A 111,841-nucleotide genomic window follows, 5' to 3' on the forward strand; every position below is an offset into this window, starting at 1 on the left:
CCTGCCGGACATCTCCCCCACAAGGGGGGAGATCAGCAGCTTCGGCGCCCCGCTCCTTCTAAAACGCAGGCGATCGCTACCTCCTCACCACCACATGCGGCGCGAATGTCTTCACCGCATCCACCATCTCGTCCCCGCGCACGTCGAGCGAGGAGATTTCCATATGCACGATGTTCCGGCCGAAGGGCATCAGGCCGAAGGCATTGGCGGAGGAATGTCGGATTGCGTCGGGCGGCTCCTCGGTGAGCTCGAAATTGAGCATCGCCGCGCCCTTGCCGCCGGCGGCAAGCCGCACGCTCCGCACCTTGCTCCACGGCACCAGCACGTCGCCGGCGCGGGCATCGCGGAAACCTTGGCTGTTCAGCACCACCTTGACCGAAGTGTCGAAGGCGCCGCGCGCGATGAATACGCCGAGCCCCAGGCAGGCGGCGCCGAGCAGCGCGATCCACAGCACATGCCCGCTGTTCGCCCCCGAGGCCACGCCCTGCAGCGCGCCGAAACCGAAAATGCCGCCGAGCAGGAACGGCCCGATGGCGGGCAGGATCTTTCCCGACGGGCTGTTGCGGATTTCGAGCGGCGCGGCCATCGCCTTCGCGCTCAACGCTCCGGCTTCAGCAAAGTCCAGATCCAGCCGATGAAGGTCAGCATCAGGAACGGATAACCGAGCGCCGGCAGCGGCGCCGAGGTGGGCAGAAGCGGCGCGCCCCACAGGATCATCAGGATCGAGACGGCGAACAGCACGGCGGCGACGGAGGCCGTAAGCCGCATCCACAGCGCGAAAGTGGCCTGCGCGCTGACCATCACCAGCCCCGCCGCCCACAGCGCAATGCCGCCGGCATAAGAAGGTACGGAGGCCTGCAGCCCCGCCGCATTGCCGGCCAGAAGCAGGCTTTCGCCGGCAAGGAAAGTCAGGAACCCGGCCGCGACGAGATCATGGCCGAGCCGCTGGTATTTCATCGTCAGCAGCGCCGCGGCGACGACGATGCCCACGCCGTCGATGGTCCAGACCGTCTCGCGCAGCGCGTCGCTGGCAACGAAAGTGCCCGCCAAGCCAAAAGCGCCGCCGATGGCCAGGCCGATCGCGGCGACGGTGTCCGAGGTGGAGCGCATGTGATGTCTCCCCAAGCCGGGGAGAGGATACGCCAAGGTGAGCTGGTTTAAAACGGCCGAATGAACGACCTGCACTTGCCTTGTCAAAAGACGATTTCCATGCTGATTCCCAACGACCACGGACGTACTGGATTATGCTGCGAGCTGAGAGATAGTTTTCCCATGAGCGACGAATCTGACCTTCAAATAATTTTGGATTTTATAAAGAATTTGGTAGATAACTACTGGAATGATACAGGAAACCCGTTGCTCCTGAGCTCCCTCGGTTGGAGCATACGGCAACGTTTTGACAATTCTGATGTGGTTTTCGAAAATGGCCTTAAGCGATTTTTACTTGATCATCCGGTCGTTCAGGTTGTCACTGACCCGATAATCGCGCAAAAAGTAGGAGCCGTTCCTCTTGGCGTAGCATTGCCAGAGGATGTCTCTGAGCTGTTCCGAGACGCGGAGCGCTCGGTTGTTACCAAAGAAAAGAAACCGCGCTTGTACTCTCAGGACTTCTGGAACTTGTTTGTGTATGGATTCTCGAATAAACGATTTGTGATTGTTGATTATCGTTCTAATACATGGCGCATCAGCGAAACCGATGCGACGACCGAAGGTCAAAAGGCCTACGAAATTGTCCAGTCGGATGTCGTAGCCTTGCCCCGAGAGACGCCTATGAGCGTAAAGGTTCCCGCAGTTCACGACGCCATATCGAAATGGCTCACGCGGAATGGGCTCAACAGAGAAATGTTTGAAAATCGGCTTACCAAGCAACCGACCGCGAAGGAAGAACAAACGAGTCTAACCCTTGAGGCCGCGTTCTCAAAACTTGACCCCGTCGATCTATCTCGTATTTCTATACCATTGGATCTGGTACGGAAGATGCTTTCCGGAAGATGACAGCAATAAGCCATTTTTTGGTCTTTATAGGAGCATCTCCGAGTCTCTCTACAGAGATCAATCGGATGTCGAAGCGCTTTTCCGGTACTCAGGTGATTGCACCGGCAATGGGCAAGTCGGACCGCGTGATCTCGGAGCGTTCCGTTGCGCGAGCCATGTCTGATCTGGTTACGTCAATGCGAGTGGCTAATGGTTTCGATCAGCCAGCCCGCTTATCGGTATGGGCATATCAACCAGAGAGCGTAGCCCAGGTGGATACACTTTGGACGGCTTTCGGTAGCTCAGCTTGGATTGAGTTTATACCTAGCCATCTGAAGCATAAAGATGCGGCAAGCCGCGGTTACATCGAGAATAGGGTGAAACCCCTCTTCCAACTAATGAACGAAATATCGATAGAGGTTTTCTCTAGGAGAAAAAGCTCCCCACTTCCGATTCCGCTAAAGAACTTTCACTCTGACATTTCGTCAACTCTCCAGGGTCACTGGTACAGCAACGCCAGCGTTGACGAGCTGAAGGAGCGGATTGCAAGCTTATGTGGTAAATTTAGGCAATTTCACACTAACAATTTCACCCACACGGACAGACGAAGGCTTGTTTTCGCACCAGCGATTGATACTCAATGCCATGGCAAGCCCCACCCGACGGGCGACGACGAGCGATGCTTCGTCGCTGGTAGATTTCGATTTGGATCAGCATTGTTCGCTGGCTTCCACTATGATGTCAGCAGTGGAAATGGAAAGACTTTGGCGTCCATATTCTATGATTGCTGCGGACGCATGCGCGACTTGAAACCAGAGCGTCGGGACTACTTGAACGTCTTTCCAAACGACCATTTATTGCCCGCCAAATGAAAACAGGGTGCTATTAGCACCCTGTCTATTATTTAGGGCGAATGCCCGTAAACTTGTTCTCAGCCGGTCGCCACGGAGTATTCTACTGAGTAGTTTCTCGCCGTGTGCAGCAATCTAGCCTTTCGACGTCTAGCTAGCGCGGCACGGATGTGGTCCCCTTCTGAAAGTAGGCTGAGAAGCGCAAATCAGAAGCTTTCCACCGGATAGGCAGCTATATAAGAGCAACTTTTATAGCAACTGTCAACGGTTGAGAGACCTAGAGGTTCCGCTCACGCCTGATAGCCGCATCAAATCGCACCACATTTAGGGGGTTAAGGGACGATATGCAAGAACCCCCTACGACTTAAGAGCTCCCTCAATCGCCCATCTTCAGCGCCTGGATAAACGCCTCCTGCGGGATATCCACCTTGCCAAACTGGCGCATCCGCTTCTTGCCCTCTTTCTGCTTGTCGAGCAGCTTGCGCTTGCGGGTCACGTCGCCGCCGTAGCATTTGGCGGTGACATCCTTGCGCAGCGCCGAGATGGTCTCGCGGGCGATGACCTTGCCGCCTATTGCTGCCTGGATCGGGATCTTGAACAGATGGTGCGGGATCAGCTCCTTCAGCTTCTCGCACATGGCGCGGCCGCGCTTTTCCGCCGCCGTGCGGTGCACCAGCATCGACAGCGCGTCGACCGGCTCCTCGTTGACCAGGATCGACATCTTGACCAGGTCGCCCTCGCGATAGTCGGTCAGGTGATAGTCGAAGGAGGCGTAGCCCTTGGAGATCGACTTCAGCCGGTCGTAGAAGTCGAAGACCACCTCGTTGAGCGGCAGGTCGTAGGTGAGCATGGCGCGTTTTCCCACATAGGAGAGATCGGCCTGGATGCCGCGCCTGTCCTGGCAGAGCTTCAGGATGCCGCCGAGATAGTCGTCGGGGGTGAGGATGGTGGCGCGGATCCACGGCTCCTCGATCGAGGCGATCTTGACGACGTCGGGCATGTCGGCCGGGTTGTGCAGTTCCTTCACCGAGCCGTCGTTGAGGTTCAGGCGGTAGACGACGGAGGGGGCCGTGGCGATGAGGTCGAGGTTGAACTCGCGCTCCAGCCGCTCCTGGATGATCTCCAGATGCAGCAGGCCAAGGAAGCCGCAGCGATAGCCGAAGCCGAGCGCGGCGGAGGTTTCCATTTCGTAGGAGAAGCTTGCGTCGTTAAGGCGCAATTTGCCGACGGCGGCGCGCAGATCCTCGAAATCGGCGGCGTCGACCGGGAACAGGCCGCAGAACACCACCGGTTGCGCCGGCTTGAAGCCAGCAAGCGCCTTTTGCGTCGGGCGGCGGTCCTCGGTGATGGTGTCGCCGACGCGGGTGTCGGCCACTTCCTTGATCGAGCCGGTGAAGAAGCCGAACTCGCCGGGGCCGAGCTCGTCGACATTGACGCGGGCCGGCTTGAAGACGCCGGTGCGCTCGACGAGGTATTTCGCGCCGGTGCCCATCATGCGGATGGTCTGGCCCTTCTTCATCACGCCGTCGATGATGCGCACCAGCACGATGACGCCGAGATAGGCGTCGTACCAGCTGTCGACCAGCATGGCCTTCAGGGGTGCCGCGATGTCGCCCTCGCGCGGCGGCGGCAGCTGGTGGACGATCGCCTCCAGCACGTCGGGCACGCCAAGGCCGGTCTTGGCCGAGATCAGCACCGCGTTGGAAGCGTCGAGGCCGATCACCTCCTCGACCTGCTCGCGGATGCGCTCGGGCTCGGCCGCCGGCAGGTCGACCTTGTTCAGCACCACGACGATCTCGTGATTGTTGTCGATGGCCTGGTAGACGTTGGCCAGCGTCTGCGCCTCGACGCCCTGGGAGGCGTCGACCACCAGCAGCGAGCCCTCGCAGGCGGCGAGCGAACGCGACACCTCATAGGCGAAGTCGACATGGCCGGGCGTGTCGATGAGGTTCAGCACATAGTCCTCGCCGTTCCTGGCGCGGTAGTTCAGCCTCACCGTCTGGGCCTTGATGGTGATGCCGCGCTCGCGCTCGATATCCATCGAGTCCAGCACCTGCTCCTTCATGTCGCGCTCCTCCAGCGTGCCGGTGAGTTGGATCAGCCGGTCGGCAAGCGTGGATTTGCCATGGTCGATATGGGCGACGATGGAGAAATTGCGGATGTGGTCGAGGGGCGTCGTCATGCGGCGCGCTTTAGCAGGGGCCGGGTTGAGGGGCAAGCGGTGGGGGTTTTTCCTTCGCCTTCTCTCCCATGCGGGAAGGTGGATCGGCGCGCATCTGAGACGGATCCAAGCGTCGCGATCCTTCACACCCCTCTCTGGCCTGCCGGCCATCTCCCCCGCAAGGGGGGAGATTGGCTGTTCCGCCGCCGGCATCTCCCTTTCGACCTGGGAGATCGGCGAAGGCCTGCGCGACATCTGATCTCCCCCCTTGCGGGGGAGATGCCCGGCAGGGCAGAGGGGGGTGCTGTCCCTGCAACGTTCCGCACTGAGGCACCCACATCACAAACCGGTGAAGTTGTAACGAAGCCCTGCGCCGTCGCGAAATGGGAGCATGACCCGCCGCAACGGAGACTGCTTCCCCATGATCGGATTGAAGACAAGGACCGGCCTGCTCGCCGGGGCGATGCTTGCCGCCACGCTCGGCGCCGCTTCGGCACAGCCGCTGACCGTGGTCGAGCTGTTCACCAGCCAGGGCTGCTCGTCCTGCCCGCCGGCCAACGCCAACCTGATCAAGGTCAAGGACCAGCCGGGCGTACTGGCGCTGTCGTTCAACGTCACCTACTGGGACTATCTCGGCTGGAAGGACACGTTCGGCCGCAAGGAATTCACCGATCGCCAGGTGACCTACGAGCCGTCGCTCGGCCGTGACGGACCGTTTACGCCGCAAGTGGTGGTGAACGGCAGACGCGACGGCGTGGGCGCGGCGCCCGGCGAGATCCAGAGCCTGATCGCCAAAGGCGGCCACACCCAGGGTCCGGAGCTTTCGCTTGGGCAGGCCAAGGTCAGCATCGGCGCCGGCAAGGCGCCGGGCGGCGGCGCCGACATCTGGCTGGTGCGCTACACGAGAGGCGTCGTCGAGGTGCCGGTGGCGCGCGGCGAGAACACCGGACGCACCCTGCCGCACGCCAATGTCGTGCATGCGCTGACGAAACTCGGCAGCTGGACCGGCGAGGCCACCACGCTGCCGCTGCCGGCCGCCTCCGGCGGCTTGAACACCGCGGTGCTGGTGCAGGCGCCAGGCGGCGGCCCGATCCTGGCCGCGGCCGCCAACTGATCTTTTTCCTCTTCGCGCGGGGCCGCAGGCAGCGGCAACGCATAACCCGGCCCGCTTCCGCGCGCCAAAACCCAAGGAGACTATCATGACCAAATACCTGACCCTGCCGGCGCTCGCCCTCGCGCTTTCCGCGTCCGTCTTCGTCGCCGGCGCCCGCGCCGACGACACGACCAATGCGATGAAGCCCGCCAATGCGATGGCGACCGACGCCATGAAGCCGGCGACGGACGCGATGAAGCCGGCTGACGCCATGAAGCCCGCCGACGCGATGAAGCCCGACGCGATGAGCACCGAGGCGATGAAGCCGGCTACCACCGACGCGATGAAGCCGGCCACGGATGCCATGAAGCCGGCGGATGCGATGAAGCCGGCGGACGCCATGGCTCCGGCTCAATAGGTCCGGTCTTTGCAGCCTCGGCGCGTCGGCAGACGAGGGCGCGCCAAGGTTGTTCTCTCGCGGCGCGAGAGCCAGTTGTTTTGTACACAATTCCGGACGGAAAGCCGCTGCACGCTTTTCTGGAATTGCCAAGTTTGCGACCCTCGCAAGGAGCCCACCATCATGTTGAACAGACGTACTTTCTCCGCCGCACTCGCCGCTGGAATGGCAACGACGCTGTTGGCCGGCGCCGACAAGGCGCGAGCGCAAACGGGCTCCAAGGTTCGCAATGTCATCCTGGTCCACGGCGCCTATGCAGATGGCTCGTGCTGGTCGGAGGTGATCGGAGTTCTTCAGAAGGCCGGCTTCAACGCAACCGCCGTCCAACACCCGCTGACCACCCTGGAGGCGGGCGTCGAGGCAACGCGCCGCGCGATCGCGCTCCAGGATGGACCGACGATCCTTGTCGCGCACTCCTTTGCCGGCATGATCATCACCGAGGCAGGCGTGGATTCGAAGGTTACGTCGCTGGTCTATGTCGCGGCGCGTGCACCGGATGCCGGCGAAGACTACACGGCGCTCGCCAAGACTTTTGCGGCGCCGCCCGCCTCGGCCGGCCTTGTCTGGTCCGGAGGCTATGGCAAGCTCGGAGAAGAGGCTTTCCTGCGCGATTTCGCCGGCGATCTTCCCAGCGAGAAGGCGCGCATCCTTTATGCCGTGCAGGCACCGATCTCGGACAAGCTATTCTCCGGAAAGACGACGCAAGCGGCTTGGCGCTCGAAGCCAAGCTGGTACGCCGTCTCGACCGAGGATCGCACGATCAACCCGGATCTCGAGCGCTTCATGGCCAAGCGCATGAACGCAAAGACCATAGAAGTGAAGGCTAGCCATTTGTCGCTGATTTCTCATCCGCATGAGATCGCCAACCTCATCGAGGCTGCCGCCCGGCATGTCGGATGATTGGATTTGACCGGCGCACGGCAATGTGCGCCGCCGGCGGCACCATATATCGTATAGTCGTACCAACAGGCATGGGAGATTTGACATGACCGACATTCGGAAAACGGCCGGGAGCCGACCGGCGAACTTCGTCAAGAGCGCGTTCGCGGCGATCATCCTGACGGCGGCTGCCGCGACCTTCTGGCAAAGTCCTGCACGCTCGGCCGAGGACGCGGTGGTGATCCCGCCGCCGGCGATGGACGAAAAAGCGGCGAGCGGCACCGAGAAGGCGATCTTCGCCGGCGGCTGCTTCTGGGGCGTGCAGGGCGTGTTCCAGCACGTCAAGGGCGTGAGCAAGGCGGTATCCGGCTATACCGGCGGCAGCGCCGACAACGCCGTCTATGAAGTGGTCGGCACCGGCCGCACGGGGCACGCCGAATCCGTCGAGATCACCTACGACCCGGCGAAGGTCACCTACGGCCAGCTGCTGCAGGTGTATTTCTCGGTCGCGCATAATCCGACGCAGTTGAACTACCAGGGGCCGGATTCAGGCACGCAGTACCGTTCGACGATCTTCGCCGAGAATGACGAGCAGAAGAAGGTCGCCGAGAGCTACATCGCCCAGCTCGACAAGGCCAAGGTGTTCGGCAAGCCGATCGTCACCACGCTGGAAACCGGCAAGACCTTCTACCCGGCCGAGGATTACCATCAGGACTTTCTGACGCTGAACCCGACCTATCCCTACATCGTCTACAACGACCTGCCCAAGATCGAGAATCTGAAGGCGCTGTTCCCGCAGCTCTACAGCGAGAAGCCGGTGCTGGTGTTGGCCTCCAGCAAGAGCTGAGGAAGGCCGGCCGGTTCCGTAGCGCAGGGATTTCGATCGTCGGGTAAATGTCCGCGTGGGGCGGATGGCATGCCTTGGCGATTGGCCGAAACGCCCATCGCGATCGTCATCCACGGGCGGAGCAAGGAGCGAAGCGACGCGCGCAGACCCGAGGATCCATTCCGTGACGTCCGAGCGCTGCTACGGTGCAGAATTCTGCTCCGCTGCGCTCTTCGATCAAAGTCACGGAATGGATTCCAGGGTCTGCGCGACGCCGCTTCGCGGCTGCTCCGCCCTGGAATGACGAGGCTGGGAGGCTCCCGCCAATCCCCGGCGTTTGTGCCGACTTCACGGAAAGGAACGGAGGCCCCGATGGCAACCTCGCTGCTCGCACTTTCCTGGAATTGCTCCAGGCCGGTCTGGATGGTTGGCGAAACGATCCGCCCTTTGTTTTGCCGGCAAACAGAACACAATGTGAAGCAGTTCATAGAATTATACTTGGCGCTGCAAAACATTGACATCCGATCTTCTGCCACCGCATAATCATCGCCGTCACCTTTCGAACATTCTGTTTCAACTGATCCGGGACCCTGTTTCCGGCGCGGATTCTTGTTGGCTGCATTGATGAGCCGGACATGCCGGTCGCGCGCTTTGGGAACAACGACAGATGGGGAGGAATGACAGATGGCCATCGACATAAAGGTTTCCGTCTACACCAATGGCGACGACGCCTTCGTCGCCTGGGCGCCCAGCGACTTCATCGCCGGATGCCGGGGCTTCCTTCTGGAGCGCGGCCGCAAGGCCGGCGCCACCGAGAAGATCGAGCCCGTCGAGAACCGCGTCGGCTTCACCAAGGACAAGCCGAAATCGGGCGACCACCGGCCGTCGGACGTGTGGCCGTTCCAGCGCTTCAACTGGACCGACCACGCGGCCGATGTCGGCAATGTGGTGCGCTACCGGGTGACCGCGATGATGAGCGCGGGCCCCGGCAAGCCGCTGACCAAGGGCGTGTCGAGCGACTGGACGGACTGGCATACGCTCGCCACCGACGCCGGCGGCGGCTTTTCCTGCTACTTCAACCGCGGCCTGGTGCTGTCGCAATTCGTCGCCCGCTACATGGCCAAGAACAAGCTCTCGCCGGCGGCCTTCAAGAAGAGCCTGCAGACCAATGGCGATGCAAAATTCCGCGCTTTCCTGGAAGGCGATCTCGGGCTGCGCATGGTCGGGCTGACGCAAGGCGCCGGCGACGAACTGCATGCCGCGCTCTACGAGCTCGGCGACGCGACGCTGGAGACGGCGCTGATCGGGCTGGGGCCGCGGCTCAATCTCATCCTCGCCAACGGCTCCGACAAAAGCGGCGACGGCAACAGGGACGCGCGCAAGAACCTCAACGACCACGGCATCGCGACCATCGAACGGATGCTGAAATCGAAAGGCCTCGGCCACAACAAGTTCGTCGTCGTGTCGCAGGACGGCGAGCCGAAGAAGGTGTGGACCGGCAGCACCAACTGGAGCACGACCGGCCTGTGCACGCAGGTCAACAACGGCCTTCTGATCGAGGACGCGGCGGTGGCGGAGCATTTCCGCAAGCATTGGGACCTGCTCAAGGATGCCTCGCCGCCGAAGACCGACCCGGCCAATTTCACGCCGGCGCTGATGGCGGACAACAACGCGCCGAAAACCTTCACGGTTGGTACCGCCAAGGCGACCGTCTGGTTCACCCGCACCTCCGACGGGGCCGACATGGCGGCGCTGCGCGATGTGATCACATCGGCCAGGCAGGCCGTGCTCTTCCTGATGTTCACGCCGGGCAAGCAGGGGCTGCACACGCTGGCCGGCCAGCGCGCCAGGGAAAAGGGCATGTATGTGCGCGGCGTGGTCTCGACGCTGAGCGCGGACGAGGGCGGCACCGAACAGAATTTCCTCGACATCGACCTGGTTAGCAGCGACCGGAAATTCACGCCCGACCGCTACGCGGTGGCGCAGCCGCAAGGCCTCGACGCGCCGCTCGGGCCGTGGATCGCCGAGGTCAACCGGCGCAGCTTCCTGTCGCAGATCGGCCACGCCATCGTGCATTCGAAGATCCTGGTGACCGACCCGCATTCAGAGGATTGCGTGGTGGTGACCGGCAGCCACAATTTCTCGGCGCCGGCGAGCGAGAAGAACGACGAGAACCTGGTGATCGTGCGCGGCCACAGGAAGCTTGCCGCCGCCTATGCCACCTATGCAATGTCCGTCTACAGCCACTACCGCTACCGCTCCTACATCCGCGAGATGCGGGCGCAGGGCAGGACGCCGTGGAGCTACCTCGACGACGACGATCAATGGCTGAAGACCGAGCTCAGGACCAAGGCGCAGGAGATCGCGTTCTGGACGGCGCAGACCTGATTTCCTTCGCCCCGTTTACGGGGAGAAAGAACCTCCTCGCTGTCGAGAGTTGTCAGGAACGGCGTCGATTCACGGTTGCACCGGGCGGCATCCGACCTATATCAGGTCACCTTTTCCAGCCGGCCGTATTTCAGCATGTCATCCATCATCTCGATCTCCGGTGTCACGAAAACCTATGCCACCGGCTTCAAGGCGCTGAAGGAAATCAATCTCGACATCGAGCGCGGCGAGATCTTCGCGCTGCTCGGGCCGAACGGCGCCGGCAAGACGACGCTGATCTCGATCGTCTGCGGCATCGTCAACCGCTCGTCGGGCAGCGTCAGCGTCGACGGCCACGATATCGGCAAGGATTATCGCGCGGCGCGCAGCCTGATCGGGCTGGTGCCGCAGGAACTGACCATCGACGCCTTCGAGACGGTCTGGGCGACGGTGAACTACAGCCGCGGCCTGTTCGGCAAGGCGCCCAACGCGGCCTTCGTCGAGAAAGTGCTGCGCGACCTCTCGCTGTGGGACAAGAAGGATTCGAAAGCGATCACGCTGTCCGGCGGCATGAAGCGCCGGCTGATGATCGCCAAGGCGCTGTCGCACGAGCCGCGCGTGCTGTTCCTCGACGAGCCGACCGCCGGCGTCGACGTCGAACTGCGCCAGGACATGTGGGCGATGGTCAGGCGCCTGCGCGAGGACGGCGTCACCATCATCCTCACCACGCATTACATCGAGGAGGCCGAGGCGATGGCCGACCGGGTCGGCGTCATCAACAAGGGCGAGATCATCCTGGTCGAAGGCAAGGCCGAGCTGATGCGCAAGCTCGGTCGCAAGCAGATGAAACTGGAGCTGCGCGCGCCGCTTGCCGCCGTTCCGGACGGGCTTTCCCACTATTCATTGGAGCTGTCGGACGACGGCAACCAGCTCACCTACACCTATGACAACCAGAGCGATCGTCCGGGCGTCGCCTCGCTGATCCGCGACCTCGAGGCGGCCGGCATCCAGTTCCGCGATCTCGACACCAAGAACAGCTCGCTCGAAGAGATCTTCGTCAATCTTCTGAGGCAAGAGCCATGAACCTGCGCGCTGCCCCTAATTTTCGTGCGGTATGGGCGATCTACCGGGTGGAGATGGCGCGCGCCTTCCGCACGGTGCTGCAGAGCATCATCTCGCCGGTCATCTCGACATCGCTCTATTTCGTCGTCTTCGGCTCGGCCATCGGCTCGCGCATCAACGAGATCGACGGCATCGCCTACGGCGCCTTCATCGTGCCGGGCCTGATGATGCTGTCGCTGCTGACGCAATCGATCTCCAACGCCTCCTTCGCCATCTATTTCCCGAAATTCGTCGGCTCGATCTACGAGCTATTGTCGGCGCCGGTCTCCTATCTGGAGATCATCATCGCCTATGTCGGGGGCGCGGCGACCAAGTCGATCATGCTCGGCCTGATCATCCTGGCCACCGCGGCACTCTTCGTGCCGCTCAGGATCGAGCATCCGTTCTGGATGATCGCCTTCCTGGTGCTGACGGCGGTGACCTTCAGCCTGTTCGGCTTCATCATCGGCATCTGGGCAAAGACCTTCGAGCAGCTGCAGCTGGTGCCGCTGCTCATCGTCACGCCGCTCACCTTCCTCGGCGGCAGCTTCTATTCGATCCACATGCTGCCGGGCATCTGGAAGACGATCACCCTGTTCAATCCGGTCGTCTACCTGATCAGCGGGTTCCGCTGGAGTTTCTACGGCAAGGCTGATGTCTCGGTCGGCGTCAGCCTCGGCATGACGCTGATGTTCCTGGCCATCTGCATCGCGATCGTGGCGTGGATCTTCAAGACGGGCTACCGGTTGAGGAACTGACTCGTTCAGGCCTTGGGTTTTGCAGCGTGAGCCGGATCTTTGCTGGAGCATGATCTTTTCCGAAAACCGGTTCCCACTTTTCGGGATCATGCTCTAGTGCTGCGAGATGCTGCCGCTGCCGCGCACCTCGGAACGCCGCATCGTCGGATGTCCGTAGATATCGACGTCGCCGCTGCCGGAGATCAGGACATCGGCATCCGCCTGCGCGGTGATTTCGGCATCGCCGCTGCCGCGAATGTCGATCTTCGCGGATTGCGCGGTCAGATCCTTGAGGTGCCCGCTGCCTGAACCAGAGACCCTGAGGTCGATGGTCTGAGCCGTTCCGGCGGCGGTAACACTGCCGCTGCCGCGGATGTCCAGCCGCAGCGCCGGCTGGTTGATCTTGTCCAGGGCAAGGTCGCCGCTGCCCAATATCTTCCAGTCCGTTATCGCGGGCCCCGACAGGGTGACGTCGACCCGGTTGTTGAACCAGCCGGGATTGCAGTCGAGGCTGATCTTGCTGCCTTCCATCCGCACATGATCGACCAGAACCGAATCGCCGCTGACGACGGCTTGCGCCTTGTCCCCGGGCTGGTAGCGCACCGATGCCGGCACGGCGATGGTGAAACTGTCGCCGGCGCTGAAGGTCAGCGTGACCTCTTTCGTGGTGGACGTGGACTTTCCACAAGTGGATTGCTCGCCGATCCACGAGCCGCCGGCATAGACCCAGTCCGGCCCGGAAAGTCCGATGCCCACTGCCAGCAAGACGATTGACCCGATCAGCCCCGCTGACGCGACGAATGCCAGTTTTCCAGTCATTGTCCGGTTCCTTCAACGTGATGACAAAGTTCAAGCCCGGTTGCGGTCAAGCTGTGCCAACCGCGAATGCAGGCGCGCATAGCGTCCGACGACGCGTATGCCGGCATTGAAACCGAGCAGCAGCAACGCGCCGCCGCCGACAAAACTGCTCACCAGCCCGGCGCCGATGAAGAGGCGGCCGAGTGTCGCCGCGAGCGTGCCCGCAGGGTCGAAGAGCAGCGTCGAAAGGACGATCTTGATGCCCAGCGCGCCGATGGCGACGAGCGTGATGCCGAGGCCTATACTGAGGATGACCGCGGTCAAGAGCAACGGCAGCAACAGGACTAGGTCGACGAAGGCAAGGCCGGCAAGCGCGAGCGTCGCCGCCAGCATGTTGGACATGCTCCAATGCGCCTCCAGGCGGCGCAGTCCGGCTTCGGCGCGCAATTCGCGGGCGAGTCTGGCCGGGTCGCCCAACGCCGCCGCGACTTCCGCTTCGCTGCGGCTCGACGCATCGGCGAAATGGGCGCTGTAGTCGCCGACGATGTCGTCGATCTCATGCGCCGGCAGGCCGGCAAGCCCCTGCCGCAGCGTCTGCAGGAAAGCATCCTTGGTCATGGCAGATCCTCGAGAAGTTTGTCGATGGCGCCGGCAAACGCGCGCCAATCGCGGCGATGTGCTTCGAACGCCTGCTGGCCCTGCGGCGTAAGCCGGTAATATTTGCGGGGCGGCCCGTTGCTCGATTCCACGATGCGCGTGGCGACCAGGCCGTCATTCTGCATGCGGCGCATCAGCGGATAGATCGTGCCTTCCCCCATGCCGACAGCGGCGACGAGCTGGCTGGCGATCTCATAGCCGTAGCTTTCGCCGCGCGACAGCACGGCCAGCACGCACAGATCGAGCGCGCCTTTTCGCAATTGCACCTGGATCGAGTCGGTCATGCCAGCTTCCGGTTTACCGGTCGTTCCGGTTTACAAGATAGATATAACAAGCTACCTGCTTATGCAAGGTACTTGTTTATGCAGCCCACCGAACAGGAGCCACTCTCATGAATCACCCACGCTTCCTTCTCGCCGCCATGCTGAGCCTCGCCGCCTCGCTGGGACACGCCGCTGGCCTGAAATTCGTCCACATTGCCGACGACGCCGACGGCCCCGCAATCGACGCGGCCGTGTGGTCGCCTTGCGCCGAGGCTCCTCAAAAGGTGAAGGTCAAGGGCACGACCGTTTCCGCCGTGCTCGACTGTCCAATCGCGGCTGAGAAAATGCCGCTGATCGTCATCTCGCACGGCTATGGCGGCTGGTATCTTGGCCATCACGACACCGCCGAAGCGCTTGCAGACGCCGGTTTCATGGTCGTGGCCATCAATCACCCGCACGCAAATCATGCCGACATGAGCGAAGCGAACGGGCTGAAGCCGCTTCGGCGGCGTCCGGCCGATATCAAGCGCACGATAGACTTCATGCTCGGCGCTTTCCCCGACGCTGCGGGGATCGACGCACAGCGGATCGGCTTTTACGGTTTCTCGCAAGGAGGCTATACAGGCCTCGTCATTGGCGGCGCCAATCCGGACTTCAACAAACTACCCCCGCGCTGCGCCGATCCGAAGGCGGTGAACTGTCCGCCGCCAACAAGCCAGGTCCAGACTGCCGGGCACAGCCTGCCGGCGGAATCATTGACCCACGATGCGCGCATCAAGGCGATCGTCGTCGCCGATCCGTTGAGCGTCGTTTTCCAGACCGCGGACAGCGTCAAGGACGTCCAGGTTCCGCTCCAGCTCTGGGCGTCGCAGCTGGGCGGCGGCGCCGGCGCATCGCCGAAGGACATCGCAACGCTTGCCGGCTTGCTGCCCGCGAGGCCGGACTTTCGCACCGTGCCCAACGCCGTCCATTTCTCATTCCTGACGCCGTGCCCGCCGCAGAGCCGCAACGACGCCTGCGTCGACGCCCCGGGATTCGACCGCGCGGCGTTTCATAAGGCGTTCAACGCGGAGGTGCTGGCGTTTTTCCGCAAGCATTTGATGGATCGGAAGCAATCCCAATAACTGCCTTGGGGCCCGGTGTTTGCCGGCTCAGATCGCCTTCAGCAGGCGCAGCAGCCCCAGCATTTCCACGAAAGTTCCTTTGCGGAAGGCGATGTAGGTCGGCTCCTCGACGCCGTGGAAGCGGCGCTTGAAGGCCGCCTGACCTTGCAGGTTGAAGCGCGAGCGGTTGACCCAGGGCGACTGGTAGGCGCGCTGGAAGGCGCCGCGCCAGAAGCCCGATTCGGCGAAACCGCTGGGTTCGATGTCGAGCAGCGGCGAGAGGCCGAGCGTCACCTCCGAGATGCCCTCCTCGCGAAAGCGATCGACGGCGAATTTGGTCAAGCCGATTTCGGCATGCGGCGTCGCGTCGACCTGCTTGCGCTTGAAGGAGGTGGTGTAGCCGATGACCTTGCCGTCGCGAAACAGCGGGTCGAAATCGAGAATGGCGAGAAGCCGGCCTTCGGGGCCGTGCAGAAGGAAGCGGCGCATGTCGGCGCCGAGCTCTTCGGAGAAGCGGCGGTTGAGGAAACCCATCTCCCAGCGCTTGATGATGCGCTCCTTGCGCCAGTCGGCGGAAAGCTGAATGATCTCCTCCTGCAGCCCGTCGCCCCTGTCCTCGGCGAGGATAAAACCCTTCTTCATCAGCCAGCGTTCGGAATAGCGCACGGTCTCGTTGCGCTTGCCGGAAAAATCATGCGCCGGCAAAAGCAGCCTGGTGTCGATGCCGAGGCGATTGACCTGGTAGCCGAGACCGGCCAGCACCTTGGCGGTATCGGCGCCGACCTGGACGAACCACGGGCCGCCGCCGGCCTCGACGAATCGCTTGATATAGGCCGGGCGGTCGGCCGGGTCGGCGACCGGATCGCCCAGCGCGAAATGACGGCTCATCTTGGTGCCGAAGGCGATATAGCCGTCGCCATCGCTGAAATAGGACAGTTTCTTCTGCACGGCCGTGGAATAGGCGAGCGAGAAATCGCCGTGGCGGCGCACCAGCGCCAGGCGCTCGGCATCGGTCAGTTCGCGCCGCGGAACCTTGGGCGCCACGGCGTCGAGAAGCCTGTCGAAATAGATGCGCAGGGGCGCCATGAGCTCCGCGTGCCAAGAATGGATGACCTGCCGCCCTCAGGTCGCGAATCGCTGGCGACCGCTGCCGGCCACGTCGCGCCAGCGCGATATAGGATGCAATTGGCGGCGAATGAAGGGCAAACGTCCGAAAGCGTCCAGTATCGTCCATCGGCCGGGCGAAACGCGCCATGCGCGCGTCGGCTTGGCGCAGTCCCTCGGCGTCGCGCAACCGGGCGTGACGCGCAGCGTGGCGCTGTTTGCTCGCGTCTCTCACCAAGCCCGGCCCGTTCACGCTGGAGGCGCCGAGCCTCGGCGATTTCTGGGGCATCAGGATCGACGGCAGGCTGGCGGCGATGGCCGGCGAGCGCATGAGGCAGCCCGGTTGCCCGGAACTCAGCGGCGTCTGCACGCATCCGGATTTCCGCGGCCTTGCCCGCCTGCTGTCGGTGTTCGTGGCGGGCCGGATCGCGGCACGCGGCGAGGTCGCGTACCTGCACGCCTATGACAGCAATGCTGCGGGATCGGGCTTTACGAGTCGATCGGCTTCCGCCTGAGGAACAGGATGAACATGGCGATGCTTCAACGCGCGAAGTGACTGCTCGGCTTCGTCATCCACGGGCGGAGCGAGGAGCGCAGCGACGCAGCGCAGACCCGAGGATCCATTCCGTGACATGCGAGCGTTGCAACGTGCAGAATTCTGCTCCGCTGCGCCCTGTGATCGCGGTCACGGCATGGATTGCAGGGTCCGCGACGGAGCTTCGCTCCTGCTTCGCCCTAGAATGACGACGTTGGGGAGGCTTCCGCCAATCCCCAACGTTTGCGCTACCCTCAGCGCATCACACCGCGATCTTGCCGCCGCCCTGCTTTGTAATCGCAACGACGGACGGCCGCACCGGCATGTCCGGCTTGAAGTCCGGCCAGCGGGTCGACGGGTCCTCGTAATAGGACGGGCGGCCAAAGCCTTCCCAGTCCTCGCCGCCGTCGCCCGGATGCTGGACAGCAACGAAAGCCGTCTGGTCGTCCGGCGCGAATAGCGGGCCGCACATCTCGGCGCCGATCGGCACGCGGAAGAACAGTTTCGACGTTGCCCGCGCGGAACCCTCGGTATCGACGGCCCACAGGCCGTCGGTGCGGCCGGTGGCCTTCGGGCCCTGGCCGTCGGTGGCGACCCACAGGCGCCCGGCCGAATCGACGGCGCAATTGTCCGGCATGCCGAACCAGCCATGGGCGGTGGTCGCGGTGGAGAAGGTGGCGCCGACATCGGCCACCGACGGATCGCCGCATTTCAGCAGCACTTCCCATTTGCCCTTGGTGGCGGCGAAGTCGCCGCCGTCCTCGACGATCTCGATGATGTGGCCGAAGGCGTTGCCGGCGCGCGGATTGGCGGCGTCGACCTGCTCGGCCTTGCGCTTGGTGTTGTTGGTCAGCATGACATAGACCTTGCCGTTGCCGGCATTGGGCTGGATGTCCTCCGGTCGGTCCATCTTGGTGGCGCCGAGCAGGTCGGCGGCGCGCCGCGTCTCGATGAGCACGTCGGCCTGGGACGCAAAACCGTTCTCGGCAGTCAGCGGGCCCTGCCCGAACACGATCGGCATCCATTCGACCGAGCCGTCCTCGGCGAACTTCGCCACATGCAGCGTGCCGTCGTCGAGCAGGTTCATGTTGGCCGCGCGGTCATCGGGATTGAACTTGCCGGCGGTGACGAATTTGTAGACATAGTCGAAGCGTTCGTCGTCGCCGAGATAGAAGACGACGCGGCCATCCCTGGCGACGATCGATTCGGCGCCCTCATGCTTGAAACGGCCCATGGCGGTGCGCTTCCTCGGCACCGAAGCCGGATCGTTGACATCGACCTCGACGATCCAGCCGAACCGGTTGGGCTCGTTCGGCTCCTTGGCGAGGTTGAAGCGGTCGTAATGCGCGCCCCACTCATAGGCGCCTTCCGGAATGCCGAGGCGCTTGTAGTTGGCGGCCTCCCTGTGGCCTTCCGGCAATTCGCCCGAGAAATAGCCGTGGATGTTCTCCTCGGCCATCACATAGGTGCCCCAGGGCGTGACGCCGCCGGCGCAGTTGTTGACGGTGCCGATGACCTTGGCGCCGGACGGATCGGCATTGGTCTTGACGCGATCATGGCCGGCGACCGGGCCGGACAGCGCCATCTCGGTGTTGGACATGATGCGGCGGTTGAGCTTGCCGTCGCGCACGACCTGCCACTTGCCGCCCTGCTTGCGGATTTCGACGATCGTGCCGCCATGCGCGGCCATCTCGACATCGACCTGCTCCTTCGAGAGCGGCGCCACCTCGGCGACCTTCTTGCCGTCCTTCTCGACGATCGAGACGATGCCGGGGAACATCAGATGCGGGTTGGTGTATTCATGATTGACCACCAGCAAGCCGTGCTCGGCCGAGCCGTCGATCGGGATATAGCCGACATAGTCGTTGTTGTAGCCGAACTGCCTGGCCTGGGCTTCGGCCGACTGTTTTGCCGGATCGAACGCCGGCGAGTCGGCGAACAGCGGATCGCCCCAGCGCAACAGCACGTCGGCGTCATAGCCCGGCGCGACATGGTGCTTGTCGTCGATGCCGGCCTCGAGCTCGTCGAACTTGAAAGCCGAAGCCTCTGCGGCGCGCGCCTCGTCGGCGGCGATCAGCGCCAGCGGGCTGACGGTGGCGGCAATGGCCGAGACGGCCAGCGAGCCCATGAGAAAGCCGCGGCGCGAGAAACGCGCGGCGATGATCTCGCCCATGGTGCGGTTGTCGGTCGGATTGACGGGCAGGCCGTCATTTTCCTCGAGCAGGCTGGTGCGGAAGCGGGTCTCAGGGGTCACGGTCATGGGATTCCTCTGGCTTCTTGAGGTGGCTGGGATTTTGACCTTTCGACCCCTAAAGCGCGCCGATCACATTTTCGTGACATGACTTCGATGTACCCCCCTCGGTGATTGGCGAAGTCGTCGATGTCGGCCCCTTTCACCCCGTATAGTGACAGGAAGAAGGGGCTTGCCGCGGCCTTCGCCCTATCCTCCACCACCCAGCTTGACGGTTTCGTCCGCTTCGGAAACAAAGGCTGCGGCCGGCGTGGCGACGGCGCATCAAGAAGGGGACGACAAGGTGAGCTTCTGGGGACTAGCACAGCTCGGCATTTCGACGGTGATGTTCCTGCTGGCGGCGATGGCGGCCAAGCATTGGGGGATGGCGCCGAGCCTGGCCAAGCTTCTTTTGACCCTGGCGCTCTACACGGCCGGCAATCTGATCATGCTGCGGCTGGTGCGCGAGTTCGGCATGTCGGTGTCGTTCAGCCTGTCGGCGGTCATCCAGCTCGTCTCGGTCAATGCCGTGGCGCTCGCCTTCTTCGGCGAACGGCTAAACGCCTTGCAGGCGACCGGCATGGTGCTGGCGGTCGCCGCCGTCGCGCTGATCACGCTCGGGCCCTATATGCAACGGCTGTAGCTGGACCCAAGGGCCCGAATGAAATCGACCGCCAACGCGCTGCTCAACAAGTTGGAATTCCCGGTGCTGCTGGCCGGGCTGGCGATCGCCGGCGGTCTATGGGGCCTGGTGGAGCTCATCGAGGTGGCGCACGCCACCACGCCACATGCCTTCGATACGGAAATCCTGCTTGCCTTCCGCCATGCCGGGCAGCCGGACAGTCCGATCGGTCCACCCTGGCTCGAAGGCGCGGTGCGCGACGTCACCGCGCTGGGCAGCACCGCCGTGCTGGCGCTGATCACGACGGCGACGATCGTCTATCTGCTCTTGCTCCGCAGACCCCTGACAGCTCTGTTCATGTTCGCGGCCGTGGCGGGCGGGCAAGTGCTTTCCAGCCTGCTCAAATTCGAGGTCGACCGGCCGCGCCCCGATCTCGTCTCGCATCTCGTCACCGAGACTTCGCTCTCGTTCCCCAGCGGCCACGCGATGCTGTCGGCGGTGACCTATCTGACCCTCGGCTCGCTGGCGGCCCGCTTCCTGCCGGACCGCAGGACGAAAGTCTTCGTGCTTGGCCTTGCCGTGCTCACCACGGTGCTGATCGGCGCCAGCCGCGTCTATCTTGGCGTGCACTGGCCGTCCGACGTGCTTGCCGGCTGGTGCGCGGGCTTCGCATGGGCCATGCTGTGCTGGCTTGCGGCGCGCCTGCTGCAGCGACGCAAAGTAGTGGCCGACAGCGACTGACCGATGGCTGAAGCATATAAAATGATGCTTGAAACATTGTAATATTTACAATATACATCTCCTATAGCTTCAAAAGACGGGTTCCGGCCGATGATCACTGCCGCACAGATGCGCGCCGCGCGGGCGTTGACCGGCATCGACCAGAAGACGCTCGCCGAGCGCGCCGGCGTCTCGCTGCCGACGATCCAGCGCATGGAAGCGAGCGACGGCGTCGTCCGGGGCGTGGTCGACACGCTGATGAAGGTCATCCAGGCGCTCGACGAGGTCGGCGTGGAGCTGATCGGCGAGAACCAGGCCAGCGAGCGCGGCGGCAGGGGCGTGCGCCTCAAGACCACCGCGGCGCAGAACCCGCAGGGCTGAGCCGCCACCGCGGCGGTGCGGAAGAATCGGCGCCGTTGCGGCCGGATTTACCGCCCAATGCCGCGCTCTCTCACATCGCCGCTTCGATCGGCTCGGCAAGCTTCGGATTGGCGCGCGCGGCGATCAGGCAGCCGGCGACGATGAGGCATGCTCCTGTCAGCGTGGTCCAGGCCACCGTCTCGCCGAAGAAGAACCAGCCAAGCGCGATCGCCCAGATGAAGGCCGAGTATTCGGTCGGAATCAGATATTGCGCCTCGGCACGGGCGTAGGACCAGCTCATCAAAAATTGCCCGGCGAGCGACAGCAGCGCCACCGCGCCCAAGGGAAGCCAGAGATCGCTCGGCAGCGCAACCGCGAGCCAGGGTGCTGCGAGACCGAGGATGATCGCGACGAAGAGGTTCTGGAACAGCATGATCTCGACCGGCCTGGCCAGCAGCGCCTGTTGCCTCGAGAGGATCAGATTGTAGGCGTAGAACACCGTCGATGCGAGCACCGCGGCCGTGCCAAGCAGGGCATCTTGCGAATGGCTCGCCGCCCCGAATTTGCCGGCCAGCATGATCGCGACGCCCGCCATGCCGGCCAGCGATGCCCAGACCGCCTGCCGCCTTATGCGTTCGCCCAGCAACAATGCCGCAAGCAAAAGCGCAAACAGCGGCGCGACGAAGCTGAGCCCGATCGCCTCGGCGAGCGGCAGCCTCGCCAGACCCCAGAAGAACGAGACCAGGACGACGCCGACAATCGCGGCGCGCAGGGCATGCAGGCCCAGCACCGGAAGGCTCGGCTTCGAACGCGACCCCGCCGACCAGGCGGCGCCCGCGACCAACGTGGCAACCAGGCTGCGCCACAGCAGCGTGTTATAGACGCCGACCGCGAGGGCCAGGGACTTCATTGCCGCATCCATGCCGGAGAGCAGGAAGATCGCCAGCGCGCATATGAGCACGGGGATCATCGGCGAAACGGCGCCGGTCAGGCTGGATGTCTTCACGGCTTCGCTCATGTGACGGATGGGAGCCGATAGTACGGAGCAAGCGGCGAAACCAGATGGCAGCCGCCACCGACATGACGGTCCAATCCCGATCGGCGAGGCGAAAAACTCGCCTCGCCGCTGCAGTGCCGAGATGCGAAACGCTGTCCCGCCGGCGTTGCAATGCCTCTCCGCCGCGACGTGCTCAATCCAGTGACAGCGCCACGACCTCGCCTTCGCCCATCAGCGGCACGAAGATCTTTTTGCCGTCGGTGCCGATGTCGGCGCTGCCGGGCTTGAAGTGCGCCACCGCTTCCGGCGCGCCGCCGGGCTTGTAGCTGTAAAGCGTGCCGGTCATGTAGGCGGTGGCGTAGATGGTTTCGCCCAGGGCGATGACGCCGTCGAGGTCGGCGAAATTTTGAGCGCCGGGCAGCGGCGTGACCTTCTTCGTGGCGAGGTCGACCGACAGCAGGCCGCCCGGCTCGGCGGTGCTGAAGTCGGTCTTGTTGATGCCCTTGCCCCAGGACGCGACGATCAGCCTGCCGCCGTCGGCGAACACGCCATTGGGCGAGGCGAGCAGCGCGTCCTTGACGAACAATTCCGGCCTGTCGCCGTCGATGCGATAGACCGTGTCGGCCAACATGTCGCTGACATAGACCTTGCCGGCGCTGTCCTGCGTCATGTCGTTGAGAAACACGGCGCCCGGCACGTCGATTGTCTCGACCAGTTTGCCGCTGGCGAGGTCCACGACGCGCACCTTGGTGATGTCGGCGGCATAGAGCCTGCCACCGGCGATCGCCATGCCCTTGGGCGCGTCCATGCCGTCCACCCAGTGGCGAGCGATGACCTTGCCGTCCATCGACAGAAGCGACAAGTAGCCATTGCCGTCCGGGTCGCCGGGATTGCCGGCAATGTTGGAGACGACGATGCGGTTGCGGGCGGCATCGACAAGCGCGGATTCCGGCTGCTCGAAGCCGGTGGCGCGCCAGAGTTCGCCGGCCTGCGCGACAGACACGACGATCGTTGCGACGACGGTGGAAGCGATGAGACGTTTCATGGGTGCTCTCCTGCAATGACGGCGGAGAGCTAGTATTTTCGATACTTTTCCGGAAGCCGGAACAAGATTAGTATCGTTCTTCGATACCAAATCGGATGAAGGAGGCGCATTCCATGAACGGTCCGATCTTCGAGGCGCTGAAACGGACGCTGAAGGCCAAGGGCCTGACCTACCGGACCCTGGCCGAACGCATGGGCGTTTCCGAGCCGACGGTGAAGCGCATCTTCCATGAGCGGAACTGCAAGCTCGACCGGCTGATGGAGATCTGCGCCGCGGCCGATGTCGAGCTGGAGAACGTGCTCGGCGCGATGAACCGGGGACCGGGCCCGGCCAACCGCGTCGGGCCGGAGATCGAGCGCCGCCTGGCGGCGCGGCCGGCGCTGCTCTTCGTCTTCATCATGCTGTCGGAGAAATTCACGGCCGAAGGCATCATGCGCTCGCAAGGCTTGAGCGAAGCTTCGATGTTCCTGTACCTGCGCGATCTCGAGGAACTCGGGCTGGTGGCGCTGGGGCGCGGCCTGTCGGCAAGGCTGCTCGTCGACACGCCGATCCAGTGGGATTTCGAGGGACCGCTGAAGCCGCATTTCGAGATGACCAACAAGAATTTTGTCGGCTGGGCGCTCGGCCATATGGAGCAGGGCGCGACCTTCATCAGCTTTTCCAGGCGCATGCGGCCGCAAACGGCGGAGATGCTGCGGCGCGAGGCCGAGGAGCTCGCCGAGCGCGCCAGGCTGCTTGCCCATCACGACCAGCACACCACGCCGGAGGACCAGCTCACCGGCTACAAATGGACCTTTGCCTTTGGCGCGACGCCGTTTCCGGCGATCATGCCGATCGGCCCGCATCCGAGAGATGCGGGGGCAAAGCCGGCGAAGGAGAAACGGGCGCTGCCGGCGTAGCTCTGCCCCTCTCCACTTGTGAAGGTGTCGCCGAAGGCGACGGATGAGGGGTGTTCCAGGCAGTGAGACGTTGGCGATTGCGGCTTTAGACGAGCGCGTTGGCCAAGCTGGAGCACCCTTCATCCGTCTCGGCGCTACGCGCCGATCCACCTTCTCCCGCAAGGGGAGAAGGAAAGGGCGTCACGCCGCTTTCGCTTCTTCCTGGGGTCCGGCGAGATCGTCGCGCGCCTTGCGGGCGAGTTTTTTGGCCGAGCGTTTCGGGCTGTCGCCGAACAGGTCGGCGGCATCGGCGAGGCAGGCCTTGGTCAGGCTCTTTTCGGAGCGCTTCAGCAGCTTGCGCAGCAGCTTCGTGTCGTCGGCGGAGCCGAGCGGCTCGCCTTCGGCGGCGAGCAGGGCGCGCATGACGAAGACGTCGTGCAATTCGCCGAGCTGCTCGCCGAACCTGTCGACCGCCTTGCGGCGCGCCTTGATCGGCGTCGGCCACAGGCGGCCGAGCAGCGACAGATGCATGGAATGCGTCTTGACCGCCTTGCGCAGGTCGTGAAAGTCCTCGTCCTCGCCACGCGACTCCGCCTTGTCGAGCGCCTTCTTCGCCCGCCGCAAGGTGGCGCGGGCGCCGTCGGCGAGGATGTCGGCGGCCTGTTCCGGCTGGTCGGGCAGGGCCAGCCTGTCGATGCGCTCCAAGCCCTCCCGGCAAGCGGCTATCGCCGCATTGATGGCGGCGTCGAGGCCGGGACCGGCATGGAGCTCATGCTGGCGCAGCACCAGCCGCTCGCGCACGGGATCGAGACCGCCGCCGGCGGATTGTTCCGGAAAGGCATCAGCCAGGCGATCGACGGTTTCGATCAAGGCGGTTGCCTCGCGCGGCCCGGCCAGCAGCGCCGATACCTGCTTATAGCATTCGTTCTCTGTCTGGCAGAACGGTTCGTCCCCTGAACGAACCAGGCGCAGCAAGGCGCGCACACTCTTCAGCCGCTTGCGGCATTTGTGCAGTCCCTGCTCCGGCTTCTCGCGCGCCATCTCGAGATGGGCGATTGCCTTGCCGATCTCATCGGCCAATATGCGCCTGACCTCGCCGGTCAGCGGCAAGCGCGGATCGATGCGGAAGCTCATGCGGCGATCTCCGGAATCCCCCCGAGGGCCAGCGACGCGTTGTAGAATTTCGACTCGCCGGTGACCTCGCGACCTAGCCAGTCGGGCAGCATTTCGTCAGATACGTCCTCCGGCGTCTCCAGCTCCGCGATCACCAACCCCGCGAGCTTTCCGCCGAAAACATCGACTTCATAGAGATAGCCGCGGTGTCTAACATGGTGGCGTGTCTTCTCGATGACACGCCCCAGCGCGAACGCCATCAGTTCCTCGGCCTCGGCAAGCGGGATCGAATATTCGAACTCGTCGCGCTCGCGCGCCCTGTCGCCGAACTTCAGCGTCAGCCTGGCGGAGCGCCCGTCGCTGATGCGTACGCGCACCGTGCGGCCGGGCTGGGCGGCGACATAGAACTGGCGAATGCGGATTTCCGCCTCGACCCTGTCGCGCCAGGCCGGACCGGAGACCAGGAATTTGCGCTCGACTTCCTTGCCCATGGCCGGGCACTAAAGCCTGTGAGGGTCGAGAAGGCAAGCCGACTCGGAGTCAAACTTGACTTTAATCAATCGAATGATTAAAGTCTGAATATGAACAAGCAGCCAAGCATAAAAAGGCAGCCGCGCGAGGCCACCACCGCCGAGCAGACGCGCACTGCGCTGGTGCACGCGGCGCTCAAGCTGTTCGGGCGGCAAGGTTTCGACGGCACCTCGACGCGCGAGATCGCGGCCGAGGCCAAGGCCAATATCGGCTCGATCGCCTATCATTTCGGCGGCAAGGAAGGCCTGCGCGCCGCCGCCGCCGATTTTATCGTCGACACCATCCAGGGGATCGCCGGCCAGGCGCTGGGCGGCGATCAGGCCGCCGCGCCGCCGGAACCGGAAGCCGCCCGCGCCCAGCTTTTCGCAGCGCTCGAACGGATGGTGGGCTTCGTCGTGGCCAGTCCGCAGGCCGGCGAGATCGTACAATTCGTACTTCGCGAGCTCTCGCATCCGACCGCCGCGCTCGACCGCATCTATGCCGGCGTGTTCGAGCCGACGCACCGGCGGCTGTGCCAGATCTGGGAACAGGCGACCGGCGAGCCGGCCGAGAGCGAGGCGACCAAGCTCACCGTCTTCACCATGATCGGCCAGGTCATCTATTTCCGCATCGGCCGCGAGGCGGTGATGCGCCGGATGGGCTGGCGCGGGATCGGCAATGAAGAGGCCGCCAAGGTGGTGGCAGTCACGACCGACAACCTCAGGGCGATGCTGGCGGCACGCGATGCGCGCGCCGGCAAGAAGGGCAAATCATGAGCTTTCTCTGTTCGCTGCCGCTCGCGGCCCAATTGTTCGGCGCCTGCGCGCCGGCGGCGCCCTTGGCCGTCGGCTATGTCGAAGGCGAATATGTGCTGATGGCGCCGATCGAAGTGGCCCAGGTGGCGACGGTGACGGTCAGGCGCGGCGACCGCGTCGAGAGCGGCACGCCGGTGGCGACGCTCGAGGACGCCGACGCCAAGATCGAGGTCGCGCAAGCGCAGGCGGCGTTGGCGCAGGCGCAGGCCCAGCTTGCCGACCTGCAGGTCGGCAAGCGCCCCGAGGAAATCGCGGTGCTCAAGGCCGAGGTCGACATGGCAAAAGCCCAGGCCGCCGACGCCAAGCGCAAATATGACCGTGCCAGCGATCTCTACAAGCGCGGCACCGGCACCCAGGCCGACTACGACACCGCCTCGGCTTCGCTGGAGACCGCCACGGCCCAGGTCGGCCAGGCGGAAGCCAATCTCGCCGTCGGCAATCTGCCGGCGCGGGCCGAGACCATCAAGGCCGCCGACAACCAGGTCAAGCAGGCGCAGTCGACCCTGGAGCAGGCCGAGTGGCGGCTGTCGAAGCGGGTGCTGACGGCACCCTCGCCCGGGCACGTCAACGACGTCATCCGCAATCCCGGCGACACCGCAGGGCCGACCGCTCCGGTGATCTCGGTGCTGCCGGACGGCGCCGTGAAGCTCAGCGTCTATGTGCCGGAAAGCGCCTTCTCGTCGGTCAAGGTCGGCACCGAGCTCAACGTCCATTGCGACGGCTGCGGGACGGGGCTTAAGGCACGCGTCAGCTATGTCTCGCCCGATCCGGAGTTCACGCCGCCGGTGATCTATTCGCTCGAGAACCGGCAGAAGCTGGTCTATCTGGTCGAAGCGCGGCCGGACGGCAATGCCGGGCCCTTGCAGCCCGGCCAGATCGTCGATGTCGATCTCGCGGATCTCGGGCAATGAACGCAATCGACGTTCGCGGCCTGGTCAAGCGCTTCGGCGACAAGACCGTCGTCGACCATGTGACGATGACGGTGGCCGAGGGCGAGATCGTCGGCTTCCTGGGGCCGAACGGCTCGGGCAAGACGACGACCATCCGCATCATGTGCGGGCTGCTCACGCCGGACGAAGGCGACGGCACGGTGCTGGGCTTCGACATCCGCACCGACGCGCTCAAGATCAAGCGCGAAGTCGGCTACATGACGCAGAAATTCTCGTTCTACGAGGATTTGACGATCGGCGAGAATCTCGAATTCGTGGCGCGACTCTACCGGCTGAGGCCTGTCGAGGAGTATGTCGCGCGCACGCTTCAGGAGCTCGGCCTGGCGAGCCGCCGCGACCAGCTGGCCGGCACGCTTTCCGGCGGCTGGAAGCAGCGGCTGGCGCTGGCCGCCTGCATCATGCACAAGCCGAAGCTGCTCCTGCTCGACGAGCCGACGGCCGGCGTCGACCCGAAGGCGCGGCGCGAGTTCTGGGACGAGATCCATCGGCTGGCCGGCGGCGGGCTGACCGTGCTCGTTTCCACCCATTACATGGACGAGGCCGAGCGCTGCCACCGCATCAGCTACATCTCCTACGGCAAGATGCTTGCCACCGGCACGGTGGACGAGGTGGTGAAGAATGCCGGGCTGACCACTTTCGTGCTGCAGGGGCCGCGGCTCGACCAGGTGGCCGAGGCCCTGCAGGGCCGTCCGGGCGTCGACCAGGTGGCGCCGTTCGGCGCCACGCTGCATGTCGTCGGCTCCGACAAGGCGGCGCTCGAAAAGGCGCTCGCCGATGTCGAGAAGGAGCATAAGGGCGTCACGGTGAAGCCCGGCGAGACAAGCCTCGAGGATGTGTTCATCCAGTTCATGTCCGGCTCGAAGGACAACATGGCATGAACGCGGTCTTCTCCTTCGCCAGGCTGGGCGCGCTGCTGATCAAGGAATTCATCCAGATGCGGCGCGACCGCATCACCTTCGCCATGATGCTGGGCGTGCCGCTGATCCAGCTGGTGCTGTTCGGCTATGCGATCAACAACGACCCGAAGAGCCTGCCGGCAGCTCTTGTGGCGACCAGCAGCGATCCCTATACGCGCGCCATGGTCTCGGCGCTGCAGACGACGGGCTACTACCGCTTCGACCATGTCGCGCAAAGCGCGGACGAGGCCGAATTCCTGATGTCGCGCGGCGATGTCTCCTTCGTCGTCACCATTCCCGCCGATTTCGCCCGACGGGTGGAGCGCGGCGACAATCCGCAGATCCTGATCGAGGCCGACGCCACCGATCCGGCGGTGGCCAGTGGCGCGATCTCGACGCTGGGCACCGTGGCCGGCCAGGCGCTGCTCAGGGCGCAAGGCACGCAGGAGACCGCCAAGGAGGCGGCGCGCGGCCAGCTCGATGTCGTCGTGCACCGGCGCTACAATCCCGAGGGCATCTCGCAATACAACATCGTGCCCGGCCTGCTCGGCGTCATCCTGCAGATGACGATGGTGATGATGACCTCGATCGCGCTGACGCGCGAGACCGAGCGCGGCACGATGGAAAACCTTCTGGCCATGCCGTCGAGCCCGCTGGAGATCATGCTGGGCAAGGTGCTGCCCTATCTGGTGGTGGGCGCGGTGCAAGTGGTGGTGGTGCTGGCCGCGGCGAAGCTTCTGTTTGCCATCCCCTTCACTGGCTCGCTTTCTCTGTTGTTGTCAGCGGTGCTGGTGTTCGTGCTGTCGCTGGTGCTGCTCGGCTACACGATCTCGACGATCGCGCGCACCCAGATGCAGGCGCTGCAGCTCACGTTTTTCTTCTTCCTGCCCTCGATCATGCTGTCGGGCTTCATGTTCCCCTATCGCGGCATGCCGGGCTGGGCGCAGACCTTTGGCGAGATCTTTCCGCTGACACATTTCCTGCGCATCACCCGCGCGGTGATGCTGAAGGGCGCGCAGCTCCCAGCGGTGGCGACCGAGATCGGCTGGCTGGTGGTGTTCGTGGCGCTGTTTGCCGGCGTGGCCCTGGTGCGGTTCAGGCGGACGCTGGATTAGGGGCGGAGGACAACGCGGGGCGAGCGGGAGTGGGTCGAGACGGTCCTTTGTTGTGGTCAGAACCGGACATCGATGAACGGCATGTTCTAAGCCGGATCAGGCCCCGAGCCAGGCAATGGCTGCTTTGCGCCTATGGCGGACGTGCGCGTGAAGTGTACAATCAGCCAGAAGCGGGCGTTCAAGCTCGTTTCGACGAATGGCCGCAATGCGCCACAAGCGGACCTCACCAATCACGCGGAGTTCATCCGTTGCCGATATCCTAGTGCCCACATCACGGTTGCTGGCTATGAACGCATCCGACGCCCGTGAGTAAATCGCGATTGCATGGCCTGTTGCCACGGCGCAGTCAGCATCGAAAGTGTCAGGTACCCAACACCGGGAAAAGCCCTCGCCTGCCGGCTTTCGAGAACACGATCGTCCGGGGCATGAACTCCTTGGGCGGCGTTTTGTTCTCGATGATGTAGATCTGGCAAAAGCTCGAAACCGAAGCGAGATGCTTGTAGAAGCGCTCGTCGAGCGACGTCGCGGCGATCGCTCGCTCCTCATCGGTCAGCGGCTCGTCGTCGTCCAGCTCTTCCCGGTACGTGAGCAGCGGCGAGTCCAGTACCAAGAACCCAGGGTGAGGCAGCCCCTCGCCCTTGCAATAGACCGCGTAGGCGACCGAGAACGCGGAATGCAGCAGCGCCTTGACGCCCTTGCCGTTGCGGCCGCGAGCCTTACCATTGATGGCAATGTCGTAGGTCTTGTCATTCCACGTGACCGCCTCGAGCCCAGGATACCCCCAGACGTCCAGCACCTGTTGAACGATCTGGGCAAACTTGTGTCCGGTCGGCCCGTCGATCCCGATCGTGAGCCCGGCCGCCTTCTGCTTGCCGTGCTTGACCGTCGCAATAGCCGCCCGCTTGGCGTCGAGATCGCTGCGTCGAACCGACAGGGCAATGACGCGATCGATTCCCTCGAACAGCGTAACGTCGCCAGTATAGCCCGTGCGCAGGTTCGCCTCTCTCGGCCTGAGGCGTTGAATTTCCTCGAAGTGCCCGCGGGCTTCGGCGCTGAGTGTGCGGCCGCGGTTCTCGAGCCCTTCGGCTTCGGCCGTCAAGCTGGCGAGGGTGACTTCGAGATCACTCATGTCCCGTCGGATCTTGGCGATCTCCGCCCGCGCGGCCGTGAGCTGCAGGTCCACATCCCCCAGCGGGTGAGGCTTGTGCTGATGACCGGGCAACGCTCCGCAGAGCGGGCACGGCTGGTCTTCGAACCGCTGCAGCAGGAAGCCGCCTTCCTCGATCGCCTCGAGTCGGCGGATATCGGTCTCATACGTACTCTTGAGGTCGAGAAACCGTTGCCGCATTGCCCTCAGCTGCGCGGCGTGGGCTTCGGCCTCGCCCTGGGCGTTTAAGGCTTCACGTCGCAGCACAGACAGCTCGTCAATCCGCTCCTGGGCGTCCGCCAAGTCCTCGCCGATTGTCTCAAGATGAGATTGCAGGCGATCGCGCTGTGCGACCAGCTCGGGTACATTGCGAGTACCCAGTTCGCGGTCAAGGTCGGCGATCATCTCGTCGAGCAGCTGGAGCTTGCCCGTCTTGCCCGCGTCGAGCGTCTTCTTGTCCGGAATCTTGGCGATGGCGGAATCGTCCCGGCCGGTCAGAAGGAACCTGAACGCGTTCTTGTTGAGCGTATCGCTGCTCTTGGGATTGATCTCGGTAGGCGACTTGCCGCTGAGCATCCGGTCCTCGGTGACCAGCACGTAGGGCATGAAGAAGCGGAAGCTGAAGGTGTCGAGCTTGGCCGCCTGGGTCGAGGCGATCTTGATCGTCCCCAAACCCACTTTGGCGAGCAGGAACTCCGACAGGCTGCCGTCCTTGGACTTGCCACCCTTGCCATGAACCGGATCGAGGACCTGGCTTTCTCGACCGTCCGGGATGCCATCCGGAGCTAGACCGTCGAAAACCTCGATGTCACCCCCGCGCAGCGCACGTCGCAGCGTGACGCTGGTGCCGTCCGCAAACGAGAGGCCGAGCAAGGCCGACTCGTACTTGTCGCCTTCGGGCGGCGTCTCCGGCGTTTCCCCGCCGAACATGAAGTTGAGCGTGGCCACGGTATAGGTCTTGCCCGTGTTGGAGCCACCCCACAGGATCGACAGGTCGTCGTTGAACGCGATTCCTACGGTCGCGAGGCCGGACCCGGTGTAGGTGAGGTGTTCGAGCTGCATCAATGGCGATCGATCAGCCATTCGGCAGCCCCGCTTCTGTCTGGAATTCGAGGCTCCACCGATCGATCAGATCCCGCATCGAGGCAAAGGCGGCTGCGCCGTCGTCATGGACGCGGCCGGCGAGCCAGCTCGCGCGGTCCGAAAGGTCCCGATTGTAGTCCGAGTTCAGGAGCTTCACGAAGGCCGGTGCGTGATCGCCCGAGACGAAGCTGATGCCGTCGGCGGCCTCAACAACCTCGATCAGGCTCACCCGCAACAGCATGTGCAACGCTTCCTGTATCAGCGTGCGGCGAACCCGATACTCCCCGACACGCTCCGGCAGCGCCGGGTGAAGGCTATCGGGGCCGCCCAGATCGGCGGTGTGGACGACGAAGTAATCGAGCAGCGCCAGGGAATCGAGATCGAGCTTTTCCGGATAGAACGCTTCCAGCAAGATGAGCGAACGAAGACCGGTCTCGACCGAACCGTTGAAGACCGGCGTTGGGATATGCCTCAGCGTTTCCACGGCAGTACCCCGTCATTGGCGAGGTGATGGCAGGTACCCTGCTTGACCAAAACGTTGGCTCGATTGTGCCGGCCAAAGATGCCGGAGATTGGAAGCGAGCCGGCCGCAGTCATCACGTCCCGCACTCGTCCCAGGCCCGTCGTCTGCGAATGCACACCGAAAACGCCGTAGAGGATTTCGTCGGTAAACTTCTCTACGTGCTGCGGATCGATGTTGTCGCGGAAGTGGCGGCGGAAGGCATCGGCTTCGAAGTACCGCCGCCGCTGCATAGTCAGGTCAGGGCCATGGCTCGCGTGACGAAGGATTTCTGCCGCATCGGCGAAGGGGCGGCCCTCGCTATCGGAGTAGACACCAATGAGCTGTTGCACGTAGCCCTCGTCAGACGAGATATCGGTTGGAACGACGCCCGACGGCGCTTCACCCGGATCGTCTCCAAACGCGTCGGCGAGGACAAGGTTGATATCGTCCATCGTGAGGATCTTCGGCAGGTCAATGCCGGCGATGTTCTGGAAGGGGTAGGCTCCGATGACTGCGCGGAGCTTGTCGGTGAGGACAACGGGCGGGCCCGTGCGGATGCGTCGAGCGCATCGTGCGTCCCATTCGTCCAGCATTTGCTGCTTGAACGAGCTGGGGCTGAAGAGGAGCTTCTCGGCTTTGCGGTTGAAGCCCTTCGGAGCGACGAAGAAATAGGCCGCCGGCGGCGTAAACTCGCCTTCCGAGGCATGGAAGAGGATCTTTGCGATTTCCTCATACATCATGGCGTCGTCGACGCGCTTGCTGAGCATCTTGCACTGGTAGTTGTCCCATTCGCCGTCATGTCGGTCCAGCGTGCGAAACCCTACGGCATCGCGACCCAGGTCATTCGCGTTCCCGAAAAGATGATGATCTGGGTACTTCTTGATCTGGCGAGCCACCCAGCGGTGGACAAAGACCTCGAGTTCCTTGTCTTCCATCGCCAGAATGCTCCGGCTGTAGGAGAGATTGCTTTTCACGCCGGCCCCACCGCTCAAGTGTGCTGTTCAACAGCTTGCTGCATTACAAGTCAATATCCTCATACTGCCGGTACCTTTGATCAAGGATAGCCGTGGTAGCTTGACAGCGCGAGCGTCCGCTCTGAGCCAGAAGCCGCCGTCGAGCTCAGCCGCTTTACGGCAGCAATCAACCCTCGGCGCCCATGAGCGGACAGTCGGCTGGCGGCCCCAAAGCGGGTCCAACCGCGCGACAACTTGAAAGCCCCTCGCCGCCGCTGCATTAGGGGCGGAGGACAATTGCAAGGGGCGAGCGAGAGTGGCTCGAACGGCCTTGTTGTGGCCAGAACCGGATATCGATGAACGGCATGTTCTATCCATGAGGAGGGCAGAACCGTTCGTGCTCACGGACGAACGCGGATGATCGTCTTTCCCTTGCGCCGCTCGGTGGGGTTGAAGGCGGCGACGGCATCGTCGAGGGTGGAGACGTTGCCGATGTTCGTCCGCAGACGTCCGTCCCGCACCCGCTGGACGATCTCGCTCAACTGGGCACGATCGGACTCGACGACGAAGTCGACCGCCAGGCCGTCAGCGGGCCGCGCCTCTACCGGCCCGACGACGGACACCAGCGTTCCTCCGGCCCGAACCATGCCTGCGGACCGCTTACCGATGTCGCCGCCGATGACGTCGAACACCAGATCGACTTTGCCGGCGTCTTGCAGGGCGTCATTGCCGAGGTCGATGAACTCTCTCGCGCCGAAGTCGAGCACCGCCTGACGGTCGGCGGCGCGTCCGGTGCCGATGACGTAGGCGCCGGCCTCTCGCGCGAGTTGCGTCACCATCGACCCGACCGCGCCGGCCGCGCCATGCGCAAGCACGCTCTGCCCGGCCCGGAGGCGGCCGTGCTCGAACAGCCCCTGCCAGGCGGTCAGGCCCGAGATCGGCAGGCTCGCGCCCACCGTGAAGTCGACGTCGCCCGGCAGCGGCGCGAGGTTGCGCGCCTCGATGGCGATATACTGCGCCAGGGTGCCGTCGCGATACCAGTCGGCGAGGCCGAACACCCGCTGTCCCACCGACAGCCCCGTCGTGCCATAGCCGAGGGCGGTGACCACGCCGGCCAGCTCGTGCCCGGGGATCGACGGTGTTCGGTCACGGTCGCGGCGATCGGTCCAGGTCGAGGGCCACGCCAGCTCGGTCGGGACGAATCCCGACGCATGAACCTGAACCACGACGTCGTTTATCGCTGCCTGCGGCTCGGGCCGCTCCACCAGCGTCATCCCGGCCGTTCCCGCGGCCTGGTCCGTCACCACGATTGCCTTCATGATAATTTCCTCCTCGGTTATTTGTCTCTCCGGTGGCTCCCCGGGATGAAGCTTCCAACCTATTGTCCGGATCTCGGCGGCAGGTTCGCCAGCAGGGGCCCAAGTCCCTCCGCGATCGTCAAATGCGTGATGACGGCGTCGCGCAGCTTCGGATAAGGCAGGTTCGCCAGCATCGCCGTCTGCACCGCCGCCAGCACCTCGCCTGCCTCGGAGCCGATCATCGTGAAGCCGAGGATATTGTCGTCATCGCCGGCCACGACCACCTTCATAAAACCCTGCTTTTCGTCCGTCGCTTCGGTGCGCAGCACGGCGCTCATCGGCAGCTTGGCGACGCGCACGATGACGCCCTGGCGCTGCGCTTCGCCCTCGCTCAAGCCGACGCGGGCGAGCGGCGGATCGGTGAACATGGTGTAGGGCACCAGCCGGTCGCGTGTCGTGCGATGGCCGCCGGCCAGATTGTCCCGGATGATGCGGAAATCGTCGACCGAGACATGCGTGAATTGCGGACTGCCGGCGCATTCGCCGAGCGCCCAGACATCGGGCGCGACGGTCTCCAGCCGCTCGTTGACCCGGATGAAGCCACGGCTGTCCAGCGCCACGCCGGCCTCTTCGAGGCCAATGCCGGCGGTGTTCGGCACGCGCCCGACGGCAGCGAGCAGATGGCTGCCCTCGATCGTCCGCTTGCCCGAAGCCGTGCGTATGGTCACGCTGACCTGTTCGCCGGAGCGGCCATGCACGCCAAGCGGCTCGGTGCCGACAAAGAACTCGATGCCTTCGTCCTCGAGAAGTTTCCGCATCTCGTCGGCGACGTCGCGATCCTCCCGGCCGATAAGCTGAGGCCCGGCTTCGATCACCGTCACCCGGCTGCCGAAGCGGCGATAGGCCTGCGCCAATTCGAGGCCGACATAGCCGCCGCCGAGCACGATGAGATGCGGCGGCAGGATGTCGAGCTCGAGGGCGCTGATATGGGTGAGCGGCTGGGCTTGCTCGAGACCGGGAATGCCGGGAATCGCCGCATGCGTGCCGACATTGATGACGACCTTGTCGCCGGTGAGCACCCGCGTGCCGCCGTCGTTCAGCGCAACTTCGATCGTCTTTTGTCCAACGAAGCGGCCGCTGCCCATGATCAGCTCCGCGCCGCTGGTCTTATAGGCATCGAGGTGGAAGGCGATCTCGCGATCGACCATCTCCTGCTTGCGCCGGCGAACCTTCGCCATGTCGGTCGAGACGGGACCGGTCGACGTGCCGAACTGGCCGGCGTTGTAGGACAGGTAGGCGACCCGCGCGCTCCACACCTCATTCTTGCTGGGCATGCAGGCCACCGCGGGACAGGAGCCGCCGACCCATCGGCGCTCGACGACCGCGACGCGCTGGCCGGACCGGCCCAGATGCCAGGCAAGCGCCTTGCCGCCCTGGCCGCTGCCGAGGATCAGAAAATCAAAATGTTCTGGTTGGGGCATGAGGGTTCTCCGCTATAGTTATGGAAATTGACACTGGACATATCGCGGCCGACGGATTCGGCCGCCTGCTTGCCGCAACACTTCGATGCCGAACTCGCTCCCGGGCAAGCGGCTAGTGCTGCCCGCCCGAGGCGGCGTCGGCATGGGATGTGTGGACGAGGGCGATACGGGTCATGTGAGAGGTCCTTATCTTGAGTGTGCAGCCACTGCACCACGTGGCCGATCCGAAGTGACGGCGAGCAATTTGAGCCTGGCCGGTGCGATGCAGCGCAAACAGCGCACCTGCCGCAGGACACCGACTTCATCCCTTGAGAGGCATCTCCATACACCCGCCGTTCCGTCTCAGGCCGAAGCAACCGATTGCGGGCGGGACGTCGGCCGCCACCGATTCAAGCTGCGCCGCCATTCTTTGATCCTCGGCCGGCACAATCCCCAGGTTGGCTCAAGCGCGGACCGGATCTCACTTTCGCCCAGTAGTACCAGACTTCGAGACCTTGGAAGCCGAGCACGAACGGAACAACGATGAATACGCCGCTGACGAGGCGGTCGACGACAACCTGCAGCCAACAGGGCAGGACGAAGATTGCAATCCCGTGGCGTTCCGGATGGCGGAGCCCGACGAGGAACGGCATGGCAATCAGGCTCAGCGCGACGAGGTAGTCGAGCAAGGCCTGAGCGGTGTTGGTGACGAAACGAATATTCATGACACGCTGCTATTGAGGAGGCCTGCACAGGCCGTGGACCGTGTGATTGCTGATGAGCGCGGCGCCCAAGGATCGAGCGCCACGCCCTTCGGGATCAGGCGGCAGGTCGCAGCGCGACATCGACCTTGGGAAAGTCGATATCGGTCAGCGCCACGTTGTTGGTGTAGTTGGTCAGCACGTTGATCGCGACGTTCGCGATCACCTCGATGATGCGGGCGTCGTCAAGACCAGCCGAACGCACGGCGGCAACTTCGGCGTCCGTGACCTGCCCGCGCTTCTCAAGCACGCGGCGCGCGAACGATGCGATGACGGCGTCGATGGCGGTTTCCGCCTTGCCCTCGCGGGCCCTGCGGATGCCTTCCGGCGACAGGCCGGCGCCCTTGCCCATCAGCGTGTGCGCCGAGAGGCAGTACTCGCACTCGTTCGCCTGCCCAATGGCGAGCGCAACGATCTCCCGCTGCTTGGCGGTCAGCACGCCTTTGCCGAGCGCATCGGAGAAGGCAACATAGCCGTTGAGCACCGCGGGCGATCGCGCAAAAGTCGAGAATAGGTTCGGCACCATGCCGATCTTGGTCTTGACGGCCGACAACGTGGCCTTAACGCCGGGATCGGCATGGGCAGTTTCGATGGGAGCGATACGGGGCATGTGAGGGGTCCTTTTCTGTAACATTGCGGGCTTGCACTGCTCTGTATGTCGGATTAAAGGTGATGGTTGGTGCCAAATACGTTGCCGATCGTCCCAATGGATCCCTTCGCTGCCCTGTTCGACCACGTCACGCCGAGAGCCCGGACCTTCTTCACCGGTAACCTTTGCGAGACGAGGCACTTCACCGATGAAGGCCACTTGCACCTTCTCAAGGGAGGCGTGCTCACGCTCGCCCGGGCCGGCCAGGTCGACCTCCAGCTTGATGAGCCATCCCTCCTGTTTTTTCCTCGTGGCCGCGTCCACAGTTTCACGGTTGATCCGGACCGCGGCGCCGATCTCGTTTGCGCGACCGTCGAGCTCGGCGGCGCCGAGGGCAACCCGATCGGACAGGGCCTGCCCGAACTCGTGGTCCTGCCGCTCGCGTCGCATCCCGCGCTGGCGCCGGTCTGCGATCTGCTGATCGGCGAAGCATTCTCCGAACTGAGTGGCCGCCAGGTGGCGCTCGACCAGCTGTTGGACTACCTCCTGATCCTGATCGTGCGACACGTCACCGACAGCGGCCGGGTAGCGACCGGCGTGCTCGCCGGACTCGGCGATCCGCGCCTTGCCAGGGTGCTGACGGCAATGCACGATGCGCCCGGGAAGCCATGGACCCTGGAAGATCTCGCCGGGATCGCCGGCATGTCACGCACGCGGTTCGCCGAGCATTTCCGGACACGGATCGGCCAGACGCCTATCGACTATCTGACGGTCTGGCGCATGACGGTCGCACGTCAGCTTCTTGCCAGGGGTAAGCCGGTCAAGAGCGTGGCCTTGCAGGTCGGCTACCAGAGCGGCGCCGCTTTCTCTCGCGTGTTCAGCCGGGTGACGGGACGGTCGCCGCGCAGTTCGAATGGTCTCAGGACCGCGGATGTCCGCTCCAGCTGACAAGCCGGCATCGTTCGTTGGGATGGGCACGTCCGCTGTCGTGAGGGCTTCGGATGCCGACCTTCTGCAAGAGGTGCCGGCGATGAGCGTTCTCCGCTGCATTCCGGAACAACAATGAAGATGTCGAGGCAGGCGGACGTGCCCATTCCATTGCCGCAACACTTTGCAAGATCGATGCGGAGTTCACTCCGGGCGAACGGCTAACGCTGGCCGCCGGAGGCAGTGATGCGCTCACCCGTCAGCCAGGCTGACTGGTCGGAAGCCAGGAAGACGGCGACGCGGGCGATGTCGTCGGGCTGCCCCACCCGGCCCATCGGCAAAGTCGCTCCGATGTTCTTGGCGGTTTCGTCATCGATGCCCACGACTGCGAGGCCTTCGGTTTCCGTCATGCCCGGTGCGATCGCGTTGACGCGAATCCTGCGGGTGGCCAACTCGTTGGCGAGTGCCCTGGTGATCGAATCCACGGCGCTCTTGGAGGCTGAATAGACGACGGAGTTCGGCACCGGATTGGTGCTCGAAATGGTGCTGAGATTGATGACGCTGCCGCCATGACCGTCAAAGGCCCTTGCCGCTTCCTGTGTCGTGAGGATCGTGCTCAGCACGTTGGTGTTGAACTGACGATGGAACTCGGCTTCCGTCACGTCCTCCAGCGGCTCGAAGCGGTACACGCCGGCATTGTTGACGAGGATGCTGGGCGTCCCGAACGTCGCCTTGGTCTCGGCAAAGAGCCGCTTCACGTCGGCGCTGTTGCTGACATCCGCCTGGACCGCCACGGCCTTGCCACCTTCGCGCAGGATGTCTGCGACCACCCGGTCCGCATCCTCCTTGCTCGAAGCGTAATTGACCATCACGGCGGCGCCCGCCTTGGCAAACCGACGCGCTATCGCCGCACCTATGCCCTTTGACGCGCCGGTCACGATCGCTACCTTGTCCTTCAGCTCGTTCATGATCTTCTCCTTCGCTCATCGCCGCCACGCGGCGTGTTGCTGAGGAGGTAAATCATGCGTCGAGCGACCGGTAGCGCCGCCGGGTTCATATGATATATACGTCTCTCGTATGAATGACCGATTTCAGCAACTGGCGATCTTTGTCCGCACCGTCGAGACGGGCAGTTTTTCCAAGGTGGCCAGGGAGTTCGGGCTGTCGCAACCTTCCGTCTCGCGGACAGTGGCCGCGCTTGAGGAGCGGCTGGGCGTCAAGCTGCTTACCCGGACCACTCGCCAACTCTCGCTTACCGACGCGGGCGAGGCTCTGTTGTCTCGCGCCCGAGAAGCGCTTGCCGGGGTCGAAGAGGCGGAAAACGCCGCCCGTAGCGCCGACAGGCTGTCCGGCACACTGCGCGTGGCGCTGTCGCAAGGTTTCGGAGCGCGGCAGATAGTGCCGCGGCTGCTTGCCTTCCTCGACAACCATCCCTTGCTGAAGATCGATCTCATGATGTCCGACCGTTACGAGAACCTCATCGCGGAAGGCGCCGACATGGCGCTTCGCCTTGGCGAACAGCCGGATTCCAGCTTCGTGGCGCGCAAGCTCGCCACCGCCCGGCGCCTATTCGTCGCCTCGCCCACCTACCTCGCCCGGTACGGTATTCCGAAGACCCTCGCCGAGCTCAGCCGGCATCATCTCATCAGCGGGCCCAGCGACATGAACGAGCAGAACTGGAACGCGCATCGGGACGGCATCGGCGAGATCCAACCCGTCAATCCCCGCGTGCGGACCCGTTCGACCGTAGGCGTCCTCGCTTGCGCGAGCGCGGGCCTCGGCATCGCAATCGCCTCGACATGGATGTGCGCGGAGGAGCTTGTCTCCGGTGCACTGGTAGAGCTCCTGGCAGACTACCGTCTCGACCCTGTAGCGGCTTACGTCGTGTTCCCGGCTGGACGGCGCCCTTCGCAAAAGGCGCGCGCCTTCAGCGACTATCTCGAACAGGCGCTGGCGAGCGGATGATCGCGGCGCGGCGCTTTATGCAGCCGCCATGATCCCGGCATAGGTGACGAGATCGACATTGCCGCCGGAGAGCACGACGGCAACGCATTTGCCGGCGAGGTCGATCTCGCCGGAGGAGAGCGCGGCAAACGCGACGCAGCCGCCGGGCTCGACCACCAGCTTGAGATGGGCCATGGCGTCGCGCATCGCCTGTCTGACCGCGTCTTCGGAGACGGCAATGCCGCCGGCGAGATTCCGGCGGTTTATCTCGAAGGTGATGGCGCCGGGCTCGGCGGTCAGCAGCGCATCGCAGATCGAGCTATGGCCGGGATCGTTCGCGACCCGCTCGCCCTTGGCCAGCGAGCGACGCGTGTCGTCGAAATGCTCGGGCTCGACCGCCCAGACGGCGGTTCGCGGCGAAGCGTCCTTGACGGCGACCGAGATACCGCTCGACAGGCCGCCGCCGCCGCAAGGCACGACGACGGCGTCGAGCGCTGCGCCGAGCGCTTTCGCCTGCTTCATCAGCTCCAGGCCGATCGTGCCCTGGCCGGCAATGATGGCCGGATCGTCGAAGGGCGGCACCAGCACCATGCCCTTCTCGATATAGGGGCGGACAACGGCCATGCGGTCATCCTTGAAGCGGTCGAACGGCACCACCTCGGCGCCCAGCTTGCGGACATTGCCAATCTTGAGCGCCGGCGCGTCGGCCGGCATGGCGATCACCGCCTTGACGCCGAACATGGCGGCGGAGGCCGCCACCCCTTGCGCGTGGTTGCCCGAGGAGAAGGCCACGACTCCACGGCCGCGCTCCTCCTCGCTCAGGCTCGACAGCTTGTTGTAGGCGCCGCGGATCTTGAAGGAGCCGGTGCGCTGCAGCGTCTCGGGCTTGAACAGGATGCGGCCGCCATAGCGCTTGTTGAGCTCGGGCGACTCGATCAGCGGCGTTTCGACGGTCAAGCCGGAAAGCCGCGCCGCGGCGGCGCGGATGTCGGAGATGCCGGGGAGGGTGGTCATGAAGGGCCTCGCAGGATGAGTCCCGCCATGGTGCACGGAAATCATCCCGGCGCGCCAACGAAAAAATGTGACGGAGACAAGGTTGGTTTGGCAATTTTGGAAGCTGGCGTTCCTTCGCGCGGCCCCTCTGTCCTGCCGGACATCTCCTCCACAAGGGGGGAGATCAGACGGCACGCCGGCTTTCGCCAATCTCCTAGGTCGCAAGAATGGGCGGGACGCCGAAACATCTAATCTTTCCCCTCGCGGGGGAGATGGCCGGCAAGCCAGAGGGAGGCTGTCCCGCCGACATTTCGCCCTGTCGGCGACCGCTCATCCCAGCAGCGTCTTTGTCCTTTTGCTGCCGCCGAGCTTGCGCCAGGAGTTGAAGCGGTGGGTGGCGGCGGCGAAGGATATCTTCATCTGCTGGGAAACCGTGTAGCGCGACTTGCCTTCATCGAACATGCGGTAGCAGCATTCGGCGCCTTCCTCGGTCAGCTTGCCATCCGGCGTCTTGTTGTGCGGGTTGGCCGGGTCGAATTTTTCGAGCTGTTCTTCGACGAGGCCCTTCAGGCGCTGCAGGTCGGCCTCGATGCTGGCGATAAGATCGAGAACCGGTTTGGCATCGAATGTGTGCGGGGGCTTTTTGTTCGTCATGCCGGGGATTCCTTCAATTTTGGTGGTTGCAAGCTATATAGGCGAACATTCGGCAATAATGAAGAGTTGGGCCGGGTTCCGCTGGATCACCCATTCGCGTCGCGGCCCGTGCCGTTCGCAATTGACGTCCGGCAAGCAAGATCCTAGTTTAGAATTATTCTAAACTAGAGTGATCCCATCATGCTTTCTCGTGTTTTCGGCTTTGGCCGCCGTTCGTTCGATTCGCTGTCGGAGCAGGAGATCCTGGCGCTGGCGATCTCTTCCGAGGAGGATGACGGACGCATCTACCGCGCCTATGCCGATGGCCTGGCGCAGGACTTTCCGCAATCGGCGAAAGTGTTCGAGGCGATGGCCGAGGAAGAGGACGGCCATCGCGATTCGCTGATCGAGCTTTACCGCAAGCGCTTCGGCGAGCGCATCCCGCTGATCCGGCGCGAGCATGTGAAAGGCTATTTCGAGCGCAAGCCCGACTGGCTGGTGAAGCCGCTCGGCATCGAGCATGTGCGGCGCCAGGCGGAGGCCATGGAGCAGCAGGCCTATCGCTTCTATGTAGAGGCGGCCAAGCGCACCACCGACGCCTCGACGCGAAAGCTGCTCGACGATCTCGCCGTGGCCGAGCAGGGCCATGAGAGCTCGGCGCATGAATTGGAGCAGGAGCATGTGCCGGGCACGGTCAAGGTCGAGGAGGCGAGCGCCGAGCAGCGCCAGTTCATCCTCACCTATGTGCAGCCCGGGCTGGCCGGGCTGATGGACGGCTCGGTGTCGACGCTGGCGCCGATCTTCGCCGCGGCATTCGCCACGCACGACACCTGGCAGACGCTTCTGGTCGGCCTCGCCGCCTCGATCGGCGCCGGCATCTCGATGGGTTTCACCGAGGTCGCCTCCGACGACGGCAAGCTGTCGGGGCGCGGCTCGCCGATCAAGCGTGGGCTGACGGTCGGCCTGATGACTTCGCTGGGCGGCCTCGGCCACGCGCTGCCCTATCTGATCCCGCACTTCTGGACGGCCACCGCCGTGGCGGCGGTGGTGGTGTTCTTCGAGCTCTGGGCGATCGCTTTCGTCCAGAACCGCTACATGCAGACCCCCTTCTGGCGCGCCGCCTTTCAGGTGGTGCTGGGCGGCGCGCTGGTGTTCGGGGCGGGCGTGCTGATCGGGAACGCTTAGGTTTTCCGTTCTCCCGCAAGGGGGTAAGGGAAGGCGCGTTCACCCATTCACCGCGCGGCTATCCCTTGGCGCTTCCGCCCTTTCGGTCATCCCGTAGTCGCGCACGACATGGGCGATGCGCAGACGGTAGCCGGCAAAGATGCCGCCCCGCCCCGCCTTCTGCGCCTGGCGGTGCTCCTCGGTGTTGCGCCAGGCTTTCACCGCTTCCTCGTCGCGCCAGAAGGACAGCGACAGCACTCGCCTGGGATCGGCAAGGCTCTGGAAGCGCTCGACCGAAATGAAACCGTCTATGCCGTCGAGCAGGGGCTTAAGCTCCGCGGCGATGCCGAGATAGGCGTCGCGCTTGCCTTCCGCCGGCTCCACTTCGAAGATGACTGCGATCATGCCTCCATCCCTTCCCTGACCGTCACGTCGGTGCGAAAGACCTGCCGCGGACCATGCGGGCCGGACACCAGCTTCAGGAAGACGCGGTCCTCCTTGAGGATGAATTTCTCGCGCCGCGCGAATTCGTAGTTTGCCTTGCCGGCCGGGTCGGCGGCAAGCCGCGCGCGATAGACTTCATAGTCCGCGAGGCTCTCGACGTTGTAGGCGGCATAGGCCGTAGTGGCCGAGCCTTCGTGCGGGGCGTAGTAGCCGATCAGGTCGGCGCCGCAACGCGGAATGGCCTGACCCCAGGCGCGCGCATATTGCTCGAACGCCGCCTTGCCGAACGGATCGATCTCGTAGCGGATGAAGCAGGTGATGGTCATGTCGGTCTCCTCGTCTGGTTGGTTCTTCGACGACGACGGTTCGATCCCGGTCGAAACATCGCTTGCGTCATTGTGCTAGGCATCTTCCTGTCAGGAGAGTTTGCCGGGCTGCTTGAGCTGACTGGACAATAGTGCTTCCCTGACGGGAATGCTTCGATAAGGATCGAACCATGCGTGAAGGACCGGACATCGCCCGCATCGCCAGCCTGGTCGGCGACCCGGCCCGCGCCAACATGCTGAACGCGTTGATGGGCGGCACGGCGCTGACGGCGTCGGAACTGGCGCTCGAGGCCGGCGTATCGCTGCCCACCGCTTCCTCGCATCTGTCCAAGCTGATGGATGGCGGGCTGCTGACCTTGGCCAGCCAGGGGCGCCACCGCTATTACGGCCTTGCCAGCGCGCAGGTGGCCGGCATGATCGAGGCGATCATCGGCGTCGCCGAGGCGGTCGGCCCGAAGCGTGTGCGCCCCGGCCCGCGCGACGTGGCCATGCGCGTGGCGCGCGTTTGTTACGATCACCTCGCCGGCGAGCAGGCGGTGGCGATGCTCGACCGGCTCTTCGACAGGAAACTTTTGCTGCGCGAGGACAACGAGATCAGGCTCTCGTCATCCGGCGTCTCGCATTTTTCCGCGCTCGGCATCGAGACCCATGCCAAGGCGCGGCGGCCGGTGTGCCGCGCCTGCCTCGACTGGAGCGTGCGGCGCTCGCATCTCGCCGGCACGCTGGGCGCCGCCATCCTCGACAAGATCATCGCCGAGAAATGGGCCCGGCGCGAAAAGGACAGCCGCGCCGTGGTGTTCTCGCCGACGGGCAGGCAGGCGTTCGAGAGGGTGTTTCTCTCCTAGGCGGACAATCTCACGATGCTGGCGGGACAGCACCCCCCTCTGCCCTGCCGGGCATCTCCCCCGCATGGGGGGAGATTGGCAGTTCTGGCGCTCCGCCATTCTCCTAACGTTGGAGATTGGCGAAAGCCGAGACGACATCCAATCTCCCCCCTTGCGGGGGAGATGGCCGGCAGGCCAGAGGGGGGTGCTGTCCCTCGGCGCTGAAAATTATCCCCGCTTCAGCGGCTTCCCCAGCTTGAAGAACTCCGCCCACGGATCCGCCTTCTTCAATTGCTCCAGCGTCGTCTCGTCCCCCAGCGGGAAAGCATTCGGCGCCAAGCCCTTTTCGATCTCAGGCCAGGTCACCGGCATCGATATCGTCGCGCCCTTCTTGGCGCGCGAGGAATAGGGCGCGACCGTGGTCGAGCCCCTGCCGTTGCGCAGATAGTCGACGAAGATCTTGCCGGTGCGCGCCTTCTTCGACAGCGTCGCCGTGTAGCGGTCGGGCGCGGCCTGCTCCAGCGCGCGGGCGAAATCATGGGCGAAATCCTTGACCGCGTCCCACTCCGCCGAGGGTTTCAGCGGCACCAGCACATGATAGCCCTTGCCGCCGGAGGTCTTGACCAGGTTGGGCAGCGACAATTCGTCGAGCTGCTTGTGGATGTCGAGCGCCGCCTCGCGCACTTTGCCGACATCGACGCCTTCGTCCGGATCGAGGTCGAAGATGATCTGGTCCGGCTTCTCCAGCGCGTCGAGAGTGCAGCCCCAGATATGCACCTCGACCACGCCGTATTGGACAAGCGCGGCCAGCCCATCGAAATCCTTGATGAACAGGATCTCCTCGCCGTCAGTCGGATCCTTCATTCTGGCGATCTTGTCGCTCATGCCGGGCGAGGCGTGTTTCTGGAAGAAGCGCTGGCCGTTGATGCCGTCCGGCGCGCGCACCAAGCTCAGCGGCCGGTTGACGACGAATTCTGCCATGCGCGGCCAGACCAGCGCGTAGTGACCGAGCAGGTCCTGTTTCGAAACCTTCTCGTCGGGCCACAGCAGCTTGTCGGGATGCGACAGCTTTATCGAGGTCTTCGCTGTTCCGGCCGAAGCTTTCGGCGCGGTCTTTGTACCCGGCTTCGCTCCGGTTTCGGCCTTCTTCGGCTTTTCCTGCACGACTTCCTCCGCCGGCTTGTCCTCGCGCAATCCCTGGAACGAGGCGTGGCGGATTATACGGTCGGAAGTCCAGCTGCGGAACTCCACCTCGCCGACAAGTTCCGGCTTGACGAAGGTGAGGCCCTTGCCCTTGGGCACGGCGGCCGAGAACGGCGAGTCCTTCGCCTTGAGGCCGTCGAGCTTCTTCTTCAAATCAGTCATCACCTTGCCGGAAAAGCCGGTACCGACACGGCCGGCATAGTGCAGCTTGCCGCCTTCGTTGAACCCGACCAGCAGCGAGCGCAGGCCGCGTCCGGTCTTGTCCGAGGGCAGATAGCCGCCGATGACGAATTCCTGCCTGAGCGTGCATTTGGACTTGATCCAGGAGAGCCCCCGCCCGCTGCGGTAGGGAGCGTCGGCGCGTTTCGACACCACGCCTTCCAAGCCCATGCGGCAGACATGCTGCAGCATGACCTTGCCCGGCTCGTGGAAATGGTCGCTGAAGCGCAACGCCGAATGTTCGGGCTGCTCGCCAAGCAGCTCGGCCAGCGCCTGCTTGCGTTCGACCAAGGGTTCGCGGCGCAGATCCTTGCCGTCAAGCCGCATCAGGTCGAAGACATAGTAGACGAAGCGGTCGGCGCGTCGCGCCGACAGATCCGCCTGCAGCAAGGGGAAGGACGACACGCCGCTGTCGGCCAACACCACGATCTCGCCGTCGATGATGGCGTCGCGGCATTTCAGCCCCGCCAGTGCACCTGTGACCGGACCGTCGAACTTTTCCGTCCAGTCGAGGCCGGCGCGGGTGAGCAGCCTGACGTCGCTGCCGGCGATCTGCGCCTGCATGCGGTAACCGTCGAATTTCACCTCGTGCAGCCAGTCTTCGCCGGCGGGCGCATCCCTTTCCAGCGTCGCCAGCTGCGGCTCGATGAAGTCGAGACGCTTGCCAGGCCCGGCCTTGGTCTTGGCGGCAGCCGGCCTGTTGGATTGCCAGACTTTCGGCTTCTCGCCCCTGGCGGCCTTGCCTTCGCCGACCTCCTCGATGGTCAGGCCCGACTTCACCGATTTCGGTTCTTCCTCGAGAACATCCTCGCCGGGCCGGGCGGCAGCATCGTCGGATTTGATCAGCAGCCAGTTGTCGCGCTTCTCGCCCGGACGGGGCCGCAGCCTGACCAGATGCCAGCGGCCGTTGAGCTTGTGGCCCTCGAGCTCGAAGTCGATATGGCCCTTCTTCATGCCCTTGGCCGGATCGCCATCCGGCATCCACTTGCCTTCGTCCCAGACGATGACCGAGCCGCCGCCATATTGGCCCTTCGGAATGGTGCCTTCGAAGGACGCGTAGTCGATCGGATGATCCTCGACATGCACGGCCAGCCGCTTCTCATGCGGATCGAGGCTCGGGCCGCGCGTCACCGCCCAGCTCCACAGCACGCCGTCATGCTCCAGCCGGAAATCATAGTGGAGCCGCGTCGCGGCATGCTTCTGGACGACGAAGATGCCGCCGCCTTGCTTTTGCCTGCCGACCTTGCCGGCCGGCTCGGCGGTCTTCTTGAAGTCGCGCTTGGCGTGATACTGCTCGAGGCCGGCCATGCCGCCATCCTCCTATGCGGATTTGCGTTTTGGCGCGGACGCTTTGGCTTTCGGCCGCCGCGCCGAAGTCTTTGAAGACTTGCCCGCTTTGCCGCCGCCTTCCGCGTTGAGGCTCTTCTTCAACGCATCGAACAGGTTGACCACATTGGACGGCTTCGGCGGCGCCTTGGCCTTGGGCGCCTTCTTGCCCGCCTTCTTGGCGCGGATCAGCTCGAGCAGCGCGTCCTCGTAGCGGTCGTCGAATTTCGACGGATCGAACTTCGTCTTCTTGCCGTCGATGATGTGCTGGGCGAGGTCGATCATCTCCTTGTCGGTCTTCGCCGCCGCGATCTCCTCGAACACCGTCGCCGGCCGGCGCACCGTGTCGTCATAGCGCAAGGTGGTCAGCACCATGCCCTTGCCGAGCGGCTCGATCACCACCGGGCGCTCTCGCTGATAAAGCACGATGCGCGCCAGGCCGGCCATCTTCCGGGCCGCCATGGCGTCGCGGATGACGGCAAAGGCTTCTTCCGAGACCTTGTCGGCCGGTGAGACATAATAGGGCGTGTCGAGGTAGATCTGCTCGATCGAGGATTTCTCGACGAAGCCGTCGAGGCTCATCGTGTGCGAGGATTCGATCTGCACCGCCTCGATCTCGTCCTCCTCGATATGGACGAAATCGCCGTCGCTCACCTCATAGCCCTTGATCTCGTCGCCCTCTTCAAGCGGCTTGCCGGTCCCGGCATCGACATAGATGCGTTTGACGGTGTTGCCGGTCTTGCGGTTGAGGATGCGGAACGAGACTTTCTCGGCATGGGTGACGACGTTGGTCAGCTCGATGGCGCAGGTGACCAGCGACAGTTTGAGATAGCCCTTCCAGGCCGGGCGTGGCGCCATGGCGAACTCCTGCGGCGAACTTCTGCGATGCAACTTTACCGCAACGGGCGGAGGCTTGCTCGGGTTCCGAGAGGGACCTGGCCGGTGCCGCTTGCGGCAAGCAATGATATTTCCCGGCGCCACCCGAGCGTGAAACAGAAGCGCGCGCAAGCGACATCGGAACGAAACATATGTGATGCAAAAGTCACACGGCCTGGAAAGGCGACGAAAAGCACCGAAAGACCGCGAATCAGCCGCAATCCAGCCACGATGCAACGTGTTTCGGACCAGAAATTAACATCACGTTCACCGACTATTCACGCCTCGACGCTATGCTCTCGAACAATTCGGACGGACATCCGAAAGCGGGACAGGGACCACGTAAAATGAACTTCTGGAACCACATCGCCGGCTACGCCGCCGCCATTCGCGAATTCGTCGCGCCGACCTATCGGCCGGAGCGCTATTACATGCGCGGCCCGGGCCCTGCCTGCGCGCGCCGCGGCAACTCGCTGGGCGTCAGCGCGAACTGATCATGACCCGCGAACGCGCCCACCACAGCCGCATCTGCCGGCCGGCCGCCGACCAGCGCACTACCACCTATCGCGCCGAACGCCTTGCGCTCGCCGCCACATGGCGTGCGACAACGCCGCGACTTTGACGCCGCCGCCGGCTGGCTTAGTGTCTCCCCTGGCTTAGTGTCCCCTTAGTATAGCGTAAGGGGTCACAAGCAGCCGAGGCCGCCATGACCGACCTGCCCGAACGTCCCACCTTACCGCGCCAGGCCTATGACGCCAGCCAGCCGCTGATCGTCTTCGACGGCGTCTGCGTGTTCTGCTCGGGCTTCGTCCAGCTCATCCTCAAGCTCGACCGGAAAAAACGCTTCCGCTTCGCCACGGCGCAATCGCCGGTGGGCGAGGCGCTGTTTCGCCAGCACGGCCTGCCGACCGACGACTATGACAGCAACCTCGCCATCATCGACGGCGCGGCCTTTACGAAGCTCGACAGTTTCGTCGCGGTCATGGCCGCGCTTGGCTGGCCATGGCGCATTGCGAAGGCGCTGCTCATCCTGCCGCGGCCGCTGCGCGACTGGCTCTACGACCGCGTCGCCAAGAACCGCTACGCGCTGTTCGGCCGCAAGGACAGTTGCGACATTCCGTCGGCCGAGCTGCGGGAGCGGTTGATCGGCTGACGGCGATTGGCTTGGGGGCATGGCATGAAGCTTCTCATCGTCGGCGGCTACGGCACCTTCGGCGGACGCATCGTCCAATTGCTGGAGAACGAGCCGCGCCTCGAGCTGATCATCGCCGGCCGGTCGCTCGCCAAGGCCGAGGCTTACTGCAAAGAGCGAGGCCCGACCAAGGCCAGGCTGGTGCCGGCGACGTTCGACCGCGACGGCGAGCTTGGCGCGCAACTCGCCGGCATGCTGCCCGACATCGTCGTCGACGCCAGCGGTCCGTTCCAGGCCTATGGCGAGGGGCGCTATCGGCTGGTCGAGGCCTGCATCGCCGCGCGCATCCACTATCTCGACCTCGCCGACGGTTCGGACTTCGTCGCCGGGGTATCCGCTTTCGACACGGCAGCCCGGGCGGCCGGCGTCTTCGTGCTGTCCGGCGCATCGAGCTTCCCGGTGCTGACGGCCGCCGTGGTGCGGCATCTTTCGACCGGCATAGCCCGCGTCGACACCATCCGTGGCGGCATCGCGCCGTCGCCTTTCGCCGGCGTCGGCGAGAACGTCATCCGCGCCATCGCGAGCTATGCCGGCCGGGCGGTGCGGCTGCAGCGCGGCGGCAGGCCGGCCGAGGGTTACCCGCTCACGGAGCAGATGCGGTACACGATCGCGCCGCCCGGGCGCGTGCCGGTGAGGAACACCTTGTTCTCGTTGGTCGACGTGCCGGATCTGCGCGCGCTGCAGGCGCTGTGGCCGGAAGCGAGCACGATCTGGATGGGCGCCGGACCGGTGCCCGAGGTGCTGCACCGCGCGCTGATCGGCCTGGCCTGGCTGGTCCGCGCCGGCCTGGCGCGATCGCTGTCGCCGCTGGCGCCGCTGATGCACTGGGCGACCAACCGGCTGTCATGGGGCGAGCATCGCGGCGGCATGTTCGTCGAGGTCGACTGCGTGGATGCAGAGGGCAGACCAAGCAAACGGTCCTGGCACCTGTTGGCCGAGGGCGATGACGGCCCGCTCCCGTCCATGGCGGTCGAGGCGATCGTCCGCAAGGCGCTCGACGGCCGCATGCCAGCACCAGGCGCCCGGGCGGCGGTGCGCGACGTCGAGCTCGCGGACTATGAAGCGCTATTTGCCGGCAAGACGATCCACACCGGCTTCAGGGACGACACCGACAAGGGCAAGGCTCTCTATCCCGACCTGCTCGGCGATGCGTGGAAAAGCCTTCCAGCTGAAATCCGCGCCATGCATGAGGGAGCGGCTATGGCGGAAGGAAGTGCGAGCGTGGAGCGCGGCGGCGGTATTCTTAGCCGGCTTGCTGCGCGCATGGCCGGCTTCCCGCCTGCCGCAGCCGATGTCCCCGTCAAGGTGCGTTTCGTTACCGACGGGCAAGGCGAGACCTGGACGCGGACTTTCGGAACTCACGGTTTTTCGAGCCGGCAATTTGCCGGACGTGGCCGCTCGGAGCGGCTGCTTTGCGAGCGCTTCGGCCCCCTCACCTTCGCCATGGCGCTGGTGGCCGGCGAGGACCGCCTGTCGCTCGTGCTGCGGCGCTGGAGCTTTCTCGGACTGCCCTTGCCGATGTGGCTTTGCCCGCGGTCGAACGCGTACGAAACCGTCGAGGACGGCCGCTTCCGCTTCCATGTCGGGATATCGCACCCGGTCGTCGGGCCGATCGTGCGCTACCGTGGCTGGCTCGAGCCGTCGCACGGTTCGAGCACGGTGGGTTCGCCGGCCGTCTCGCCCAGTTCCCGGCAGCCGGCGGCCGTGCACAGCGTCCAGCCTTCCCCGGTGACGCCGGACGCCGCGAGCGCCAGGCGCGGCTGGGGTCCGATCCGCGGCGCATAGACCCACCAGCCGCTCCGCAGCACCGAGCCCTCCGGGGGCTCCATGCCGGCGCCGGAGCCCTTGACCCGCGCCTGCACCACCTGCAGCCCGGCCGGCGACACTTTCCAATCCTCCTGCCAGCGCGTCCGTTCCACCGAATGCGTCCAGGACAGCGTGAAGGCGGCGACGGCGAGCGTCACCGTCTTGCCGGCGGCGAGGACACACAGGCTCATGGAGTGTCGGCGGCGGACAGCCGGCGGGCGCGCCAGCAGTGCCAGCCGATCCACGCCAGCGCCAGCATCCAGCCGGTCTCGTCGGTGAGCGGCAATGCGGCCACCAGGAGCAAGCCGGCGCAGAACGCGACGAGACGCTCCCACCAAGCCATGCGGCGGGCGAGGAAGCCGACGGCGGCGGCGCCCCAGAGCACGATGCCCATGCAGGCCTTGGCGACGATGTAGGCGACCTCGACGGGATAGCCGAACGAAGCCGCGATCGGGCCCGCGTCCTGCAGCATCAGCGCCGGCGTGTAGACCGCCATGAACGGCACGACGAAGCCGGCAATGGCGAGCTTGGTCGCCTGGATGCCGATCTTGAGGCCGCTTTCCTTGGCCATGGGTGCTGCGGCAAAGGCAGCGAGCGCCACCGGCGGGGTGAGATCCGCCATGATGCCGAAATAGAAGACGAACATGTGGCTGACCACCAGCGGCACGCCGAGCGACAGCAGTGCCGGGCCGGCGAGCGAGGAGGTGATGATGTAATTGGGGATGGTCGGAATGCCCATGCCGAGAACCAGGCAGGTGAGCATGGTCAACACCAGCGACAGGAACAGATTGTTCTCGCCGATGGAGATGATCCAGCCGATGAAGGTGGAAGCGATGCCAGTGAGCGTCAGCGTGCCGATGACGATGCCGACGATGGCGCAGGCGATGCCGACGGGCAGGGCGTTCTTCGCTCCTTCGGCAAGCGAGTCGACGCAGATGCGCAGCGTCTCGCGCCCGCCTCTGAAGGCGAAGCAGGCGATGACGAGCGCCGCGATGACGAGGCTCAGCACATTGACGCCGAAGCGCATGAAAGACGCCGCGGCCAGCCCGAGCGCCAGCCAGAAGACGAAGCGGAAGGCGAGCGGCCCGATCAAGGCAGCCAGCGGCGTGCCGAGGATGAGCACGATGGTGAGCGCCAGGCCCATCGTGCCGGCGAAGATCGGCGTGTAGCCGGCAAACAGCAGATAGACCAGCACGGCGAGCGGCAGCACCAGCGGCCAGTGCTTCCTGACCGCTTCCCACGGATTGGGCAATTCCGCCTTGGCCATGCCGTGCAGGCCGGCCTTGCCGGCCTCCAGATGCACCTGCCAGAAGCAGGCGCCGAAATAGAGCAGCGCCGGGATGACCGCCGCCTTGACCACCTCGGCGTAAGGGATGTTCAGCGTCTCGGCCATGATGAAGGCGACGGCTCCCATCACCGGCGGCATGATCTGGCCGCCCATCGAGGAGGTCGCCTCGACCGCGCCGGCAAAGGCGGAGCGGAAGCCGAAGCGCTTCATCAGCGGGATGGTGAACTGGCCGCTGGCGACGACATTGGCGACGCCCGAACCGGAGATGGTGCCCATCAGCGCGGAGGACAGCACGCAGACCTGGGCCGGGCCGCCGCGCCACGAGCCGACGAGGCCGAGCGCGAAGTCGTTGAACAGCGCGATCATGCCGGCCCGTTCGAGGAAGGCGGCAAAGACGACGAAGATGAAAATGTAGGCGGCCGAGACATAGACCGGCGTGCCGTATATGCCTTCGGTGCCATAGGCGAAGGTGTCGACCAGCTGCGCGAAATCATAGCCGCGATGGATGAAGGGCGGCGGCAGGTGATTGCCGACGAAGCAATAGGCGAGGAAGATGAAGGCGATGACGGCCAGCGGCAGGCCCATCAGCCTCCTGGCGGCTTCGAAGACGAGCACCACAAGCAACGTGCCGACGATCAGGTCCGGCGTGGTGAGGAAGCCGGAGCGGCGGATGAGGTCGGCGTAGAAGACCCAGTTGTAGAGGCCGGTGCCGAAGCCGAGCAGGCCGAGAACCCAGAAGCCCGCCTTCGCCGCGGCGCTCCTGGCGCGCAGGTTGGCGATCAGGCCGAAACCGAGCAGCAGCAGGAAGCCGATATGCATGGCCCGCACCACCTGGCTGGGCAAGCTGCCATAGGCGGCGATGTAGATCTGGAAGACGGAAAAAGCGACCGCGATGGCGAAAGCCGCCTTGCCGGCGAGGCCTTCGCCGAAGCCAGGCGGCAGGCCTTCGACCTGTTCCTCGGCGACGGCAAGATGGAAAGTGGGCGGGTTGCCGTCGCTTGTTGTTGCGGACTTCGCTTCGCTCATTGGGTGCAGTCCAGGATGAACAAATGGCAGCGCGAGGCACCCCCCTCTGCCCTGCCGGGCATCTCCCCCGCAAGGGGGGAGATCGGCAGCTTCGGCGCCAGCGCTCCACCTGCGACGTTGGCGATTGGCGAAAGCCGCGATGACAGCCAATCTCCCCCCTTGCGGGGGAGATGGCCGGTAGGCCAGAGGGGGGTGCCTGGCGAAGACATCTCAGCTAGTCGCGCCACTCCTCCTACTTCAGCAGCCCTTTTTCCCTGTAGTATTTCTCCGCGCCGGGATGCAGCGCCACGGGCATGCCGTCCAGCGCCTTGGCCGGATCGATCGCCTTGGCGGCGGCATGCGCGGCAGCCAGCTGGTCGAGATGCTCGAACAGCAGCTTGGTCATCTGGTAGGCGGTCTCGTCGGAGACGTCGGCGCGGGTAATGAGGAAATTGCCGACCGCGGCGGTCGCGACATCTTCCGTCTGGCCCTCATAGGTGCCTTTCGGGATAACCACGGAAAGATAGGGCGCCCCGATCTTGGCGACGTCCTCGGCCGGCACGGCGACGACGTTGATGGGAAGCGAGGCCGCGAGATCGCGGATGGAGGCGACGCCGAGGCCGGCCGACTGCAAGGTGGCGTCGAGCTGGCGGTTCTTGATCAGCTCGACCGACTCGGCGAAGGGCAGATATTCGACCCGCCCGAGATCCTCGTATTTGAGACCGGCGGCGGCGAAGATGGCGCGCGCGTTGAGCTCGGTGCCGGAGGCAGGCGCGCCGACCGACAGGCTCTTGCCCTTGAGGTCGGCGAGCGTCTTGATGCCGGATTCCTGGCTGGCGACGATCTGGATGTAATTGGGATAGATCGCGGCAATGCCGCGCAGCTTGTCGAGCTTGCCCGGGAAGCCGGCCTCCGTGTTGCCCTCGGCGGCCATCTTGACGGAATCGCCGAGCGCAAAGGCGATCTCGCCCTTGCCCTGCTGCAGCAGGTTGAGGTTCTCGACCGAAGCCTTTGTCGCCTGAACCTGGGTGCGCGCGCCCTCTATGCCCTTGCCGTAAATCTCCGACAGGGCAACCCCTAGCGGATAGTAGACGCCCGACGTTCCGCCGGTGAGCACATTGATGAATTCCTGTGCCCCGGCCGTCGCGACACCGAGACCAAGCGACAGCGCCAACGCGCCGGCGGCAACAAATTTCGTCCTGAAATCGAGCATATGGTTTCCTCCTCCTGAAACGGCCGCGTCGCCTCCCCGGCGCGAAGCTCGTGAGTTTAAACGGGAGGAGCCAAATGCCAACCCGCAATTGCAGACCTTTCTGCTTGACCATGATCTTTTCCAAAAACCGGAATCCACTTTTCGGGATCATGGCCTGGACGAACGGTTGAGTGGCGGCGAAAAGCGCCGGCTTGCGCTCGCTTGCTTTGGGAACGAAAGATTTTCGAGGCGCCTGTCGAAATCGGCCGCGGCCGCACGACATAGGTCGGCACGCGACGATGCGGCCTTCAACAAAACGGGAGAAGACCATGCGATACATGCTTTTGATCTACAATGACGAAACCGTGATGGCGAATGCGCCAAAAGAGCAGACCCAGCAGACCCTCGCCGCCTACGGCGCCTATACCGAGGCGCTGAAGAAATCCGGCGCTTATATCGCCGGCGAGCGGCTGCGCCCGACCCAGGCGGCCACCGCGGTGCGGCTGGCCGGCGGCAAGACCAACGTGCTCGACGGCCCCTATGCCGACACCAAGGAGCAGTTGGCGGGTTTCTACATGATCGAGGCGGCCGACATCGACACGGCCATCGAGTGGGGCGCGCGTTGTCCCGCGTCCAGCAGCGGCACGGTCGAGGTGCGGCCGATCTGGGAAATGGCCGAGTACATAGCCGCCGCATAGCGAACCCTGTGATGGATGATCGCTCGGAGATCGCGCGGGCGGCGGCCGAGGCGGCCGCCCGGCGCAGCTACGGCAAGCTGGTGGCCTGGCTCGCGGCCCGCACGCGCGACGTCGCCGGCGCCGAGGACGCGCTGGCCGACGCCTTCGCGGCCGCGCTCGAACGCTGGCCGCGAACCGGCGTCCCGGCGGAGCCGGAAGCCTGGCTGCTCGCGGTGGCGCGCCGGCGCGACGTGGACGCGGTGCGGCGGCGGCTGACCGGCGAGGCGGCCCGCGATCATCTGCAGCTGATGGCCGAGGAAATGGAGGCGCGCATGCGCGGCGAGGAGCTGCCCGACGACCGGCTGCGGCTGATGTTTGCCTGCGCCCATCCGGCGATCGAATCGAGCGTGCGCGCGCCGCTGATCCTGCAGGCGATCCTCGGTTTCGACGCCGCGACGATCGCCTCGGCCTTCCTGGTTTCGCCGGCGACGATGGGACAGCGGCTGGTGCGGGCCAAGGCGCGCATCCGCGAAACCGGGATTCCGTTCCGTGTGCCGGAGCAGGCGGAGCTGGGCGAGCGGCTGGGCGCCGTGCTGGAGGCGATCTACGCCACTTTCGCCGAAGGCTGGTCGGACCCGACCGGCACCGACAGCCGGCGGCGCAACCTCGCCACCGAAGGCATCTGGCTTGGACGGCTGGTCGCCTCGCTGATGCCGGACGAGCCGGAGGCGCTCGGGCTGCTGGCGCTGATGCTGTTCGCCGAGGCGCGCCGCTCGGCGAGGCGCGGCCCGCAAGGCGATTTCGTGCCTTTGGCCGAGCAGGATATGGCGCTCTGGGACGACGGCCTGATCGATGAGGCGGAAGCCTTGCTGGTGCGCGCCGCGCAAAGGAGCATCATCGGTCGCTACCAGCTCGAGGCCGCCGTGCAGTCCGCTCATACGGCGCGGCGGCGCGGCGGCGGCACGGACTGGACGGCGATCCGCCAGCTTTACGAAGCGCTGCAGGCCGTGGCCGGCTCGCCGGTGGTGGCGATCAACCGCGCGGTGGCGATCGCCGAAACCGAGGGTGCAACGGCTGGATTGGCGGCGCTTTACGTGCTTGGCGAGGACAAGCGGCTGCAGGACTACCAGCCCTATTGGGCCGCCCGCGCCGGGTTGTTGGCCAGGCTCGGCAACATCAAGCAGGCGGCCCAGTCCTACGACCGGGCGATCGGCCTCGAGCGCGACCCGGCGCTGCGGCGTTTCCTGCAGGGCGAGAAGGCGAAGCTTGTTGGGGGTTAGGCAATCTGTTGAGGCCGGAGGGACAGCGCCCCCCTCTGTCCTGCCGGACATCTCCCCCACGAGGGGGGAGATTGGCCGCCACGCCGGCTTTCGCCAATCTCCGGCGTTGTAAAATCGAACCAGGCGCCGAAGCTGCTAATCTCCCCCCATGTGGGGGAGATGCCCGGCAGGGCAGAGGGGGGCGCGAAGGATCTCGGCGCTGGGGCTTTTGCGCGCCCTAAGCCCCCAGCCCGTCGAACAGGATGGTCGAGAGATAGCGCTCGGCGAAGGAGGGGATGACGACGACGAGGTTCTTGCCCTTGTTCTCCGGCCGAGAGCCGACGACGATGGCCGCCTGGAGTGCTGCGCCCGACGAGATGCCGACCGGCACGCCTTCGAGGCGGGCGACGAGACGCGCATTGGCGACCGAATCCTCGTTCGAAACCCTGACGACCTCGTCATAGATCGAGGTGTCGAGGATTTTCGGGGCGAAGCCGGCGCCGATGCCCTGGATCTTGTGCGGACCGGGCTGGCCGCCCGACAGCACCGGCGAGGCCTCCGGCTCGACCGCCACGACCTGCAGCGAAGGCTTGCGCTTCTTCAGCACCTGGCCGACACCGGTGATGGTGCCGCCGGTGCCGATGGCGGAAACGAAAATGTCGACTTCGCCATTGGTGTCGTTCCAGATTTCCTCGGCCGTGGTGCGGCGGTGGATTTCAGGATTGGCCGGATTCTCGAATTGCTGCGGGATGATGGCGTTGGGCAGTGTGGCCGCGAGCTCGTCGGCCTTGGCGATGGCGCCCTTCATGCCTTTCGGGCCTTCGGTCAGCACCAGCTCCGCGCCGAGCAGCGCCAGCATCTTGCGGCGCTCGACCGACATGGTCTCCGGCATGGTGAGGATCAGCTTGTAGCCCTTGGCCGCGGCGGCGAAGGCGAGCGCGATGCCGGTGTTGCCGGAGGTCGGCTCGATCAGCGTGGTCTTGCCGGGCGCGATCTTGCCGGCCTCCTCCAGCGCCTCGATCATGGCGACGCCAATGCGGTCCTTGACCGAAGCGATCGGGTTGAAGAATTCGAGCTTGGCCATGAGATTGGCGACGATGCCCTTCTCCCTGGCGAACTTGTCCAGCCTGACCAGTGGCGTGTCGCCAATCGTCTCCGTGATCGAATTGAAGACGCGGCCGCGGCCGGGCACGCGCGCGGAGGTGACGGGCTTGTTCATTGGTTCGCTCCCAAGGCAATGGCATAGGCAAAAACAGAATAGGGCTTTCAGACGCGCAAGATAGGCCGGCGACCGAAAATATCCGAGTGGGGCGGTTGCTCAAAAGCACCCACGACCGGAAAAGCATTTTCCGCCGCGGCGGGTTTCAGGAATGGTTTGGCTGAATCCGGGACGGGTTGAGATTGGAGCCTACTGCCTCGCCGCGATAGCCGCGGCCGCGCCCATCATGAAACCGGCGGCGGTGCGGTTCAGAACCTTCAGCGCGCGCGGCGATTTCAGGAACCAGCGCGCCTTGGCGGCCAACGCCAGGTAAGGCACCAGCACCACAAACAGCACCGCCACGGTGAGCATCGCAAGGATGGCGTAGTCGGCGAGCGTGATCGTTTTCAGGTCGACGATGGTCGGCGTGATGGCGAGATAGAAGATCATCGTCTTGGGATTGCCGAGCGTCACCGTCAGCCCGGCGATGAAGCTCGACACGAGACCGCCCTTGGCCTTCCGCGCCTCGACGGTCTCGGGCGTGATGCCGCTGGTCCAGAAGCGCCAGGCGAGGAAGGCAAGATAGGCGACGCCGGCCCATTTGATGGCGAGGAAGACCATGCCGAAGGTCTGGGCGACGAAAGCAAGCCCGAGCACCACGGCGGTGAGATAGGTGAGGTCGCCGAGCATCAGGCCGAACGACATGGCGAGCGACGAACGGAAGCCGGAGCCGAGCGCGCGGGCGACAAGCGCCGTGACGCCCGGGCCGGGAATGGCGGCGGCGACGCCGAGGGCGGCGCTGTAAGCGAGGAATCCGGTGAGTGTCATGGTTCTGGCCTGGCGTATAGTCCTGCGGGGACCGCTGTCGAGAGCCGGGCTTTTATCATGATGCCAGTTCGACGGTAATTCCCTCACAATGAGATTCGTTGCGCCAGTTCGACCGGGAGCTGGTTCCTTTGTGGGACACCGCATGCCTTGGAGATTGGCCGAAACGATCAGTCCTGTCGTCATTCCAGGGCGGAGCAAGGAGCGGAGCGACGCGCGCAGACCCTAGAATGCCGAGGTTGGGGGAGCTACCCGCCATGCGTAATGCGCCAGATCGTGCCGTTGCCGTCCTCGGTGAGGATCAGCGCGCCGTCCCTGGCCACGGCGACGCCGACCGGCCGGCCCCAGACCGCGTCGTCGGAAATGACGAAGCCGGTGGCGAAATCCTCGTATTCGCCGGTCGGCTTGCCGTCCTTGAATCTCAGCCGCACCACCTTGTAGCCGGTGCGGACATTGCGGTTCCACGAGCCGTGCAACGCGACGAAGGCATCGCCCTTGTAGTCAGCCGGGAAATTGCCGCCGTCGTAGAAGGCGATGTTGAGCGGCGCCGAATGCGCCTGCATCAGCACATCCGGAACCGTGACCTTGCCGGCGAGGTCGGGGCGCGCGCCCTTGTGGCGCGGGTCCTCGTTGTCACCGATGTAATACCAGGGCCAGCCGTAGAAGGCGCCGTCCTTCACGGCGGTCGCGTATTCGAAGGGGATGTTGTCGCCAAGCTCGTCGCTCTCGTTGACGACGCACCAGAGCGCGCCCGTCGCCGGCTGCACGGTCATGCCGGAGCAGTTGCGCAGGCCGGTGGCGACGGTCCTGCGGTTGTTGCCGTCGGGATCGAAGGCCAGCACGTCGGCGCGGCCCTGTTCCGGACCCCAGGCCTCGCCCAGCGGCTGCGATTTCGCCCACGCCTCGACACCGCCCTTCGGCTTTGCGCCCATGTCCTCGGCGATGTTGGAGCCCGAGCCGACCGACAGATAGAGCGTCTTGCCGTCGGGCGAGAAGGCGATGTCGCGCGTCCAGTGATGGCTGGCGGGGATCTTTGCGACGATGGTCTCCGGCTTGCCGGACGCCTCGAGGTCGCCGTCGCGATAGGCAAAGCGGACGACGCTGTTGCTGTTGGCGACATAGACCCATTGCGGCTTGTCGCCCGGCGGATAGAAGGCGATGCCGTAGGGCCGGGTCAGGCCCTTGGCGAAGACCGATTTTTGCGCGGGCTTCGCGCCGCCTTCCGCAAGGCGATAGACGCGGATCTGGTTCGCCCGGCTGTCGGCGACGAAGAGGTCGCCGTTCGGCGCCACGCGCACGACGCGCGGACTGTCGATACCGGAAGCGACCAGCTCGGCGGAGAAGCCGGGCGGAAGTTTTGGCTTGGCACCTTCGGGGCGATCGGTGACGCCGCCGCCGTTCGAGGCGGACTCCGTCACATCGGGTTTCGGCAAATCCTCAGGTTTCAGCAGCCGGCGCACGCCCGGGCGGTCGGCCTTCCAATCGCCGAAGGCCTTTTCACCGCTGAGCAGGGCTTGATCGGCCTGCTGCGCAAAGGCGCCGGTGGCAAAGACCAGCGCGAGGCCCGCAAGGCCGGCGATCCGCATCATGGCTGTCCTCCGTCGTCTGCCAGCGCGCCTCAATCGATCAGGCGCCCAGAGCAAGGACATATTGGGCAAACGATCGAAAAGAGAAGCTTGCGCACGCGGATTTGACGGGCCTCGGGCTCAGGCCTCTTCGGCATCCAGATCGTCGTCGAGGCGCTTTTCCAACTCGACGAGGTCAGCCGGCAAGGGCATACCCATTGCGCGCAACTCCCGCAATTTCTCGCGCAGCTGCTCCTGGATCTCGTGCTCGTCCCCGGGCTGGTTCACCATCTCCTCAAGCAGCAGGCTGATCTGGGCCTTGAGCGATTCCAGCGCCATGTTTTTCTCCTTTGCGCCCTCGGGTGTGTCGAGATTCAGGTCAGGCCGACATCACCTGTATACCGATACACCTAGCGCAGCATTCGTGAAATCAGCTGCGCGGTGTAATCGACCATCGGCACGATGCGGGCGTAGTTCAGGCGGGTCGGGCCGATGACGCCAAGCGCGCCGATAACGCGGGCGTCCTTGTCGCGATAGGGCGCAACGACCAGCGACGAGCCGGACAGCGAAAACAGCTTGTTCTCCGAGCCGATGAAGATGCGCACGCCAGGTCCTTCCTCGGCGAGGTCGAGCAGCTGCAGCAGCCCGTCCTGCGTCTCCAGATCCTCGAACAGATGACGCAGGAGCTCGAGATCGGCCTGGGCGGTGACGTTTTCGAGGAGGTTGGCGCGGCCGCGCACGATGAGGCGCGCCGGCAGGCCGCTTTCGGCGCCGGCCCAGACCGCCAGCCCCTTCTCGACCAGATCCTGCGACAGCGTGTCGAGCGCCGTTCTGGTCTCGTCCTTGATGCGGGCGATCTCGACGCGCGCCTCGGCAAGCGTGCGGCCCCTGATATGGGCGTTGAGGAAGTTCGAGGCCTCGTGCAGCTGCGAGACGGTGATGCCAGCCGGCAGGTCGACAACGCGGTTCTCGACATCGCCGTTCTGCGACACCAGCACGGCAAGCGCCTTGGTGGGCTCGAGCTGGATGAATTCGATGTGCTTCAGCGCCACCTCGTTCTTGGAGGCGAGCACGAGGCCGGCGCCACGCGACATGCCGGACAGCATCTGGCTGGCCTCGGTCAGCATATGCTCCAGCGTCGCGCCAGAGCCGGAGGCGCGCACCTGCGCCTCGATGACGCGGCGCTCGTCGTCGGAAAGGTCGCCGAGCTCCATGAAGGCGTCGACGAAAAAGCGCAGGCCGGTCTGGGTCGGCAGCCGCCCGGCGGAAATATGCGGCGCATAGATCAGCCCCAGATGCTCGAGATCGCTCATCACGTTGCGGATGGTGGCGGGCGACAGCGAGGAGGGCAGGATGCGCGACAGGCTGCGCGAGCCGACCGGCTCGCCGTCGCGCAGGTAGGAATCGACAATCCGCCGGAAGATATCGCGCGAGCGCATGTCGAGTGATTGAAGTACCGGCGACTGCGACGTCGGATCGACTGGTTTGTTCATTCCGGCGAGAAACCTCCTTCCGAAAGATATAGACTTAAGCCACAGCGGCGCAACCCGGTGCCGCGTTTGCGGTCACGGCGCCGCGTTTGCGGTCGCCCGGCCCGTTTTCCTGCGCGGCGTCCTTTTCCTTTGCGACTTGCCCCGCATGCGTCTACAAGCCGGCCACGATTCCGCAAAACGACAAGAAAGAAGGCCGAATGCGCCCCTCCAAACGCCAAGCCGACGAAATGCGCGCCATCTCCTTCGAGCGTGGCGTCTCCAAGCATGCCGAAGGCTCATGCCTGGTGAAATTCGGCGACACGCATGTCTTGTGCACCGCGAGCCTGGAGGAAAAAGTGCCGTCCTGGATGCGCAATTCCGGCAAGGGCTGGGTGACGGCCGAATATGGCATGCTGCCGCGCTCGACCGGCGAGCGCATGCGGCGCGAGGCCTCCGCCGGCAAGCAGGGCGGCCGCACGCTGGAGATCCAGCGGCTGATCGGCCGTTCGCTGCGCGCCGTGGTCGACCTGCAGGCGCTGGGCGAGCAGCAGATCACCGTCGACTGCGACGTCATCCAGGCCGACGGCGGCACGCGCACCGCCTCGATCACCGGCGGCTGGGTGGCGCTCTATGATTGCCTGCGCTGGATGGAAGCGCGCCAGATGGTGAGCGTTTCCAAGGTGCTGAAGGACCATGTCGCGGCGATTTCCTGCGGCATCCATGACGGCCAGCCGGTCATCGATCTCGATTACCTCGAGGATTCCTCGGCCGGCACCGACGCCAATTTCGTCATGACGGGCAAGGGCGGCATCGTCGAGATCCAGGGTACGGCGGAAGGCGAGCCCTTTTCCGAGGAGCAGTTCGCGGCGCTGATGGGGCTGGCGAAGAAGGGGATCCAGCGGTTGGTGAGCTTGCAGCAGATGGCGGTGGCCTGACGTTGAATGCGATGAGGTCGGCGATCCTTCACACCCCCCTCTGGCCTGCCGGCCATCTCCCCCGCAAGGGGGGAGATCAGGTGTTGTCTCGGCCTTCGCCAATCTCCAGCGCTGAAAGGTTTGCGGCGGCGCCGAAGCTGCTGATCTCCCCCCTTGCGGGGGAGATGGCCGGCAGGCCAGAGGGAGGTGCCTCGTGACTCCCTCGGCGATCTTGGAATCAGCGCTTTACGTCACAGACTTGCACGCCGCCGAAGCCTTCTACCGCGACATCATCGGCCTCGAAGCGTTGGGCAAGGTCGATGGGCGCCACGTCTTTTTCCGCTGCGGCAACGGCGTATTGCTTCTCTTCAACGCGAAGGCGACGAAAATCCCACCGGCGTCCGACGCCGGGCTGAAGGTGCCGCCGCACGGCACGGCCGGCGAGGGCCACCTCTGCTTCGCCGCGACCGCCGATGAGATCGCCGCATGGCGCAGGCATCTCGCGGCCAGGAACATCGCTATCGAAAGCGATTTCGAGTGGCCGCAGGGCGGGCATTCGATCTATATCCGCGACCCGTCGGGCAATTCGATCGAGTTCGCCGAGCCAAGGATCTGGGGTTTTTGATGCATTCCCTGAATGGACAGAAGATCGTCGTCGCCAGCCACAATGAAGGCAAGCTGCGCGAATTCGCCGACCTGATGGCGCCGTTCGGCTTCGAGGCGAAATCGGCCAAGGAATACGGCCTGCCCGAGCCGGACGAGACCGGCACCACCTTCGAGGAGAACGCCTATATCAAGGCATACGCAGCCGCCAAGGCCACCGGCCTGCCGGCGCTGTCGGACGATTCAGGCCTGTGCGTCGACGCGCTCGACGGCGCGCCCGGCGTCTATACCGCCAACTGGGCCGAGAAGCCCGATGGCAGCAGGGATTTCGGCATGGCCATGCAAAAGACGGAAACGGCGCTGCAGGAAGTCGGCGCGACCGAGCCCGTCCAGCGCACCGGCCGCTTCGTCGCCGTCATCTGCCTGGCATTTCCGGACGGCGAAGCAGAATATTATCGCGGCGAAGCGGAAGGCACGCTGGTGTGGCCGCCGCGCGGCACGCTCGGCTTCGGCTACGATCCGGTGTTCCTGCCCAACGGTTTCGACAAGACTTTCGGCGAGATGAGCGCGGAAGAAAAGCATGGCTGGAAGCCCGGCCAGGCCACGGCGCTTTCGCACCGCGCCCGCGCCTTCCAGAAATTCGCGCAAGCACGCCTGGATCTGGCACGCCTGGATCTGGCACGCCTGGATTTGGCACGCCTGGATCTGGCGCGACCAGGATCGGCATGAGCGCGGTCACCATACCGCTCGACCGCAGCCCCGGCTTCGGCGTCTACATCCACTGGCCGTTCTGCGCGGCCAAGTGCCCTTATTGCGACTTCAACAGCCATGTCCGCCACCAGCCGGTCGACCAGGAGCGTTTTGCCCGCGCCTTCGAGACGGAGCTTGCGACCATGCGCGACCGCACCGGACCGCGCGAGGTGACCAGCATCTTCCTCGGCGGCGGCACGCCGTCGCTGATGAAGCCGGAAACCGTCGCGGCGGTGCTGGAGGCGGTGGCCAGGAACTGGACGGTGCCAGCCGGCATCGAGGTGACGCTGGAGGCCAACCCGTCCTCGGTCGAGGCCGAGCGTTTCCGCGGCTACCGCGCCGCCGGTGTCAACCGCGTCTCGCTCGGCGTGCAGGCGCTGAACGACAAGGATCTGCGCTTCCTCGGCCGGCTGCACAATGTCGAGGAGGCGCTGCACGCCATCGGCTTGGCGCGCGAGATCTTTCCGCGTCTGTCCTTCGACCTGATCTACGCGCGGCCCGGCCAGACGCCGGAGGCGTGGGAGGCGGAGCTGGAGCAGGCGATCGGCTATGCCGTCGATCATCTTTCGCTCTATCAGCTGACCATCGAGGAGGGCACGCCCTTCCACGCGCTTTACGCGGCGCGGAAATTCACGCTGCCCGACAACGATCACGCCGCCGACCTCTACGCGCTGACGCAGGAGGTGACGGCGGCGCATGGCCTGCCGGCCTACGAGATTTCCAACCACGCCCAACCCGGCGCCGAGAGCCGGCATAACCTCACCTACTGGCGCTACGGCGAATATGTCGGCGTCGGGCCGGGCGCGCATGGCCGCTTCGTCGAGAACGGCCGCCGCACGGTGACGATAGCGGAAAGAATGCCGGAGACCTGGGCCAATCTGGTCGAGGCCAGAGGGCACGGCGTCACCGGCGGCGAGATTTTGACGCGTTCCGAAGAGGCGGACGAGTTCCTGCTGATGGGCCTAAGGCTCGCCGAAGGCATCGACCTGCAGCGATACGAGGCGCTCGCCGGGCGCGGTCTTTCGAGCGCGCGGCTCTCGGTGCTGCAGGAGGAGGGACTGGTGGCGCCGGTCGGCAACGCTCGCCTGCGCGCCACGACCGCCGGCATGATCGTGCTGGATGCGGTGGTGGCGGATCTGGCACGGTAGCTTCTTGAAGAAAATCCTCTTCGTCTGCAGCCAGAATCGGCTGCGCAGCCCGACTGCCGAGCAGGTGTTTTCCAAACGCCGCGACATCGAGGTCGAATCGGCCGGCACCAATCACGACACCGACAATCCGTTGACGCATGAGCTGGTCGCCTGGGCGGACATCATCTTCGTCATGGAAAAGGCACATCGCGCCAAGCTGCAGAAGAGATTCCGGTCGAGCCTGAAGGGCGCCAGGGTGATCTGCCTCGACATTCCGGACGATTATGAATTCATGGACCCGCAACTGGTACGGCTGCTCGAAGTGAGGGCCGGCAGATATCTCTGAGATGTGGCGCTCCGCGTGGCGTTCGTCATTCTCGGGCTTGACCCGAGAATCCATTCCGTGACCTTTATCGCAGCGCGCAAGGGTGCAGAATTCTGAACCCGCTGCAACGCCTCGATGTAACGGAATGGATTCCAGGGTCTGCGCGCGTCGCTTCGCTCCTTGCTTCGCCCTGGAATGACGAAGTGGGGCCGCTCGCGGCCAATGACGATGGACGCGACGCCTTAAGCGTCGTGCTTCTGGCGGTGCTTGCCGCGGTGCTTCTCGCCATGCGCCTCGCCGTGACGGACAGGCTTCTGGTCGGCCTTGTCGCGGCGCGCGCCGGACTCGGCGGCGATGGGGTGTGGAGGGATGCCCTCGCGGGCGGTCTTGCTTTCAAGTCGGCTGATAAAAATATCGAAGCGATTGGGCATCGTTCGGTCCTGCCTCCTCCCGGGGGAATCAGGGGTTAAATTCGCCGATGTGGGTTTCGTTCCGCACTGTGGCAAAGGCAAGGCGATTTCGTTGCGTCGACCTCACGTTTTGCAACGGGGCGTCAGCCATGCCAAACAGACTTGGTTCTTTCGCAATTCCGGACGGAAAACCGCGACGCACTTTTCCTGGAATTGCTCGGAATGAGGGGCATTCGGTGACCGGCGACAAACGCAGCTATCTGATCGGGCAAAGCGAGATCGCGGCGCGGCCGCTTCAGCCTGCGCTCTATCTGGTGGCGACGCCGATCGGCAACCTGGCCGACATCACGCTGCGCGCGCTGGAGACGCTGGCCAGCGCCGACATCGTCGCCTGCGAGGACACGCGCGTCTCGCGCGTGCTGCTCGAACGCTACGGCATACGCCGCCGCACCACCGCCTATCACGAGCACAATGCCGCCGAGGCCGGGCCAAAGCTGATCGAGGCGCTGGCGGCCGGGCAGAGTGTGGCGCTGATCTCCGACGCCGGCACGCCGCTGGTCTCCGATCCGGGCTACCGGCTGGTCGGCGAAGCGCTGGAACAAGGTATTCGTGTGGTGCCGATCCCCGGGCCTTCGGCGGCGCTCGCGGCCCTGACCGCTTCCGGCCTGCCGTCCGACGCCTTCCTGTTCGCCGGGTTCCTGCCGGTGAAGACCGGGCAGCGGCTGACCAAGCTCGAAACGTTCAAGGCGGTGCCGGCGACGCTGATCTTCTTCGAATCGCCGCGCCGGCTGGCGGAGACGCTTGGCGCCATGGTGGAGGCGCTCGGCGGCGACCGCAAAGCCGCCATCGGCCGCGAGCTGACCAAAACGTTCGAGGAGATGCGCACCGGCACGCTTGCCGGGCTGGCCGACCATTATGCCGCAGCCGACACGCCGAAGGGCGAGATCGTCGTCTGCGTCGGCCCGCCGGAGGCGGCGGTGGATCAGCCGGCCGACATCGACCGGCTCCTGCTCTCGCTTGCCGCCGAAATGCCGGCCTCGAAGGCCGCGGCCGAAGCGGCGAAAATGACCGGCGGGCAGAAGCAGGCGCTCTACCGGCGGCTGCTGGAACTCCGGGAAGGCGATGGTGGCTGAGCGCACGGCCGGTCATCGCCGAAAAGCCTATCGGCGCGGGCATCGCGGCGAATGGCTGGCGGCGCTGGCGCTGATGCTGAAAGGCTACCGCATCCTTGCCCGCCGCCACCGCACCAGGCTCGGCGAGATCGACCTGATCGCCAGGCGCGGCGACCTCGTGCTGTTCGTCGAGGTCAAGGCGCGCCGCACGCTGATCGAGGCGATGGAAGCAATCGGCCATGAATCGGAGCGGCGGATCGAGGGCGCTGCCGATCTTTGGCTGTCGCGCCAACCGGATTACGGAAAGCTTTCGATGCGTTTCGACATGGTGGCGGTGCTGCCCTGGCGCTGGCCGGTGCATGTCGAGAACGCGTTTTATGGGAGGAATTGATCCCCTTCGTTCGTCATCCTAGGGTGGAGCAGTCGCGAAGCGACGTCGCGGAAACCCTAGGATCCATGCCGTGACCTAGACGCGCTGCCACCGTGCAGAATCTGGATCAAAGAGCGTCGCGTCTAACGAAAGCTGTTCGCGACCGCCGCGTTCTACGGTCCGCGTCACGGCATGGATCCTCGGGTCTGCGCGCGTCGCTTCGCTCCTTGCTCCGCCCGTGGATGACGAAGGCGTTTGGTGCGCCGCCTTAGTGTAATCATCCCCAGACCATCAGGGCCACCAGGCCGAGCCCGCCCACCACAAGCCGCCACCAGCCGAACAGCGAATAGCCGTTGCGCGAGACGTAGTCGAGCAGGAAGCGCACCACGATCAGCGCGGTGACGAAGGCGGCGATGAAGCCGACGGCGATGATCGGCAGGTCGGCCGAGGTCAGCACATTGCGGTTCTTGAAAAGGTCGAAGGCGAAGGCGCCGACCATGGTGGGCATGGCGAGGAAGAAGGAGAATTCGGCCGCCGCCCGCTTGTCGACGCCCATCAGCAGCGCGCCGACGATGGTCGAGCCGGAGCGCGAGGTGCCGGGGATCAGCGACAGGCACTGGAACAGGCCGATCTTCAGATAAAGGCTGGTCGGAAAGAGCTCGACGTCGTGATGGACCGGCTTGAAGTTGATGCGGTCGACGACGAGCAGCACGACGCCGCCGATGATCAGCATGATGCAGATCAGCTGCGGCGATTCGAACAATATGGTCTTGATGAAATCATGCGCCAGCGCGCCGATGACCGCCGCCGGCAGGAAGGCGATCAGGATGCCGATGACGAAATGCCGGGTCTGCGGATCGCTGGGCAGTTTGATCAGCATCTGCCAGAGCTTGCTGAAATAGACGCTGAGGATCGCCAGGATCGCGCCGAGCTGGATCAGGATCTCGAAGGCCTTGCCGGTGGAATGGAAGCCGAGGAAATGGCCGGCAAGCAGGATGTGGCCGGTCGACGACACCGGAATGAACTCGGTCAGGCCCTCCAAAAGCCCGAGCAGCAGCGCTTCGACGATGGTCTGGCTTTCCATGGCAACCTCTGATCTCGGATGACGGCTAGAGCACGACGCCTAAAAGTGTGAAGCGGTTTTCGGACGACATCATGCTCCAAGGGAAGGGCTTGCTTGTCATGGGGCGGAAGTGTCCCTATAGGTCGCAACACCCATGACAGCCCCAGGAATCGGGCGGCCAAGACTTACCGGCGCGGTCGGCCAATTGCCAGTGCGCCTTTTCATCGCGGAACCATGCTGACGCTTTTCCATCATCCCATGTTCGCCACCTGCCGCTTCGCGCGCCTCGCCTTCGGCGAGTATGGCGAGGAACTGGCGCTGATCGAGGAAAAGCCGTGGACGCGGCGCAAGGAGTTTTTGGCGCTGAACCCGGCCGGCACGCTGCCGATCCTGCTTGCCGAAGGCGACGTGCCGATCGTCGGCGCCATGGTGATAGCCGAATATCTCGACGAGACGCGAGGGGTACTGAAGCGCGACAAGCGGCTGTTCGCCGAGGACCCGATGCAGCGCGCCGAGATCCGCCGGCTGACCGATTGGTATCTGAGCAAGGCCGAAAGCGAAGTGACGCGGCATCTGGTGCGCGAGCGGGTGCTGAAGCCGGTCATGCCGGAGACCGCCGGCGGCGGCTCGCCGGACTCGGCGGCGATCCGCGCCGCGCGCGCCAACATCCGCCAGCACATGAAATACACCAACTGGCTGGCCGGCACGCGCCATTGGCTGGCCGGCAACAAGGTGACCTATGCCGACCTCGCGGCGGCGGCGACGCTTTCGGTGCTCGATTATCTCGGCGAGATCGACTGGCGCGAGCATGCCGCCGCGCGCGAATGGTACACGCGGGTGAAATCGCGGCCGTCGTTCCGGCCGCTGCTTTCCGACCGGGTGCGCGGCCTGTCGCCGGTGTCGCATTATGCGGACCTCGATTTCTGAGAACCTGCGCGCGCTGATCGACGCCGAGGCGCGCCGCGCCGGCTTCGAGGCAGTCGCCGTGACCCGGCCGGACGCGATCCCGCTGGCGCCGGCGAGACTCGCCGAATTCGTATCCGACGGTTTCCACGGCTCCATGGAGTGGATCGCCGAGACGGTTCAGCGGCGGGCCGAACCCTCGACGCTGTGGCCGGAGGTCCGCTCGATCATCGTGCTGGCGATGAATTACGGTCCGGACCGCGATCCGCGCGATCTCCTCGCGAAGACCGACCGCGGCGCGATCTCGGTCTATGCGCAAAACCGGGACTATCACGACGTGATGAAGGGCCGGCTGAAGGAGATCGCCGGCAAGATCGTCGCGCGCGCCGGCGGCGACGTAAAAGTGTTCGTCGATACCGCGCCTGTCATGGAAAAACCGCTGGCGGAAGCCGCCGGGCTCGGCTGGCAGGGCAAGCACACCAATCTGGTCAGCCGCGCGCATGGCTCGTGGCTGTTCCTCGGCACCATCTTCACCACCGCAGAGCTTGAACCGGACCAGGCCGAGATCGACCATTGCGGCTCCTGCCGCGCCTGCCTCGACGCCTGCCCGACCGACGCGTTCCCGGCGCCTTACCGGCTCGATGCGCGGCGCTGCATCTCCTACCTGACCATCGAGAACAAGGGGCCGATCCCGCGTGAATTCCGCGACAAGATCGGCAACCGCATCTATGGCTGCGACGACTGCCTGGCCGCCTGTCCATGGAACAAATTCGCCAGCGCCGCTTCGGAGGCCAAGCTTGCCGCGCGCGCCGATCTGCGCGAGCCGAAGCTGTCGGAACTGTTGCTTCTCGACGACGCGGGCTTCCGGTCATTCTTCTCGGGCTCGCCCATCAAGCGCATCGGCCGCGACCGTTTCATCCGCAACGTGCTGACCGCCGCCGGCAATTCGGGTGATGCATCGCTAACGCCCATTGTTCGCCGCCTGCTCGACGACGCCTCGCCGCTGGTGCGGGGTGCGGCAATCTGGGCCCTGTCGCGATTGCTGTCCGATCGCGAATTTGGCGACCTCGCCGCCACCGCATCGAAGACCGAAACGGATGCGACGGTGCGCGAGGAATGGCTGGCGGCGCCGGCGAATCCAGCGAAGGCCGATTGAAGGGGGTTCATCGATGAGCGAAAGACGCTTCTTCATCTTCGGCGCCGGCTATTCGGCCAAGGCTTTCGCGCTGGCCAACGCGCACCGCGCGCCGGTCCTTGGTACGACCCGGGCGCCGGAAAAGTTCGAGGCGCTGCGGTCGGCCGGCATCGAGCCGCTGCGCTTCGACGGCGCGCTGTCGCCCGAGCTCAGCGATGCGCTTGCACAGACCACGCATCTCATCGTCTCGGTCGGCCCCGACGACGCCGGCGACCCGGTGCTCAACGCCACCGGCGAGACGATCCGAGCAAAGATGCCGGCGCTCGAATGGATCGGCTATCTCTCGACCGTCGGCGTCTATGGCGACCATGGCGGCGCCTGGGTCGACGAGACCAGCGCTTGCCGGCCGGTGTCGAGGCGCTCGGTGATGCGGGTGGCGGCCGAACAGAAATGGCTGACGCTTGGCCGGGAGATCGGCAAACCGGTGGCGATCCTGCGGCTTTCCGGCATCTACGGACCGGGCCGCAACGCGCTGGCGAATCTCGAGGACGGCACGGCGCGGCGGCTGGTCAAGCCGGACCAGGTGTTCAACCGCATCCATTGCGACGACATCGCCGGCGCGCTTTGGCTTCTGGCTGAAAACAATCTCGGCGGCATCTTCAACGTCACCGATGACGAGCCGGCGCCGCCGCAGGATGTCGTCGCCTATGCCGCCAGGCTGATGGGCGTCACGCCGCCGCCGGAAATCCCCTTCGAGACCGCCCAACTTTCGCCCATGGCGCGGTCTTTCTATGGCGAGAACAAGCGCGTCGCGAATCAGGCGATCAAGGCGGCTGGCTATCGCTTCCGGTTTCCGAACTATCGGGTGGCGCTGGAGCGGATGTGGGCCGAGGGCAACTGGCGGGACGGAGCGCCGCGCAGCCCGATCAGAGCATGATCCCGAAAAGTGGGAACCGGTTTTCGCAAAAGATCATGCTCCAACAAGAGTTAGATCAGGATGACGATTCGACGAACGTCATCCTGATTGTGAGGATGCCGAAAGTGTGAAACGGGTTTTCGGACGACATCATCGTTCTTTGATTCAGAGCCGCATGATCGATGCGGGACGCGCGACGTGGTACGATTCGTTCCTGATCGGGTTCGCCTGACCGGGTGGCAAATCGATAGACTGGAGAGGGACCCAGCCTGATGAATTTGCGATCGCTGCCTGACCGCAAGCCGTTCCTGACCGCGGCGCTGGCGCTGGTGACGCTGGCCGCGCTGGCGGCTGCCGCCATTTCAGCCGAACCCCGCGCGAAGGACCTGTTCGGCGCCCGGAAACTGCCGGCCGTGGCACCCGCGCAATCCTTCGGCTTCTACTCCAAGGGCTGCTTCACCGGCGGCGTGGCGCTGCCGATGGACGGGCCGACCTGGGAAGTGATGCGCCCGTCGCGCAACCGCCGCTGGGGCCATCCGGCGATGATCGCGCTGATCGAGAAGCTTTCGCGCGACGCGGTAGCCGATGGCTGGCCGGGGCTTTTGGTCGGCGACGTCTCGCGACCGCGCGGCGGACCGATGATGACCGGCCATGCCTCGCACCAGATCGGTCTCGACGCCGACATATGGCTGACGCCGATGCCAAGGCGGCCGCTGACCATGGCGCAGCGCGAATCGATGAGCGCGACGCTGATGGTCGACGACAAGACGCATCTGGTGAAGGACGCGCTGTGGACGCCGGCGCATACGCGGCTTTTGAAGCGCGCGGCGAGCTATCCGGAGGTCGAGCGCATCCTGGTCAATCCCGGCATCAAGAAGAAGCTCTGCGACACCGTCACCGGCGACCGCTCCTGGCTGCGCAAGATCCGGCCATTCTGGGGCCATGACTATCATTTCCACATGCGCATCGGCTGCCAGCCGGGCTCGCCTTTCTGCAAGGCGCAGGAGACGACGCTGGAGGACGATGGCTGCGGCAAGCCGCTGGCCTGGTGGTTCACCGAGGAGCCGTGGCGGCCGAACAAAAACCCGGACGCGCCCAAGGCGCGCGACGTGATGACGATGGCCAATCTGCCGAAGCAATGCCAGGACGTGGTCAATGCGCCGGACGCGCCTTCGCTGGAGGCGGTGACCTATCATGGCGTCGGCGCAGCGGTCGCCGTGGCCGAGCCGCAGCCGACCGAGCCGGCGGAGATGATCTCCAGCGGCAACGCCTCGGTTCCGTCGGCGGCAAGCGCCTTCGCGCCGACGCCCAAGATCGGCATCCCGTTGCCGCGCCCACGGCCGGGGAACTAGTGGCACTGCACAGGGATTTTGACCGGTCGGCTCTGTTTGCGTTGGCAGGTGGCATGCGTTGGAGATTGGCCGAAACGCCCTTCGCGATCGTCATTCTAGGGCGGAGCAGGAGCGAAGCTCCGTCGCGAAGACCATAGAATGACGACGTTGGGGTGGCTTCAACCAGTCCCCGGCGTTTGCGCTGATTTCACGGACATGAACGGAAAATCCTGCACCAAGACAAACGGCAACCTTTCAAAATCCCTGTGTCGGGGAACTAGCGCGTTTCACCGTTCACGGAAGCGGCGAAACGCCCTATCTCTTTGCTTTGACGCAATTCCGGACGGAAGGTTACGGCGAAGGCGCCGAGCTTAACCACTCACACTTTTCTTGGAATTGCTCCAAGCGCAAGCGGGCTTCCCCTTTGCGGGCTCATGCGCTAGTCAATCGATTGAAATGGGCGATGGAAACGGCACAGCGGCGCCGCAACGAGGACGATCAAGAGCATGGCAGGCGAGAACGAGACAGGGCTGCGGTTTCCGGTCCTGATCGGCGATATTGGCGGCACCAATGCGCGCTTCTCGATCGTGCTCGACGCCAATTCGGAAGCGACCGAGCCGCAGATCGTCCAGACCGCCAATTTCAAGACCATCGACGAGGCGATCCAGGCGGCGGTGCTCGACCGCTCGTCCATCCAGCCGAACTCGGCGGTGCTGGCGATCGCCGGGCCGGTCGACGGCGACGAGATCCCGCTCACCAACTGCCCCTGGGTGGTGAAGCCCCGGCAGATGTTCGCCAATCTGGGCCTGAGCGAGGTCGTCGTGCTCAACGATTTCGAGGCGCAGGCGCTGGCCGTGGTGGCGCTCGGCGAAGAGCATATGGAAAAGATCGGCGGCGGCACGCCGGAACCCAATGCGAGCCGGGTCGTGCTTGGCCCCGGCACCGGCCTTGGCGTCGCCGGGCTGATCCATGCGCTCAACCACTGGATCCCGGTGCCGGGCGAGGGCGGGCATATGGATATCGGCCCGCGCACGCCGCGCGACTTCGAGGTGTTCCCGCATATCGACAAGCTCGAAGGCCGCATCTCCGGCGAGCAGATCCTGTGCGGACGCGGGCTGGTCAACGTCTATCGCGCCGTCGCCAGGACGGACGGCAAGCCGACGCCTTTCACGACGCCGGCCGAGGTCACGGCGGCCGCGCTCGCCAAATCCGATCCGGTGGCCGAGGAGGCGCTGGCGCTGTTCGTCACCTGCCTCGGCCGCACCGCGGGGGATCTCGCGCTGGTGTTCATGGGCCGCGGCGGCGTGTTCCTGACCGGCGGCATCGCGCAGAAGATCGTGCCGGCGCTGAAAGCCGGCAATTTCCGCGCCGCCTTCGAGGACAAGGCGCCGCACAGCGCGCTGATGCGCGAAATGCCGGTCTATGTGATCACCCATCCGCTGGCGGCGCTGCTCGGGCTCGCCGCCTATGCCAGGACGCCTTCGCTGTTCGGCGTGCAGACGGCGGGCCGGCACTGGCGGGCTTGATCGCGCCAGCGTTAGGGCTGGCGATCGGCCGGCGCGACGAAGTTTCGCCATAGGCAAGCCGTAGCCGGGGCGCTAAGAGGATGCGGAAATGCGGCCCATCCGACACGCGGAAAACCACGAAGCGCCCTGATTTGACTGTTCAAACTTCCCTCAAACTGAAAGTCCAGCCCACCGAGGTCAGCGCGGTGCTGCGCCGCATCCTGGCCGAAAACGGCAAGGAATATCGCTGGACCTATGTCGTCGCCGTCGCCTGCCTGCTGATCGTTTCCGGCACCACCGCCTTCACGGCGTGGATCATGGCCCCGATGATCAACCAGATCTTCTACGAACGGCGCAGCGACATGATCGTCTGGATCTGCGCCGGTTTCATGGGCGCCTCCCTGCTGCGCGGCTTCGCCGGCTATGGCCAGGCAGTGGCGCTGGCGACGATCGGCAACAATCTGGTCGCCCGCTATCAGAAGCGCAGCTTCGACCATCTGATGAAGCTCGGCGTCAACTTCTTCAACGAGACCCGTTCCGGCCGGCTGGCGGCACAGGTCAACGAGAATGTCGGCGGCATCCGAGACCTGCTGTCGCTGACGCTAACCTCCATCAGCCGCGACGCGGTCTCGCTCGTCGCCCTTCTCGGCGTGATGATCTACCAGGATCCGGTGCTGTCGCTCAGCTCGCTGCTGATCGGGCCGCCGTTGATCTGGGCCGTCGTCTACATCACCCGCCGCCTGCGCAAGATCAACCGGGAATCCGTGCTGATCAACTCGCGGCTGAACGGATCGGTGCAGGAGGCCACCCAAGGCATCGCCATCGTCAAGGCCTTCACCCTGGAGGACGAGCTGGCGCGCCGCATCGGCATCATGGCCGACACGGCCGAGCAGCGTAACAACAAGATCGCCCGCGTCGCGGAGCGGCTGTCGCCGATTTCCGAAATCCTGGGCGGCCTCGCCATTACCGCCGTGCTTGCCTATTCCGGCTATCGGGCGCTGGTGCTCGGACAGCCGCCGGGCGCCGTGTTTTCCTTCATCACCGCGCTGATCCTGGCCTATGACCCGGCAAGACGCCTGGCCCGGACACAGGTCGGCATGGAACGTGCCCTGGTCAACGCGCGCATGATCTACGAACTGCTCGACCTCGAGCCGAAGCAGGGTGACGCGCCGGACGCGGTCGAGGCGAAGGTCACTACCGGCGAGGTGCGCTTCAACCATGTGACATTCGGCTACAACGCCGACATGCCGGTGCTCAGGGATTTGAGCTTTACCGCCGCCGCCGGCAAGGTGACGGCCGTCGTCGGCGCATCGGGCGCCGGCAAGTCGACGATGGTGGCGCTGCTGCAGCGCTTCTACGACGTCGACGAGGGCTCGATCGAGGTCGACGGCCAGGATATTGCCAAGGTGACCAAGCATTCGCTGCGCCAATCGATCGCCTATGTGGCGCAGGCGCCTTATCTCTTCGAAGGCACGATCCGCGATAACATCCGCTACGGCCGGCTCTCGGCCACCGACGCCGAGATCGAGCAGGCGGCGAAACAAGCGGCGGCCGACGAGTTCATCCGCCAGCAGCCGGAAGGCTACGACACGCCGGTCGGCGAAGGCGGCTCGACCCTTTCCGGCGGCCAGCGCCAGCGCGTGTCGATCGCGCGCGCGATCGTTCGCCAGGCGCCGATCCTCTTGCTCGACGAGGCGACCTCGGCGCTCGACAACGAGGCGGAGGCGCGCGTGCAGGAAGCGCTGACCCATGTCATGGAGGGGCGCACGACGATCGTGATCGCGCACCGGTTGTCGACCGTGGTCAATGCCGACCACATCATCGTGCTGGAAGAGGGGCGGCTGGTCGAGGAAGGCACGCATGCGACGCTGATGGCCGACCCGCACAGCATCTATGCCCGTTTCCACCGGATCCAGGGCAAGAAGGGGCTGGGGCTTGTCGACGACGTCAAGGCAAGCCAGACTTCGGGCCAAACTCCGGCGCCGCGCAGCCGCGCCAAGAAGACCGTCAGGAGAAGCGCATGAGCGAAGCCGGCGATATGGGCCTGGTTGTGGTGGGCGCCGCCGGCCGCATGGGCCAGACGCTGATCCGCGCCATCCACACCATGCCCGGCGCGCGCGTCGCCGCCGCGATCGAGCGGCCGGACTCGGCGCATCTCGGCAAGGATGCCGGCGAGCTCGCCGGCATCGGCATCATCAACGTGCCGATCGTCGACGATCCGCTGCCGGCCTTCGCCAAGGCCGATGGCGTGCTCGATTTCACGGCTCCAAGCGCGAGCGTCGAATTCGCCGGCTACGCCGCGCAGGCGCGCATCGTCCATGTCATCGGCACCACCGGCTGCTCGGCCGACGACAATGCCAGGATCGCCGCCGCCGCGCGCCATGCCACGATCGTCAAATCCGGCAATATGAGCCTCGGCGTCAATCTTCTGACGGCGCTGGTCGAGCAGGCGGCGAAGGCGCTCGACCCTGACGATTTCGACATCGAGATCCTGGAAATGCACCACCGGCACAAGGTCGACGCGCCGTCCGGCACGGCGCTGCTGCTCGGCGAAGCGGCGGCGAAAGGGCGCGGCATCGATCTTTCCGACAACAGCGTGCGGGTGCGCGACGGCCATACCGGGGTGCGCAAGACGGGCTCGATCGGCTTTGCCACGCTGCGCGGCGGCTCGGTCGTCGGCGACCACAGCGTGATCCTTGCCGGCACCGGCGAGTGCATCACGCTTTCCCACCATGCCGAGGATCGGGCGATCTTCGCCCGCGGCGCGGTGAAAGCCGCGCTTTGGGCCCGCGCGAAGAAGCCGGGGCTTTATTCCATGCGGGACGTGCTCGGCCTGAGCTGATCCCTATCCAAACATTCTATAGGAGCTGACATGTCGGGAACTCTCGTGCTCGTGCGCCACGGCCAGAGCGAATGGAACCTGAAGAACCTGTTCACCGGCTGGCGCGACGTCGGGCTGACCGAGCAGGGCACAGCCGAGGCGCTTGCCGCAGGCGAGAAGCTCAAGGCGCGCGGCCTGAAATTCGACATCGCCTACACCTCTGCCTTGAAGCGGGCGCAGGTGACCTGCCAGCACATCCTCGACATCGTCGGCCAGAGCGACCTGAAGACGATCCGCGACCAGGCGCTCAACGAGCGCGACTATGGCGATCTCTCCGGCCTCAACAAGGACGACGCACGCAAGAAGTGGGGTGAGGAGCAGGTGCATATCTGGCGCCGTTCCTACGATATCGCGCCGCCCGGCGGCGAAAGCCTGAAGGACACCGGCGCGCGTGTGTGGCCCTATTACCTGCACGAAGTGCAGCCGCATGTGCTGCGCGGCGAGACAGTGCTGGTCGCCGCGCACGGCAATTCGCTGCGCGCGCTGATCATGGCGCTGGACGGCAAGTCAGGCGAGGAGATCGTCAAGCTCGAGATCGGCACCGGTGTGCCGATCATCTACAAGCTCAATGCCGATTCCACCGTGGCGAAGAAGGACGTGCTGGAGGGGTGAGGCAAGCCGGCCCAGGCAATGCGGTCTATTTTTGTTTTGTTGCATGTCGATATCCCAAAACCGCTGGGCACTTTGGGCGACATGCAACGAAAAAAGCGCGTTGACACATATCGTTTGCCCGCTTACATCAGCGCCCACCAGCCCAGATGGCGGAATTGGTAGACGCGCACGGTTCAGGTCCGTGTTCCGCAAGGAGTGGAGGTTCGAGTCCTCTTCTGGGCACCATCCTTCGCTCTTCGAGCTTCGGATGGCAGGCCATCCCGGAGTTCCAAGAGCGAAGGGGTCGCCATTCATCCCGACTGCCAACGGGGTGCAAGTCTCAACCTTCGCGATTAGCCGTAAGCTTCCGAACTTCGTCATTCCAGAGGCGGAGCAAGGAGCGAGGCGACGCGCGCAGACCGTGACGTCGAGGCGTTGCAGCGGTTACAGAATTCCGCTCCGTTGCACTATATGACCCGCGTCACGCCATGGATTCTCGGGTCAAGCCCGAGAATGACGACATGTGGCCGTTGGCCCAATCTCCCCTTCCGGCCAGCCCCCCAACAAACCGCTTCAAACCCGCCGCCTCGGGCGCTACGGTCCATCTCATGGCCCCTGTTGTCAGCCCGACCATCGCCGCGCGCCGCGACCAGATGTTTCCCGTGCTCACCGATGCGGATATCGAGCGCATGCGCCGCTTCGGCGACGCGCGCGCCTATGCCGCCGGCGATCATATCGTGACGGCCGGCACGGTTTCGCCCGGGGTGATCCTCATCCTGTCGGGCAAGGTCGACATCACCCAGGCCGGCGGGATCGAGCCGCGCGAGCCGATCATCACCTACGGCCCCGGCAGCTTCGTCGGCGAGCTGGCGCAGTTGTCGAACCGGCCGTCGCTGGTCAACGCCGAGGCGAAGGGACCGGTCGAGGCGGTCGTCATCCCCTCGCAGCGGCTGCGCGACCTGATGGTGCAGGAGGCCAATCTCGGCGAGCGCGTCATGCGGGCGCTGATCCTGCGCCGCGTCGGCCTGCTCGAAAGCGGCGCCAGCGGGCCGGTCGTCATCGGCCCGCCCGGCAATGGCGACGTGCTGCGGCTGCAGGGCTTTTTGCGGCGCAGCGGGCTTCCCCATCGCGCGCTCGATTCCGACACCCGACCCTTGCGCGAAAACGCTGATCGAGCGGTTCCATGTCGACCCGCATCATCTGCCGATCGTGCTCTGCCCCAACGGCAAGCTGATGCACAATCCGGGCGAGACCGAGCTCGCCCGCTGCGTCGGCCTGCTGCGGCCGATCGATGCCGAGAAGGTCTATGACGTGGCGATCGTCGGCGCCGGGCCGGCGGGGCTGGCGGCGGCGGTCTATGCCGCCTCGGAAGGGCTGTCGACCATCGTGCTCGATTGCCGCGCCTTCGGCGGACAGGCGGGCGCCTCGGCCCGCATCGAAAACTATCTCGGCTTCCCGACCGGGATCACCGGCATGGCGCTGATGGCGCGCGCCTATAACCAGGCGCAGAAATTCGGCGTCGAGATGGTGATCCCCGACGAGGCGAAGCTGCTCGACGACGCCAGCGACGGCGCCCGCTACAGTCTTGCCATCGGCGACGGCGAGAGCGTGCGCACGCGCGCCGTCGTGATCGCCAGCGGCGCGCGCTACCGCCGCCTCGATATCGCCAACCTGGCGCAGTTCGAGGGCACTTCGGTGCATTACTGGGCCTCGCCGATCGAGGCCAGGCTTTGCCAAGACCAGGAAGTGGCGCTGGTCGGCGCTGGCAATTCGGCGGGACAGGCGGCCGTCTATCTGGCGAGCCAGGTGCGCAAGGTGACGGTCCTGGCGCGCCGCGACAGGCTCGACGCCACCATGTCGCGCTATCTCGTCGAGCGCATCGCGGCGCAGCCGAACATCGAGGTGCTGACGCAGACCGAGGTCGCGGCGCTGGAGGGCCATGACGGCAATCTCGAAGCGCTGCGCTGGCGCAACCGGGCGAGCGGCGAAGAGACGACGCGCGCCATCCACCACCTCTTCCTGTTCATCGGCGCCGATCCGAACACCGACTGGCTGGCGAATTGCAACGTGGCGCTGGATGCGAAGGGTTTCGTGCGCACCGGACCGGAGACGACACCCGGGCACGGGCTGATGGAGACCAGCCGAAGCGGCGTGTTCGCCATCGGCGACGTGCGCTGCGGCTCGACCAAGCGGGTCGCCGCCGCCGTCGGCGAAGGCGCGCAGGTGGTCGCGGCATTGCATGCCTATCTGGCGCGGAACGGCGAATTGGCGAGGAGAGCGTGATGGATGAATGCCAACATACGAAGGACATCAAAAAGGTCACGCCGAGCGCGCTGGGCTGCGAGGAATGCCTGAAGAGCGGCTCCTGGTGGGTGCATCTGAGGCTCTGCCGGACCTGCGGTCATGTCGGCTGCTGCGACGACTCGCCCAACCGCCACGCGACAAAGCATTTCCATGCCACGCAGCATCCGATCATCGAAGGCTACGACCCGCCGGAAGGCTGGGGCTGGTGCTTCGTCGACGAGGTTTTTGTCGACCTCGAGGGCGATACGACGCCGCAGAATGGGCCGATCCCGAAGTTTGTTTGAGGGTGCGCTTTCAGCGCACCGAACCCGTCACGGTCTGATCGATGGCGTCGGGCACGGATTTGCGATCGTTGCCGGCGAAGATGCCTATGAGGAGCAGACTGAGCACGACCGGCACAAACAGGATGGCGACGCGCGCCTGCACGTAAAAGATGGCGCGCCATTCATTTCGCTTTTCGTCGTTCATCATGCTCGCTCTGTGGTGCCTCCCGGCGAGGGGGCATAGAGAGGAAGCGTTAAACATCTCCTTCCGATTCGGTTAATGCGGGACGATCTGCTGGAATCGCGAAGGGTAGCGCCAACCCCTCTCCGTCTCGGCGCTACGCGCCGAGCCACCTCTCCCCGGCCTTTGGCGGGGGCGAGGAACCCTAGCTTGCGAAGAGTCGCGGCTTCGGCATGCGTTGGAGATTGGCCGAAACGCCCATCGCGATCGTCATCCACGGGCGGAGCGGGAGCGAAGCGGACGCGCGAACCGAGTATCCATTCCGTGACTTTCGAGCGCCGCTGCGGTGCAGACTTCTGCTCCGCTGCAGTCCACGGCTCAGGTCACGGAATGGATTCCAGGGTCTGCGCGACGCCGCTTCGCGGCTGCTCCGCCCTGGAATGACGAGGCTGAGGGCTTCAGCTAATGCCCAGCGTTTGCACCAATTCCTCTGTCGAGAAAACCAACACTCAAACGGCTTTCAGCGCAAACAACCGGCCGCCGGCCGGCACGACGTCGTCGATGCCGGCAAGCCGCAGGCAGTGCCAGGCCATGGCGTGATTGGAGGACGTGACGGGAATGCCGATGCGCCGCTCCAGATCGGCGACCGCCTCGGCGACGCGCAGGCTGGTGCAGGAGATGAAGATCGCTTCGACGCCCGGCACTTGCGCCATGCGTTCGGCCGCCGCCTCGATCGAGGCGAGCGAGATGCGGGCCGCCTCGCGGTCGTCGCGGCGGTCGAAGGTGGCGACGGCCGCGATGTCGAGGCCGCGTCCGGTGAAATAGCGGACGAGGCCCTGGTTGATCTCGGGCGCATAGGGCGTCAGCAGGCCGATGCCCTTGGCTCCCAATGCCATGAAGGCGGCCAGAGCGCCGGTGACCGGCGTGGTGCAGGCGACGCCCGGCCGCGCCTTCCTGATCTCGGCGAAGACGGCTTCCTCGCCGAGCGTCATCGTGGCCGAGGTGCAGCCGAAGCCGACGACGTCGAGCGGGATGCTGGGCAGGATGAGGTCGACGGTGGGCGCGATGCGCGGGCCCATGGCGCGCAGCGTTTCCGGCGTGATGTCGTTGTCGTTGAACAGACGCGCCTCGTAGAAGGCGACGCCCGGAATGCGCACCAGCGCGCGGAATTCATGCTCCAGCGTCTGATCGGTGGCGAGGATCGCCAGCCCGATCGCCGCGCGTGAGGCGAGGCCGCCGTCGATCTCCGATGGCAGCACACCCAGATCGACTGGCATGGGACCGACAGGCCCTGAAGCGGCAAGCGGCGCGGCGGCGAGATCGGCGGACATGGCGTTCCCTTTCTTGTCGGAGCGGGATCGATCCCGCTCTCAGTTCAAAAGTCCATCCATCGAAATGGCCGGCTTGCGGCCGGCGATCAGGTCGGCGGTGATGCGGGCCGAGCCATGCGACATGGTCCAGCCGATATGGCCGTGCCCGGTGTTGAGATAGAGGTTGCGCAGGCGCCGCTGGCCGAATTCGGGCAAATTGTTGGGCGTCATGGGCCGCAAGCCCGCCCACATCTCGGCGCGGTCGTAGTCGGCGCCTTCGGGATAAAGCTCCGCGGTCACGCCTTTCATGAAGGCGAAATCGGCCGGCTTGTGGCTGGTGTCGTAGCCGGCGAACTCGGCGGTGGCGGTGACGCGCAGCCGGTCACCGAAGCGCGACACGGCGACCAGGTTGTGCTCGTCGATGGCGGCGATGGTCGGCGGCGCCGGGCGGTTGCCGACCGGAATGGTCAGCGAATAGCCCTTGATCGGATAGATCGGCAGGCTGATGCCGACGGTCTTGGCGATCAGCGGGCTGTAGGAGCCGAGTGCCAGCACATAGGCGTCGCCTTTGACCGCGCCCTTGTCCGTCATCACCTGCGCGACGCCGTCGCCGGATGCCTCGATGCCGGTGATGGTCGTGCCGGTGCGGATCTCGCCGCCGCGCTCGACCACCTTGGCGGCAAGCGCGCGGGTGAACTTCGCCGGGTCGCCGGTTTCGTCGGTCGGGCAATGGATGCCGCCGGCGATTTTTTCCCTGGCCGAAGCCAGCGACGGATCGATCGCGACGATGGCGTCGCGATCGAGCACCTTGATCAGCTGGCCGTCGGATTCCAGCAGCCGCATATGCTCGACGCCTTTGTCGAGCGCCTGCTGGCTGCGATAGAAATAGAGGATGCCGCGATCGTTGCGGTCGTATTCGATCGCCTCGTCGGCGACGACCTCTTGCAGGACCGATTGCGAATAGACGGCCAGCCGATGCTTGAGCAGCGTGTTGCGCTTGGCCTTTTCCGCCGTGCATTCCATCAGGAACAGCCAGGACCAAGAGTAGAGCCGGGGATCGGCCGAAAGCCTGAAACGCAGCGCCTGGTCCTTCAGCACCAGCGATTTCAACAGGATCATCGGCGCCTTGGGCGACGACCAGACAAAGGAGTGCCCCGGCGCGATCATGCCGGCATTGCCCCAGCTGGTCTCGGCGGCGACCTGCGGCTGACGCTCGAGGATGACGACGTCGTGCCCGTCCTTCTGCAGCTGATAGGCGGTGGTGACGCCGACAACGCCCCCACCCAACACGACCACGCGCATAGCGCCTCCCGGAGATCGCAAAGTGGGCTCACTGTAAGGTGTAAGCTGCAGTCTGCAATGGCACACATACGGAGATGTCGGCGGGACAGCGCCCCTTTCGTGGCAGGGCTTTCGCAAATGGCGATTCGTCATTCTAGGGCGGAGCAAGGGGCGAAGCGACGCGCGCAGACCCTAGAATCCATGCCGTGACATTGGCCGTAGACTGCTGCCGTCCAGAATAGCCGTTGCCGACAGCGCCAGCTAAGATCGCAACATGACAGGCTGCGTTTACATGACCGCGAGCCAGAAGGGCGGCACGATCTATATCGGTGTCACCAACGACCTTGCTCGTCGCATGCCAGAGCACAAGACCGGCCAAGGCTCCAGCTTCACCAGCCGTTACGGTGTGCAGCGTCTGGTCTGGTACGAGGAATATCTCGACATCACCGACGCCATCCAGCGTGAGACATCATTGAAGCGCTGGCCGTGCCAATGGAAGGTTGAATTGATCGAGAAGAGCAATCCTGAATGGTTCGAGTTGTTTCGCGGAATTGGCTGGTGAATGTCCTGAACTGTCGCGGCGCTCAGGCGTCACGGCATGGATTCTAGGGTCTGCGCTCGTCGCTTCGCTCCTTGCTCCGCCCTAGAATGACGAAGGACAGGTCGGCAGGACAGCGGGGGCGCGAAGGATCTCGGCGAAGCCGTTTAGCCAGCCAGCGCCTGCTCCAGGTCCGCGATCAGATCATCGCCGTCCTCGATCCCGCAGGACAGCCGGACCAGCGAATCCGTGATGCCGATCGCGCCGCGCTTTTCCGCCGGGATCGAGCCATGCGTCATCAGCGCCGGGTGCTCGATCAGGCTTTCGACGCCGCCCAGGCTTTCGGCCAACGTGAAGAGCTGCGTGCGTTCGAGGAAGCGTTTGGTGCCGGCCAGGTCGCGGTCGAGGTCGACCGAGATCATGCCGCCGAAGGCGTGCATCTGCTGGACGGCGATGGAATGCTGCGGGTGGCTGGCGAGGCCGGGATAGATGACCCGGCGGACATCTTTTCGCGTTTCCAGCCATTGCGCTATTTTCAGGCCGTTGGCCGAGTGACGCTCCATCCTGAGCGCCAGGGTCTTGATGCCGCGCAGGGCCAGAAAGCTGTCGAACGGGCCGGAGATGGCGCCGATGGCGTTCTGCAGGAATTTCAGCTGGTCGGCGAGATCCTTGTTGTCGCCGACCACCGCCACGCCGCCGACCATGTCGGAATGGCCGTTGAGATATTTCGTCGTCGAATGCACGACGATGTCGATGCCGAGCTCCAGCGGGCGCTGGATATAGGGGCTGCAAAAGGTATTGTCGGCGATGGTGAGCAGCCCCTTGCGCTTCGCCAGCGCCGCCACCGCTTCGAGATCGACGATGCGCAGCAGCGGATTGGTCGGCGTCTCGACCCAGAGGAGCTTGGTGTCCGGGCGGATCGCCGCCTCGACCGCGGCAAGGTCGGTGAAATCGGCGAAGCTCACCTCAAGGCCGGCGGAGCGCTTGCGCACCCGCTCCATCAAGCGGAACGAGCCGCCATAGATGTCGTCGGTGGCGACGATATGGGCGCCGGAATCGAGGAGCTCCAGCACGGTGCCGATCGCGGCCAGGCCGGAGGCGAAGGCGAAGGCCTTGCTGCCGCTTTCGAGGTCGGCGACCGCGCGCTCGAAGGCGAAGCGCGTCGGGTTCTGGCTGCGGGCGTACTCAAAACCCTTGTGCACCCCGGGCGACTGCTGGCCGTAAGTGGAGGTGGCGTAGATCGGCACCATCACCGCGCCGGTCAGCGGATCATGGCTCTGGCCGCCATGAATGGCGCGGGTGGAAAAGGCCAGGCGGTTCTTGCCGGTCGAGGTCATTTTGCGCGGCGCCTCAGATGGTTGATCAGGTCGATACGGGTTATCAGGCCGATGAACTCTTCGCCATCGAAGACAATGGCAACCTCGTTGCGGTCGAAGACCGGCAGCAGCGTGTCGAGCGTCTGGCTGGCCTGCAGCGTGTGCAGGTTGGAGGTCATGGCCGATCGCACCGGGCCGTTGAAGCGGTCCCAGCGACCGTCATAGGGGCCGTCGACCTTGGCTAAAATATCGCTCTCGTCGACGATGCCGACCAGCCTGCCTTCGTCCAGCACCGGCAGCTGCGAGACGTCGGAGCGGCGCATGCGGCCATAGGCGTTGAGCAGGGTTTCTTCCGGGCCAACGGTCACAATGTCGCCGGTGCGCGGCGAGCGCATGACCAGGTCGCGCAAGTCGCCATGCTGTTCCTGGTCGGCAAGGCCCTGCTCGGCCAGCCAGATGTCGTCGAAGACTTTCGACAGGTATTTGTTGCCGCTGTCGCAGACCAAGGTGACGACGCGCTTCGGCACCGTCTGCTCGCGGCAGTAGCGAAGGGCGGCCGACAACAGCGTGCCGGAGGACGAGCCGGCCAGGATGCCTTCACGCGACAACAGATCGCGCACCGCCAGCATGCTCTGCTTGTCGGGAATGGAATAGGCTTTTTTCACCAGCGACAGGTCGGCATTGGGCGGCACGAAATCCTCACCGATGCCTTCGACCGTCCAGCTTCCGGCCTCTTCCATCTTGCCGGTCTTGATCAGCGGCGCCAGCACCGATCCAACCGGATCGGCGAGCACCATCTCGGTCTTCGGCGAGTGTTTCGCAAAATAGCGGCCGAGGCCGGTCAGCGTGCCGCCGGAGCCGACGCCGACGACCACCGCGTCGACATCGCCTTCGAGCTGCGAAAAGATTTCCGGTCCGGTCGTCGTCTCATGCGCCAGCGGATTGGCGGGATTGGCGAACTGGTTGGCATAGAAGGCCCCGGGCAGTTCGGCGGCGATCTTCTCGGCCATGTCCTGGTAATATTCGGGATGGCCCTTGCCGACGTCGGAGCGGGTCATACGCACCTCGGCGCCGAGCGCGCGCAGATGCTGGATTTTTTCACGCGACATCTTGTCGGGCACAACGAGGATGATGCGGTAGCCTTTCGGGATGCCGACCTGGGCCAGGCCGAGGCCGGTGTTGCCGGCGGTGGCCTCGACGATCGTGCCGCCACGCTTCAGCGCGCCCGATTTCTCGGCCGCCGCGATCATCGACAGCGCGATGCGGTCCTTGATCGAGCCGCCGGGATTCTGGCTTTCGAGCTTGATGAACAGCCGGCACTTGCCGGTGTCGAATTTGGTCAGCTCGACGACCGGCGTCTGGCCGATCAGGTCGAGCACCGAGGCGTAAGGCGGACGCAATCTCGAGAGATTGGCGTCCACGCCGCCGGGCGCCGGTTGTCTCTGCTCGCTCATCTCAGATGCTCCATGGAAGCAGTTCGATGCGGGTGTTCGCAATCTCGCGCATCCTTGTTGGATCATGATCTTTTCCAAAAACCGGTTCCCACTTTTTGGGATCATGCTCTAGCCGCCGGAATCCATTCCGGTTTCGCGGATCGCGCGAGGTGTCTTTTCAAGCCCTTTTCGTCTGGAAAGAAGATAGATCGTGCCAATCCGGCGGCGAGTGGGGGAATGGAATTTCACGGGGTGTGCGCTCTATCGCCTCTCCTGTTGAACTTGGCGGGACAGCGCCCCCCTCTGTCCTGCCGGACATCTCCCCCACTTGGGGGGAGATCAGCAGCTCCGCCCGCAGCGTCTTCTTCTGCAATGTCGGCGATTGGCGAAAGCCGAGGCGACAGCCAATCTCCCCACTTGTGGGGGAGATGGCCGGCAGGCCAGAGGGGGGCGCCGTGGAGCGCCAACCTCGACGAAAAATCACCCCAGCAATTGCTTGCTCAGCTTCGCGCATTGCACGCGGATGTCGGGAATGGCGTCGATCTCGAAGAAGGTGCCGCGCGTCAGCGGCCCGACGGCGAGCAGCTTCGACGACACCGTGCCGTCGGCCGCGATCAGCTCGCATTTGGCGGTGACATCGAGGCCGAGGCGCAGCGGGTCGGGCCGCGCCACGCCGCGCTCGACCAGCGAGCGCACGACGCCGTTCGACGATCTCGAAATGTCGCGGGCGATGCCCATGCAATCATAGATGCGGGCGACGTCCAGGGTCTCGACATCCTGCCTGCCGCGCGGCTGGATTTTCACGGCGAAGCCGCCGTTCGCCTCGACGTTCACGACCCTTCCGGCGACGAGGCGGATGCGGCCCGAGCTTACCGCCTCGGTGACGCGCGCGTAGACTTCCGGCGCCATGCGGTGGCGGTGGATGTCCCACCAGGCCTTGGTGTGCTCGACGAAGCGGCGCTTGGCCGAGGATGGCCAATTCTGCCAGATCGTCTGGTTGAACGGCCTCAGGCCATCGACGACGTCGCGCCAGTCGCCGCCGGCCTTCTGGGTCTCGCGGATCAGATTGCGGAACCAGCCGACGAAATAGGAGAGCTCCGTGCCGAGCGGAATGTCGGCGATATCGAGCTTGATCGGATTGCCTTTGCGGTGCGGCGACGGCAGCAGCCCGCGCCGCGACACCGCGACGATGGCGCCGCGATGGCCGCGCTGTTCCAGCGAGAGAAACGCGTCGACCATGCTCAGGCCGGTGCCGAGCAGCAGCACCTGGGCTTGCGGATCGAGCGTGGTGTCGGCCTCCGTGCCCATCCGGACGGCGTGGCCCTGGAAGGCGCCGGGCTGCTCGTCGTGACCGGTGGCCAGGACGGCAAGATGCGCGACGACGCTGGTGCCGTTGGCAAGCGCGACTTCGACGCCGGCGGGCGTCGGCGCGATCGACAGGCTCTCCTCGCGGATCAGCCTGAGCCGGCCGGTGTCGCGCTCGCGCTCCACGAGGCCGTCGAGCAATTCCTGCAGATAGCGGGCATAGAGGCTGCGCGGCGCATAGAACGGCCCCTGGTCCGGCCTGGCGAGGCCGTGTTCCAGCACCCAGCGCGCGAAATGCGTCGGGTCGTCGGCATAGCCGCTCATGCCGGAGGCGCTGACGTTGAGCACATGCGCCGAAAGCAGCGTCGAATAGGCCATGCCCTGGCCGAAATGCGGCCGCTTCTCGATCAGCGTGACGCGCAGGTCCGGATTGGGCGATTTCAACAGATGCGCGGCCAGCACGACGCCGCTGGCGCCGCCGCCGACAATGATGATGGAATTGGCGCGTCCAACCATGACTGCTTGCCGAAACGGAGCGATCAGCGCGCGGCGAGCGCCGCGAGCGGCCTTGGCCGCAAACCACGAACGATCGCCGGAACGGGCTTTTGAAGGTCGCGCATCGTTCTCTCACTCCCAATGTTGATAAGATTACTATACTAACCGAGCCGGGCACGAAACCAGAGTTCCAATTGCCGCGCCATTTGAAGCATGAATTTGCCCGGATAGCGTGGCAGGAGGATTTTCGTTCGATCGGCATCCAGCGCCTTGCGCGCCTTCGTCATTCTGGGCGGAGCGACGCGGGAGCGGAGCGTAGACCTCAGGAAGGACGACACAAGAGACGCTCAGCCAACGCGCAAGGGTGCTGCTTGCCGGCGAACGCGACCGCTTGCCGCCGCGCGACGAGAGCTGCTACCGGGCCTGGCAGTACTGGTCGCAATGATCGGGTCGCAGACTAACCTTTGTCGCCAGCCGTCTCCGCGCGGCCGGCAAGGTCAGATGCGCGAGCGGTTCGCCCAGCGCAGCCCGACCACGCCGACCAGCATGGTGACGAGGCCGATATAGAGCCATTGCGTCTGGCCGGTCATGAAGCTGCCCTTGACGAGGCCGAGACCTTGCAGCGACCACAGCGCACCCAACCCCAGCACAATCAGCGCCAGCACAAACCTGATCAATCGCATCGGCTTGACCCTCTCCGGAAGTCGATTCTGAACGGCAATGGGGACACAACAAAAGACTCGGAGGAACCGAAGCAGTTCCGTTCCTCTGTACTTGAATCCTGACGACCGATGTTGGCCGGAACGACCCGGATATCGGTCCGATATTCATTGAGAATACGCCTTCCCGGTGCCGGAAATATCATGACAAACTGTTTCGCGGCGACTCCAAACGTGTGCCATCGCCATGGAACCGCCAGATCAATGCCGCATTTCCCGCCTCATTCGACACATAACGGCGGGGCCTACCTCTAACGGAGCCACCCCCAAAGCATGAAGAAAATCAACCAGACCGCGCTTGTCGCGGTAACGATCGCGGCTGGCCTGATGGCCGGCGCCTCTTCCGCCTCCTCCGCCGCCGCGCAGTGCGGCCGCGCTTCCTGGTATGCGCTGCATTCCAGAACCGCCTCGGGGGAACGCATGAACCCCTCGGCACTGACTGCCGCCCATCGCTCCTTGCCCTTCGGCACCAAGCTCAGGGTCACCAACAAGAACAACGGCCGCAGCGTCGTCGTGCGCATCAACGATCGCGGTCCGTTCGTGAAGGGACGCATGCTCGATCTCTCCCGCGGCGCCGCCGGCCAGCTGGGCTTCATCGGTTCGGGCCATACCGCCGTCTGCATGGCGCGCGTCTGAGCTTTGTTTTGATGCATGTCGTTGCCCCAAAACCGCTGCACACTTTAGGGCGACATGCATTGTCCGTCGGACCATGATCCAATGCGGACCAAGTGGTTCGGGATCATGGCCGGTGTCCGGCATGAGGGCCGGACACATATCCTTCACATTTCCGCAGCGCACATTGAGCCGGCTCGCCCGCTCAAGCCCGATTTTCAACAGGTTGAACCAAAGAAGCATTCGTCAGACAAAATGACGTATTGCATCGCAAAAATATCTTGTTAGCCTCGCCAGGAGACATTCAAGGCTCGGCGCTGTCCGTCGTCCTTTTGGTCGTTGGACGGCAGCGGGGTTCGCGATGTTCTACCAGCTCTATGAAATGAACCATGCGGCGCTGCAGCCGGCTCGCCTCTATGCCGACGCGGTACGGCTCTTCTACTCCAACCCGCTCAATCCGATTTCCCACACCCCCTTCGGCCGCTCGGTCGCGGCGACCGCGGAGCTCTTCGAGCGGACCACCCGCCGCTACGGCAAGCCGCAATTCGGCCTGGACAAGACCGTGGTCGACTGGAAAAGCGTCGCCGTCGCGGAAAAGACGGTCTGGTCGAAGCCGTTCTGCAACCTGATCCGTTTCGAGCGCGCGCTGCCCGCCGGCCGCAAGCCGGACCCCAAGCTTTTGATCGTGGCGCCGATGTCTGGCCATTACGCGACGCTGCTGCGCGGCACGGTCGAGGCGATGCTACCCTATGCCGACGTGCACATCACCGACTGGGTCGATGCCCGAATGGTACCGGCGGCGCAAGGCAGCTTCGATCTCGACGACTACATCGACTATGTCATCGAGATGTTCCACGCGCTCGGCCCCGACACGCATGTGATGGCCGTGTGCCAGCCTTCGGTGCCGGTGCTGGCGGCGGTGGCGCTGATGGAAAAGCGCGGCGATCCCTTCGTGCCCGCCACCATGACGTTGATGGGCGGCCCGGTCGACACGCGCCGCAACCCGACCGCGGTCAATCTTCTGGCCAAGGAAAAGGGCATCGACTGGTTCCGCGACAATGTCGTGATGCAGGCGCCCTGGCCGGTGCCGGGCTTCGGCCGCATGGTCTATCCGGGCTTCCTGCAGCTTTCGGGCTTCATGAGCATGAATCTCGACCGCCACATCATCGCCCACAAGGACTTCTTCATGCACCTTGTGAAGCATGACGGCGACAGCGCCGAAAAGCACCGCGACTTCTATGACGAATATCTGGCGGTGATGGACCTGACGGCGGAATTCTACCTGCAGACGGTCGACACCGTGTTCGTGCGCCATGCTCTGCCGAAAGGCGAGATGAAGCATCGCGGCGAGACGGTCGACTGCGCGGCGATCCGCAACGTGGCGCTGCTCACCATCGAGGGCGAGAACGACGACATTTCAGGGCTCGGCCAGACCCAGGCCGCGCATGATCTGTGTGTCAACATTCCCGCCGACAAGCATGTCCATTACATACAGCCGGCCGTCGGCCATTACGGCGTCTTCAACGGCTCGCGCTTCCGCTCCGAGATCGTGCCGCGCATCGCCGACTTCATCTCCAGCTATGGCCGCCAGCAGCGGGTGGCGGTGAGGCCGAAGCTGGTCCGTTCAGCCAAAAGCTGAACGCCGGAGCCCAGATCAGCCCTGCCGCCGCCCGGCGGCCGGCCGTGTTGCGCCCACGCCTCTGTTGCGAAAGTGCCGCTACGGGATCGTCCAGGTAACCATGCCGTCAAACTGGCCGTCGTCTCCAATTGACACGGACTGTAAATCGCCTTTAACGTTTCGTTAATAAAGAACAGGGCGGCGGGGACAATGACTTCCTCAGCGATGACGCGGATTCTGCGTTTGTGTGCGGTCGCAGGGCTGACGATCTCTGCGCATTGGGCCGTGCCTGCCTGGGCGGCGGGCGCGATGGCCACGGGCGGGCTGACCTCGCAGCCGATCGGCCACTATGATTTCTGCAAATCGCATCCGAACGAATGCAACATCCGCCCGGCCAATCTCGATCCGGCCAGGATGACCGACGGTCTGTGGCGCCGGCTGACCAGCGTGAGCGCCAAGGTCAACGCCGCCGTCAAGCCGTTGAGCGATCTCGATCACTACGGCAAGGACGAAGTCTGGGCCTATCCGGACGACGGCTATGGCGACTGCGAAGACTATGTGCTGGAAAAGCGTCGCCAGCTCTACCGCATGGGCATGTCGCTCGCCGATCTTCTGATCACCGTCGTACGCAAGCAGGACGGGGAAGGCCATTCGGTGCTGACGGTGCGCACCGACAAGGGCGACTACGTGCTCGACAACCTGACCGACAAGGTCAAAGCCTGGGACGCGACCGGCTACCGCTTCCTCAAGCGCCAGGCGATCGACAACACCGGACGCTGGGTCTCGATCCGCGACGGCCAGGCGGTGCTGGTCGGCTCGGTGCAGTAGGCGCCAACTTCGGTTTCGTCATATTGTAGGGCGAAGCCAGAGCGCAGCGATGCGCCGCGGTCCCGGCCGCCAAACTACCCTATCCTCCTCAAACCATTCTATGGTCTGCGCCGCGTCGCTTCGCTCCCGCTCCGCCCGTGGATGACGAAGTCTCACAGCTCCATGAACCATTTCCTCCCGGACGGCGACACACGGCCGTGGACGGAAACCAAACCATGGAGAATTCAAATGACTGCTTTTCTGCGGAACACCCTGCTTGCCGCCGTCGCGGTATCGGCCCTGACCGGATCGGCTCTGGCGGACGAGACTGTCAAAAGCTGCGCCAAGACCAACTTCAATGATTTGTGGAGCGGTCGCTGCTGCAGCGTCGGTTCCGCGAACTGCCCGGGCGGCGGCAATGGCCGTGATCATCAGGGCCATCAAGGCAATGGCGGCCGGGGCAGCACCAATGGCGGCAGCGCCAACGGCGCCGGCAAGCTCTGATTTAGAGGTGAGGGCTTTCCACAGCGTCGCACATGGAAGCCTTGGCTTCGCGCCTTCGTCATTCTATGGCGGAGCAAGGAGCGAAGCGACGCAGCGCAGACCATAGAATCCATTCCGTGACCTAAGAGCGTTGCTGCGGTGCAGAAAAACCTCTGTTCTGCACCGCCTTTACCCTTCGCGCGAGGTCACGGAATGGATCCTCGGGTCTCCGCGTCCGCTTCGCTCCCGCTGCGCCCATGGATGACGAAGTTCGGGCGGCTTCGGCTAGCGGCATCCCGTTTTATGCGGGCAAACTATCCCCTCAGCGCAGCTCGGACCAATGCCGTGATCTTCCTCAGTTCCGTTTCATCGAGCCTTTCGATGCTCTCGGCCAAAAGGTTGGCCAGCTCGGTGGCCGCCGGCGACAGGCCGGACGTGTCGATCCTGACCCTTGGGTGCGAGCTTTCGGCGAGGCGGGCAAGTTCCTCGGCGTCGTCCCAGATGATGTTGAAATAGCCGATGATCTTCTGGATCAGCGTCCAGGTCGGCGCGCCGCGGCGGCCGTGCTCGAGCGCCGACAGATAGGCGGCGCTGACGCCGATGGCTTCGGCCATCGCCTTCTGGCTGACGCCGCGTTCGGCGCGCAGCGCCCTGAGCTTCTCGCCGAACGGGGTCATGTTGGCCCGCTCATGCGCGTATCCGCCGCAGCCGCACATAGAGCGCGCCCGAGCCGCCATGGTTGCGGGCGGCGTGATCGTGGCTGGACACAAGATGCCGGAAGGCCGGCGTCGACAGCCAGGCCGGAACGGCGCGGCGCAGGATGCCGTCGCCGCCGGAGGACGAGCCCTTGCCGGTGATGATCAGCACGTAACGGATGCCGCCGGCATGCGCCCGGTTGAGGAAGGTGAGCAGCAGCGAATAGGCTTCGTCCTGCGTCATGCCGTGCAGGTCGACGCGGCCTTCGATCGGCAGCCGGCCTTTTTTCAGCTTGTGCAGCGTCTGGTCGTCGAGCGCATGCGAGACATGCTGCGGCTTGGGTTTTGCGGCAGCGGCCGGAACGCCGTTGACCGGAGCGGCGGCCGGCGCCGGTTTCGGCTCGACGATGTCGGGGATCTCGACGGCGGTCTTGCCTTTCAGCGGCCGGGCCGAACGCGCCACCAGGTTCCACAGGATGCGGTCGTCGTCGCTGAGATGATCGTCGCGGCGGCTCACCGGCGCGCTCCATCGAACAGGCCGCGGGGCACCAGCGCGTAGAAGTCGGCGGCGTTGCGGACCACGCCGGCGATCTCGCCGGCGGCGTCGCTGGAGCCGGCGAAGAGGTCGCCGCGGGCCGGGCCGGTGATGGCCGAGCCGGTGTCCTGCGCGATCATCAGCCGCCGGAACGGTTTTTGGTCGAAGGCGGTGAGCGTCGGCGCGTCGATATAGAAGGGTGTGCCGAATGTGTGCAGCAGGCGGTCGACCGCGACCGAACGCCCGGGCGTCAGCGGCACCTTGGCGGCGGCGATGGGCCCAAGCGCGGCATCGTCGACGTCGGCTTCGCGGAAGAAGATGTAGGAGCGGTTCCGCCACAGGATCTCGTCGACGCGGTCGGGATGCGCCTTGAACCAGGCGCGGATCGACTGCATCGTCACCTTTTCCAGCGGGATTTCGCCGAGATCGCTCAAGGTTTTGCCGGGGCCAGAAAAGCGCTGGCCGGACTTGGCGGCATAAGTGACGCGGGCGAGCCTGCCGTCGGTCATCTTCAATCTAGCTGCGCCCTGCACATGGATGAAGAAGGCATCGACCTTTTCGGCGAGCCAGGCGATCTCGAGGTTCTGGCCGGAGAGCGCACCGCGCTCGATTTCGCCGCGGTCGAAATATTCGACGGGAGCAGCATCCGTCAGGCGGGCGAAGGCCAGATAGCTATCCATGGCGGCCGGCCGGTTGCCGTCGTCGATGTCGATCAGGTCGGCGGGGCGGGACAGCAGCGGCACGGTGAACCGCTCGGTCCTGACCGGCGAGGCCTCGACCTCGGGTTCGTAAAAACCGGTGACGAGGCCGGCGCCGCCATTGTCGGGTACGACCAGAGCGGGAACGAAATGCCGTTCGAAGAAGGACCGCGCCTCGGATCTGCTCGGCGCCGAAACGGCGCGCGCCTCGGCATAGGCCTCGGCAAAAGCATTGAAATCGACGCCGAGCGATCCGGTGCGGTAAGGTTTTATCGGCGCGTGGAAGGCCGAGCGGCGGAACGCGGCGAAGGCCGCAAGATGATCATCCTCGCCCCAGCCCGGAAGGTCGGTAAAGGATTTTTCGCTGAAAGTGGGAGAGAGCGGCACGACTGGGGCCCCGCCGCTTGATCTCAATCTTCTTCTTCGGTGGCGACGAGCTTCCAGTTCGGGTCGCGCGAGCGGGTGTCGCGGGCGAAGGTCCAGACATCCTTGACCTCGGCCACGGTTTCCGGGTCGCCGTCGATGACGGCGCCGGCCTTGTCACGGGTCGCCGAGATCAGCTCGGAGACGATGCGCAGCGTGATATGCGCTTCCGAACCCTTCATTTCGGCTGCGACGATGTCGGCCTTGTCGATGCCGACGAAGGAAGACTGGATCTTTTCGGATTTGGCCTCGCGTTCGCCGATCGCGGCGACGAAACCGTCATAGACTTCGCGCGACAACAGATTCTTCAGCGTCTTACGGTCGCCATCGGCATAGGCCATGACGATCATCTCGTAAGCCATCTTGGCGCCGTCGACGAAGCCCTTCGGCTCGAAGGCCGCATCATTGTCCTTGATGGAGCGCAGGCCCTTGTTGAGATCGGTGTCGGGTTTGGCGAAGGCGTCGATATCGGCATAGGTCTCGGGCGCGGTTTCGCCCGGCGCGCGCTTGCGCGGCAGCGACACGACATTTTCAGGCTTTTGCGCCGCATCGGCCTCGCGCGTGCGGCTCGCCGAATAGGGATCGAAGGGCGGACGCTCGTTTCCGGTGCGACGTCCAAGCACGTTGCGCAGCTGGAAAAAGATCACAACCGCCGCAATCAGGAAGAAAATCGTGCCGAAGTCGAAGAAACCCATATTTTCCGCCAACCGATCCCTGTCCGTGCCGGACCGGCGTAACCCCTGGGGGACCGCGGTCGCATAGCGTTCAACACCCAAAGCATATAGAACGGCAGGCGCAATCATTCAAATCAAAGGCAGCCATACCTATCTAAGGGCGCCAAGGCCAGCGGCGATTGTCCGCCAGCGCCGCAAAAGAAGAAAGCGATCGGTCGAGACTTGCGCATTTCGTTCATCCCGTTGTTCCTGCTCCTGCTGCCGCTGCTGGAGATCGCCGGCTTCGTCGTTGTCGGCCGTGAGATCGGCGCTTTGGCGACGGTCGGGCTGGTCATCCTGTCCACCGTCGCGGGCAGCCTGTTGCTCCGGCACCAGGGTTTTGGCGTCATGGCGCGGGTGCGGACGGAGATGGATGCCGGGCGCGACCCCAGCCGCCAGCTCGCGCATGGCGCCATGATCGTGCTGGCGGCGATCCTGCTGATCATCCCGGGCTTCATCACCGATATCTTCGCCATTCTTCTGTTGCTGCCGCCGGTGCGCGACTTCGCCTGGCGCGCGCTCAAGAGCCGCATCGTCATGGCGACCAGCTTCAGCAGCGGCTTTTCGGCCCGCCGGCGCGACAATGTCATCGACCTCGACGACACAGACTATTCGCGCGACGACTATCCGAACCGGCCGGACCACAATTCACCCTGGCGGCGGCTGAAGAACGACTAGTCCTCGACAGGGACTTTGACCGGCCGGCTCTGGCAGATGGCGTGCCTTGGAGATTGGCCGAAACGCCCATCGCGATCGTCATTCCAGGGCGAAGCAGGAGCGAAGCGACCCGCGCAGACCCTGGAATGACGAGGTTGAGGAGCTTCAGCCAATCCCCAGCGTTTGCGATGTCCTGTTCCTCCTGCCGATAAGGGCGGCAAAACTTGTTTTGTCCGGCCGACCATGGTAGCGAACCCGCGATTTCAATCCGGTCAGCAATGCTGCCCAGGCAAAAGGACTTAAAGGCTAATGGCCAGCAACGATGACGCGGCGACCGGCGCCGCCAACGGCAACGGCACCCAGAACCAGCCCTCGCTCAATGTGCTTGCGCAATATGTGAAGGACCTGTCCTTCGAGAGCCCCGGCGCGCCGAATTCGCTGCGCGGCCGCGACAAGGCTCCGGGTATCGCCATCAATGTCAACGTCAACGCCAATCCGCTCTCGGACAAGCAGTTCGACGTCAATTTGACGCTGAACGCCAAGGCCTCCTTCGACCAGGAAGTGCTGTTCAATGTCGAGCTGGTCTATGGCGGCGTCTTCGCCATAAACGGCTTCCCGCAGGAGCATATGCTGCCGCTGCTGTTCATCGAATGCCCGCGGCTTTTGTTCCCGTTTGCCCGCCAGATCATCGCCGACGCCACCCGCAATGGCGGATTCCCGCCGCTGATGCTCGACCCGATCGATTTCGCGCAGATGTTCCAGCAGCGCATCGCCGAGGACCAGGCGGCGGCGAGCAAGATCCAGGTGAGCTGAGGCGAATCGGCGCCACACCGTATGGAGAGCCCGGCTTCGCGCCGGGCTTTTTTGTTTGATCAGGGCCCAGCGAGCAGTTGCCAACCTTCGCGATTGGCCGTGGCCGCCTTCCCGTTCGTCATTCCAGGGCGGAGCAAGGAGCGGAGCGACGCGCGCAGACCCTGGAATCCATGCCGTGACGTCAAGGCGTTACGGCGGTTACAGAATTCTGCACCGTCGCACCCTACGGCCGAGGTCACGGCATGGATACTCGGGTCAAGCCCGAGTATGACGACGTCACGGGGGTTTCGGCCAATCTCCAACGTCGGCGCCAGCGCGCCCGCTCAGCCCGCTGTCGCCACTTTCAGCCACAGCGCCTTTTCACCCAGCGTCGAAACCAGCCCGGCATGCGCCGCGCGATCCGTTTCGCTCAACCGCGACGGCAGCGCGATTGGCCGGGCGCCGATCGAGATGTCGATGTCGGCCACCTCGCCGGCGCCGTTTATCCGCACCGCCACGGCCTCGAGCACCAGCGCCGCCTGCTTGCCGCCGATCAGCTCGATATAGACCTCGGCCAGCAGTTCGGAGTCGAGCAGCGCGCCGTGCTTGGTGCGGCGGGTGTTGTCGATGCCGTAACGACGGCAAAGCGCATCGAGCGAGTTCGGCCCCATCGGATGCTTGCGGCGCGCGAGCGCCAGCGTGTCGACGATGCGGCCGGGATCGATGGCCGCCTGGTCGAGCCGGCTGAACTCGATATTGAGGAAGCCGATATCGAAGGTGGCGTTGTGCGCGATCAGCTTGGCGCCGTCGGTGAAGTCCAGCCATTCCTGCGCGATTTCGGCGAAGGTCGGCTTGCCGACAAGGTCGGCGGCGCTGATGCCATGCACGGCCTGCGCCTCGGCGTGGATGGCGCGCCCTTGCGGATTGATGAATTTGTGGAAGGTGCGGCCGGTCGGGAAACGGTTGACCAGCTCGACGCCGCCGAGCTCGATGATGCGGTCGTCGCGCAAATCGAGGCCGGTGGTTTCCGTATCGAAGATGATCTCACGCATTCGAATCAGTTGTCCTTGGCACGGGCAGCATCGTGCTTCGGCGAAAAATGGCAATGGCGGCTGCTGACAGCAAGAGTCAGGAGGGTGGTGTCTCCTTCTTATCCCCTGCCAGTTCGGCGACGATCGCCTCGACCGCCTTTCGAGCGGCATCGAAGCCGTGGCCGGTGTCGATGATGAAATCGGCCTGGCGGCGCTTTTCGGCGTCGGGCACCTGCTTGGCGAGGATCGACGAAAACTTCTCCTCGCTCATGCCCGGCCTGGCGAGCACGCGTTCACGCTGGATTTCGGGCGAGGCGGTGACGACCACGACCTTGTCGACGCGGCCGCGGCCGCCGGTCTCGAACAAAAGCGGGATGTCGAGCACGGCGAGCGGCGCGCCGGCAGCGCGGTGTTTGGCCAGGAACGCGTCGGCATCGGCGCGCACCAGCGGATGGACGATTGCCTCGAGCTTCTTCAGCGCGTCCGGATCGGCGAGCACTTTTCCGGCGAGCTTGACGCGGTCGACTATGCCTGCCTGCGTCGTGCCCGGGAAGGCCGCCTCGACCAGGGGGGCGGCCTTGCCGGAATAGAGGCGATGCACGGTCTCGTCGGAATCATGTACCGGCACGCCGGCCTCGGCGAACATTTTCGCCGTCGCCGACTTTCCCATGCCGATCGATCCGGTAAGGCCGAGCACGATCATCAATGTCCCTCGATATCGGCGACGATCATGCTTCGCAGCTCGGACGTAACGTCGGGTTTCCGGCCGAACCAGCGTTCGAAACCGGGCACCGCCTGATGCAGAAGCATGCCGAGACCATCGACGGTCTTCAGGCCACGCGCCCTGGCGGCGGCGAGCAAAGGCGTCTCCAGCGGCACATAGACAATGTCGGTGACGATGGCATGGTCCGGCAACGCGCCCGGATCGGCGGCCAAGGTTCCATTGCCATGCATGCCGAGCGAAGTGGTGTTGATGAGCAGGCCGGCATCGGCAAGCAGCTCGCCGAGCGCATCGGCGCCGTGCGCCGAGATGCCGGCGCCAAAATGGCGCCCGAGTTCCTCGGCTCTCGCGAGCGTCCGGTTGACGATGCGGATATCCTTCACCGCGCGCTCCTTCAGCGCATGGATGACCGCGCGCGAAGCCCCGCCGGCGCCGAGCACAACGGCCGGTCCATTGGCCGCCCAGCCGGGCGCATACTGGTCGAGGTTGGCGGCAAAGCCGTAGCCGTCGGTGTTGCCGCCACACAGAATGCCATCCTCGAACCATAGTGTGTTGACCGCGCCGATCGCGTCGGCCGCGTGATCGCGGCGGGCGACGCCGGCGAAGGCCGCCTCCTTGTGCGGGATGGTGACATTGCCGCCGCGAAAACCATTGTCGGCAAGCGCCTTCAGGAAGGACGCGAAATCATCCGGCGCGACGTCGATCGCTTCATAGCTGCCGTCGATGCCGTATTGCGCCAGCCAATGGCCGTGGATCTTCGGCGAGCGCGAATGCGCGATCGGATGTCCCGTGACGAAGGCCTTTTTCTCAGCCATCGATGGCTCCCAATGCGCGCAGCTCCTTCAGCACCGGCAAAAGCGGCAGGCCGACAATGGTGAAATAATCGCCCTCGATCTTCTCGAACAGCTGGATGCCTTCGCCCTCGATCTGGTAGGCGCCGACGCTGGACAGCGCCTTGGCGCCGACACGCGCCAGATGCCGGCCGATGAAGGCGGGATCGAGCTTGCGCATCGTGAGGCTGGCGACGCCGACATGGCGCCACAGCACCTCGCCGTCGCGGCAAAGCACGGCGGCGCTGTTCAATTGATGCGTCTTGCCCGACAACGTTAGGAGATGACGCCGCGCGCTTTCCATGTCGGCGGGCTTGTGAAAGATCTCGTCGCCCAGCGACAGGGTCTGGTCGCAGCCGAGCACCAGGGCGCCTGGCTTGCGCTCGCTGACCTCTGTCGCCTTGGCCTCCGCCAGGATCGACGCGACGTCCTCCGGCGAAGCGCCGCTGTCCTTCAGCGGAGCCTCGAGCGCGCGCTCGTCGACATTTGCCGGCACCGCCTCGATGTCGAGGCCGGCATTGACGAGCATCGCCTTGCGGTAGGGGCTGCCCGAAGCGAGGATGATTTTCTCGACCATGATGTTTCGCCCAACTAGCTCCCTGACGCTGTTGACCCATCGTTTGTCTGGGGGTCCAGCACAAACTTTGGAGAATGGCCAAAGCCTTACGAACTTCGTCATCCTAGGGCGAAGCTCCGTCGCGAAGACCCTAGGATCCATGCCATAACCTCAGCCGAGGGGCGCAGCGGAGCAGAATTCTACACCGTCGCAACACTTCGACGTCACGGCATGAATCCTAGGGTCTACGCCGCGTCGCTTCGCTCCTTGCTCCGCCCTAGGATGACGAAGCGGCCGGCGTCTCGGCAAATCCCAGTTAGCGCGTCTTTCCCCGCAGGGCAACGATGGCGGCCGCGGTTTCCTCGATGGAGCGGCGGCTGACATCGATCATCGGCCAGCCATGCCGCGTGCAGAGCTGGCGGGCGTAGGCGAGCTCCTCGTTGATGGCGGCGCGGTCGACATAGTCGGTCGACACGAAGGCGGCGCTGTTGCCGAGGATGCGGTTTTGCCTCACATGCGAGATGCGTTCGGCCGTGGCGATCAGGCCGACGACCAAGGGCGTCCTGGCGGCGATCAGGCTTTCGGGAAGCGGCACGCCGAGCACGATCGGGATGTTGGCGGTCTTGATCCCGCGATTGGCGAGATAGATGCTGGTCGGGGTCTTCGAGGTCCGCGATATGCCGATCAGCACGATATCGGCATCGTCCATATTGGCCGGCAGCTGGCCGTCATCATGCTCCAGGGTGAAGTTCAAGGCATCGATGCGGCGGAAATATTCGGCGTCGAGCACGTGCTGGGCGCCGACGCGGCGGCCGGCCGGCGTGCCGAGATAGGACTGGAAGACCGTCAGCACCGGCTCCAGCACCGACACGCAAGGCAGGCCCATCGCCGCGCAGCGCTCGTCGATCGAGCGCGCCAGCTTCTGGTCGACCACCGTATAGAGAATGATGCCGGGCTCTTCCTCGATATCCTCGAAGACCTTGGCGATCTGCTTTTCCGTGCGGATCAGCGGATAGATGTGCTCGATGGCGCGCGCATCCTTGTATTGCGCCGACGCCGCGCGGCCGGCCGCCAGCAGCGTCTCGCCGGTGGCGTCGGAGATCAGATGCAGGTGGAAGAAGCTCTGAGGTTTGTTCACAGGGGATGGGTCCAGGCTGTGGGCAATTGTGGACAAGGCTGGATGGGCAGGCCTCGGGTCGGGAAGCGACTGTATCAGATGGCCGCTTGTCCACAATTCGACCCGCTGTAGGCTTTGTCGCGGCGCTGGGGACAAAACTGGGGATCAATTTTTCTTGGCCGATTTCGTCCACAGCGGGAAGTCCAGACCCGAAAGGCCAAGCTTTTGACTCGAAAGCCTGAATCCGCTTCGTCCCCAGATCCCTCCAAATTGCGAAAGCGAGTACGCGACAATATGCTGACTGGCCTTTTCGAGCCGCAGGCTGGACAGGTCGCAATCATCACAACCAACAGACTCTTAGAATCAGAAGACTCTTTTAAAATAGATATTTGATTTAAGAGACACCCGGAGGGGACAGCGCCAAATGGCTGCGAAACGGATCATGCTGGACGTCCTCAAGGGCGAGACGGTTGCACCGCCGCCGCTCTGGATGATGCGTCAGGCGGGCCGCTATCTTCCCGAATACCGGGAGACCAGGAAGCGGGCGGGATCCTTCCTCGATCTCTGCTACGACCCGGACCTTGCCGTCGAGGTGACGCTGCAGCCGATCGAACGCTTCGGCTTCGACGCCTCGATCCTGTTCTCCGACATTCTCGTCGTGCCCAACGCCTTGGGGCGGGATGTCCGCTTCGAAGAGGGCCGCGGCCCGATCCTGAAGCCGATCTCGGCAGCCGAGATTCCCGCGCTGGACAGCGGTATGTTTCACGTGAATCTCGAACCGGTCTACGAGACGGTGCGCCGGTTGCGCGCAAAACTGCCCGACGAGACGACGCTGCTCGGCTTCTGCGGAGCGCCCTGGACGGTGGCGACCTATATGATTGCCGGGCACGGCACGCCCGACCAGAGCCCTGCCCGGCTTTTCGCCTATCGCGAGCCCGAGGCCTTCGCACGGCTTCTGAAGATTCTGGCCGACCACTCGGCCGCCTATCTCATTCGCCAGATCGAAGCCGGCGCCGATGCGGTGCAGATTTTCGATTCGTGGTCGGGCGTGCTGGACGAACCATCCTTCGAGGCCTTCTGCGTCGAGCCGGTGGCCGAGATCGTCCGGCAGGTGAAGGCGGCTCACCCGAACGTGCCAGTGATCGGCTTTCCGAAGGGCGCCGGCGAGCGCTATCGCGACTACAGGAGGAAGACCGGCATCACCGGTCTCGGCCTCGACTGGACCGTGCCGCTGTCGATGGCGAAGGACTTGCAACGCGACGGAGCGGTGCAAGGCAATCTCGATCCGCTGCGCCTGGTCGCCGGCGGCAAGGCGCTGGCCGACGGCGTCGATGCGATTCTAAGAACGTTGGGTGGTGGACCGCTGATCTTCAATCTCGGCCACGGCATCACGCCGGAGACGCCGGTCTCGCATGTCGAGGCGATGGTGAAAATGGTGAGGAGCCGCCGATGAGCAACGAGAACAGCGCGAGCAGTGGGAACAGCACTGGCCAGGCGATGAAGCGCATGGCGATCGGCATTGCCGTGCTCGTCATGCTGAGCGCGCTGCTCTATTTCGTGGCGGGCGACGGCTTCTACCCCTGGGCCAAGGCGATCCATGTGATTGCCGTCATCGCCTGGATGGCCGGCATGCTCTATCTGCCGCGGCTCTTCGTCTATCACGTCGATGCCGAGAAAGGCTCGGTGCAGTCCGAGACCTTCAAGGTGATGGAACGCCGGCTGCTGCGGGGCATCATCAATCCGGCGATGATCGTGACCTGGGTGTTCGGGCTTTGGCTGGCCTGGAAGGGCTTTGGCTTCCAGGGCGGCTGGCTGCACGCCAAGATAGCGCTGGTGCTCGTCCTGTCGGGTCTGCATGGCTATCTCGCCGCCGCGGTCCGGAAATTCGCCGAGGACAAGAACGAAAAACCGGCGCGGCACTGGCGGATCGTCAACGAGATCCCCACATTGCTGATGATCGTCATCGTCATCCTGGTCATCGTGAAGCCGTTTTAGATCAGGAGCATGATCTTTCCGAGGATCATGCTCCAGGCTTCCTTCGATCCAGCAGAAGCCCAGCAAAAGGCGGCTTGCTCTTTCAGGCGACCGACGATAAAAGACGGGTCTTCCTTCCCGTCATGCGCCGCCCCTTTCACTCGCTTTCGGCCGCGCCCGGCATTTGTCGTATTCAGCCGATTTTCCTCCCCAAAGCCTACCCAGAGTCTATCTGATGCAAGAAATGAAACTCGCAGAGTTCAAGAACAAGAAGCCGCCAGAGCTGATCGCCTATGCCGAATCGCTCGAGGTGGAGAACGCCAGCGTCATGCGCAAGCAGGAGCTGATGTTCGCGATCCTGAAGAAGCTCGCCGCCCAGGACATCGAGATCATCGGCGACGGCGTGGTCGAGGTGCTGCAGGACGGTTTCGGCTTCCTGCGCTCGGCCAACGCAAACTACCTGCCGGGTCCCGACGACATCTACATCTCGCCGTCGCAGATCAGGCGCTTTTCGCTCAAGACCGGCGATACGGTCGAGGGACCGATCCGCAGCCCGAAAGAAGGCGAGCGCTATTTCGCCCTGCTCAAGGTCAACACCATCAATTTCGACGATCCCGAAAAGATCCGTCACAAGATCCACTTCGACAATCTGACGCCGCTCTATCCGACCAAGCGGCTGAAGATGGAGATCGACAATTCGACCTCCAAGGACATCTCGCCGCGCGTGATCGATCTGGTCGCGCCGATCGGCAAGGGCCAGCGCGCGCTGATCAACGCGCAGCCGCGCACCGGCAAGACGGTGCTGATGCAGAACATCGCCCATTCGATCACCGCCAACCATCCGGAATGCTATCTGATCGTGCTTTTGATCGACGAGCGTCCGGAGGAAGTGACCGACATGCAGCGCTCGGTGAAGGGCGAGGTCATCTCCTCGACCTTCGACGAGCCGGCGGCGCGCCACGTGCAAGTCGCCGAAATGGTGATCGAGAAGGCCAAGCGACTGGTCGAGCACGGCCGCGACGTGGTCATTCTGCTGGATTCGATCACGCGTCTCGGCCGCGCCTACAACACCGTCGTGCCGTCATCCGGCAAGGTTCTGACCGGCGGTGTCGACGCCAACGCGCTGCAGCGCCCGAAGCGCTTCTTCGGCGCCGCCCGCAACATCGAGGAAGGCGGCTCGCTGACCATCATCGCGACCGCGCTGATCGATACCGGCAGCCGCATGGACGAAGTCATCTTCGAAGAGTTCAAGGGCACCGGCAACTGCGAAATCCAGCTCGACCGCAAGGTGGCCGACAAGCGCATCTACCCGGCGATGGACATCCTCAAGTCGGGCACCCGCAAGGAGGACCTGCTGGTGCCGCGCGCGGACCTGCAGAAGATCTTCGTGCTGCGCCGCATCCTCGCGCCGATGGGCACGACCGACGCGATCGAGTTCCTCATCGACAAGCTCAAGCAGACCAAGACCAACGCCGACTTCTTCGATTCGATGAATACGTGATTGGGGTGAGCGCGGTAGTCCGCCCCTTTTCTTCGTCATTCTAGGGCGGAGCAAGGAGCGGAGCGACGCGGCGTAGACCCTAGAATCCGTGCCGTTCCTTTTGAGCTTTGCAGCGGTGCAGAATTCTGCGCCGCTGCGTTCTTCGGCAAACGTCACGGCATGGATCCTCGGGTCAAGCCGAGGATGACGAAGAAGCTCGGCCTCGCTGGCTTTTTAGCTTCGCCGCAGCAACTTCTCCAACTCACCCGCATCCGTGACCACCGGCAGACACACCTGTCCGCTGCAGAACCAGGCGCCTGCCTTGTCCGTCGGCGGCAGCACGCCGCCCGGCAATAGCGGTCGATTCGCTTCTGTACCGATCGGCAGGACGATGTCCACCCGGCGCGGATCGGGATTCCGATTCGCAACCGGAACAAGACTTGAAGACTCTGGCTTGTCTATGATCACGAGCTTCAATGGCTCGAGCGCCAGCGCGCAGGCGTTGACGATGCCGGCTTGGCCATAGGCCAGCTGGGACGCGCGGCCCATGGCGTGCTCGGCGGCGGTCCAGGCCTTCTCCCAGATATCGAGGTCGCCGGTGAGCGACGACAGCCGCACCAGCGCCTCGACGATCTGGCTGGTGGCGGAAGGTATCGCCTCGTCGACATCGCCGCGGATGCGGATCGGAACGTCGCCGCTGTCCGACGCCGTCAGCCAGTAGCCGGTCTTTTCGTCGTCCAGGTGCCAGCGGTCGAGCTCGCCGATGAACTGCCTGGCGCGATCCGAATAGGCCGGGTCGCCGGTCGCCTCGAACAGCGCGATCGCCGCGTTGGTCATGGCGGCATAGTCGCTGGACAGCGCCGGGAAAAGCTTCTTCGCGCCGAGCATGGAATGCGGCAGGCGGCCATCCTGGCTGGCCTCGACGATATGGGCGAAAGCCTTGGCTGCGGCATCGATCCACTCACGGCGCCCAAGTGAGCGGCCCGCCTCGGCGAGGGCCGCGATCATCAGCCCGTTCCAGTCGGTGAGCGCCTTGCCGTCTCGGCCAGGCCTGATCCGCTGTTCGCGGACAGCCAGCAGCTTCGCTTTCAGAGGAGTAAGTTGAGCGTAGTCGGCGATGCCCTGACTTTGCTGTGCTTCGGTCTGGCGAATGATCGGCTTGCCTTCCCAGCCATGCGGGGCGGCCAGCTCGAAATACCGCAAGAAGGTCGACGCATCGTCGCCGAGCGCGGCTTCGACCTCCTCGCGGTTCCATGTGTAAAAAAGCCCCTCCTCGCCGTCGCTGTCGGCATCGAGGCTGGCGGCGAAGGCGCCGCCTTCGACCAGCATCTCGCGCAGCAGCCAACCGACGGTTTCTTCGATTCGTATCCGGAACAAGTCGTTCCCGGTGGCGGCATGGGCCCAGTTGCACAGGCGGATGAGCTGGGCGTTGTCGTAAAGCATCTTCTCGAAATGCGGCACCAGCCATTCGGCGTCGGTCGAGTAGCGGCTTAGGCCGCCGCCGACATGATCGTAGATGCCGCCGGCGAGCATTTTTTCGAGGCTCAGCTGCACGGCATCGCGATGTTCCGCCTGGCCGTCCCGCAGCCAGGACAGCCAAAGCGCGTGCATGAACGGCGCGTTGGGGAACTTTGGCGCGCCCTTCAAGCCACCGAGTTCGCGGTCGATCATGCCGTCGATGCGGCCGGCGAGATCGGCCAGCGTGCCGCGGTCGAGCACGGCCTTGCCCGTCGCGCCGGCAAGGCGCTGCTCGACATGGGCGGTCAGCCCGTTGGCGCTTTCGGCAAGGCTCTGCCGCTTTTCGCGCCAGGCCTTGTCGACCGCCTCCAGCACCTGGATGAAGCCCGGCCTTCCGTAACGCGCCTCGCGCGGGAAATAGGTGCCGCCCCAGAAGGGCTTGCCGTCGGGCGTCAGGAACATGGTCAGCGGCCAGCCGCCCTGCTCGCCCATGGCATGGAGGGCGGCCATATAGATCTGGTCGATGTCCGGCCGTTCCTCGCGATCGACCTTGATATTCACGTAGAGCCGGTTCATGACGGCCGCCACGGCGTCGTTCTCGAAGCTTTCATGCGCCATGACATGGCACCAGTGGCAGGCGGCGTAGCCGATGGAGAGCAGGATCGGCCGCCCGAGCTCCTTGGCTTCGGCAAGGGCAGCGGGCGACCAGCCGCGCCAATGCACGGGATTGTCGCTGTGCTGCTGCAGATAGGGGCTGGCCTCTTCGGCAAGCAGGTTTCGCGCGGGCAAGGTCACGATGGGCGGGCTCGGCATTTGGGTTTGATGCGGCAAAGCATGATGCCGAAAACCGTGAGGCGGTCTTCGGCCGACATGCTCTACCTTTAATCTAGGCGGTTCGGCAGGTCCGGCAAATGGTTTCCCCAATGGCTTCGAAGGATTCGATCGTGGCGCTGTCCAGCGGCCGCCTGCCTGCCGGCCTTGCCGTCATCCGCATCTCAGGCCCGAGGACTCGATTCGTGGTCGAAACGATTGCTGGCACCGTTAAGGACCGGTTTACCACGTTGCGCAAGCTCAAGGCCGCGGACGGCTCGGTCATCGACCACGGGCTTGTCCTGTTCTTTCCGGGTCCCGGCAGCTTCACCGGCGAGGACGTTGCCGAGTTTCACGTCCATGGCAGCCGCGCCGTCGCGGCCAAGATGCTGGAGACGATCACGCAGTTTGAAGGCGTGCGGCATGCCGAGCCCGGCGAGTTTACCCGGCGCGCTTTTCTCAACGGCAAGTTCGACCTTGTCGAGACCGAGGCGCTCGCCGACCTGGTCAATGCCGAGACGGAAGCGCAACGCCGCTTCGCCTTGCGCAACGCGGAAGGCACGCAGAGCGAGCTGTATTCGAGCTGGCGCCGCCGGCTGATCCATGCGCGCGCCATGATCGAGGCGGAAATCGACTTCGCCGACGAGGAGGACGTGCCGGGTTCCGTTTCGGAGGCGGTCTGGTCCGACGTGTCGGCAATGATCGGCGAGATCGATCGGCATGTTGAAGGCTTCAAGGCAGCGGAGATCATCCGCGACGGGTTCGAGGTTGTGATCCTCGGTGCGCCAAATGCCGGCAAGTCCAGCCTGTTCAACGCGCTGGCCAGGCGCGACGCGGCGATCGTCACCGACGAACCGGGCACGACTCGCGATTTGCTCGAGATCGCCATGGACCTCAATGGGCTGAAGGTGCGGATTGTCGACACGGCCGGCCTGCGGGACGCCGCGGGCAAGGTCGAATCAATCGGCATCGAGCGTGCCAAGGCCAGGGCCGGGGAGACAGACCTGATCCTGCTGTTGGAGGACATGGCTGACCCTGTTCCCGTCGGCAATGTTGCGAGCGGGGCTCCACTGCTGCATGTCGGGACGAAGTCCGATATCGCCGGTGCCGGCGCTGGCGCATATGATCTGGCGATCTCTTCCAGGGACGGCACCGGGCTCGGCGCTCTTCTCGACGAGATCGGAGACCGTGCCGCCAAAGCAGCCGGGGACGCGAGTGAAGTCCTCCCGTCGAGGCTGCGGCACGTCGAGCTGCTCAAGGAGACGACGGGCTTCTTGCGAGCGGCGCTGGCCGGACACAGCCAGGAACTGAGGGCCGAGGAATTACGATTGGCGGCGGATCGCCTCGGCCGGATCATCGGCGCGGTCGATGTTGAGGATCTGCTCGACGTCATCTTTTCGCAGTTCTGCATCGGTAAATGATTCACGTGAAACACGACGCGGGACCCGTGCGGCGATGACTCACGTGAAACATTTGGGCTTCGGATAGGTGTTTCACGTGAAACGAGTCGGGCCTTCGTCCTTGACAGCGCGTGATGACGGGGACATGTGTCGGGCAATCTCTGAAAGCGGATTCTTGGAAAAATGACCGATCACTATGATGTGGTGGTGGTGGGCGGCGGCCATGCCGGCTGCGAGGCGGCGAGCGCTGCCGCGCGCGCCGGCGCCAGGACCGCGCTGGTGACGCTGCGCTTCGATACGATCGGCGTCATGTCCTGCAATCCGGCGATCGGCGGCCTCGGCAAGGGCCATCTCGTGCGCGAGATCGATGCCATGGACGGGCTCATGGGCCGCATCGCGGATGCCGCCGGCATCCAGTTCCGCCTGCTCAACCGCCGCAAGGGGCCGGCCGTGCGCGGTCCGCGCACCCAGGCCGACCGCAAGCTCTATCGACTTGCCATGCAGGCCGCGATCGGCGACCAGGCCAATCTCGACGTGGTCGAGGGCGAGGTTCTCGATCTCGCAATCGAAGACGGGCGCGTGGCGGCCGTGCTGGTTTCGGGCGATCGGCGCTTGGCCTGCGGCGCGGTCGTGCTGACCACCGGCACGTTCCTGCGCGGGCTGATCCATATCGGCGAGAGGAAGATCGTCGCCGGCCGCATGAACGAACAGGCAAGCCATGGGCTTTCGGCCACCATGGCGCGTGCGGGCTTCAAGCTCGGGCGCCTGAAGACCGGCACGCCCCCTCGCCTCGACGGCCGCACCGTCGATTGGGCGTCGCTGCAAAGCCAGGCGGCGGACGAGGATCCGGTGCCGTTCTCGCTGATGACGGACGCAATCATCAATCCGCAGATCCATTGCGGCATCACGCGCACTATGCCGGCGACGCATGACCTTATCCGGGCCAATCTCGGCCGCTCGGCCATGTATTCCGGCTCGATCGAAGGCGTCGGGCCGCGCTATTGTCCCTCGATCGAGGACAAGATCGTCAAGTTCGGCGACCGCGAGGGCCATCAGATCTTCCTCGAGCCGGAAGGCCTCGACGACGACACCGTCTACCCGAACGGCATCTCGACCTCGCTGCCGGAGGATGTGCAGCTCGACATCCTGAAGACCATTCCCGGGTTGGAAAAGGCGACGATGCTGCAGCCGGGCTATGCCATCGAATACGACCATGTCGATCCGCGCGAACTGAAGACGACGCTGGAGACGAAGCGCGTGGCCGGCCTGTTCCTGGCCGGGCAGATCAACGGCACGACGGGTTACGAAGAGGCCGGCGCGCAAGGTCTGCTCGCCGGCATCAACGCGGCGCGCAAGGCTTCGGCAAGCGAACCGGTCGTGCTCAGCCGCACCGAGGCCTATATCGGCGTGATGGTCGACGACCTGACCAGCCGCGGCATCGCCGAGCCTTACCGGATGTTCACCTCGCGGGCGGAGTTCCGGCTGTCGCTGCGCGCCGACAATGCCGATCAGCGGCTGACGCCACTGGCCGACAAGCTCGGGATCGTGGCCTCGCCGCGGATGCAGAGGTTCGGCGAGATCGCACTGAAACTCGATCAGGCCCGCGTCCTGGCAAAGTCCGTTACGCTGACGCCGAACGAAGCGGCGCGGCATGGGCTGGAGATCAACAAGGACGGCGTGCGCCGCTCGGCCTATGAGCTTTTGGTGCATCCGGGCGTCGACATGGCGTGGCTGACGCGTGTCGAGCCGCGCTTTGCCGCGCTTGACGCCAAGACGGCGGAGCGACTCGAAACGGAAGCGAAATATTCGGTTTACCTTGATAGGCAGCAGGCCGATGTCGCGCAGATCAGGCATGAGGAATCGCGACTCATCCCCGAGATTATCGACTTTTCCGATGTTCCCGGACTTTCAAACGAGCTGAAGCAGAAGATGAAGACCCGCCAGCCGCGTTCGATCGCCGATGCTCAGCGGATGGAAGGCATGACGCCCGCTGCGCTGGCCATCATCGTGGCTCATGTCCGCAACGCCGAGCTCGCCGCGCGAAGGGACGTGGCGTGAGCGCCTGGGACGATCTGCAAAAGGCGGCGGGTCCGGTTTCACGTGAAACATTCGAGCGGCTTCGGGCCTTCGAAGAGCTGTTCCTGAAATGGAACCGCAGCATCAACCTGACGGCGCCATCGACACTGGACGATGTCTGGCGCCGCCACATCCTGGATAGCGCCCAACTCGCGCGAATCGCACCCACTGCCACGCGCTGGGTCGACCTTGGTTCGGGCGGCGGGTTTCCGGGATTGGTGCTCGGCTTTCTGCTGGCCGAGCGTGCCGGCGCATCGATCGACCTGGTCGAGAGCAACCGCAAGAAGGCTTCGTTTCTGCAATCGGTCATCGGTCAGTTCAATTTGCCGGCACGGGTCCTGGCCAAGCGCATCGACGACAGCTATGCGCTTGTTTCCGCACCGGAAATCGTAACTGCCAGAGCGCTGGCGGCCCTTCCGGATCTGCTCGACCTGGCTGCGCCGTGGCTGACCAAAGGGTCACGCGCGCTCTTCCATAAAGGCCGGGATTACCGTGCCGAGGTGGAAGAAAGCACTCACCGCTGGGGCTTCGATCTGGTAGAACATTCGAGCATGACCGACCCACACGGCGTCATCCTCGAAATCACCGAATTGCGCCCGGCGAAACAGCAATGAATTACTGGCATAGGCCCATGAGCACAGCACCGCGTATCATCACTGTTGCCAACCAGAAAGGCGGCGTCGGCAAGACGACGACGGCCATCAATCTGGCCACGGCGCTGGCCGCGATCGGCGAGCGCGTGCTGATCGTCGATCTTGACCCGCAGGGCAATGCCAGCACCGGGCTCGGCATCGACCGCAAGGACCGCACCGTCTCGTCCTATGACGTGCTGACGGGCGAGCTCGATCTGGAAGCAGCCGCCGTGCCGACGGCGGTGCCGGGCCTGTCCATCGTGCCCTCGACGCTCGACCTGCTCGGCATCGAGATGGAGATCGCCTCGGCGCCCGACCGCGTGCTCAGGCTGCGCAATGCGCTGCGCGCCGCCGCCGAGCGGTCGGCGCCGTTCGGCTATGTGCTGATCGACTGCCCGCCCTCGCTCAATCTTTTGACTTTGAATTCAATGGCCGCGGCCGATTCCGTTCTCGTGCCGCTGCAATGCGAGTTCTTCGCGCTCGAAGGTCTGAGCCAATTGCTGGAGACGGTCGAGCAGGTGCGCAGCAGCATCAACCCGGATCTCACCATCCAGGGCATCGTGCTCACCATGTATGACGGGCGCAACAACCTCGCCAACCAGGTGGTGCAGGATGTGCGCACCCATATGGGCGACAAGGTCTATGAGACGATCATTCCGCGCAATGTGCGCGTTTCCGAAGCGCCGTCCTATGGCAAGCCGGCGATCCTCTATGACCTGAAATGCTCGGGCAGCCAGGCTTATCTGCAGCTCGCCTCCGAGGTGATCCGCCGCGAGCGCAAGCTGCGCGCCGCCTGAGCGCGCCCTTTGTGGCAGCTTTGGTTAATTAGCCAATTCGATTCCGAAACGATCTGGACAAACCAATGAGCGAAGACCAATCAAGAAAAAGACTGGGCCGTGGCCTCGCGGCGTTGATCGGCGAAATCGACCGGCCGGCGGCGCCGGAAAAGCCAAGCGCGGCGGTCGCGGCGGACGGCAAGGTGCCGATCGAATTCGTCAGCCCGAACCCGAAGAATCCGCGCCGGCATTTCGGCGATGCCGAGCTCACCGACCTCGCGCAATCGATCCGCGAGCATGGCGTGGTGCAGCCGGTGGTGGCGCGCCCCTCGCCTTCGCAGCCCGGCCGCTACGAGATCATCGCCGGCGAGCGGCGTTGGCGGGCGGCGCAGCGCGCCGGCCTGACCGAGATTCCGCTGATCGTGCGCGACGTCAACGACCGCACCGCGCTGGAGCTGGCGATCATCGAGAACGTGCAGCGCGCCGACCTCAATCCGGTCGAGGAGGCGCAAGGCTATCAGCAGCTGATCGACGAGCACGGCTACACCCAGGCCGATC

Annotated in this window: 110 protein-coding genes, 1 tRNA gene and 3 pseudogenes (1 of these 114 cut by a window edge); 61 read left to right on the forward strand and 53 right to left on the reverse strand. The window is 64.6% G+C overall.

Annotated features, from left to right (window positions below; genetic code table 11):
- Positions 1-76: 76 nt before the first annotated feature.
- Entirely contained in the window at positions 77-601 is a 525-nt protein-coding gene (locus FJ414_RS18960; protein WP_140645881.1) for a hypothetical protein, read from the reverse strand.
- Positions 598-1,110 carry a hypothetical protein gene (locus tag FJ414_RS31525; RefSeq protein ID WP_181181655.1) on the reverse strand — a complete coding sequence of 171 codons (513 nt, stop codon included), beginning with the start codon at positions 1,108-1,110 and terminating at the stop codon, positions 598-600. Before FJ414_RS31525 ends, FJ414_RS18960 begins: the two co-directional genes overlap by 4 nt.
- Positions 1,111-1,170: 60 nt before the next feature.
- On the opposite strand from FJ414_RS31525, the gene FJ414_RS18970 reads away from it, so the two are divergent.
- Both FJ414_RS18970 and FJ414_RS18975 read left to right on the forward strand, forming a co-directional pair.
- Positions 1,171-1,995: a hypothetical protein gene (locus FJ414_RS18970; RefSeq protein ID WP_140645882.1), complete on the forward strand. Its 825-nt coding sequence runs from the start codon at positions 1,171-1,173 to the stop codon at positions 1,993-1,995.
- 65 nt (positions 1,996-2,060) lie between these two features.
- Positions 2,061-2,846, forward strand: coding sequence for a hypothetical protein (locus FJ414_RS18975; RefSeq protein WP_140645883.1), 786 nt, complete (start codon positions 2,061-2,063; stop codon positions 2,844-2,846).
- A 355-nt stretch (positions 2,847-3,201) separates the two neighbouring features.
- Here the strand turns inward: FJ414_RS18975 and lepA are convergent, their stop codons facing one another.
- Positions 3,202-5,007, reverse strand: coding sequence for a translation elongation factor 4 (lepA, locus tag FJ414_RS18980; protein ID WP_140645884.1), 1,806 nt, complete (start codon positions 5,005-5,007; stop codon positions 3,202-3,204).
- A gap of 400 nt (positions 5,008-5,407) precedes the next feature.
- Between lepA and FJ414_RS18985 the strand changes: the two genes are divergently transcribed.
- The 7 genes from FJ414_RS18985 (at position 5,408) to FJ414_RS19015 (ending at position 12,467) form a co-directional block, all read left to right on the forward strand.
- Positions 5,408-6,100, forward strand: a complete 693-nt coding sequence (locus FJ414_RS18985) for a DUF1223 domain-containing protein (protein ID WP_140645885.1) — start codon at positions 5,408-5,410, stop codon at positions 6,098-6,100.
- 85 nt (positions 6,101-6,185) lie between these two features.
- Complete coding sequence (locus FJ414_RS18990; protein ID WP_140645886.1) at positions 6,186-6,497, forward strand: hypothetical protein; 312 nt, start codon at positions 6,186-6,188, stop codon at positions 6,495-6,497.
- 159 nt (positions 6,498-6,656) lie between these two features.
- Positions 6,657-7,436, forward strand: coding sequence for an alpha/beta hydrolase (locus tag FJ414_RS18995; RefSeq protein ID WP_140645991.1), 780 nt, complete (start codon positions 6,657-6,659; stop codon positions 7,434-7,436).
- Positions 7,437-7,521: 85 nt separating this feature from the next.
- Complete coding sequence (gene msrA, locus FJ414_RS19000) at positions 7,522-8,262, forward strand: peptide-methionine (S)-S-oxide reductase MsrA (RefSeq protein ID WP_140645887.1); 741 nt, start codon at positions 7,522-7,524, stop codon at positions 8,260-8,262.
- Between the two features lie 663 nt (positions 8,263-8,925).
- On the forward strand, positions 8,926-10,629 hold the full coding sequence (locus FJ414_RS19005) for a phospholipase D-like domain-containing protein (protein WP_140645888.1): 1,704 nt from the start codon (positions 8,926-8,928) through the stop codon (positions 10,627-10,629).
- A gap of 135 nt (positions 10,630-10,764) precedes the next feature.
- Positions 10,765-11,691 (forward strand): ABC transporter ATP-binding protein, encoded by a 927-nt coding sequence (locus FJ414_RS19010; protein WP_140645889.1) that lies wholly within the window; start codon positions 10,765-10,767, stop codon positions 11,689-11,691.
- On the forward strand, positions 11,688-12,467 hold the full coding sequence (locus FJ414_RS19015; protein ID WP_140645890.1) for an ABC transporter permease: 780 nt from the start codon (positions 11,688-11,690) through the stop codon (positions 12,465-12,467). The genes FJ414_RS19010 and FJ414_RS19015 overlap by 4 nt, the downstream gene beginning before the upstream one ends.
- A gap of 93 nt (positions 12,468-12,560) precedes the next feature.
- On the opposite strand, the gene FJ414_RS19025 is transcribed toward FJ414_RS19015, so the two are convergent.
- Genes FJ414_RS19025 through FJ414_RS19035 form a run of 3 tightly spaced genes read right to left on the reverse strand, consistent with a single transcriptional unit; the run spans position 12,561 to position 14,185 of the window.
- Positions 12,561-13,265 carry a DUF2807 domain-containing protein gene (locus FJ414_RS19025; protein WP_140645891.1) on the reverse strand — a complete coding sequence of 235 codons (705 nt, stop codon included), beginning with the start codon at positions 13,263-13,265 and terminating at the stop codon, positions 12,561-12,563.
- A 30-nt stretch (positions 13,266-13,295) separates the two neighbouring features.
- Complete coding sequence (locus tag FJ414_RS19030; protein ID WP_140645892.1) at positions 13,296-13,862, reverse strand: DUF1700 domain-containing protein; 567 nt, start codon at positions 13,860-13,862, stop codon at positions 13,296-13,298.
- Positions 13,859-14,185, reverse strand: coding sequence for a PadR family transcriptional regulator (locus tag FJ414_RS19035; protein WP_140645893.1), 327 nt, complete (start codon positions 14,183-14,185; stop codon positions 13,859-13,861). Before FJ414_RS19035 ends, FJ414_RS19030 begins: the two co-directional genes overlap by 4 nt.
- Before the next feature lie 107 nt (positions 14,186-14,292).
- On the opposite strand from FJ414_RS19035, the gene FJ414_RS19040 reads away from it, so the two are divergent.
- On the forward strand, positions 14,293-15,288 hold the full coding sequence (locus FJ414_RS19040) for a dienelactone hydrolase (RefSeq protein WP_140645894.1): 996 nt from the start codon (positions 14,293-14,295) through the stop codon (positions 15,286-15,288).
- A 27-nt stretch (positions 15,289-15,315) separates the two neighbouring features.
- On the opposite strand, the gene FJ414_RS19045 is transcribed toward FJ414_RS19040, so the two are convergent.
- A complete protein-coding gene (locus FJ414_RS19045) occupies positions 15,316-16,353 on the reverse strand; it encodes a phosphatidylglycerol lysyltransferase domain-containing protein (protein WP_140645895.1) in 1,038 nt (345 codons plus the stop codon).
- Between the two features lie 239 nt (positions 16,354-16,592).
- On the opposite strand from FJ414_RS19045, the pseudogene FJ414_RS19050 reads away from it, so the two are divergent.
- Positions 16,593-16,927, forward strand: a pseudogene (locus FJ414_RS19050) (GNAT family N-acetyltransferase); the annotation flags it as partial.
- A 241-nt stretch (positions 16,928-17,168) separates the two neighbouring features.
- Here FJ414_RS19050 and FJ414_RS19055 read toward each other — a convergent pair.
- Positions 17,169-19,166 (reverse strand): PhoX family phosphatase, encoded by a 1,998-nt coding sequence (locus FJ414_RS19055; protein WP_140645896.1) that lies wholly within the window; start codon positions 19,164-19,166, stop codon positions 17,169-17,171.
- Between the two features lie 274 nt (positions 19,167-19,440).
- On the opposite strand from FJ414_RS19055, the gene FJ414_RS19060 reads away from it, so the two are divergent.
- The 3 genes from FJ414_RS19060 to FJ414_RS19070 all read left to right on the forward strand — a co-directional run bounded on the left by FJ414_RS19060 (position 19,441) and on the right by FJ414_RS19070 (position 20,859).
- On the forward strand, positions 19,441-19,779 hold the full coding sequence (locus tag FJ414_RS19060; RefSeq protein WP_140645897.1) for a hypothetical protein: 339 nt from the start codon (positions 19,441-19,443) through the stop codon (positions 19,777-19,779).
- An 18-nt stretch (positions 19,780-19,797) separates the two neighbouring features.
- Positions 19,798-20,499: a phosphatase PAP2 family protein gene (locus FJ414_RS19065; protein ID WP_140645898.1), complete on the forward strand. Its 702-nt coding sequence runs from the start codon at positions 19,798-19,800 to the stop codon at positions 20,497-20,499.
- Positions 20,500-20,589: 90 nt separating this feature from the next.
- Positions 20,590-20,859, forward strand: coding sequence for a helix-turn-helix transcriptional regulator (locus FJ414_RS19070; RefSeq protein WP_140645899.1), 270 nt, complete (start codon positions 20,590-20,592; stop codon positions 20,857-20,859).
- 70 nt (positions 20,860-20,929) lie between these two features.
- Here FJ414_RS19070 and FJ414_RS19075 read toward each other — a convergent pair whose 3' ends face one another.
- A complete protein-coding gene (locus FJ414_RS19075) occupies positions 20,930-21,856 on the reverse strand; it encodes a DMT family transporter (RefSeq protein ID WP_140645900.1) in 927 nt (308 codons plus the stop codon).
- A 172-nt stretch (positions 21,857-22,028) separates the two neighbouring features.
- Positions 22,029-22,880 carry an ATP/GTP-binding protein gene (locus FJ414_RS19080; protein WP_140645901.1) on the reverse strand — a complete coding sequence of 284 codons (852 nt, stop codon included), beginning with the start codon at positions 22,878-22,880 and terminating at the stop codon, positions 22,029-22,031.
- A gap of 113 nt (positions 22,881-22,993) precedes the next feature.
- On the opposite strand from FJ414_RS19080, the gene FJ414_RS19085 reads away from it, so the two are divergent.
- The gene (locus FJ414_RS19085) at positions 22,994-23,779 is read left to right on the forward strand and encodes a helix-turn-helix transcriptional regulator (protein ID WP_140645902.1); all 786 of its coding nucleotides are present in this window, start codon (positions 22,994-22,996) and stop codon (positions 23,777-23,779) included.
- A 180-nt stretch (positions 23,780-23,959) separates the two neighbouring features.
- Here FJ414_RS19085 and FJ414_RS19090 read toward each other — a convergent pair whose 3' ends face one another.
- Together FJ414_RS19090 and FJ414_RS19095 are read right to left on the reverse strand one after the other, a co-directional pair.
- On the reverse strand, positions 23,960-24,892 hold the full coding sequence (locus tag FJ414_RS19090) for a CHAD domain-containing protein (protein WP_140645903.1): 933 nt from the start codon (positions 24,890-24,892) through the stop codon (positions 23,960-23,962).
- Positions 24,889-25,362: a CYTH domain-containing protein gene (locus FJ414_RS19095; RefSeq protein ID WP_140645904.1), complete on the reverse strand. Its 474-nt coding sequence runs from the start codon at positions 25,360-25,362 to the stop codon at positions 24,889-24,891. Before FJ414_RS19095 ends, FJ414_RS19090 begins: the two co-directional genes overlap by 4 nt.
- A gap of 90 nt (positions 25,363-25,452) precedes the next feature.
- Between FJ414_RS19095 and FJ414_RS19100 the strand changes: the two genes are divergently transcribed.
- The 4 genes from FJ414_RS19100 to FJ414_RS19115 are packed head-to-tail and all read left to right on the forward strand — an operon-like array spanning position 25,453 to position 29,157.
- Positions 25,453-26,157, forward strand: a complete 705-nt coding sequence (locus FJ414_RS19100) for a DUF1956 domain-containing protein (protein WP_140645905.1) — start codon at positions 25,453-25,455, stop codon at positions 26,155-26,157.
- Positions 26,154-27,107, forward strand: coding sequence for an HlyD family efflux transporter periplasmic adaptor subunit (locus FJ414_RS19105; protein WP_140645906.1), 954 nt, complete (start codon positions 26,154-26,156; stop codon positions 27,105-27,107). The genes FJ414_RS19100 and FJ414_RS19105 overlap by 4 nt, the downstream gene beginning before the upstream one ends.
- Positions 27,104-28,024 (forward strand): ABC transporter ATP-binding protein, encoded by a 921-nt coding sequence (locus FJ414_RS19110; protein ID WP_140645907.1) that lies wholly within the window; start codon positions 27,104-27,106, stop codon positions 28,022-28,024. The genes FJ414_RS19105 and FJ414_RS19110 overlap by 4 nt, the downstream gene beginning before the upstream one ends.
- The gene (locus tag FJ414_RS19115; protein ID WP_140645908.1) at positions 28,021-29,157 is read left to right on the forward strand and encodes an ABC transporter permease; all 1,137 of its coding nucleotides are present in this window, start codon (positions 28,021-28,023) and stop codon (positions 29,155-29,157) included. Before FJ414_RS19110 ends, FJ414_RS19115 begins: the two co-directional genes overlap by 4 nt.
- Positions 29,158-29,518: 361 nt before the next feature.
- On the opposite strand, the gene FJ414_RS19120 is transcribed toward FJ414_RS19115, so the two are convergent.
- The 7 genes from FJ414_RS19120 to FJ414_RS19150 form a co-directional block, all read right to left on the reverse strand.
- On the reverse strand, positions 29,519-31,387 hold the full coding sequence (locus FJ414_RS19120) for a hypothetical protein (RefSeq protein ID WP_140645909.1): 1,869 nt from the start codon (positions 31,385-31,387) through the stop codon (positions 29,519-29,521).
- Positions 31,380-31,871 (reverse strand): ABC-three component system middle component 2, encoded by a 492-nt coding sequence (locus FJ414_RS19125; protein WP_348640013.1) that lies wholly within the window; start codon positions 31,869-31,871, stop codon positions 31,380-31,382. The genes FJ414_RS19120 and FJ414_RS19125 overlap by 8 nt, the downstream gene beginning before the upstream one ends.
- Complete coding sequence (locus tag FJ414_RS19130; protein WP_140645911.1) at positions 31,859-32,863, reverse strand: ABC-three component system protein; 1,005 nt, start codon at positions 32,861-32,863, stop codon at positions 31,859-31,861. Before FJ414_RS19130 ends, FJ414_RS19125 begins: the two co-directional genes overlap by 13 nt.
- Positions 32,864-33,243: 380 nt before the next feature.
- On the reverse strand, positions 33,244-34,161 hold the full coding sequence (locus tag FJ414_RS19135; protein WP_140645912.1) for an NADP-dependent oxidoreductase: 918 nt from the start codon (positions 34,159-34,161) through the stop codon (positions 33,244-33,246).
- A 59-nt stretch (positions 34,162-34,220) separates the two neighbouring features.
- Complete coding sequence (locus FJ414_RS19140; RefSeq protein WP_140645913.1) at positions 34,221-35,621, reverse strand: mercuric reductase; 1,401 nt, start codon at positions 35,619-35,621, stop codon at positions 34,221-34,223.
- Positions 35,622-36,010: 389 nt separating this feature from the next.
- Complete coding sequence (locus FJ414_RS19145; RefSeq protein WP_140645914.1) at positions 36,011-36,325, reverse strand: hypothetical protein; 315 nt, start codon at positions 36,323-36,325, stop codon at positions 36,011-36,013.
- A gap of 94 nt (positions 36,326-36,419) precedes the next feature.
- A complete protein-coding gene (locus FJ414_RS19150) occupies positions 36,420-36,971 on the reverse strand; it encodes a carboxymuconolactone decarboxylase family protein (RefSeq protein WP_140645915.1) in 552 nt (183 codons plus the stop codon).
- A 96-nt stretch (positions 36,972-37,067) separates the two neighbouring features.
- Between FJ414_RS19150 and FJ414_RS19155 the strand changes: the two genes are divergently transcribed.
- Positions 37,068-37,898, forward strand: coding sequence for an AraC family transcriptional regulator (locus FJ414_RS19155; RefSeq protein ID WP_140645916.1), 831 nt, complete (start codon positions 37,068-37,070; stop codon positions 37,896-37,898).
- 200 nt (positions 37,899-38,098) lie between these two features.
- On the opposite strand, the gene FJ414_RS19160 is transcribed toward FJ414_RS19155, so the two are convergent.
- Positions 38,099-38,845 (reverse strand): glucose 1-dehydrogenase, encoded by a 747-nt coding sequence (locus FJ414_RS19160; RefSeq protein ID WP_140645917.1) that lies wholly within the window; start codon positions 38,843-38,845, stop codon positions 38,099-38,101.
- Between the two features lie 109 nt (positions 38,846-38,954).
- On the opposite strand from FJ414_RS19160, the gene FJ414_RS19165 reads away from it, so the two are divergent.
- Positions 38,955-39,842: a LysR family transcriptional regulator gene (locus tag FJ414_RS19165; RefSeq protein WP_140645918.1), complete on the forward strand. Its 888-nt coding sequence runs from the start codon at positions 38,955-38,957 to the stop codon at positions 39,840-39,842.
- A gap of 15 nt (positions 39,843-39,857) precedes the next feature.
- On the opposite strand, the gene FJ414_RS19170 is transcribed toward FJ414_RS19165, so the two are convergent.
- Complete coding sequence (locus FJ414_RS19170; RefSeq protein WP_140645919.1) at positions 39,858-40,835, reverse strand: threonine/serine dehydratase; 978 nt, start codon at positions 40,833-40,835, stop codon at positions 39,858-39,860.
- 309 nt (positions 40,836-41,144) lie between these two features.
- Positions 41,145-41,468 carry a hypothetical protein gene (locus tag FJ414_RS19180; RefSeq protein ID WP_140645920.1) on the reverse strand — a complete coding sequence of 108 codons (324 nt, stop codon included), beginning with the start codon at positions 41,466-41,468 and terminating at the stop codon, positions 41,145-41,147.
- A 180-nt stretch (positions 41,469-41,648) separates the two neighbouring features.
- Here FJ414_RS19180 and mbfA point away from each other — a divergent pair, with 180 nt between their 5' ends.
- The gene (gene mbfA, locus FJ414_RS19185; protein ID WP_140645921.1) at positions 41,649-42,632 is read left to right on the forward strand and encodes an iron exporter MbfA; all 984 of its coding nucleotides are present in this window, start codon (positions 41,649-41,651) and stop codon (positions 42,630-42,632) included.
- 39 nt (positions 42,633-42,671) lie between these two features.
- Here mbfA and FJ414_RS19190 read toward each other — a convergent pair whose 3' ends face one another.
- A complete protein-coding gene (locus FJ414_RS19190; RefSeq protein WP_140645922.1) occupies positions 42,672-43,016 on the reverse strand; it encodes an antibiotic biosynthesis monooxygenase in 345 nt (114 codons plus the stop codon).
- Positions 43,013-43,381 (reverse strand): NIPSNAP family protein, encoded by a 369-nt coding sequence (locus FJ414_RS19195; protein WP_140645923.1) that lies wholly within the window; start codon positions 43,379-43,381, stop codon positions 43,013-43,015. The genes FJ414_RS19190 and FJ414_RS19195 overlap by 4 nt, the downstream gene beginning before the upstream one ends.
- 170 nt (positions 43,382-43,551) lie before the next feature.
- On the opposite strand from FJ414_RS19195, the gene FJ414_RS19200 reads away from it, so the two are divergent.
- Positions 43,552-44,226, forward strand: coding sequence for a winged helix-turn-helix domain-containing protein (locus FJ414_RS19200; RefSeq protein WP_140645924.1), 675 nt, complete (start codon positions 43,552-43,554; stop codon positions 44,224-44,226).
- A gap of 207 nt (positions 44,227-44,433) precedes the next feature.
- Here the strand turns inward: FJ414_RS19200 and ligD are convergent, their stop codons facing one another.
- On the reverse strand, positions 44,434-46,935 hold the full coding sequence (gene ligD, locus FJ414_RS19210) for a DNA ligase D (RefSeq protein WP_140645925.1): 2,502 nt from the start codon (positions 46,933-46,935) through the stop codon (positions 44,434-44,436).
- A 12-nt stretch (positions 46,936-46,947) separates the two neighbouring features.
- The gene (locus FJ414_RS19215) at positions 46,948-47,811 is read right to left on the reverse strand and encodes a Ku protein (protein ID WP_140645926.1); all 864 of its coding nucleotides are present in this window, start codon (positions 47,809-47,811) and stop codon (positions 46,948-46,950) included.
- Positions 47,812-48,176: 365 nt separating this feature from the next.
- Here FJ414_RS19215 and FJ414_RS19220 point away from each other — a divergent pair, with 365 nt between their 5' ends.
- The 3 genes and pseudogenes from FJ414_RS19220 to FJ414_RS19230 form a co-directional block, all read left to right on the forward strand.
- A complete protein-coding gene (locus tag FJ414_RS19220) occupies positions 48,177-48,323 on the forward strand; it encodes a hypothetical protein (protein WP_108702809.1) in 147 nt (48 codons plus the stop codon).
- A gap of 212 nt (positions 48,324-48,535) precedes the next feature.
- Positions 48,536-48,982 carry a thiol-disulfide oxidoreductase DCC family protein gene (locus FJ414_RS19225; protein ID WP_140645927.1) on the forward strand — a complete coding sequence of 149 codons (447 nt, stop codon included), beginning with the start codon at positions 48,536-48,538 and terminating at the stop codon, positions 48,980-48,982.
- 24 nt (positions 48,983-49,006) lie between these two features.
- Positions 49,007-50,596 (forward strand): annotated as a pseudogene (locus FJ414_RS19230) (DUF4166 domain-containing protein); the annotation flags it as partial.
- Positions 50,597-50,640: 44 nt separating this feature from the next.
- Here the strand turns inward: FJ414_RS19230 and FJ414_RS19235 are convergent.
- The 3 genes from FJ414_RS19235 to FJ414_RS19250 all read right to left on the reverse strand — a co-directional run bounded on the left by FJ414_RS19235 (position 50,641) and on the right by FJ414_RS19250 (position 54,333).
- On the reverse strand, positions 50,641-51,018 hold the full coding sequence (locus tag FJ414_RS19235) for a DUF1850 domain-containing protein (protein WP_140645928.1): 378 nt from the start codon (positions 51,016-51,018) through the stop codon (positions 50,641-50,643).
- Positions 51,015-53,141 (reverse strand): TRAP transporter permease, encoded by a 2,127-nt coding sequence (locus tag FJ414_RS19240; protein WP_140645929.1) that lies wholly within the window; start codon positions 53,139-53,141, stop codon positions 51,015-51,017. The genes FJ414_RS19235 and FJ414_RS19240 overlap by 4 nt, the downstream gene beginning before the upstream one ends.
- Positions 53,142-53,373: 232 nt before the next feature.
- Positions 53,374-54,333 (reverse strand): TAXI family TRAP transporter solute-binding subunit, encoded by a 960-nt coding sequence (locus FJ414_RS19250; RefSeq protein ID WP_140645931.1) that lies wholly within the window; start codon positions 54,331-54,333, stop codon positions 53,374-53,376.
- A gap of 308 nt (positions 54,334-54,641) precedes the next feature.
- Between FJ414_RS19250 and FJ414_RS19255 the strand changes: the two genes are divergently transcribed.
- Complete coding sequence (locus FJ414_RS19255) at positions 54,642-55,010, forward strand: YciI family protein (RefSeq protein ID WP_140645932.1); 369 nt, start codon at positions 54,642-54,644, stop codon at positions 55,008-55,010.
- Between the two features lie 11 nt (positions 55,011-55,021).
- Complete coding sequence (locus tag FJ414_RS19260; protein WP_140645933.1) at positions 55,022-56,269, forward strand: RNA polymerase sigma factor; 1,248 nt, start codon at positions 55,022-55,024, stop codon at positions 56,267-56,269.
- A 217-nt stretch (positions 56,270-56,486) separates the two neighbouring features.
- On the opposite strand, the gene cysK is transcribed toward FJ414_RS19260, so the two are convergent.
- The 5 genes from cysK to hrcA all read right to left on the reverse strand — a co-directional run bounded on the left by cysK (position 56,487) and on the right by hrcA (position 61,329).
- Positions 56,487-57,467 carry a cysteine synthase A gene (cysK, locus tag FJ414_RS19270; protein WP_140645934.1) on the reverse strand — a complete coding sequence of 327 codons (981 nt, stop codon included), beginning with the start codon at positions 57,465-57,467 and terminating at the stop codon, positions 56,487-56,489.
- 189 nt (positions 57,468-57,656) lie between these two features.
- Positions 57,657-58,274: a LysE family translocator gene (locus tag FJ414_RS19275; RefSeq protein ID WP_140645935.1), complete on the reverse strand. Its 618-nt coding sequence runs from the start codon at positions 58,272-58,274 to the stop codon at positions 57,657-57,659.
- Positions 58,275-58,519: 245 nt separating this feature from the next.
- The gene (locus FJ414_RS19280; protein ID WP_140645936.1) at positions 58,520-59,860 is read right to left on the reverse strand and encodes a sorbosone dehydrogenase family protein; all 1,341 of its coding nucleotides are present in this window, start codon (positions 59,858-59,860) and stop codon (positions 58,520-58,522) included.
- 117 nt (positions 59,861-59,977) lie between these two features.
- Positions 59,978-60,175, reverse strand: a complete 198-nt coding sequence (locus FJ414_RS19285) for a hypothetical protein (protein WP_140645937.1) — start codon at positions 60,173-60,175, stop codon at positions 59,978-59,980.
- A 71-nt stretch (positions 60,176-60,246) separates the two neighbouring features.
- Positions 60,247-61,329 (reverse strand): heat-inducible transcriptional repressor HrcA, encoded by a 1,083-nt coding sequence (hrcA, locus tag FJ414_RS19290; RefSeq protein ID WP_140645938.1) that lies wholly within the window; start codon positions 61,327-61,329, stop codon positions 60,247-60,249.
- 197 nt (positions 61,330-61,526) lie between these two features.
- On the opposite strand from hrcA, the gene rph reads away from it, so the two are divergent.
- From rph to FJ414_RS19320, 5 genes are all read left to right on the forward strand, one after another.
- Positions 61,527-62,243, forward strand: a complete 717-nt coding sequence (gene rph, locus FJ414_RS19295; RefSeq protein WP_140645939.1) for a ribonuclease PH — start codon at positions 61,527-61,529, stop codon at positions 62,241-62,243.
- A 193-nt stretch (positions 62,244-62,436) separates the two neighbouring features.
- Entirely contained in the window at positions 62,437-62,847 is a 411-nt protein-coding gene (locus FJ414_RS19305) for a VOC family protein (protein WP_140645941.1), read from the forward strand.
- Positions 62,847-63,554, forward strand: a complete 708-nt coding sequence (gene rdgB / locus FJ414_RS19310) for an RdgB/HAM1 family non-canonical purine NTP pyrophosphatase (RefSeq protein ID WP_140645942.1) — start codon at positions 62,847-62,849, stop codon at positions 63,552-63,554. The genes FJ414_RS19305 and rdgB overlap by 1 nt, the downstream gene beginning before the upstream one ends.
- Positions 63,551-64,723 (forward strand): radical SAM family heme chaperone HemW, encoded by a 1,173-nt coding sequence (gene hemW / locus FJ414_RS19315; protein ID WP_140645943.1) that lies wholly within the window; start codon positions 63,551-63,553, stop codon positions 64,721-64,723. Before rdgB ends, hemW begins: the two co-directional genes overlap by 4 nt.
- A 4-nt stretch (positions 64,724-64,727) precedes the next feature.
- Positions 64,728-65,048 carry a low molecular weight protein tyrosine phosphatase family protein gene (locus tag FJ414_RS19320; protein WP_140645944.1) on the forward strand — a complete coding sequence of 107 codons (321 nt, stop codon included), beginning with the start codon at positions 64,728-64,730 and terminating at the stop codon, positions 65,046-65,048.
- A 221-nt stretch (positions 65,049-65,269) separates the two neighbouring features.
- Here FJ414_RS19320 and FJ414_RS19325 read toward each other — a convergent pair whose 3' ends face one another.
- The gene (locus FJ414_RS19325; protein ID WP_095767932.1) at positions 65,270-65,458 is read right to left on the reverse strand and encodes a hypothetical protein; all 189 of its coding nucleotides are present in this window, start codon (positions 65,456-65,458) and stop codon (positions 65,270-65,272) included.
- A 215-nt stretch (positions 65,459-65,673) separates the two neighbouring features.
- On the opposite strand from FJ414_RS19325, the gene rsmI reads away from it, so the two are divergent.
- Together rsmI and FJ414_RS19335 are read left to right on the forward strand one after the other, a co-directional pair.
- Positions 65,674-66,570, forward strand: coding sequence for a 16S rRNA (cytidine(1402)-2'-O)-methyltransferase (rsmI, locus tag FJ414_RS19330; protein ID WP_181181656.1), 897 nt, complete (start codon positions 65,674-65,676; stop codon positions 66,568-66,570).
- Entirely contained in the window at positions 66,563-66,940 is a 378-nt protein-coding gene (locus FJ414_RS19335) for a YraN family protein (RefSeq protein WP_181181657.1), read from the forward strand. Before rsmI ends, FJ414_RS19335 begins: the two co-directional genes overlap by 8 nt.
- Before the next feature lie 256 nt (positions 66,941-67,196).
- Here the strand turns inward: FJ414_RS19335 and FJ414_RS19340 are convergent, their stop codons facing one another.
- Positions 67,197-68,003, reverse strand: coding sequence for an undecaprenyl-diphosphate phosphatase (locus FJ414_RS19340; protein ID WP_140645946.1), 807 nt, complete (start codon positions 68,001-68,003; stop codon positions 67,197-67,199).
- Positions 68,004-68,216: 213 nt separating this feature from the next.
- On the opposite strand from FJ414_RS19340, the gene FJ414_RS19345 reads away from it, so the two are divergent.
- The 11 genes and pseudogenes from FJ414_RS19345 (at position 68,217) to FJ414_RS19395 (ending at position 79,832) form a co-directional block, all read left to right on the forward strand.
- The gene (locus FJ414_RS19345) at positions 68,217-68,909 is read left to right on the forward strand and encodes a glutathione S-transferase family protein (protein ID WP_140645947.1); all 693 of its coding nucleotides are present in this window, start codon (positions 68,217-68,219) and stop codon (positions 68,907-68,909) included.
- Positions 68,890-70,041, forward strand: a complete 1,152-nt coding sequence (gene queG / locus FJ414_RS19350; RefSeq protein ID WP_140645948.1) for a tRNA epoxyqueuosine(34) reductase QueG — start codon at positions 68,890-68,892, stop codon at positions 70,039-70,041. Before FJ414_RS19345 ends, queG begins: the two co-directional genes overlap by 20 nt.
- Before the next feature lie 13 nt (positions 70,042-70,054).
- Complete coding sequence (locus FJ414_RS19355) at positions 70,055-70,957, forward strand: SDR family oxidoreductase (protein ID WP_140645949.1); 903 nt, start codon at positions 70,055-70,057, stop codon at positions 70,955-70,957.
- Positions 70,958-71,208: 251 nt separating this feature from the next.
- Positions 71,209-72,288, forward strand: coding sequence for a penicillin-insensitive murein endopeptidase (mepA, locus tag FJ414_RS19360; RefSeq protein ID WP_140645950.1), 1,080 nt, complete (start codon positions 71,209-71,211; stop codon positions 72,286-72,288).
- 485 nt (positions 72,289-72,773) lie between these two features.
- Positions 72,774-73,793 carry a glucokinase gene (locus FJ414_RS19365; protein ID WP_140645951.1) on the forward strand — a complete coding sequence of 340 codons (1,020 nt, stop codon included), beginning with the start codon at positions 72,774-72,776 and terminating at the stop codon, positions 73,791-73,793.
- A gap of 80 nt (positions 73,794-73,873) precedes the next feature.
- Positions 73,874-75,796, forward strand: coding sequence for an ABC transporter ATP-binding protein (locus FJ414_RS19370; RefSeq protein ID WP_246672445.1), 1,923 nt, complete (start codon positions 73,874-73,876; stop codon positions 75,794-75,796).
- Positions 75,793-76,614 (forward strand): 4-hydroxy-tetrahydrodipicolinate reductase, encoded by an 822-nt coding sequence (gene dapB / locus FJ414_RS19375; protein ID WP_140645953.1) that lies wholly within the window; start codon positions 75,793-75,795, stop codon positions 76,612-76,614. Before FJ414_RS19370 ends, dapB begins: the two co-directional genes overlap by 4 nt.
- Before the next feature lie 30 nt (positions 76,615-76,644).
- Entirely contained in the window at positions 76,645-77,265 is a 621-nt protein-coding gene (locus FJ414_RS19380; protein ID WP_140645954.1) for a 2,3-bisphosphoglycerate-dependent phosphoglycerate mutase, read from the forward strand.
- 140 nt (positions 77,266-77,405) lie between these two features.
- Positions 77,406-77,490: transfer RNA gene (locus FJ414_RS19385), tRNA-Leu, on the forward strand.
- A gap of 362 nt (positions 77,491-77,852) precedes the next feature.
- Positions 77,853-79,527 (forward strand): annotated as a pseudogene (locus FJ414_RS19390) (FAD-dependent oxidoreductase).
- Positions 79,527-79,832: a UBP-type zinc finger domain-containing protein gene (locus FJ414_RS19395; RefSeq protein ID WP_140645955.1), complete on the forward strand. Its 306-nt coding sequence runs from the start codon at positions 79,527-79,529 to the stop codon at positions 79,830-79,832. Before FJ414_RS19390 ends, FJ414_RS19395 begins: the two are co-directional and overlap by 1 nt.
- A gap of 10 nt (positions 79,833-79,842) precedes the next feature.
- Here FJ414_RS19395 and FJ414_RS19400 read toward each other — a convergent pair whose 3' ends face one another.
- The 3 genes from FJ414_RS19400 to FJ414_RS19410 all read right to left on the reverse strand — a co-directional run bounded on the left by FJ414_RS19400 (position 79,843) and on the right by FJ414_RS19410 (position 82,604).
- Positions 79,843-80,016: a hypothetical protein gene (locus FJ414_RS19400; RefSeq protein ID WP_181181658.1), complete on the reverse strand. Its 174-nt coding sequence runs from the start codon at positions 80,014-80,016 to the stop codon at positions 79,843-79,845.
- Positions 80,017-80,501: 485 nt separating this feature from the next.
- Positions 80,502-81,323 (reverse strand): aspartate/glutamate racemase family protein, encoded by an 822-nt coding sequence (locus FJ414_RS19405; protein WP_140645957.1) that lies wholly within the window; start codon positions 81,321-81,323, stop codon positions 80,502-80,504.
- A 39-nt stretch (positions 81,324-81,362) separates the two neighbouring features.
- Positions 81,363-82,604 (reverse strand): D-amino acid dehydrogenase, encoded by a 1,242-nt coding sequence (locus FJ414_RS19410; protein ID WP_140645958.1) that lies wholly within the window; start codon positions 82,602-82,604, stop codon positions 81,363-81,365.
- Positions 82,605-82,857: 253 nt separating this feature from the next.
- Here FJ414_RS19410 and FJ414_RS19415 point away from each other — a divergent pair, with 253 nt between their 5' ends.
- Positions 82,858-83,145, forward strand: a complete 288-nt coding sequence (locus FJ414_RS19415; protein WP_140645959.1) for a GIY-YIG nuclease family protein — start codon at positions 82,858-82,860, stop codon at positions 83,143-83,145.
- Between the two features lie 143 nt (positions 83,146-83,288).
- On the opposite strand, the gene FJ414_RS19420 is transcribed toward FJ414_RS19415, so the two are convergent.
- The 4 genes from FJ414_RS19420 to FJ414_RS19440 form a co-directional block, all read right to left on the reverse strand.
- On the reverse strand, positions 83,289-84,458 hold the full coding sequence (locus tag FJ414_RS19420) for a cystathionine gamma-synthase (protein WP_140645960.1): 1,170 nt from the start codon (positions 84,456-84,458) through the stop codon (positions 83,289-83,291).
- Entirely contained in the window at positions 84,455-85,891 is a 1,437-nt protein-coding gene (locus FJ414_RS19425) for a pyridoxal-phosphate dependent enzyme (protein ID WP_140645961.1), read from the reverse strand. The genes FJ414_RS19420 and FJ414_RS19425 overlap by 4 nt, the downstream gene beginning before the upstream one ends.
- A gap of 459 nt (positions 85,892-86,350) precedes the next feature.
- A complete protein-coding gene (locus FJ414_RS19435; RefSeq protein ID WP_140645962.1) occupies positions 86,351-87,691 on the reverse strand; it encodes an FAD/NAD(P)-binding protein in 1,341 nt (446 codons plus the stop codon).
- A 476-nt stretch (positions 87,692-88,167) separates the two neighbouring features.
- Positions 88,168-88,353 carry a hypothetical protein gene (locus tag FJ414_RS19440; RefSeq protein ID WP_140645963.1) on the reverse strand — a complete coding sequence of 62 codons (186 nt, stop codon included), beginning with the start codon at positions 88,351-88,353 and terminating at the stop codon, positions 88,168-88,170.
- Positions 88,354-88,662: 309 nt separating this feature from the next.
- On the opposite strand from FJ414_RS19440, the gene FJ414_RS19445 reads away from it, so the two are divergent.
- The 4 genes from FJ414_RS19445 (at position 88,663) to FJ414_RS19460 (ending at position 91,930) form a co-directional block, all read left to right on the forward strand.
- Positions 88,663-89,025, forward strand: coding sequence for a septal ring lytic transglycosylase RlpA family protein (locus FJ414_RS19445; RefSeq protein ID WP_140645964.1), 363 nt, complete (start codon positions 88,663-88,665; stop codon positions 89,023-89,025).
- 337 nt (positions 89,026-89,362) lie between these two features.
- The gene (locus FJ414_RS19450; RefSeq protein ID WP_140645965.1) at positions 89,363-90,640 is read left to right on the forward strand and encodes a polyhydroxyalkanoate depolymerase; all 1,278 of its coding nucleotides are present in this window, start codon (positions 89,363-89,365) and stop codon (positions 90,638-90,640) included.
- Positions 90,641-90,829: 189 nt separating this feature from the next.
- Positions 90,830-91,447 carry a transglutaminase-like cysteine peptidase gene (locus FJ414_RS19455; RefSeq protein WP_140645966.1) on the forward strand — a complete coding sequence of 206 codons (618 nt, stop codon included), beginning with the start codon at positions 90,830-90,832 and terminating at the stop codon, positions 91,445-91,447.
- A gap of 228 nt (positions 91,448-91,675) precedes the next feature.
- Positions 91,676-91,930, forward strand: coding sequence for a hypothetical protein (locus FJ414_RS19460; RefSeq protein WP_140645967.1), 255 nt, complete (start codon positions 91,676-91,678; stop codon positions 91,928-91,930).
- Positions 91,931-92,223: 293 nt separating this feature from the next.
- Here the strand turns inward: FJ414_RS19460 and FJ414_RS19465 are convergent, their stop codons facing one another.
- From FJ414_RS19465 to FJ414_RS19480, 4 genes are read right to left on the reverse strand one after another with little or no spacing between them, the layout of a single operon-like run.
- On the reverse strand, positions 92,224-92,586 hold the full coding sequence (locus FJ414_RS19465; RefSeq protein ID WP_140645968.1) for a helix-turn-helix transcriptional regulator: 363 nt from the start codon (positions 92,584-92,586) through the stop codon (positions 92,224-92,226).
- A 10-nt stretch (positions 92,587-92,596) separates the two neighbouring features.
- The gene (locus FJ414_RS19470) at positions 92,597-93,121 is read right to left on the reverse strand and encodes a Smr/MutS family protein (RefSeq protein ID WP_140645969.1); all 525 of its coding nucleotides are present in this window, start codon (positions 93,119-93,121) and stop codon (positions 92,597-92,599) included.
- Positions 93,118-94,224: a murein transglycosylase A gene (locus FJ414_RS19475; RefSeq protein WP_140645970.1), complete on the reverse strand. Its 1,107-nt coding sequence runs from the start codon at positions 94,222-94,224 to the stop codon at positions 93,118-93,120. The genes FJ414_RS19470 and FJ414_RS19475 overlap by 4 nt, the downstream gene beginning before the upstream one ends.
- A 23-nt stretch (positions 94,225-94,247) precedes the next feature.
- Complete coding sequence (locus FJ414_RS19480) at positions 94,248-94,955, reverse strand: Tim44/TimA family putative adaptor protein (protein ID WP_140645971.1); 708 nt, start codon at positions 94,953-94,955, stop codon at positions 94,248-94,250.
- A gap of 201 nt (positions 94,956-95,156) precedes the next feature.
- On the opposite strand from FJ414_RS19480, the gene FJ414_RS19485 reads away from it, so the two are divergent.
- Both FJ414_RS19485 and secB read left to right on the forward strand, forming a co-directional pair.
- The gene (locus FJ414_RS19485) at positions 95,157-95,651 is read left to right on the forward strand and encodes an FxsA family protein (RefSeq protein ID WP_140645972.1); all 495 of its coding nucleotides are present in this window, start codon (positions 95,157-95,159) and stop codon (positions 95,649-95,651) included.
- A 288-nt stretch (positions 95,652-95,939) separates the two neighbouring features.
- A complete protein-coding gene (gene secB / locus FJ414_RS19490; protein ID WP_140645973.1) occupies positions 95,940-96,443 on the forward strand; it encodes a protein-export chaperone SecB in 504 nt (167 codons plus the stop codon).
- A gap of 323 nt (positions 96,444-96,766) precedes the next feature.
- Here the strand turns inward: secB and dnaQ are convergent, their stop codons facing one another.
- The 5 genes from dnaQ to FJ414_RS19515 form a co-directional block, all read right to left on the reverse strand.
- Positions 96,767-97,624, reverse strand: a complete 858-nt coding sequence (gene dnaQ, locus FJ414_RS19495) for a DNA polymerase III subunit epsilon (RefSeq protein WP_281405800.1) — start codon at positions 97,622-97,624, stop codon at positions 96,767-96,769.
- Positions 97,551-98,156: a dephospho-CoA kinase gene (gene coaE / locus FJ414_RS19500; RefSeq protein WP_140645975.1), complete on the reverse strand. Its 606-nt coding sequence runs from the start codon at positions 98,154-98,156 to the stop codon at positions 97,551-97,553. The genes dnaQ and coaE overlap by 74 nt, the downstream gene beginning before the upstream one ends.
- The gene (locus FJ414_RS19505; protein ID WP_140645976.1) at positions 98,156-98,989 is read right to left on the reverse strand and encodes a shikimate dehydrogenase; all 834 of its coding nucleotides are present in this window, start codon (positions 98,987-98,989) and stop codon (positions 98,156-98,158) included. Before FJ414_RS19505 ends, coaE begins: the two co-directional genes overlap by 1 nt.
- Positions 98,982-99,581 (reverse strand): Maf-like protein, encoded by a 600-nt coding sequence (locus FJ414_RS19510; protein WP_140645977.1) that lies wholly within the window; start codon positions 99,579-99,581, stop codon positions 98,982-98,984. The genes FJ414_RS19505 and FJ414_RS19510 overlap by 8 nt, the downstream gene beginning before the upstream one ends.
- A 295-nt stretch (positions 99,582-99,876) precedes the next feature.
- A complete protein-coding gene (locus FJ414_RS19515) occupies positions 99,877-100,698 on the reverse strand; it encodes a pyruvate, water dikinase regulatory protein (protein ID WP_140645978.1) in 822 nt (273 codons plus the stop codon).
- 403 nt (positions 100,699-101,101) lie between these two features.
- On the opposite strand from FJ414_RS19515, the gene hemE reads away from it, so the two are divergent.
- The 3 genes from hemE to rho all read left to right on the forward strand — a co-directional run bounded on the left by hemE (position 101,102) and on the right by rho (position 104,152).
- The gene (hemE, locus tag FJ414_RS19520) at positions 101,102-102,130 is read left to right on the forward strand and encodes a uroporphyrinogen decarboxylase (RefSeq protein WP_140645979.1); all 1,029 of its coding nucleotides are present in this window, start codon (positions 101,102-101,104) and stop codon (positions 102,128-102,130) included.
- Positions 102,127-102,672: a protoporphyrinogen oxidase HemJ gene (hemJ, locus tag FJ414_RS19525; RefSeq protein WP_140645980.1), complete on the forward strand. Its 546-nt coding sequence runs from the start codon at positions 102,127-102,129 to the stop codon at positions 102,670-102,672. Before hemE ends, hemJ begins: the two co-directional genes overlap by 4 nt.
- 214 nt (positions 102,673-102,886) lie before the next feature.
- Positions 102,887-104,152 (forward strand): transcription termination factor Rho, encoded by a 1,266-nt coding sequence (gene rho / locus FJ414_RS19530; RefSeq protein ID WP_140645981.1) that lies wholly within the window; start codon positions 102,887-102,889, stop codon positions 104,150-104,152.
- 213 nt (positions 104,153-104,365) lie between these two features.
- On the opposite strand, the gene FJ414_RS19535 is transcribed toward rho, so the two are convergent.
- Complete coding sequence (locus tag FJ414_RS19535) at positions 104,366-106,402, reverse strand: thioredoxin domain-containing protein (protein ID WP_246672446.1); 2,037 nt, start codon at positions 106,400-106,402, stop codon at positions 104,366-104,368.
- A 110-nt stretch (positions 106,403-106,512) separates the two neighbouring features.
- Between FJ414_RS19535 and mnmE the strand changes: the two genes are divergently transcribed.
- The 5 genes from mnmE to FJ414_RS19560 all read left to right on the forward strand — a co-directional run.
- Positions 106,513-107,820 (forward strand): tRNA uridine-5-carboxymethylaminomethyl(34) synthesis GTPase MnmE, encoded by a 1,308-nt coding sequence (mnmE, locus tag FJ414_RS19540; protein ID WP_140645982.1) that lies wholly within the window; start codon positions 106,513-106,515, stop codon positions 107,818-107,820.
- Positions 107,821-107,982: 162 nt separating this feature from the next.
- Positions 107,983-109,857, forward strand: coding sequence for a tRNA uridine-5-carboxymethylaminomethyl(34) synthesis enzyme MnmG (mnmG, locus tag FJ414_RS19545; RefSeq protein ID WP_140645983.1), 1,875 nt, complete (start codon positions 107,983-107,985; stop codon positions 109,855-109,857).
- Positions 109,854-110,489 carry a 16S rRNA (guanine(527)-N(7))-methyltransferase RsmG gene (gene rsmG, locus FJ414_RS19550; RefSeq protein ID WP_140645984.1) on the forward strand — a complete coding sequence of 212 codons (636 nt, stop codon included), beginning with the start codon at positions 109,854-109,856 and terminating at the stop codon, positions 110,487-110,489. Before mnmG ends, rsmG begins: the two co-directional genes overlap by 4 nt.
- Before the next feature lie 17 nt (positions 110,490-110,506).
- Positions 110,507-111,304, forward strand: coding sequence for a ParA family protein (locus tag FJ414_RS19555; protein ID WP_140645985.1), 798 nt, complete (start codon positions 110,507-110,509; stop codon positions 111,302-111,304).
- 65 nt (positions 111,305-111,369) lie between these two features.
- Positions 111,370-111,841, forward strand: partial view of a ParB/RepB/Spo0J family partition protein gene (locus tag FJ414_RS19560; RefSeq protein WP_140645986.1) — the 5' portion only. The gene runs 422 nt beyond the window's last position; the window shows 472 of its 894 coding nt (coding positions 1-472); its start codon is at positions 111,370-111,372; its stop codon lies off the right edge, out of view.

The organism is Mesorhizobium sp. B3-1-6, assembly GCF_006439555.1.
In the GTDB taxonomy this organism is placed as follows: Bacteria; Pseudomonadota; Alphaproteobacteria; order Rhizobiales; family Rhizobiaceae; genus Mesorhizobium.

Coding starts and splice junctions, on each gene's coding strand:
- FJ414_RS19200 (WP_140645924.1), top strand. CDS start 43,552: ATGCGTGAAGGACCGGACATCGCCCGCATCGCCAGCCTGGTCGGCGAC.
- rho (WP_140645981.1), top strand. CDS start 102,887: ATGCAAGAAATGAAACTCGCAGAGTTCAAGAACAAGAAGCCGCCAGAG.
- FJ414_RS19160 (WP_140645917.1), bottom strand. CDS start 38,845: ATGAACGAGCTGAAGGACAAGGTAGCGATCGTGACCGGCGCGTCAAAG.
- FJ414_RS19555 (WP_140645985.1), top strand. CDS start 110,507: ATGAGCACAGCACCGCGTATCATCACTGTTGCCAACCAGAAAGGCGGC.
- cysK (WP_140645934.1), bottom strand. CDS start 57,467: ATGAACAAGCCCGTCACCTCCGCGCGCGTGCCCGGCCGCGGCCGCGTC.
- FJ414_RS19285 (WP_140645937.1), bottom strand. CDS start 60,175: ATGGCGCTGGAATCGCTCAAGGCCCAGATCAGCCTGCTGCTTGAGGAG.
- FJ414_RS19215 (WP_140645926.1), bottom strand. CDS start 47,811: ATGGCGCCACGCCCGGCCTGGAAGGGCTATCTCAAACTGTCGCTGGTC.
- FJ414_RS19260 (WP_140645933.1), top strand. CDS start 55,022: ATGGATGATCGCTCGGAGATCGCGCGGGCGGCGGCCGAGGCGGCCGCC.
- FJ414_RS31525 (WP_181181655.1), bottom strand. CDS start 1,110: ATGCGCTCCACCTCGGACACCGTCGCCGCGATCGGCCTGGCCATCGGC.
- FJ414_RS19170 (WP_140645919.1), bottom strand. CDS start 40,835: ATGACCACCCTCCCCGGCATCTCCGACATCCGCGCCGCCGCGGCGCGG.
- FJ414_RS19120 (WP_140645909.1), bottom strand. CDS start 31,387: ATGGCTGATCGATCGCCATTGATGCAGCTCGAACACCTCACCTACACC.
- FJ414_RS19425 (WP_140645961.1), bottom strand. CDS start 85,891: ATGAGCGAGCAGAGACAACCGGCGCCCGGCGGCGTGGACGCCAATCTC.
- FJ414_RS19220 (WP_108702809.1), top strand. CDS start 48,177: ATGAACTTCTGGAACCACATCGCCGGCTACGCCGCCGCCATTCGCGAA.
- hemW (WP_140645943.1), top strand. CDS start 63,551: ATGAGCGCGGTCACCATACCGCTCGACCGCAGCCCCGGCTTCGGCGTC.
- FJ414_RS19070 (WP_140645899.1), top strand. CDS start 20,590: ATGATCACTGCCGCACAGATGCGCGCCGCGCGGGCGTTGACCGGCATC.
- FJ414_RS19410 (WP_140645958.1), bottom strand. CDS start 82,604: ATGCGCGTGGTCGTGTTGGGTGGGGGCGTTGTCGGCGTCACCACCGCC.
- FJ414_RS19095 (WP_140645904.1), bottom strand. CDS start 25,362: ATGGGCAAGGAAGTCGAGCGCAAATTCCTGGTCTCCGGTCCGGCCTGG.
- FJ414_RS19400 (WP_181181658.1), bottom strand. CDS start 80,016: ATGAACGACGAAAAGCGAAATGAATGGCGCGCCATCTTTTACGTGCAG.
- FJ414_RS19455 (WP_140645966.1), top strand. CDS start 90,830: ATGACTTCCTCAGCGATGACGCGGATTCTGCGTTTGTGTGCGGTCGCA.
- FJ414_RS19370 (WP_246672445.1), top strand. CDS start 73,874: ATGCGGAAATGCGGCCCATCCGACACGCGGAAAACCACGAAGCGCCCT.
- FJ414_RS19075 (WP_140645900.1), bottom strand. CDS start 21,856: ATGAGCGAAGCCGTGAAGACATCCAGCCTGACCGGCGCCGTTTCGCCG.
- dapB (WP_140645953.1), top strand. CDS start 75,793: ATGAGCGAAGCCGGCGATATGGGCCTGGTTGTGGTGGGCGCCGCCGGC.
- FJ414_RS19445 (WP_140645964.1), top strand. CDS start 88,663: ATGAAGAAAATCAACCAGACCGCGCTTGTCGCGGTAACGATCGCGGCT.
- FJ414_RS19450 (WP_140645965.1), top strand. CDS start 89,363: ATGTTCTACCAGCTCTATGAAATGAACCATGCGGCGCTGCAGCCGGCT.
- FJ414_RS18970 (WP_140645882.1), top strand. CDS start 1,171: ATGAACGACCTGCACTTGCCTTGTCAAAAGACGATTTCCATGCTGATT.
- rph (WP_140645939.1), top strand. CDS start 61,527: ATGCGCCCCTCCAAACGCCAAGCCGACGAAATGCGCGCCATCTCCTTC.
- FJ414_RS19105 (WP_140645906.1), top strand. CDS start 26,154: ATGAGCTTTCTCTGTTCGCTGCCGCTCGCGGCCCAATTGTTCGGCGCC.
- FJ414_RS19365 (WP_140645951.1), top strand. CDS start 72,774: ATGGCAGGCGAGAACGAGACAGGGCTGCGGTTTCCGGTCCTGATCGGC.
- FJ414_RS19225 (WP_140645927.1), top strand. CDS start 48,536: ATGACCGACCTGCCCGAACGTCCCACCTTACCGCGCCAGGCCTATGAC.
- rdgB (WP_140645942.1), top strand. CDS start 62,847: ATGCATTCCCTGAATGGACAGAAGATCGTCGTCGCCAGCCACAATGAA.
- secB (WP_140645973.1), top strand. CDS start 95,940: ATGGCCAGCAACGATGACGCGGCGACCGGCGCCGCCAACGGCAACGGC.
- dnaQ (WP_281405800.1), bottom strand. CDS start 97,624: ATGCCGCTCGAAAGGCGGTCGAGGCGATCGTCGCCGAACTGGCAGGGG.
- FJ414_RS19505 (WP_140645976.1), bottom strand. CDS start 98,989: ATGGCTGAGAAAAAGGCCTTCGTCACGGGACATCCGATCGCGCATTCG.
- FJ414_RS19040 (WP_140645894.1), top strand. CDS start 14,293: ATGAATCACCCACGCTTCCTTCTCGCCGCCATGCTGAGCCTCGCCGCC.
- FJ414_RS19395 (WP_140645955.1), top strand. CDS start 79,527: ATGGATGAATGCCAACATACGAAGGACATCAAAAAGGTCACGCCGAGC.
- hemJ (WP_140645980.1), top strand. CDS start 102,127: ATGAGCAACGAGAACAGCGCGAGCAGTGGGAACAGCACTGGCCAGGCG.
- mbfA (WP_140645921.1), top strand. CDS start 41,649: ATGCTTTCTCGTGTTTTCGGCTTTGGCCGCCGTTCGTTCGATTCGCTG.
- msrA (WP_140645887.1), top strand. CDS start 7,522: ATGACCGACATTCGGAAAACGGCCGGGAGCCGACCGGCGAACTTCGTC.
- FJ414_RS19045 (WP_140645895.1), bottom strand. CDS start 16,353: ATGGCGCCCCTGCGCATCTATTTCGACAGGCTTCTCGACGCCGTGGCG.
- FJ414_RS19380 (WP_140645954.1), top strand. CDS start 76,645: ATGTCGGGAACTCTCGTGCTCGTGCGCCACGGCCAGAGCGAATGGAAC.
- FJ414_RS19325 (WP_095767932.1), bottom strand. CDS start 65,458: ATGCCCAATCGCTTCGATATTTTTATCAGCCGACTTGAAAGCAAGACC.
- FJ414_RS19055 (WP_140645896.1), bottom strand. CDS start 19,166: ATGACCGTGACCCCTGAGACCCGCTTCCGCACCAGCCTGCTCGAGGAA.
- FJ414_RS19275 (WP_140645935.1), bottom strand. CDS start 58,274: ATGACACTCACCGGATTCCTCGCTTACAGCGCCGCCCTCGGCGTCGCC.
- mepA (WP_140645950.1), top strand. CDS start 71,209: ATGAATTTGCGATCGCTGCCTGACCGCAAGCCGTTCCTGACCGCGGCG.
- FJ414_RS19255 (WP_140645932.1), top strand. CDS start 54,642: ATGCGATACATGCTTTTGATCTACAATGACGAAACCGTGATGGCGAAT.
- ligD (WP_140645925.1), bottom strand. CDS start 46,935: ATGGCCGGCCTCGAGCAGTATCACGCCAAGCGCGACTTCAAGAAGACC.
- FJ414_RS19340 (WP_140645946.1), bottom strand. CDS start 68,003: ATGGAAAGCCAGACCATCGTCGAAGCGCTGCTGCTCGGGCTTTTGGAG.
- mnmE (WP_140645982.1), top strand. CDS start 106,513: ATGGCTTCGAAGGATTCGATCGTGGCGCTGTCCAGCGGCCGCCTGCCT.
- FJ414_RS19085 (WP_140645902.1), top strand. CDS start 22,994: ATGAACGGTCCGATCTTCGAGGCGCTGAAACGGACGCTGAAGGCCAAG.
- FJ414_RS19480 (WP_140645971.1), bottom strand. CDS start 94,955: ATGGGTTTCTTCGACTTCGGCACGATTTTCTTCCTGATTGCGGCGGTT.
- FJ414_RS19030 (WP_140645892.1), bottom strand. CDS start 13,862: ATGACCAAGGATGCTTTCCTGCAGACGCTGCGGCAGGGGCTTGCCGGC.
- FJ414_RS19180 (WP_140645920.1), bottom strand. CDS start 41,468: ATGACGAACAAAAAGCCCCCGCACACATTCGATGCCAAACCGGTTCTC.
- FJ414_RS19280 (WP_140645936.1), bottom strand. CDS start 59,860: ATGATGCGGATCGCCGGCCTTGCGGGCCTCGCGCTGGTCTTTGCCACC.
- FJ414_RS19090 (WP_140645903.1), bottom strand. CDS start 24,892: ATGAGCTTCCGCATCGATCCGCGCTTGCCGCTGACCGGCGAGGTCAGG.
- hrcA (WP_140645938.1), bottom strand. CDS start 61,329: ATGAACAAACCAGTCGATCCGACGTCGCAGTCGCCGGTACTTCAATCA.
- FJ414_RS19100 (WP_140645905.1), top strand. CDS start 25,453: ATGAACAAGCAGCCAAGCATAAAAAGGCAGCCGCGCGAGGCCACCACC.
- FJ414_RS19435 (WP_140645962.1), bottom strand. CDS start 87,691: ATGGTTGGACGCGCCAATTCCATCATCATTGTCGGCGGCGGCGCCAGC.
- FJ414_RS19015 (WP_140645890.1), top strand. CDS start 11,688: ATGAACCTGCGCGCTGCCCCTAATTTTCGTGCGGTATGGGCGATCTAC.
- FJ414_RS19115 (WP_140645908.1), top strand. CDS start 28,021: ATGAACGCGGTCTTCTCCTTCGCCAGGCTGGGCGCGCTGCTGATCAAG.
- FJ414_RS19415 (WP_140645959.1), top strand. CDS start 82,858: ATGACAGGCTGCGTTTACATGACCGCGAGCCAGAAGGGCGGCACGATC.
- queG (WP_140645948.1), top strand. CDS start 68,890: ATGCGGACCTCGATTTCTGAGAACCTGCGCGCGCTGATCGACGCCGAG.
- FJ414_RS19250 (WP_140645931.1), bottom strand. CDS start 54,333: ATGCTCGATTTCAGGACGAAATTTGTTGCCGCCGGCGCGTTGGCGCTG.
- FJ414_RS19420 (WP_140645960.1), bottom strand. CDS start 84,458: ATGACCTCGACCGGCAAGAACCGCCTGGCCTTTTCCACCCGCGCCATT.
- FJ414_RS19065 (WP_140645898.1), top strand. CDS start 19,798: ATGAAATCGACCGCCAACGCGCTGCTCAACAAGTTGGAATTCCCGGTG.
- lepA (WP_140645884.1), bottom strand. CDS start 5,007: ATGACGACGCCCCTCGACCACATCCGCAATTTCTCCATCGTCGCCCAT.
- FJ414_RS19345 (WP_140645947.1), top strand. CDS start 68,217: ATGCTGACGCTTTTCCATCATCCCATGTTCGCCACCTGCCGCTTCGCG.
- FJ414_RS19355 (WP_140645949.1), top strand. CDS start 70,055: ATGAGCGAAAGACGCTTCTTCATCTTCGGCGCCGGCTATTCGGCCAAG.
- FJ414_RS19140 (WP_140645913.1), bottom strand. CDS start 35,621: ATGCCCCAACCAGAACATTTTGATTTTCTGATCCTCGGCAGCGGCCAG.
- hemE (WP_140645979.1), top strand. CDS start 101,102: ATGGCTGCGAAACGGATCATGCTGGACGTCCTCAAGGGCGAGACGGTT.
- FJ414_RS19510 (WP_140645977.1), bottom strand. CDS start 99,581: ATGGTCGAGAAAATCATCCTCGCTTCGGGCAGCCCCTACCGCAAGGCG.
- FJ414_RS19150 (WP_140645915.1), bottom strand. CDS start 36,971: ATGCCCCGTATCGCTCCCATCGAAACTGCCCATGCCGATCCCGGCGTT.
- FJ414_RS19195 (WP_140645923.1), bottom strand. CDS start 43,381: ATGACCATCACCTGCTTCATCCGCTACGAGATCGATCCGTTCGGCAAG.
- FJ414_RS19535 (WP_246672446.1), bottom strand. CDS start 106,402: ATGCCGAGCCCGCCCATCGTGACCTTGCCCGCGCGAAACCTGCTTGCC.
- FJ414_RS19005 (WP_140645888.1), top strand. CDS start 8,926: ATGGCCATCGACATAAAGGTTTCCGTCTACACCAATGGCGACGACGCC.
- FJ414_RS19465 (WP_140645968.1), bottom strand. CDS start 92,586: ATGACCCCGTTCGGCGAGAAGCTCAGGGCGCTGCGCGCCGAACGCGGC.
- FJ414_RS19025 (WP_140645891.1), bottom strand. CDS start 13,265: ATGACTGGAAAACTGGCATTCGTCGCGTCAGCGGGGCTGATCGGGTCA.
- FJ414_RS18990 (WP_140645886.1), top strand. CDS start 6,186: ATGACCAAATACCTGACCCTGCCGGCGCTCGCCCTCGCGCTTTCCGCG.
- FJ414_RS18975 (WP_140645883.1), top strand. CDS start 2,061: ATGTCGAAGCGCTTTTCCGGTACTCAGGTGATTGCACCGGCAATGGGC.
- FJ414_RS19405 (WP_140645957.1), bottom strand. CDS start 81,323: ATGTCCGCCGATCTCGCCGCCGCGCCGCTTGCCGCTTCAGGGCCTGTC.
- FJ414_RS19135 (WP_140645912.1), bottom strand. CDS start 34,161: ATGAAGGCAATCGTGGTGACGGACCAGGCCGCGGGAACGGCCGGGATG.
- mnmG (WP_140645983.1), top strand. CDS start 107,983: ATGACCGATCACTATGATGTGGTGGTGGTGGGCGGCGGCCATGCCGGC.
- FJ414_RS19035 (WP_140645893.1), bottom strand. CDS start 14,185: ATGACCGACTCGATCCAGGTGCAATTGCGAAAAGGCGCGCTCGATCTG.
- FJ414_RS19460 (WP_140645967.1), top strand. CDS start 91,676: ATGACTGCTTTTCTGCGGAACACCCTGCTTGCCGCCGTCGCGGTATCG.
- FJ414_RS19110 (WP_140645907.1), top strand. CDS start 27,104: ATGAACGCAATCGACGTTCGCGGCCTGGTCAAGCGCTTCGGCGACAAG.
- FJ414_RS19155 (WP_140645916.1), top strand. CDS start 37,068: ATGGATCCCTTCGCTGCCCTGTTCGACCACGTCACGCCGAGAGCCCGG.
- FJ414_RS18985 (WP_140645885.1), top strand. CDS start 5,408: ATGATCGGATTGAAGACAAGGACCGGCCTGCTCGCCGGGGCGATGCTT.
- FJ414_RS19240 (WP_140645929.1), bottom strand. CDS start 53,141: ATGAGCGAAGCGAAGTCCGCAACAACAAGCGACGGCAACCCGCCCACT.
- FJ414_RS19165 (WP_140645918.1), top strand. CDS start 38,955: ATGAATGACCGATTTCAGCAACTGGCGATCTTTGTCCGCACCGTCGAG.
- FJ414_RS19145 (WP_140645914.1), bottom strand. CDS start 36,325: ATGAATATTCGTTTCGTCACCAACACCGCTCAGGCCTTGCTCGACTAC.
- FJ414_RS19190 (WP_140645922.1), bottom strand. CDS start 43,016: ATGATCGCAGTCATCTTCGAAGTGGAGCCGGCGGAAGGCAAGCGCGAC.
- FJ414_RS19440 (WP_140645963.1), bottom strand. CDS start 88,353: ATGCGATTGATCAGGTTTGTGCTGGCGCTGATTGTGCTGGGGTTGGGT.
- FJ414_RS19010 (WP_140645889.1), top strand. CDS start 10,765: ATGTCATCCATCATCTCGATCTCCGGTGTCACGAAAACCTATGCCACC.
- coaE (WP_140645975.1), bottom strand. CDS start 98,156: ATGATCGTGCTCGGCCTTACCGGATCGATCGGCATGGGAAAGTCGGCG.
- FJ414_RS19080 (WP_140645901.1), bottom strand. CDS start 22,880: ATGAAACGTCTCATCGCTTCCACCGTCGTCGCAACGATCGTCGTGTCT.
- FJ414_RS19235 (WP_140645928.1), bottom strand. CDS start 51,018: ATGAGCCTGTGTGTCCTCGCCGCCGGCAAGACGGTGACGCTCGCCGTC.